The following is a 112447-nucleotide window of genomic DNA, read 5'->3' as shown; positions in this document are numbered from 1 at the left end:
GCGTGCCGTCCATCGCGCCATCGAGGATGTCGAGCTTGTGCGCCATCTCGTGCGCGGCGACGCAGAAGCCAGCGGTCGGATCGGCGATGTCGGACTGCACGTCGGCCCAGGACAGCACCAGCGGCCCGTGGTCCCAGGCTTCGCCGATCAGTTCGTCCTCGCCTTCATGGACCACGTCCAGCCCGACGATGTCGCCAGCATCGGTGTGGCGACGCTCGACGCGGAACGCAGCGGGATAGACGATCAGCTCCGACCAGCCATGCAGGCCTTCGGCGCCGAACTCCAGCAGCGGCAGACAGCACACGGCGGCCAGCGCGCAACGGTCGTCGTCGTCGAGCTGCAGGCCGTCGACCGGGGTGATCGCCTTGGTGGCCAGGAAGCGGGCCGCCAGGGTGCAGAGGCGCGCGTCGCGCGCGGGGTCGAGTGCGGCGACCCACGGCAGGCCGGTCGCCACGCGGCGCCAGCGTTCGGGATCGATCCGGGGTTCGGGTCGGGCCAGCAGCCCGCGCAACCAGTTCAGCAAGAGCGGCTCGGTTCGCGCGCCGAAAGACTCAGCGGAACATGCCGGGCAGGAAGCGGTGCCAGCGCGGCGTGCCTCGCGACGGGGTGTCGCTGCTGCGGTAGGGCGTGGTCTGGCGGGACTTGCCGGCCTCGCGGGACGTGCCGCGCTTCACTGCCGTCGATTTCTGCTGCGGCGCGTTCTCGGCGTCGACCGTCTCGCCAGCCGACTCCGGGCAGCCCGAAGGCTCGGTGCCGGCGGACGCCAGGGGTGCGGCCAAGGCCAGCGCCGGCGCACCGAGCAGTGCGAAGGCCGTGGCGATGGCGAACGGGGCAATCCGGGCGTGGCGGGAGGTGGGCATGGCGGCTTCCATCGTGGAGTCGCGGACAAGACGGCGACTATAGCGCGGATGTGACACGATCCGCGTGACATGATCGTTAACGGTCGATGCTGCGTTGCAACAGCAACGATTCGCGACTTTGCGGCAGACTCTTCGCGTGAACACGCCCGTTCCGGACACGTCATCGCCCCTTCCGCCCCCCGGCGCCCCTGCCGTCGGGGCGTCCGATCGCCGTGCGCCCGGTTCGGCAGGCGCGCTGACCGCGCCCGCCCTGCGCCGCGCCCTGATCGCCGGCGCGCGCCGGGTCATCGCCGCCCGCGACGGCCTGAACCGGATCAATGTCTTCCCGGTGGCCGACGGCGACACCGGCAACAACCTCGCCTTCACCCTCGGCAGCGTGCTCAACGGCGCGCTGAGCCGTCGCAGCCGGCACATCGGCGAACTGCTGCGGCGGATCGGCGACGATGCCATCGACGGCGCGCGCGGCAACTCCGGCGCGATCCTCGCCCAGTTCCTGCACGGCGTGGCCGAGCATGCCCGCAGCCAGCCCGTACTCGATGCCGCCACGCTCGCCGCCGCCGTGCGCCACGGTGCCGATGCGGCGCGCGGCGCACTGGCGCAACCGGTGGAAGGCACGATCCTGAGCGTGATCGACAGCTTCGCCGAAGCCATGCAGGAAGCGGCGGACCAGAGCGTTTCCAGCGACGTCCGCGACGATCCGCGCGGCCGCTTCTCGCGCGCCCTCGCCCAGGCACGTGCCGCGCTGGCGCGGACGCCGCAGCAGATGGCGCTGCTGCAGAAGGCCGGCGTGGTCGATGCCGGCGCGCAGGGCTTCGTCGACCTGCTCGAAGGCATCGCCGAGTTCGCCGACGGCGGTCCGCGCGCCATGCGCGTGCATGCGCCACTGCAGGCAGCGAACGAAGGCGCCGACGATCACGAACACGACGCGCACCCGCCGCACGACGCGGTCGATCCCGCGCGTCGCTGGTGCACCGAATGCCTGCTGATCGTCGATCGCGCTGCGATCGATGCCGGCGAACGCCGGGCAATCGATCGCGCCGAGATCCGCGCCGCGCTGGAAGCCATCGGCGCCGATTCGATGGTGCTGGCAGGCGGCGGCACGCGGATGCGCGTGCATGCGCACGTCGGCGCGCCGCAGCAGTTGTTCGACGCCTGCGCGGCCTTCGCGACGGTCGAAGGCATGAAGGCCGACGACATGCTGCTGCAGTCGCGCAGCACCGAACATGCGCACAAGGTCGCGGTGGTCACCGACAGTGCCGCCGACGTACCGGAGGCCATCGTCGAACGCCATGCGCTGCACGTGGTGCCGGTGCGGGTGAACCTGGACGGTCGCGACTACCTCGACAAGGTCGGCCTGAGCACCGCCGAGTTCTACCGGCGCATGGCCGCCTCGCAGCAGCTGCCGCGCACCAGCCAGCCGCCGCCGGGCGATTTCAGGCGCAGCTTCGAATTCCTCGCCGCGCACCATCCGCAGGTGGTGTACGTCGGCCTGTCGCGGGCCGTATCGGGCACGCTGCAGTCGGCGGAACACGCCGCCGCACGCGGAGACGCGTCCAGGGTGCACGTGTTCGACAGCATCAACGCCGCCGGCGGTCAGGCGCTGCTGGCGTGGCGCGCGGCGGAACTGGCCGATGCCGGCGCGGATGTCGAGGCGATCCTGCGCGAGCTCGAACGCCTGCGCCCGCTGACCCTCACCTGGGCGATCGTGCGCGACATCACCCACGCCGTACGCGGCGGCCGCGTCCCCGCATGGGCCGAGCCGGCGGTGCGGTTCACCGGGCTCACGCCGGTGGCGAAGATGAAACCGGATGGCAAGCTCGCCGTCGCCGGGGGTCTGTTCGCGAAGGCCGGGGCGCCGGAAGCCTTCGCCGCCCATGTCGCCAGGCGCGTGCGCAAGGCCCTCGGACCATCGACGCGCCTGCGCGCGATCATCGGCCACTGCGATGCGCGCGAGGATGGCGAACGCCTGCTGGCCGCGCTGCGCGGGCGGCTGGACTTCGTCGAAGCGCACCTGGTCGAGACCGGCCCCGCGATCGGCGCGCATGCCGGGCGCGGCGCGCTGGTGGCGTCGGTGCAGCCGTTCGCGGGATGATGCGCGCCTCACCGAGGAACCAAGGCGACGCATGGGCTGGGCCAGCCGCTACATCGAACGACTGAAACAGGGCGAGACCGTGGTCTTCCGGCCACGCGGCGGCTCGATGACCGGACGCATCGAATCCGGCCAGCAGTGCACGGTCGAGCCCGTCGCCGATCACGCCATGCTGCATGTCGACGACATCGTGCTCTGCAAGGTCCATGGCGCCGAGTACCTGCACCTGATCAAGGCGATCCAGGGACAACGCTTCCAGATCGGCAACAACAAGGGCTACATCAACGGCTGGATCGGACCGAACTCGATCTTCGGGCGCTGCGTGAAGGTGGAACCTTGAACGAACAGATCCTCACCGCATCGATCCTCCTCGCCGCCTACCTCCTCGGCTCGCTCTCCGGCAGCCTGCTGCTCGGCCGGCTGCGCGGGGTGGATATCCGCACGATGGGCAGCGGCAACGCGGGCGGGACCAATGCCTTCCGCACCCAGGGGCTGGCGTTCGCGCTGGGCGTGATCGTCATCGACATCGGCAAGGGCGCGCTGGCGGCGTGGCTGGGGCTGCGTTTCGCGCCGGCGTCGAGCGCCGCCTGGCTGGGGCACGCCTGCGCGTTCGCGGCGGTGGTCGGGCATGTCTGGCCGGTGTGGCACGGTTTCCGCGGCGGCAAGGGCGCGGCGACGGGGGTGGGCGCGCTGGTCGTGCTGTGGCCGCAGTCGGTGCCGGTGATGCTCGCGGTGTGGATCGGCACGATCGTGCTGAGCGGCTACGTCGGCCTGGCGACCGTGCTGGCCGGACTGACGGCAGCGCTGCTCGGCATGGCGCTGCGCGTGTCGATGCCGCTGCACCTGCTCACGGTCGCGATCGCGCTGCTGCTGGTGTACACGCATCGCGCCAACCTCGCGCGGCTGCGCGCCGGCACCGAGTCGCGCTTCGAGAAGGCGCGACTGCTGCATCGCTGGTTCCTGCGCAAATGAGTGACATCGACATGCTCGACGCATCGTCGATCCTCGCCCGGCTGGACCCGACGACACGCCCGGCCTTCGCATCGATCGAGGTTGTCGACGCCATCGACTCGACCAACAGCGAACTGCTGCGCCGACGCACGCCGGACAGCGGTCTGGTCGCGCTGTTCGCCGACACCCAGCACGGCGGGCGCGGACGCCAGGGCCGGCCGTGGGCGTCGCCGCCGGGCGCGAACCTCTACTTCTCCGTTTCGCGGCGTTTCTCTGGAGAACTGGCGCGACTCGGCGGGCTCAGCCTCGTCGTGGGCATCGCGACCGCCGAAGCGTTGCGCGCGATCGGTGCCGCGCGCGTTGCCGTGAAATGGCCGAACGACCTGGTGGTCGATGACGACGGCGTGCTGCACAAGCTCGGCGGCATCCTGATCGAAGGCGGGCTGCAGGATGGCGTCGCGCGCGCGGTGATCGGCATCGGCCTGAACGTGCGTATGCCCGCCGAAGCCGCGACCGCGATCGACCAGCCCTGGACCGACCTGCAGGCGCAGATCGCGGGCGGCGCACCGGGGCGCGACAGCGTCGCGGCCGCTCTGCTCGCCTCACTGGCGAAGGTGCTGGCGCAATTCGACGCCGACGGTCTGGCGCCCTTCCTGCACCGGTTCGATGCGCTCGATGCGCTGCGCGAAGCGCAGGTCGATGCGCTGGTCGGGGACCGGACCGTCACCGGCATCGCCGTCGGGGTCGCCGACGACGGCGCGCTGCGGCTGCAGACCGACGACGGCCTGCGCTCGCTGCATGCGGGCGAGGTCCGCGTGCGCAGGCGGGGCCGTGCGCAGGCATGATGCACGCATGAGTTCCGATTCCTGGCTGTTCGACCTCGGCAACACCCGCCTGAAGTACGCGCCGCTGTGCGATGGCAGGCCTGGCGATGTCACTGCGATCGCGCACGACGGCGCGGACCTGCCCGAGGGCTGGGACGCCGCGCTGCCACCGCGCTTCGAGGCTGCGGCGCTGACGATGGTCGGCGCGCAGGCGCTGCGTATGCAGCTGCTGGGCGTGCTGACCGCGCGCTGCGCACGGCTGTCGATCGCGCGCACGGTCGCGCGGCTCGACGGATTGCGCATCGCCTACCCGATTCCCGAACACCTCGGCACGGACCGCTTCCTCGCCCTGCTCGGCACGCGTCGCCGTGGCCCCGGGCCGTGGCTGGTGGTCGGCATCGGCACTGCGATCACGCTGGACCTGGTCGACGCCGACGGCCTCCACCACGGCGGGCGAATCGCGCCCTCGCCCGCACTGATGCGCGAAGCCCTGCACGGCAAGGCCGCGCAGCTGCCCGAGCACGGCGGCGCCTTCGTCGCCTTCGCGGACGACACCCGCGATGCCCTGCGCAGCGGCTGCGACGGCGCCGCGCTGGCGCTGATCGAGCAGGGCCTGCGCGACGCCGTAGTGCGCATCGGTCGGCGCCCGGCGCTGCTGCTCCACGGCGGCGGCGTGGACGCGCTCGACGGCCTGGACCCGGCGGCCGCGCGCGCGCCGCATCTGGTCCTCGAAGGTCTGGCGGCATGGGCCGGTCCCGTAGAATGACCGCATGACTCTGCGCGCCTCGCTCGTCCTGCTGGTGGTCCTCAACCTCGGCGTCGCCCTGTGGTGGGGCCTGCGTTCCGATGCGCCACCGGCGCCGGCCGAGGAGGCGCCCTCGGGCATCGCCCGGCTGCAGTTGCTGAGCGAACGCCCGGATCCACGACCGACAGCGCCCGCCGTCGCGGCATCGACCGAGACCCCGGCAGCACCCGCAACACCGTCCGCAACGCCCGCAACGGCGGCGGCACCGGAACGCTGCTTCAGCGCCGGCCCGTTCGCCGACACCGCCGCGCTGGACGCCGCACGCGCCGCGCTGGCACCGATGGCCAGCCGCCTGCGCAGTCGCGAGATCCGCGAGAACGGCGGGCGCGGCTGGCGGGTCTACCTCCCCGCAGCGGCCGATCGCGCCACCGCCGACGCCAGCGCCCAGCGCCTGCGCGCTGCCGGCTTCAACGATCTGGTCGTCGTCGGCGACGGCGCCGAGGCCCACAGCATCGCCCTCGGCCGGTTCAGCACCGAAGCCCGCGCCCGCGCCCATGCCACCGCGCTGAATGCCGCGGGCTTCGCTGCCCGGGCCGAGGCGCTGGGCGAAACCCGCAGCCGCTACTGGCTGGATCTCGTGGCCGGCCCCGGGTTCGACCAGAATCAGGCGCGCCGCGCCGCCGGCATGGCCGTGCGCGCGACCGATTGCGCCACCGTACGCTGACGTCATGACGGGCCTGTCGTAGAATCGCGGCTCCTCCGGGCCGACATGGCCCGCGCATTTCGCCGGCATAGCTCAGTTGGTAGAGCAACCGCCTTGTAAGCGGTAGGTCGTCCGTTCGAGTCGGACTGTCGGCACCACATTCCCCTTCCCTGCCCGGATGGCCCCATGCAGCGCAGCTACCCGCCCGTGTCCCTGATCGGCGTGCCCACCGACATCGGTGCCGGCCACAAGGGCGCCCGGATGGGGCCGGATGCGCTGCGCATCGCAGGTCTGGGCGAGGCCCTTGCCGCGCGTGGCGTGGAAGTGATCGATCGCGGCAATGTCGTTGGCCCGGCCAACCCCTGGCTGCCGCCGGTGGACGGCTACCGCCATCTCGACGAAGTCGTGGCATGGAACAAGGCGCTGATGGACGCGGTGGACGCCGAGCTGTCCCGGGGCCGCATGCCGATCGTGCTCGGCGGCGACCACTGCCTGGGCCTGGGTTCGATCACCGCCGTCGCCCGCCACTGCCGGCGCACCGGCAAGAAGCTGCGCGTGCTCTGGCTGGACGCCCACGCCGACTTCAACACCAGCGACGTCACGCCCTCGGGCAACGTCCACGGCATGCCGGTGGCCTGCCTGTGCGGCCTCGGCCCGACCGCGCTCACCACGCTCGGCGGCAGCGCCCCGGCGATGCGTTCCGACGAGATCCGCCAGATCGGCATCCGCTCGGTCGACGCCGGCGAGAAGCGCCTGGTGAAGGACCATGGCCTAGATATCTACGACATGCGCTACATCGACGAAGTCGGCATGAAGCGCGCGATGGAGGAGGCGCTGGAAGGCGTCGACGAAGACACCCACCTGCACGTCAGCTTCGACGTGGACTTCCTCGATCCCAGCATCGCCCCCGGCGTCGGCACCACCGTCCCCGGCGGCCCGAACTACCGCGAAGCGCAGCTGGTGATGGAGATGATCGCCGACACCGGCCGCATGTGCTCGCTGGACATCGTCGAACTCAACCCCGCCCTCGACAACCACAACGCCACCGCCGAGCTCGCCGTGGACCTGGTGGAAAGCCTGTTCGGCAAGTCGACGTTGATGCGGGATTGAGGCGCGCTTGAGTGATTCCGCTTCTGTAGGAGGGCCTTCAGGCCCGAGTTCTTGATATCGGGCAACCGCCCATGAAGAGCTCGGGCCTGAAGGCCCTCCTATAAAGCGCTTTGCAAGGCAGGATCGCGGCGCCTCAGCGACTCGCCTGCGTCTCTCCGGGCAGGATCGGGTAGACCTGCTTGATGGCGCAGCCGGCCTGGTTGGCCAGGCTGCCCGCGAAACGGCTGGACAGGGTGTCCGACGCCGATGCGCCGCCCCCTTCGAACGCGAACGTCACGCGATCGCCGGGGTTGCCGCAGATCGCCGTGCCGCCGGTCGGGGACAGCAACTGCACGCCGGTCGCCGTGGTCGTCGTGCTGCAGGAGCCCGCCAGTTCGACGCGGTAGAAGCGGTGGCCGCCACTGCGCCTGGGCGCCACTTCCACGATGATGTCGCCGCCGTCTTCGCTCCAGCCGCGCATGAAGCGGGCGTCGAGACAATACGCGGTGGTCCCGCCGAAGCCGCGGCGCCGCTTGCTGCGCACCTCGATGGTCTCCAGGTCGCCGCCGTCCGCCGCGGGCCGCTGCGCGCGCAGGGCCAGCTCGGCGAATGCGCGGGCATCGATCTTCGCGAGGCCCGCCAGCGGGCACGTGCGCTGGCCGGACACCACCACTTCGTCATTGCTGCCGCAGACCCAGCCGTGACGGCTGGCGATCTTCACCCGATCCCGACGCAGCGCACCGGGACAGGCATCGATCAGCTCCAGCCGGTAGCGCGACTCGTCTCCCAGGCGCACGGCGATGGTGCGCACATCGCTCTGCACCGCCTCGCGGATGTCGCGGGCATCGAAGCAGTGCGCGGCCGGCGCGGGCGGCCGGTCCGCGGCGTTCGCGTCGCGGGTCGCAGCGGCGACACCGACGCCCAGGGTGAGCACAACGGCGATCCATCGAAACAACATGCGGCGTGTCCTGACAGGAAGGAAATGCGGGGATCGAAACGACTATCGCACGGTCTCAGGCAGACAGGACCTGGCCATCGACCACGGCCACCGGCACCGCGCCCAGTGACTGTCCCCGGCACGGGCCCGCGACGCAGGCGCCCTGCCCCAGCTCGAAGCTCGCGCCATGCACGGCACAGACCAGCAGGCCGTCCTTCGAGCGCAGGAACTTGCCCGGCGACCAGTCCAGCGGACGCCCGGCGTGCGGGCAGATGTTCCGCCAGGCGCGCACCGCGTCACCTTCGCGGAACAGGATCAGCGATTCGGCTTCGCCGTCGAGGGTAGCCTCGACCGCCACCGGCTCACCTTCGGGCAGGTCGGACAGGCGGGCGAGGACGACGGGGGCGGCTTGGCGCATGGTGGCGGCAGCGGGGAGCGGGGACGACCCGCATTATGGCTTAACGAACTTCTCACACGCCCGCCGGATCACCGTCCGATACTGGGTCCGCCGGCTCCACCGGCCACCGTTCGCACCCTGCAGACCCATGCGCATCCCCCGTTTTCTCCGCAAGACCCTCTCCTCAAGCACGATCTTCTCCAGCGCCGGCGCGCACTTCGGCCGACAGGCGTTTCGTGAATTCATGACGCCGCGCAAGCCGCGCCATCGCGCCCTGCGCGTGCTGCTGACCCTCGTCGGCGTCGGCCTGCTCGCGGTGTTGCTGGTGTTCGGGCTGCTGATCGGCGCGGCCATGCTGGGCTTCACCCTCGTCTCGCGCCTGCTGCGCCAGCGCGGCAAGCCCGTGGCGAAAGCCGGCGACGCGCGCACCCTCGACGGCGAGTACCGCGTGCTGCGCAAGCCGGTACTGACGACCGGGCGCTGAAGTCGATCCCGGGGGGCCGCGCCGCCAAGGCGCACCCTCGACGCGATCCCCGCCCGCACGCGATCATGCGGGCATGAACACGACCTCTCCTGACCTGATCCCCGCCCCGACCCCGGTGCGTTTGCCCGTGGCCGGCAAGACCGTCTCCGGCCACTTCCCGGTCCGCCGCGTGTACTGCGTCGGCCGCAACTTCGCCGACCATGCCCGCGAGATGGGCGCCACAGCCCCGGCCTCGAAGGCCGATCGCGGCACGCCGGTGTTCTTCCTCAAGCCGACCGACAGCCTGGTGCTGGACGGTGTGGCCCACTATCCGCCGGGGACGCAGGACCTGCACCACGAGATCGAACTGGTCGTCGCGCTCGGCGAGGACGCGCCGCCGGGCGTGCTGTCGCCCGAAGACGCCGGTCGCCTGGTGTTCGCCTATGGCATCGGCCTGGACCTGACCCGCCGCGACCTGCAGGCCGCCGCCAAGGCCAAGGGCCTGCCATGGGACACCGGCAAGTCCTTCGACGAAGCCGCGCCGATCAGCGCATTGGTGCCCGCCGCCGACCTCGGCGACCTCGCGCCGCGCACGCTGTCGCTGGAGGTCAACGGCGCGCTGCGCCAGCAGTCGACGCTGGACATGCTGATCTGGGACGTGCCGGAGATCCTCCACGAGCTGTCGAAGCTGTACGCGCTGAAGGCCGGCGACCTAGTCTTCATGGGCACGCCGGCCGGCGTGGCCGCGCTGCAGCCGGGCGACGTGTGCGAAGGCGCGCTCGACGACGTGCTGCGCCTGGACTGCCGCATCGCCCCACCGCGCTGAAAAAAACCCGGCGCCGGGCCCCTCGCCCGGCGCACGCGCCTCTACACTGCGCCTACCCAATACACGAGGAGAGCGCGGCATGGGCATGATGAGCGAGTTCAAGGAATTCGCGATGAAAGGCAACGTCGTCGACCTGGCGGTCGGCGTCGTGATCGGCGCGGCCTTCGGCAAGATCGTCAGCGCACTGGTCGACGGCGTGATCATGCCGATCATCAGTTCGATCAGTGGCGGCGTCGATTTCAGCAAGGCGGCCTGGGTGCTACAGGACGCGGTGATCGGCCCGGACGGCAAGGAAGTCGCCGCAGCGGTGGCGATCAAGTACGGCGCCTTCATCCAGACGATCATCGACTTCACCATCATCGCGTTCGTGCTGTTCCTCGTGATCAAGGCGATGAACCGGCTGAAGAAGGCCGAGGCCGCCGCGCCCGCAGCGCCCGCGGAACCGAGCGAAGACGTGCTGCTGCTGCGCGAGATCCGCGATTCGCTGAAGAAGTGATCCTGCCTGCTTGATCGTTCCCGGCGGGATCGTTCCCTGCGAGAAACGCCGTGTGCGATCGCGTCCTCATCCGTCGAAGCCGCGGGCTGTTACGCTCGCGGCTTCCTTTTTTCCGGATCGGGAATCGCCCATGCGTTCGAGCCTGTCGCTGGTCGCCGCCATCGCCCTGGCGGTGTCGTCCACCGCTTTCGCCGCCACGCCTTCGGGCACGGTCGTTCCCCAGACCCGCATCCCGGATGCCGCGTTCGCGCAGGTCGGCGCACTGCGCGACAAGAGCCTGCAGGACGCCACCGCATGGCAGGTGCTCGAATCGCTGACCACCGAGATCGGCCCGCGCCTCGCCGGCAGCGAGGCCGATGCCCGCGCCGTGCGCTGGGCTGAAGCGAAGTTCAAGGCGCTGGGCTACGACAAGGTCTGGCTGCAGCCGGTGACCTTCCCGAAATGGGAGCGTCACGGCGAATCCGCCGCCGTGGTCGGCGACCACGCGCAGCCGCTCACGCTCACCGCGCTGGGCGGCAGTCCAGCCGGCACGGTCGAGGCCGAGGTCGTGCGCTTCGCCGATCTCGCCGCGCTGGAAGCCGCGCCCGCCGGTTCGCTGACCGGGAAGATCGCATTCGTCGACTACCGCATGGAGCGTTCGCGCGACGGCAGCGGCTACGGCCCGGGCAGCCGCGTGCGCAGTCGAGGCCCGTCGGCAGCGATCCGCGCCGGCGCAGCGGCCTTCGTGATGCGCTCGGCCGGTACCGACAGCCACCGCAACCCGCACACCGGCATCACACGCTTCGATGACGGCCTCACGCCGATCCCCTCGGCCGCACTGTCGGTGCCGGATGCCGAGCAGCTGTCGCGACTGATCGCACTCGGCAAGCCGATCCGTATCCGCATCGCGCTCGACTGCGGCTGGGACGGCACCGCGACTTCGCACAACGTCATCGGTGAAGTCACCGGCAGCCACCGCACCCTGCGCAACGAAGTCGTGGTCATCGGCGGGCATCTGGATTCGTGGGATCTCGGCACGGGCGCGGTCGACGACGGCGCCGGCGTGGCCATCACCATGGCCGCCGGCCACCACATCGCGAAGCTGCCGAAGGCGCAGCGCCCGGCGCGCACGATCCGCGTGATCGCCTTCGCCAACGAAGAGCAGGGCCTGTACGGCGGCAAGGTCTATGCCGAGTCGCAGAAGGCGGCGATCGCGGCCCATCAGCTCGTCGCGGAAAGCGACTTCGGCGCCGGTCGCATCTACGGTTTCAACACCAGCGCCGCGCCGCATGCGCAGGCCGCCGCCGCGCGCATCGCCGAAGCGCTGAAGCCGCTGGGCATCGAGGCGCTGGCCAAGGGCGGCCCGGGCCCGGATGTCGGCCCGATCGCCGCGCTCGGCGCAGCCTGGGCCTGGCTGGGACAGGACGGCACCGATTATTTCGACCTGCACCACACGCCCGACGACACGCTGGACAAGGTCGACCCCGCCGCGCTGGCGCAAAACACCGCCGCCTATACCGTCTTCGCCTTTCTCGCTGCCTCGGCCGACGGCGGCTTCGGCAGCGCGCCGAAGGCCGAGGCGGCGAAGCCCTGATGCGGGACTCAGGGCTGGAGATGCCGAACTGATCCACGCCATCGCCACGCGATGGCCTTACGATCCACGGGACCACCGCGCCCGGTCCGCATGACGCGACCGGACCCGGCACACCATGACAAGGAGCGCACGATGGCTTTCCCCACCGCAGTCAATGACCAGATCACCGATGCCGTCACCCAGAGCAACGTGAAGGTTGTCGCCGAATCACCCGCCATGGCGATGAGCTCGCTCTACCAGAGCCTCGCGCACTCGACCGGCATCCTGTTCGAGAACGCCGTCGCCGCGCAGCAGCAACAGAACACCCTGGCGCAGGCCGCTGCCAACCAAGGCGTGATGCAGATCTACAGCGTCGATACCGCAGTGGCGGCGGGCGCGACAGAGAAGGTGGCGCAGACCGGCGTCGCCGACAACCTCGCCAGCCTGTTGACGGTGCTCAACGCCTTCAGGGGCGAACGGGGTACCGCACCGGAGCGCGTGCACGCGGGCACTGCCTCGGCCGATGTCGCGACGGCAGGCAATGACGCACCGAGGCACGATGCCTATGCGGGGCTCGCGGACGCGGTCAAGGACGCCGTGCGTTTTTCCAACGACACCGTGCTGGACAGCGCCGACACCTTCAACGCCGCGCTGCGCCAGTGCACCGACAGCTTCGTCCATGCACTCCGCGAAGTGCAGCGCGCCGAATCCGAGGCACTGCGTCGCGTGCTGGTGGACGCGGCGCTGGTCGCGATCGTGAAGGCGTTGCTGCAGGACAGCGGACGCATCCAGGAGACCGAAGCGTCGTTGCGGGCGATCCTGCACATGGAGTGAGGACGCCGCTTTCCGCCGCATCGCGCCTCGACAGGGATGGCGTCGATCATCGCTGCTCCAGACGCGATGCGCCGATCAAGCCCTCGCCCACGCCGCCAGCAGCACCGCCGTCGCGGCGGCGACGTTCAGGCTTTCCACCGCGCCGCTGCCGGGGATCGACAGGCGCATGTCGCAGGCCTTGGCCAATTCCGCATCCATGCCCTCGCCTTCGGCACCGAGCACGTAGACCAGGCGCTGCGGCAGTTTTGCCGAGAACAGGTCGCTGCCGCCGCGCACCACGGTGGCGGCGAGCGAGAACCCGGCGCCGCGCAGCTGCGCCATGGCGTTGTCCTCGCGGCCGAGGCGCACGAAGGGCACCGCTTCGGCGCCCCCTTCGGCCACGCGCGCGGCGGCGCCGGACAGGGCCAGCATCGAATGCTTGGGGATCAGCACGGCGCGCACGCCGAAATGCGCGGCGGAACGCAGGATCGCGCCGAGGTTGTGCGGGTTGCCCACGCCGTCGAGCCACAGCGCGCAGCACCGACCGGACGGGAGATCGCGCAACCAGGCGGTGAGCGAGGTCGGTTCCTCGCGCAGAACGTCGGCGACCACGCCTTCGTGGTGCGCGCTGGCGGCGAGCTTCTGCAGGTCGGCCGGATCGACCACGCGATAACCCACGCGGTTCGCCACGCACCACTTCAGCAGCGGCTGCAGCTGCGGGATGCGCGCCTCGGCAAGATAGAGCTTGCGGATGGCCTGTGGCCGGTGCTCGAACACGGCGCGGACCGCGTTGAGGCCATGGATGCGCAGCTCGGCGTCGCGCTGGCTGCGGGCACCGCCGCGCGGGCTGTCGCCGGCGGATGCGGACTGGAATTTCTCGTACGGGGATCGATCGGACATGCCGGCATTCTACGCGCTGCGACCACCCGACCTGTGGAACGTCAGGGCGCGAAGAACACCCAGGCGGCCGCCAGGGCCATCGCGATCACCAGCCAGACCAGGAGACCGCGCCCTCCCCGATCGCCGGGCATGACCGTCGGCGTGCGATGGCCGGAGAGGAGGGTTTCGGTGCGCTCCCGGTTCTCGCGCTGTCCTGCGGTCTCTTCCTGGTGGTGCGGCCCGCTGTGGGCGCCGCTGCGCTTGGCGGCCTGCACCTGAGCGGCGACCTGCTGCACCATTTCCATGGCGGACTTGAGGTCCCCACCGGTCGCCTCGCGCAGCAGCTTGATCGCTTCCATCTTGTCGCCGCGCAGCAAGGCATCGATCACCGCCTGCGGCACGCCCGGTTGAACGCCCATGTCTCTTCCCCGTTGGCAGGCACACGGGCAGCATAGCGCGATCGCCATCCCACCAGCCCGCCCGTCATGCACCTCGAGATCAGCCAGGCCGACATCACCACGCTGGACCTGGATGCCATCGTCAACGCCGCGAACGCCGCGCTGTCCGGCGGCGGTGGCGTGGACGGCGCCATCCACCGGGCCGCCGGGCCGGGGCTGTCGGCGGCATGCAAGGCGATCCCGATGGTGCGCCCCTTCGTGCGCTGCCCGACCGGCGAGGCGCGGATCACCCCCGGCTTCGACCTCCCGGCGCGCTGGATCATCCACACCGTCGGCCCGGTCTGGTCCGGCGGGCACGAGGGCGAACCCGAACTGCTGGCCTCGTGCTATCGCAACACGCTCCAGCTCGCCCGGGAGCACGGCATCGCCTCGATCGCCTTCCCCGCGATCAGCTGCGGCGTGTTCGGTTATCCGCCGGAGCAGGCGGTGGACATCGCGGTGCGCACGGTCCGTGCCCATGCATGCGATGGCCTGCGCGTGGTGTTCTGCGCGTTCGAACCCGCAATGGCTGAACGCTACAGGCAGAGACTCGTCGCAAGTTGAGCTTGGATGCGACTGATCCTGCCGGGGCGCAAGTTGCGCTATTGATCGTGGACACCGGATTCTCCGGGAACGGACAAGGGCAGGCGGGCATGCGAGACCAGGACGAACGGATATACAGGACCCATTTCCTGCTGCATGCAGCCTGCAGCCTCATCAGCCTGCCGCTTCTGATCATCTGCCTGCGCGCACTCGCACTGGACATGAACTTCCTGCCGGGCGGATTCTCGACCGAGACGGCCTCCACGATGATGATCTATGCCATGTCCACCCATCTCCTCGTCGCAGCAGGTGCGTGGAAACGCGAACCGTGGATCTTCGAGAAATCCATCGTCCTCGGCTTTGCGTTGCTGTTCGCCCTGCCGCTGGGCCCGCTGATGGGGCTGGTGATCATCAAGGCCAACTGGCCGCGTGATCGCGCGATCGCACGACGTCGCCCCCAGGTACCACTGAGCGAGGCGTGGCCGGAATCCTTCGATAAAACGAAGGAAAGGCAGCGATAGGCTGCGGCTCATGCACCTGGTCTTGTCATCGATACGATGAGAAGCAGTGCGCTGTGCCACGGCCTATCGCGGAATGCTCAATGCCCGCCCACCGGCGGCGTCTCCGCTTCCAGCTTCTCCAGGCGATGCTTCACCGCTTCCGGCGAACGCGTGTACGGCGCGAGGCGACGGTAGAACGCGGGCACCACGAACAGCGACAGCAGCGTGGAGAAGGTCACGCCGAAGATGACGACAATACCGATGGTGAAGCGGCTGGCCGAGCCGGGGCCACCGGCGACGACCAGCGGCACCGCACCGACCACGGTGGCGACCGAGGTCATCAGGATCGGGCGCAGGCGCACCGCGCAGGATTCGATGATCGCGTCACGGATCTCGCGACCTTCGTCGCGCAGCTGATTGGCGAATTCGACGATGAGGATGCCGTTCTTCGCTGCCAGGCCGATCAGCATCACGATGCCGATCTGGCTGAAGAGGTTGAGCGTGCTGCCGGCCATCCATAGCCCCAGCAAGGCGCCACCCACGCCGAGCGGCACGGTCAGCATGATCACGACCGGATGGATGAAGCTCTCGAACTGCGCGGCCAGCACCAGGTACACCACCAGCAGCGCCAGCGCGAAGGTGATGAGCACCGCACTGCCGGCCTTCTGGAATTCGCGCGACTCGCCCTTCCAGTCGACCTGCGCCGTACCCGGCAGTTCCTCGCGGACGACCTGCTCGGCCCAGGCGATGGCGTCGCCCATGCGATAGCCCGGCGCGAGGCCGGCGGAAATGGTGATCGCACGCAGGCGGTTGAAACGGTTGAGGCTGCCGGCTTCGGCCAGTTCGGTCAGCGTGACCAGATTCGACAGCGGGATCAGTTCGCCGTTGCCGCCACGCACCTGGATCGCGGCCAGGTCCGCAGGCGCGGCGCGCAGCGCGCGGTCTGCCTGCAGGATCACGTCGTACTCCTCGCCGTTGTCGACGAAGGTGGTGACGCGGCGGCTGCCCATCATGGTTTCGAGCGTGCGCCCGATCTCGGTCACCGACACGCCGAGGTCGGCGGCGCGCGCGCGATCGATCACCACGCGCATCTGCGGCCGGGTTTCCTTGTAGTCCGAATCGGCAGCGAAGAAGTTGGGGTTCTGCTCCATGCGCGCCAGCACGCGATCGCGCCACGCCGCGAGTTCACCGTACTCCGGTCCACCGAGTACCAGCTGGAACGGCTGGCCGCCGCCGCGCGTCAGGCCGGTGCGCACCTGCGGATTCACGCGCACGCCGGGCAACGCGCCCACTTCCTTGCGCACCTGCTGCACCACGTCGTCGGTGGTGACGTCGCGGTTCTGCCAGTCGTGCAGGAACACGATCGCCTGGCCGGTATGCATTTCCTCGCTGGCGCCGAAGCCGCCGGGCACGCGCGTGTTCACGCGCTGCAGCGGCTTGCCCTCGCCGACCTGCTTGAGCAGCGCGCGTTCGACCTGCTGCACCTGGCCGACGGTGTAGTCGAAGCCCGCGCCTTCCGGGCCGACGATCGACGCGAAGAACACACCGCGATCCTCGGGCGGCGCCAGTTCGCTGGGCACAAGCTTGAACAGGAAGAACGTGGCCGCGAGCGTGGCGACCATCAGTCCGCCGAACAGCCAGACGCGATCGACCGTGCGTTCGAGCAGGCGACGGTAGGCATTCGAGATGCGATCGAGGAAACGACCGATGCCGGCGTGGAAACGATTCGGCTTCTCGGTGTCGTGCGGACGCACCAGCTTCGACGACATCATCGGCGTCAGCGTGAGCGCGACCAGCGCGGAGATCGCCACGGCTGCGGCCAGCGCCACCGCCAGTTCGCGGAACAGGCGCCCGGTATTGCCTTCGAGCAGGCCGATCGGCAGGAAGACCGCGACCAGCACCGCCGTGGTCGAGATCACCGCGAACGCGACCTGCTTGGTGCCGCGCTTGGCCGCGACCAGCGCAGGCTCGCCGAGATCCGCGCGGCGCTGGATGTTCTCCAGCACCACGATCGCATCGTCGACCACCAGGCCGATGCACAGCACCAGCGCGAGCAGGGTCAGCAGGTTGATCGAGAAGTCGAAGGCATACAGCGCGATGAATGCGGCGATCAGGCAAACCGGCACGGTCACCGCGGGGATCAGCGCGGCGCGCGCGCTGCCGAGGAACAGCCAGATCACGATCAGCACCAGCGCGATCGCCTCGAACAGCGTGGACCACACGCGCTCGACCGCCGACTCGATGAACACCGTGCTGTCGAAGGCGACGAAGATGCGCGTGCCCTTCGGCAGCGACGCCTGGATACGCTCGGCTTCGGCGCGCGCGGCCAGCGCCACGTCCAGGCTGTTCGCGGTCGAGGTCTTGACGATGCCGAGGCCGACGTTCGGCTCGCCGTTGCTGCGGAAATAGGCACGGCGCTCGGACGACGCCAGTTCGACCTTGGCCACGTCGCCCAGACGCACGACGTAGCCGTCGCTGCCCTTGCCCAGCGGAATCTGCGCGAAATCCTCGGGCTTGCGATAGCTGCGTTCGACGCGCAGCGTGAAGTCGCGATCCTGCGACTCGATGCGCCCGGCGGGCAGTTCGATGTTCTCGCGGCGCAGCGCGTTCTCGGCATCGGCGGCGGTCAGGCCGCGAGCGGCCAGCGCATCGCGGTTGAGCCACACGCGCATCGCATAGCGCTGCTGGCCGCCGACGCGGATCTGCGACACGCCGTTGAGCGCGGACAGGCGATCGACGACATAGCGCTCGGCGTAATCGGTCAGCTGCAGCGTGTCCATCGCGGTCGAACTCATGTTCAACCAGAGGATGACTTCGGAGTCGCTGTCGGCCTTCTCGACTTCCGGCGGATCGGCTTCCTCTGGCATGCGGTCGAGCACGCGGCTGACCGCATCGCGCACATCGTTGGCGGCGGCTTCGATGTCGCGCTCCAGGGTGAACTCGATGGTCACCGACGAACGTCCGTTGACGCTGCGCGACTGCAGGGTCTCGATGCCCTCGATGCCGGCCAGCGCGTCTTCCAGCACCTGGGTGACGCGGGTCTCGACCACACCCGCCGAGGCACCGGGATAGGTGACGTCCACCGAGACCACGGGCGGGTCGATCGCGGGCAGCTCGCGCAGGGTGAGGCGCGAATACGACATCAAGCCGACCACGATCAGCATCAGGCTGAGGACCGTGGCGAAGACCGGGCGTTCGATCGAAACGTCGGAGAGGCGCATGGTCGGCTCCTCAGCCCTGCTTCGCCGAGGGCGGTGCGGGTGCGGGTGCGGGTGCGGACGCCTTCGCGTCGGCAGGCGCGGCGGCACCGGCCTTGGCGCCGGCTTCGCTGATCCGGTCACCGGGCTTGAGCTTGCCGGTGCCGTCGACCACGACGCGGTCGCCAGCCGCCAGGCCTTCGACGATCTCGACCTTGCCTGCGCTGCGCGATCCCAGGCCCACCTTCACCTGTTCGACCGCATCGTCCTTGCCGACGCGATAGACATAGCTGTCGCGACCGACCTGGGTGACCGCGATCTCCGGCAACAGCATCGCGCTGCGCGTGGCACCGGAGATCTCGACGTTGATCAGCATACCCGGGCGCAGCAGGCGCTGCGGATTGGGCAGGTCGGCGCGCACCTGCACGGCACGGGTGACCGGATCGATGCGTGCGTCCACGGTCTGCACCGTGCCCTCGAAACGCTGCTCCGGGTAGGCCACCGCACGCGCGTCCACGCGCTGACCGGGCCCCACGCGCGACAGCTGCGACTCCGGCAGCGGGAAGTCGACGTAGACGCGCGAGATGTCGTCGAGCGTGGCGATCGGCGTGCCCGGCGTGACCAGCGCACCGGGACTGACCTGGCGCAGGCCGAGCACGCCGGAGAACGGCGCGCGCACCACGCGGTCAGCCAGCTGCGCGCGGATCTGCGCAACGCGCGCCTGCGCGGCGTCGCGGGCGGCGCGCTGGTTGTCGACCTGGGCGCGGGCAATCAGCTGCTGCTGCACCAGCTCGGTCTGCCGGCGCAGCAGGCGATCGGCTTCGTTCGCGCTGGCCTGCGCTTCGCTCAGCGCGGCCTGTTGCTGGCGGTCGGACAAGGTGACGAGGGGCGCACCTGCGCGCACTTCCTGTCCGCTGTCGAAATGCACGGTCTGCACGATCTCGCTGACCTTGGCGGTCACCGTGACCGACTCGCGCGCCTTCACCGTGCCGATCGCAATGAGGGTGTCGGTGAAGGATTCCGGCTGCAGGCGCACCGTGGTGACCGGCACCGGGCGATCCCCGCCCTTGCCGCCACCCGGACCGCCCTTGCCGGGACCGCCGGCCGCCTCCTTGTCGCCGCACGCGGCGAGCGCGCAGGCCAGCAGGAGCAGCGTCGCCACGCGCGACGCGCGGGCAAGGGAAGCGCGGGCACGCGGCGCGAGGAACCGGGAAGAAGACACCGTGGAAGCGAGGCGTGGGGACATCGTGCGATCCGGAGGACAATCCCGGCCGATTGTAGCGGCAGCGCATGTCCCGAACCGGTGCCTTGCAGGCAGTCGTGACCTTTGGCCTACACGATGCCAAGATCGGGAACGATGCGTTCCGGACAGGGGGTCAACCGTGTCGTTTCGATTGCCTGCAGACACCTGGCGCGGTCCTTCCGCGCGCCATCTGGTGATCGCCAATGCGCTGACCCTGGTCGCGGCGATCATTCTCGACTGGTCGCCGGCCTGGCTGCTGTGGCCCTACTGGATCCAGAGCGTGGTCATCGGCGGGTACGCGCGCAAGCGGATGCTCAGCCTCGATCGCTTCAGCACGGCAGGCTTCACCTCGGGCGGCAGGCCGGTGCCCGAAAACGAGGCCGGGAAGCGTTCCACCGCGAATTTCTTCGCCTTCCACTACGGCTTCTTCCACGTCGGCTACCTGGTCTTCCTGCTCGACAGCCACTGGGTGGACGGCCTGTGGAACTGGCTGGCCCTGCTGGCCTGCGGCGTCTCGTTCGTGCTGTCGCAGCGCGCGACCTACGCGGTGCAGCACGCGGCCGACCTGCGCGGCGTGCCCAACCTCGGGCGGATGATGGCGACGCCCTACCTGCGCATCGTACCGATGCACCTGATCGTGCTGTTCGGCACCAGCGGCGACGGCGAAGGCAATGCCGGCGTGCTGATCCTGTTCACCGTGCTGAAGACCGCCGCGGACCTGGCGCTGGACGCCATCGACCGGCGATGGGCGGAAAAGAACGCGCTGCGTACCGGCGGCGCGCACGATTCCGGCAAGCCCTGACGCCCCGAAACGACAAACGCCGACAACTCTGTCGGCGTTTGCGGTGTTTCCGGCATTGATGCGCTGTGCCGAATCGGGCCAAACGGCTTGCGGTTCGTTCAGCGGAGCGGACGCCACCGGAGATGTCCGGCGGGCGTCCGCGCGCGGAGCATCAGCTCGACCATTTGCCGAGTGCGGCCAGACCGTTGTCGCGGGCGCGGGCGAAGACGGTTTCCTGCGCCTTGGCGACGTTGCCGACCAGGTCCTGCGACCAGATCTTCAGCGCGGCGGACTGCATGGCGCGGCCGTACGAGAACGACAGCGGCCACGGGTGCGGACCGAGCTTGTTCATGGCGTCGAGGTGCGCGGTCGCCGCTTCGTCGCTCTGGCCGCCCGACAGGAAGACGATGCCCGGCAGGATCGCCGGCACGGCAGACTTCAGGCACATCACGGTGCTTTCGGCGACTTCGTCGACCGAGGCCTGCTCGGCGCAGTCCTTGCCCGAGACGACCATCGAGGCCTTCAGGATGGTGCCTTCGAGCATGACGTTGTGCTGGTACAGCGCATCGAACAGCGAGCGCAGGGTGACTTCGGTGACTTCGTAGCAGGTCTCGATGTCGTGGTCGCCGTCCATGATCACTTCCGGCTCGACCATCGGCACGATGCCGCATTCCTGGCACAGCGCGGCGTAGCGCGCGAGGGCGTGGGCGTTGGCTTCGATGCAGGTGCCGGACGGAATGTCCTCGCCGATGTTGATGACCGCGCGCCACTTGGCGAAGCGTGCGCCGAGCTGGGCGTATTCTTTGAGGCGGTCGCGCAGGCCGTCGAGGCCTTCGGTGACCACTTCGCCGGGGCAGCCGGCGAGCGCGTGCGTGCCCTTGTCGACCTTGATGCCCGGGATGATGCCGTTGTCCATCATCACCTTGGTGAACGGCACGCCGTCCTTGGTGGACTGGCGGATGGTTTCGTCGAACAGGATGGCGCCGGAGATGTGCTCGCCGAGGTTCGGCGTGGTCAGCAGCATTTCGCGGTAGGCGCGACGGTTCTCTTCGCTGTTCGGAATGCCCACGCTCTCGAAACGCTTGGCGATGGTGGCATTGGATTCGTCGATGGCGATGATGCCCTTGCCCGGCGCGACCATGGCGCGGGCGATGTCGGCAAGCTGTTCGATGCTCATTGGGAGTCCTGGAAGGGGCGGCGGGAAAGTCGGCCATTATACCCCGACGGACCCGGCCCAAGAGCATGGAAAATCAATGACTTGGCCGGGAAAACCTGCCCGTCCGGGCCGAGACCCAGCCCCGGCCTGTCCTGTCGGACAGCGCGAGCCAGGACATGGAATGCGACGCAGGACCGGGCGCGCGAAGGCGCCCGGTCGGTCGAACGTACGCGGCCCGGATCAGATCGGGCAGCGCTGCTGCAGCTCGTAATACTGCAGTTCGGTGGAGACCACGCCCCAGCCCAGTCCCTGGGTGAGGCCGTTGGCGTCGACGTACGCCATCCGGATGCTCACGCCCGGGTATTGGCCGACCGAGATCGTCGCGAACAGGCTCTTGGCGCCCGCCGACTGCGCGTTGTACGCATCGACGGCGGTCTTGAAGCGCGAGTTGGCCGGCGCGTTGCTGACCAGGGTACGCAGCGCACTGACGTTGCGGTCGAAGACGAACTCGATGTTGTTCGTCCAGTACACGTTCACGGCGTCCGGGTAGTAGATCGGCTTCGAACTCCAGTAGTGGTTGATGACGCGCTGCTCGCACTGCTGGGGATCGGGCGTGGCGGTCAGCGCGTTGACGCGTCCGAGCGACTGCCAGCCTGCGGCGGACGCGGAACCGGAGAACAGCAGGGCGACCCACGCGATCAGGAGCGTTTTCTTCATGGAGGATCCTTTTCTCTTCGTTGTCTGGATGTCGCGTCTCTCGCGACGACGGGATGTCCCTGTGCGGAATTCCCGGGACTCGCGCGGCCTCTCGCCGGGCGAAGGAGATTGTCCCGCAGCGGCATCTCACGGGTCGCGACTGCGACGTTTCATCGGTGCGAATGCGTGCACGGCGGCACGCCGGGCGGCGTGCGCCCGAATGTCACTCGGCGAACGGCGTCGTCAGCAGGCCTGCGGCCATGCGCACGCCGTCGAGGTAATGGCCGATGCGGAGGTTCTCGTCGAAGCTGTGCTGGTTGTTGTCGCCGTTGACCGGCGGCACGATCACGAACGGCACCTGCAACGCGTCGACCAGTTCGTCGGTGGGCAGCGAGCCGCCCATCATGCGGATGCGCACGGGGCGCATGGCCGGCGCATAGCCGAAGCTGCGGCGCAGCGCGGCATGGGCCCAGACGCCGATCGGCGCATCCATCGGCGTACGCACCGCGCGACTGCCGCCACCGTAGGCGAGCGTGGCGAGGCGGTCGTAGGTTGCACGGTCGGCCTCGGTCGGCTCGCCGTCGACCAGATGCCAGCCCTGGCGCTGCACGTGGTCGCGGATCAGCGCGAACAGGCGCTCCGGGCCGGCCTCGGGCGTGGTGCGCAGGTCCAGTTCGGCGACGGCCTTGTGCGGCACGATGTTCGCGGCCTTGTCGCCGACGGCGGCGGACTGCAGGCCGCGCACGTTCAGCGACGGATACTGCATCGCCTCCTGGTAACTCGGCGCGACGGCATCGGTCTTCGCGACGCCGACACGCTTGCGCATCGCCGCTTCGTCGTCGCCCGTCTCGGCCAGGATCGCGCGCTCGGCCTCGGTCAGCACGATGCCGTCGTAGTAGCCGGGCACGGTCACGCGCCCCTGGTCGTCCTTCATCGTCGCCAGCAGCGCGGCGAGGCGCTGCGCGGGATTCGGCGTGTAGTTGCCGTGGTGGCCGCTGTGCAGCGGCGCGCGCGGGCCGTGCACGGTCAGCGTCGCCATCGCCACGCCGCGGTTCCCGAAGGCCAGCGTCGGCCGGTTGCTCGGATGCCTCGGGCCGTCGAAGAGCACCAGGCCATCGGCGCGCAGCAGGTCGGCATGCGCCTTCGCGACGGCACCGAGCGTCGGCGAGCCCTTCTCTTCTTCGCTGTCGAGCAGCACCTTCACGTGGATCGCCGGTTCGACGCCCGCCGTGCGCAGCGCATCCAACGCCGCCAGCAGCATCAGGATCGGTCCCTTGTCATCGGATGCGGAACGTGCAAAGACGCGCAGCTCCGGGTCGAGCACGGCGTCCTGCAACCGCGCCGTCGGCACGGATTCCCATGCGCCTGTCGCGTTGCGCTGTTTCACCACGGCCTGCCAGGGATCGGGTTGCGCCCACTGCTCCGGCAGCACCGGCTGGCCGTCGAAATGCATGTAGAACAGGATGGTTTTCCGACCCGGCACCGGCTTGCCGTACTCGGCGAACAGCATCGGCTTGCCGTCATTCGGCAACTGCCGGGCGCTGAATCCACGTCGCTCGAAGGCGCGCTGCAACCAGTCGGCGTTGCGGCGGATGTCGGCGGGCACGATCGCATCGTTCGGCAAGGCGAGCAATTCGAAGAGCTCCGGAAAGCTCGCCTGCGCCGCCGCCTGCAGCTGCGCATCGGACGGCGTGCGCGATTGCGCGGCCGCAGTCATCGCCAGCACCATGCCCATACCGATGCCCATGCCCAGTACCGCGCGCATCGCCGACAACCGCTTCGTCATCCCTGCACTCCCCGCGTCGTGCTGCGTGATGCCGACGACGCCATCGATGTGGTTACAGTTCGCCCAGACCCTCGGCCTTGCCGTCCTCGCCCACTTCCAGCAGGCGCAGCGTGTTGGTGGCGCCGTGGGTTTCCATGTGCTCGCCGCTGGTGAAGATCACGCGGTCGCCGGTGGTGAGCAGGCCCGCCTGCACCAGCGCGGCGATGCTGCCGCGCGCGGCCTGGCGCGGGGTCTGGCCGCGGCTGTCGTAATCCATCGGGAACACGTCGCGCATCATCGCCATGCGCCGGCGCGACGAGCCGTGGCGCGCGAATGCGAAGATCGGGGCGCGGCCACGGAAGCGTGACAGGAAGCGCGCGGTGCCGCCGGATTCGGTCATCGCCACGATCGCGCCGACGCCGATGTGCTCGGTGAGGAACATCGACGCCATCGCGATCGCCTGGTCCGCACGCTCCAGATTGCGCGGCGCGGCCTCGAAGTCGGTGTCGTGCTCGAACTGGCGCTCGGCGCCCAGGCAGATGCGGTCCATCGCCTCGACCGCCTTGACCGGATAGGCACCGGCCGCGCTTTCCTGCGACAGCATCACCGCATCGGTGCCGTCGATCACCGCGTTCGCCACGTCCAGCACTTCGGCGCGGGTCGGGATCGGGCTGCTGACCATCGACTGCAGCATCTGCGTCGCGGTGATGACGACCTTGTTGCGCTCCAGCGAAGTGCGGATGATCTTCTTCTGCAGGCCGGGCAGTTCGGCGTCGCCGATTTCCACGCCCAGGTCGCCGCGCGCGACCATCACCACGTCGCTGGCGTCGACGATCTCGACCAGGTTCTCGATCGCCTCGGCGCGCTCGACCTTGGCGACCAGCGCGGCATCGCTGCCGGCGGCGCGCGCGACGCGGCGCGCTTCGTTCATGTCCTCGGCATTGCGGCAGAAGCTCACGGCGATGAAATCGGCGCCGAGCTGCGCGGCGACCTGGATCAGCTCGCGGTCGCGCTCGGTGATCGCGCCGAGCGACAGGCCGCCGCCGAGCTTGTTGAGGCCCTTGCGGTTCGACAGCTCGCTGTCGTTGAGCACGGTGGTGATGATGCGCGGCCCTTCCACCGCCGTGACCTGCAGCTGCACCACGCCATCGTCGAGCAGCAGCACGTCGCCGGGCACGACATCGTTCGGCAGGCCGAGGTAGCTCACGCCGACCTGGGTCTCGTCGCCCGGCGGCGCATCGGCGCTCGCGAGCAGATCGAAGCGTTCGCCCGCGCGCAGCTTCACCTTGTCGTTCGCGAACTTCTCGATGCGGATCTTCGGCCCGGGCAGGTCGGCGAGGATGCCGACCTCGCGACCGACGCGTTCGGCGGCGGCGCGCACCGCTTCGGCGCGTGCGACCTGGCCGGAGGGATCGCCGTGCGAGAAGTTGAGTCGGACCACGTCCACGCCCGCGCGCAGCAGCGCGTCGAGCACGCCCGGGGCGTCGGTGGCGGGGCCGAGGGTGGCGAGGATCTTGGTGCGGCGGCGCTGTTCGGTCATCGTGAGGCTCTCTTCGGATCGCCCAACGCTACCACGGCCCATGGCGATTTTCGCGATGGAAACGTCGTCATGCGCAGCGTGTCGCGCATGTCCCGCGTGGACATGCGCGGGACATGTCCGCAGGCCCGGCGTCAGTCCGCGCGGTTGGCCATGGAGGACATCGCGACCAGCTCGCGCGGCGCCCGTGCCAGCGCATGCGCGCCGGCGGTGCGCAGCTCGTCCTCGTCGCCGAACCCCCAGAGCACGCCGATGCCGCGCATGCCGTGATGATGCGCACCGTCGATGTCGAGATGGCGGTCGCCGATCATCGTGCAGTCGCCGGGACGCAGGTCGAGCCTGCGCAGAGCTTCGGCGATCAGTTCGGGCTTGTGGCTGATGCGACCGTCGGGCGTCGCGCCGATGATGTCGTCGAAGCAATGCGCGAACGGCAGGGTCTCGACGATGCGTCGGGCATGCGGCTCGTTCTTGGCGGTGACCACCGCGAGCCGGTGACCGGCGGCATGCAGGGTGGCGACGGCCTCGCCGATCCCTTCGTAGATCGTGTGCTCGGTCCAGCCCACGAGTTCGAACCGCTCGCGGTAGAGCGCGACCGCGCGCTCGATGTCGACCGGATCGTCGAACAGCGCGCCGAAGCTGACGCGCAGCGCGGGACCGATCCAGCGGCGCAGTTCGGATTCGGGGAGGCCCGGATGGCCCATGCCGTCGAGGGCGTGGGCGACGCAGCGGGTGATGCCGACGGCAGAGTCGATGAGCGTGCCGTCGAGGTCGAAGAAGAGTGTGTTCACGCGCGGCACGATGCCGAGGGCGCTCCGCAAATGCAAGCCGGCGGCCCGTGCGCGACGGGCCGCCGGTTGCAGGCCTCGATCACAGCCCGGCGTTGGTGCGCACCCAGGCATTGAGGGTGCTGTTGGCCAGTCGCGTGTAGACACCCGGCTTGTTCTTGCCCGCGCAGCCGCGGCCCCAGCTGACGATGCCGACCAGGGTGTTGCCCTGGGCGATCGGACCACCGGAGTCGCCCTGGCAGCTGTCGATGCCACCGGCGAGGTAGCCCGCGCAGAACATGCGGTCGGTGATCGCGCCGCGATACACCTTGTTGCCGTTGCAGACGCTCGTCGAGATGCGCGGGGTCACGGCCTTGTACAGCTCGGTCGGATAGCTGGTGCCCGAGATGCTGGTGTTGCCCCAGCCGGTGACCAGCAGGTTGGTGCCGTCGGCGACGTCGGTGGTGCCGATGACCGTGGCGAGCGGCAGGCCGGTGGCCGAGGTCGACAGCGTCAGCACCGCGACGTCGTAGTCGAGCGTGCTGTTGTTGTAGCTCGGATGGATGCGGATGCTGGACACCGCATGGCGTGTGCCTCCGCTGCTCAGGCTGCGCGTGCCGGTGAGCACGTCGATCTGGCTGGCGCTCGTGCCGACCACGCAGTGCGCGGCGGTGACCACCACATTGGCCTTGACCAGCGAGCCGCCGCAGAACTGGGCGTCGAAATTGTTGGCGATGCTGCGGCTGAGCAGGGCGACCTGGAACGGGTTGTCGCCCGCGCCCGCCAGCGAGCCGCCGATGATCCGGGCGTTGAGCAGGCGATCGGCTTCGGCGGCGGTCATGGGACGTCCCGCGTGCTTCAGCGTCATCTGCATCTGGCGCAGGACGACCTGGTCACGAAGCGGGTTGTTGCTGGCAGCGACGACGGGCTTGGCCCCCGGCTTGGCGAGCGTCAGCTGCGAGACCTTGCCGGGGCCGGCGGCAACTGCGGCACCGATCGCGAGTGTGGACAGAATGGCGACGGCAAGGCCGGAAAATGCGCTGGATTTCATGGTTCGACTCCATTGGAACGTGATGGGATGCGTGGCAGGCACCGGTCGTTGCGTGGCGATCGCTGGATGGAACCACCATCGCACGCGGCACCCGGCAGCATGCGTCGCTTCGCCCCGGGGGAGGCGCGAGGCGGACGGCCTCGCCTGCGAAGGCGCTTCATGCGCAGGGACTTGGTAGCAGAACCGCAACGCAGCATTCAACTCCACCGGATCGAAGGACGGCGCTCATGAAAAACTCTCATCGGCTAACTCGTCGAAACGACGAAAAACGCATGAAAACAAAGCAAAACGTCGATTCATCATTGCATGAATGCGCATGCCATCGCATGCGAGACAGGCACTCGAGTGGATGCGCCGATCTCCGCAACGCACGAAGGCCCGGACGAACCGGGCCTTCGGGGACATCGCGCACGCCGCGAAGCGGGCGCATTCGAAACACGATGGCTCAGTAGGAGGCAGCGCAGCCCTGCGAGAAGGTCTTGTTCGCAGTGACGGCGCCCCAGCTGCCGTCGAGTTCACCGCAGCCGACGGTCTGGCCACCGACGAGGCGACCGTTGGCGTCGAAATAATGCCAGGTGCCCTGCAGGCAACCATCCGCGATCGCGACACCGGAGAGCAGCATCGAGGCGACCAGTGCGCACATCAGCACCGCACGACGCGATGCAACGACAGACTTCTTCATGACGGCATTCCTTCGCAAGCGCGGCAAGATCGCCGCGCGAGCAGCGTAACCAGCTCCGGTCGCTCGAAGCGAGACGCGGCACCCATCCCGGGAATATCCCGGGCATGGACGCCGCGTCGTTCATCCAGCGGTGCGCGGAGCGATCAGCCCGCCCGCGCCTGCAGCGCGGCCACCGCCGGCAGGGTCTTGCCTTCGAGGAATTCGAGGAAGGCGCCGCCACCGGTGGAGATGTACGACACCTCGTCCTCGATGCCGTACTTGTCGACGGCCGCGAGCGTGTCGCCACCACCGGCGATCGAGAACGCGCTGCTCGCGGCGATCGCGCGGGCCAGCGTTTCCGTGCCCTTGCCGAAGGCGTCGAACTCGAACACGCCGACCGGGCCGTTCCACACCACCGTGCCGGCGGACTTGATCAGCTCGGCGTAGCGCGCGGCGGTATCCGGGCCGATGTCGAGGATCATGTCGTCCGCCTCGACGGCGTCGACCGCCTTCACCGTGGCCGGCGCATCGGCGGCAAAGGCAGGGGCGACGACCACGTCGGTCGGCACCGGGATGTCGGCGCCGCGCGCCTTCGCATCGGCCATGATCTGCTTCGCGGTGTCGATCAGGTCGGTCTCGACCAGCGACTTGCCGACGCCATGGCCCATCGCGGCGATGAAGGTGTTAGCGATGCCGCCGCCGACGATGAGCTGGTCGACCTTCGACACCAGCGACGACAGCAGTTCGAGCTTGGTGCTGACCTTGCTGCCGGCGACGATCGCGAGCAGCGGACGCGCCGGATGTTCCAGCGCCTTCGCCAGCGCATCGAGTTCGGCCATCAGCAGCGGGCCGCCGGCGGCCTGCGTCGCGAAGCGGATCACGCCGTGCGTCGAGGCCTGCGCGCGGTGCGCGGTACCGAAGGCGTCCATCACGAACACGTCGCACAGCGCGGCGTACTTCTGCGACAGCGCCTCGTCGTCCTTGCCCTCGCCGACGTTCATGCGGCAGTTTTCCAGCAGCACGAGCTGACCCGGTGCGACCTCGACGCCGTCGACCCAGTCCTTCACCAGCGGCACGTCGCGGCCGAGCAGTTCGCCCAGGCGCGCGGCGACCGGCGCCAGCGAATCGGCTTCGCTCCACACGCCCTCCTTCGGCCGGCCGAGGTGCGACATCACCATCACCGCCGCGCCCTTCTCCAGCGCCAATTTCAGCGTGGGCAGCGAGGCGACGATGCGCTGGTCGGAAGTCACCTTGCCGTCCGAGACGGGCACGTTGAGATCCTGGCGGATCAGCACTCGCTTGCCGGCGAGGTCGAGGTCGGTCATGCGGACGATGGGCATTCGGGGCTCCGGAGGAACAGGTGCGCTGTCAGGGGGCGCGTATTGTCCCTGTTCCGGCGGGCCGGCATCAAACCGCGCGACCGGGCGCGGCGCCGAGGCCGTGCGGATGGTCTCGGAGGCATCGGCCTCGTGGTCGTCGCTGCCGGCGCGCTGGCGCATCAGCACCAGGGCGAAACCGCCCACGGCTGCCGCGCCGCCGACCAGCAGCGCCCACAGCAGCCAGCGCCGCCAGTCGATCGGCGGCTCGGGCACGACATAGGCCTGCTGGCCGGCCGATTCGGTGCGAGCACCCAGTGCGGCCGGCGGCGGTGCCCACTGCGCGCCGAGGTGCTGGCGCAGCGGCGCGAGGGCCTGCTCGACCGGGAGATCGTCGCGGCGCGAGACCACGCTGCCGGCCGCCAGCGTGTACGGTCCCGGCCCCTGGGCCAGGAAGACGAAGCGGTCCGGCTGGTAGAACACCTCCAGCAGCGGCGCCGGGGACAGGCTCACCGGGCTGCGCAGGCGCCATTCGCGCGCAGCGTGGGGCACGCTGAGCAGCAGCGGCTCGTTGTCGATGCGCATCCCGTCCTGGCGCAGGCGGAACAGCAGGGTCTCGCCGACCGGCACCCAGCCCTGCGCATCGCCCGGCTGTTCGGTGGCGGTGCCGCGCTGCGCGTCCACCATGACCCGCGCCGTGGCGTTGTCCGCGCCGAGCGTGATGCCGACCCGGCTCACCGGCAGCTTGGCCGGCAGGCGATAGCGGTAGACCTGGCCACTGCCGAACGGGTCCGGCGCGGCGTCGACGAACCGGGCGGTCTCGCGCTGCCAGGCAGGCGCGACGGCGCCTGCGCGGGTGCGTCGCGCGGTCACCTGCAGGCCTGGCATCGGTGTGCCATCGATCTGGCGCAGGCGCAGGTAGCGCAGCGAACTCGGCGCAAACTCGACGTCGCGTCGCTGCAGCACCGCATCGCCCCGGCGCAGCGAGACCACCGCGACCTCGGGCACCACCGTCTGCCAGTACACCAGGTCCTCGCTGCCTTCCAGCACGAAGCGCGCACGCACGTCGCCGCGCTCGGACCAGGAGAAGTCGAGTCGATCCACGCTCGACGGCCGTTTCGGATCGCGACGCATGTCGGCGTCCATGATGTAGTCGATCGCGAGCTGCGCCGGATCGGCGCCGGTCTCGACCTGCAGCACGCGCAGGCGGCCGTCTTCATCGCGTTCGATGCGCAGCGCCAGATCGTCCGGCGTCGCGGTCGCATCGGCAGCGCGGGGCAGCGCGTAGGCCGGCAACGACACCTGCGCGACGCCGGGTGTCGCTGCCGGGTCCACGGTCAGTCGCGCCACCGGGACCGGCTTGCCTTCGGCGTTGAAGACCTCGAAATCGCGCAGACCGGCATCGGCGAGTGCGGCGTAGACCTCGGGCGTCAGCGCGAACTGCCAGGCCGCGCTGTCGCCGTCGGTCTTCAGCGGCCAGCGATACGCGTAATCGCCGGGCTGCCCTGCGGATGCAACGGGAGCGGCGCCGAGGGCGCAGACCACGCCCAGGACGCCGCCGACGACGGCGCTGCGGATTCGATTCATGCGTTGATCTCCGGGGATGCCGACCTCCGTGGAGGCGCCGGCGCGAAATAACCTACCGCAGTGCAGAGCAGGCCGTATGCGAGGAAGGACACGATTCCGAACAGCGTGCCCAGGTGCTGGCGATCGATCAGCACCAGCTTGAGCAGCACCACGCCCATCAGCACCGCACCGGCGGCCCACAGCAGGCGGTCGCCGCGACGCGAGCCGAAGATCCAGCCGAGCACGCCCAGCACGCTCCAGACCACGGTCAGCGCGGTCTGCACCTCGGTGTGGCCGAACATCGACGGCGACCAGGCGATGTCGCCGATCTGGTGGACCGCACGCAGCGTGGCGAAGGTGATCCACGCGAACGCGCACAGCGCGAATGCGGGCACCCGCGAGGAGCCTGCGCGATCGCCGCGCCACGCCCAGTGCGCCAACAGCATCAGCGTCGCGACCTGCCACAGCTCCAGCGGATTGAGCAGCGGCAACCACGGCAGCGGCGCGCTCTCGCCCGGGAAGAACAGCGACACCGTCCACAGCAGGCCCAGCACCAGCGCAGCGGACACATCGAGCAGGCCGCGATAGTCGTCGAAGCCCTCCGCCAGCGGCGGCGCCAGCAGCGCCGGACGCAGGCGCAGCACCAGCGCGAACAGCAGCACCGGCAGGCCCAGCGCGAGGATGCGCCAGCCGTCGCCCATTTCCGCGGCGGTGCCATCGGTGCGGTAGACCAGATGGAACGCGGTCATCGCCAGCATCGTCACCCACGACCACCACCAGCCGGCATGCGCGATGCCGCGCAGGATCGACCCGGTCTCGCGCAGGCACATCAGCGCGCGGAAGCCCAGCACCGCGAACAGCGCCCACGTCGCCCCGCCCCACTCGCCCAGCGGATGATCGTGCTGCGCAGCCTGTCCCAGCGCGAACGGCACGCCCAGCGCCAGCGCGACCGCAGCGATGCCACCCAGCACCGACATGCCTTCGATGCGACGACGCCCTTCGGCCGCCAGCCAGCCGGTGAACAGCACGAAGGCGAAGCTGGCATCGATGCGATGCTTGCTTGGCACGAAGTCGAAGATCTCGCCGAAACCCGCCACGCACCACCACAGCAGCGACCACAGCGTGAACACGCCGACCACCACGCCCGGGAGTGCGCGGCGATAGGCCCAGGCGGTGACGAAGCCGGCGATCGCGATCAGCAGCGCGCTCATGCAGTGCGCATTGGCGATCGGCGTACGTACCGCTTCCGCCACGACCTCGAAGCCGCTCGACACCCCGCCGACACCGGCAACGAACGCCGCCGCCGCGCCGAGCTGCAGCAGCAGGCCGGCGAACTGCGGCAGGCGCTGCTGCTGGCGCAGGCCCAGCCAGACAAGGCCCGCACCTTCCAGCGCGAACACGCTGGCCGTGGCGTGCGCCGACAACGCCAACGGCACCGCGAGCGTGGCGAAGCCGACCGCCAGCACCGCATACACCAGCGCCACGCCGTCGTAGCGTTCACGGTTGCGCAGCAAGCCAGCGAGCGCCGCGTAGATGGCGGCGAGTCCCAGCGCCGAGAACGCCAGCGGCATGCGCTCGCCCTGGAGCAGGCCCGCCTGCAGGGCGAACGCGACCAGCGGTGTGCCGAACACCAGCGTACCGTCGACCAGCCGCTGGGTCGCGTCGTCGCCGTCGTCGCGGCGCGCATGCAGGAGGGGAATGAGCAGGTACAGCGCGAAGAAGAGGATCAGGAAGGGCTCGGTGCTGGCGAACTTGGCCGGCTGGTAATCGAGCACGCCCCAGATCGTGCCGATGCCGAAGGTGAAGACGAAGCCGAGCAAGTTCAGCAGGCGCCACGAGCGATGCCAGGCGATGCCGAAGATGCCGAGGTTGAGCACGGCGTAGTACGAGAACAGCGCGACGTGGTTGCCGCTGCCGGTGGACAGCCAGATCGGCGCGAGGAAGCCTGCGAGCAGGCCGAACACCGCCAGCGCCAGCGCGTTCTGCAGCACCGCGAGCACGCCCAGCCCCGCGACCAGCAGGATGGTGATCGCGAACGCAGGTCCGGCCTCGATGAAGCCGTACAGCTTGAACGCCGCGAACGTGACCAGCATCAGCACGCCGATCGCGCCACCCTGCAGCGACAGCGCGAACGAGCGGCGCGTCTCGCGCTGTCGCCACGCGAACACCAGGCCCGCGATCGCCGCAGCGGCGATGCCGCCCAGGCGCAGCTCCATCGGCACGCTCACCCAGCCCTGGTCGCTCGCGTACTTCAGCAGCGAGGCGACACCGGCCAGCAGCACCAGCATGCCAATCTTCACCGGGATGTTGCCTTCGGTGAACCAGGCTTTGACCTTGCCGAACAGGATCGACACAGGATCCGGCGTCTCGCGCTCCGGGCGCGGACGCGGCGCCTGCGGACGCGGCGCGGCCGGCGGCAGTGCGTCGGCGCGCGGCGGGGCGGGCGGCATGGGCGGCGGCGCGGTCGGACCCGGCTTCGCAGCCGGCGCGGTCGGCGGCAGGGGCGCATCAGGCACGTCGAAACGCGCGCGACCGGTGATCGGGCGCTCGGCTGCAGGTTCGGGGACTTCAGGGATGGACGTTGGCGGTGCAGCGGCCGACGGCTCGGGCGTTGGCACCGACTCCGACATGGGCACGCTGACGGTCGCCGGTCGCGCCGCAGCCGCTTTCGCCGCCACGCTCGCCGCCAGGGCTTCGGCTCCCGCATCGGCCCGCGTCTGCTCCACACGCGCCAGCCGGTTCTCCAGCTGCGTCACGTCGCGCTCCAGCGTCTCGATCCGCAACTTCGCGTTGCCGATCTTGACCAGCGCCATCACCAAAAGCAGCGGAACGGCGAGTACCGCCAGCCCCACAAGCAACAACAACCCGACGATGCCATCGTCCATATCGAGCCGTCCTCGTACGGCGTATCCCCGGCCGCGCAAGGCGGACATGACCGGAGCGTCGGCGATGCCCCCCGCTTTTGCAACCCGCAGCGGACCGGTTCAGCCCATCTGCCCCGGGGGTAGCGGGATCCGATACCCCACGGCTGCGTCACGCCTTCACCGCTCCCGAACACAGTCCGCGGATCACAGCACCCGCGTCGGCGCCTCGCGCGCGGCCATCGCCATGGCGGGCTCCTGCGTCCGGGCGAGTTCCGCCTGACGCGTCTGCTGCTGTTCGATGGTCTGCGCCTGCTGCAGCGACTGTTCGACCGGGCGCCCCACCGCATCGGCGGTGCCCATGTGCGCCAGGCGATTGGCCGGATCGGACGGGTCCTGACCCTGCACCAGGATCACGCGCGAACCCGCCGCATGCTCGCTGCCCTGGCGGTTGAGGAGCAGATGATCCACCGACGACAGGCCGCGCTCGGTCGCCAGCGCGTACAGGCTCATCGTCATCCGCGCATTGGTCTCGGCCGGCACACCGCCAGCCTGTGCGCTCAGTCGCTCCACGCCCTGCTCGATCTGGTTGTACATCGCGTGGCGCGGATGCGCCGGCATGCGCGGGTCCGACGGCGCGGGTTCGTTCTCGGCCAGCGTCCACGGGCTGCGCATGATCGGACGATTGCGGTTCGGGTCGTCCGGATGGAAGTCGTCGCGCATCTGCTGGCGCTCGATGCGCACCGCACGCGCGTCGTTCAATTCAGCGATGCGCGCCGGATCGGTCACCTCGCGGACATGCGGCATGCCCATGCCGCCGCCGGAGACCGAAGCCCAGCTGCCGTCGCGCGGGCTGTACATGTGGTAGACGCTCGTCGCGCCGATCACGTTCGGATCGGTGTTGGCGCGCGACACGGACGCTTCGGCGCGCGCCTGGCTGACATCGGCCAGATACGAAGCGGCATTGAACTGGGCGTCGTTGTAGCGATATGCCGCATCGCCCAGGGTGCCGATGCCGCGACCGATGCCGAGGTAGCTGTTGTCCATCATGCCCGTCCAGACGCGCTCGGCTTCGGCCTCGCCGCCATGGCGACGCGAGGCATCGAGCAGCAGGCGCGGCGTCCACGCATCGGGGCTGATGCCGTGCGCACGGAAGGTGTCGTCATGCACACGCTGCACGTCGCGCACCGGCAGGTTGAGGGCGAGGTCCGGGCGCCCTGCTTCCAGTTGGCGCTCGCGCGCGGCCAGGTCGGCGCGCACCAGGTCCACGCCGAACTGCTGCCACTGGCGTTCGCTCATGTTCACGCCGTCTTCGCGCGCCCGGTTCTGCGCGTAGACGTTGGCGACCTGGCCCGGCACGTTGTCGTTGCGCACCACGCCCAGCGCGAGCAGGCCGTAGCCGTCGTTGCCGCGCTGCTGCGCGAGGTAGTTCCAATACAGCTCGCGATTGCCCTGTTCGGCATAGTGGCGAAGGATGTCGAGGTCCTGGCGATTCAATCCGCTCATGTCGATCGGCTCGTGTGTCGGGTTGCTGGAATATGTCGAAATGGAGCGCGACGCGCGATGTCAGCGCGCAGCAGGCGCGGCCTTCGCCGCCGCCATCGCCTCGCGCAGGCGAGCGGCGAGGCGGGATTCGATGCCCCGCCACTGCGGCAGATGCACGCGCGCATAGCGCAGGTGCACCGCGAGATCGTCTTCGAGCAGGAAGGCGTGGTCGCAGGTCGCGATGCTGCCGCCGTCGCCCTGCTTCACCGCACGCCCGTCGACCAGCGCCACGCCATCCGGCTGCGCGCGCGGCGTGCATTCGATGAAGCTCGGCACCGGACGCTGAGACTCGGGACCGAGGAAGCGATCGCGCGGATCGCTGCGGGTGGCTGCACCGTCCGCGACCGGGAATGCGCGCAGCCCATGCACGGATTCGCCGGCGATGCGCGGCTCATCGCCGCCCAGGAGATCCGGCGACGCATCCGGCGGCGTCTCGCGCATCCAGAACGACAGCATGTGCGACACCGGCACGCCATCAATGCGCACCACCTCCACCGACAACAGCATCGCCTGCTCCACGCTGCCCGGCGCGGGTTCCACTGCCACCGGCGACTGCTCCGGCAGGCGCAGCATCATCTCGAAGCGCCGCCCGCCCTCCGGCGCGATGCCGTAGCGGAACATCTCCACCGGCATGCGGAAGCGGTGCGGGCCGAGGCGGGCTTCGGCCATTTCGACCTGCTGTACGGCCTGCGTCGCTTCGCTCGGTTGGGAAGAAGCACAGGCCGTGGTGGCCATGGCAAACACCAGGCACCACGCCAGGGAACACCGCTTCGGATCGATCATCGCCTTCCTCGCTGGCCGGACGGGGGATTCCGGGACGGGGCATGATGCGGAAGAAGGTGGCCGGCGACAAGCTTGCGCATGGCCGCTGCCTGCGGCATGGCGCTTGCCGACAACGGCACTCAAAGTTTCACGGTATCGATCGTGCACCGCTGGTAGTCACTGATCGCACAGCATGCAGGCATGTCAAGGTTTACGTCGCAACTCGCCCCAACTTTTGCAAGGAACATGAGCGGAAACTGGGCCTGTCACCGCTTGATCCTGCTGGAGAGATCTTTCATGTACTGGGAGGGTTGCGTGGCGGGGACCAGGAAGAAGTGCTGGTACGGCTCGGACTTGCCGTAGCCGTAGAAGAGGTAGGTTGCCCTGTCGGCGAGGCGGATTTCGTAGCTGCACGGGGACGCCTCGAAGGTGCGCCGCGTGGTGAATCGATCCCCCGAACGCCACTTGCCCTTCCAGGCGAGCAGCACTTCCCACATCACAGTTTCGCGAAAATCGCCGGTGTAGCGAAGGCTGGCCGCCTGCTTCGGACGAAACGACACCCCGACCGGCCTCGCCATCACCACGATGTCGCGCTGCGCGAACTCGTGATCGGGCGGAAACATGATGACGGCGCATGCACTGGCGGGGGCAGCGGTCGCAAGCAGGAACACCAGGGACAGGATACGTTTCATGCGACACCTCGATCGAAGACATCGGGTCCGATACAAGGAACCCGGCGATGCATCGCGGGCAAGCGAACGTGCAGCCGCCTACCCGCCACATCGGAAGATCATGCCACCTACTCGGCGGGATGCTTCATCACTTCGCAGCTTGTACGAGCGAGCCGCACTTCTGCCATTCATCCGTTGAATTGGATGCCTTCACGCAGGCCAGGTAAGCGGTGTTGTATTGCCCGGTCGCCAGACAATCCTGGGCCGCCCGGGTCACGAACCTCTCCTTCTTGCCAGCATCGATGTTGGGGATACGCCCCGCCTGAATGCTCAGGTCCAGTTCGAGCGTCGTGAGCTCACGACACTCGCTCGCGTTGAGCGGCCGATCCTCCACCTTCTCGGCACAGCCGGAAGCGGAGAGAACGAGAATTGCGGCGCAGGACAGGAAGATGGCTTTCATCAGACAAGTCTCTTTTTGGGGGAGCCTGCAGTCTATCGCATCACCATGATGACACTTGCACTCGTGATGATGCCTGCAAGCGATGCCATCCACAGACGTGAGCAGGATCGTGCGAATCCGGGCGCGGGGATGACCCGCGCCCGGTAAAGCATCACGCGGCGGCACCATCCAGCGGCACCAGCCGGTTGTCGCTGTCGTATTGCAAACCACACACCATCGCGGCCATGCCACGCAGCGCAGCCTGCGGGCTGGCGCCGCTGGCTTCGCACAAGGCGATGAACTGGGGCGGGACTTCGACGAGCAGAACGTTGGACGGCTGGAACTTCGGCTTGGACATGACGGCACTCCGTTTCGCCCGGCGCCCGGAGTGGGCGCCGTTGGCGATTCAGAGCCGCATCGCGCGCAGGCGCGTCAAGGTTTGCGCAGCAATTCACCTCGACCTTGACGCGCCGAGCACGGTGCGATGATGGGACGACAACGGGGGACACCTCACGACACTGTCCGCGCAAGCTTTTGCCTTTCGTAGGGCGCATAAGCCGAAGGCGTCATGCGCCGCCATAACTCACAGATGCCGGGCACCTAAAAGAAGGTGCATGACGCTTCGCTTATGCACTCTACGAAAGAGTCTAGCGGCCTTATTAGTACGCCTTACGGCCTTGATCTTTCACGACACAAGCCTGTCGATCTCATCGCGAGCTTTAATGTTAAGTGAGACAGGACCCTTAGTTGAGTCGCGCAGAACCAATCCACGCTCAACTAACTTATCCATCGCTGAATCAAGGTTCTTGACGCCCTTACAGAAATGGTTGCGCAAGGTCTCCATCGCGACAGTTTTCTGCCCCCAGAAATGCTTTGTATACAGCTTGAGGAGAATTTGTCGCCCCGAAACATCAATTGCCCCGATACTTTCAAGACCCTGAATAGACTCGTCGAGGCTTTCCAGAATCTTTTCGTAGTCTTCAATGCCGAAATAGTGACTGTGCGTTCGCCTTACGGTAGCAACGCGAGAGGAACCAATTAAAACAACCTCAAAGTTCTTCTCAACAGGAAATTGATTCTCGTAATGCACGTATGCAGCGATTGCTTCATCTGGAGTACGCCCGACAATATCCCAACTCACAAACTGTCCGGTATTCCAATCAAAAACGATAATCCAATTATTGATCGGACTTGCGCTCCTTTTTTCTTTTTCCGTGAGTGTCAGGATGATGTCTTCATTGACGTGACTGTCGAATGCTGGCGCCAACGCCCCCTCTCGAATGACCTTCTCGGCTTGCTGCTTAGCGACATCAATTTCAATACGCGCCCTAGCCGCGGGGGTTCGCCCCGACTCAATCTCAAAGAATGCATCCGAAAGACGCTGGAAGTAGGAAATGACTACGGGATCACCATCTCCTTCCTTGAGGTGATGCCCGTAGATCACGGATGTACGCTCGATACTCTCCGCCCAGTAGTGCTGAATTCTACTGCGCAACTGGAGCTCGAGCTTTCTTCCGTCTCGCTCTAACAAGAGGTGCACAGATCTGTATCCAGTTATGTCGCGTCCCTTTTCACGATAGTCAGTCACTCGATTCAACTTGAGCTCACTGGCCTTTCCAATCTTGTCACGAAAGAATTGGACCAACTGGTCGATTAGCTCGTTCTTTTCGACGATAATCCTGCAACCGCCAATATCTTGGAGCTGCGTTAGTCGAACACTCAATCGATTTAACTTTCTAACTATCTGAGGTTTTCGCTTGAGCCGCTGCGCAATGTAGTAATCGTGCCCATACTCATTCAGCCACGCCTGCAACTCAAGAGTGGTCTTCGAAAGCGGCTCTAAATGCGACTTCCGATATTCGTCGAATGCTTCCTCGAGCTCCATCAATTCTTCGACGTCGCGAAATGAATCCTTCGCAAGCGCCACTCCGGCCCTATCGATCTTGCTCTTAGTAAGCGCCAAAAAATTTCTCCCGATCAGCTAACGCCTGAATTAATCCGTGCCACGAAGCGGCATCGGCTTGAATGAATTTTTAGCGCCTACCATGCGCCAGTGATACAGAATGGGGACAGTGGAACCTTGCTAACTTGCCCGTGTTGATTGCCAATTTGTATGTGATCTTGGACCTTCTTTGGGGTCGGCTTGTACCACTGAAGGCAAATTTCAACGAAGTCGGAGTTGGCCGGCTTTTGAATGAAGTCAGCAAGAAGCTCTGAGCGCAATCCGTCGTCCCTGCTGTACCAGTGCGTGCCAGAGACAGCCATTTCCTCGATGCTCGCACTAGCCTGATCTAAGCGCTTCTGCATCATCTTCCGAGGCAGCACAACTGGGGACTCTTGCTTCGCAGCAAAATCCTTAAACAGCGGCGCCTGAAGATCAACTGCTACTCCGTCAGCTTCAATCCAGCAGTGAAAGCCCGTAGGTGTCGCTCGAATTGACTGTCCGTCGTTCTCGGCGAACACAATGACTTGACCATCTAGTCTATAAGCCGCCATGCCAAATACTGGCTCTGCCTTGACACGATGATGCCGGTCGAGAATCGCACAGCCAATCACGCTGAAATACATGCAGGCGCGAAGCGGATCGCCCCTCTCGTTGAGCAGCACTCCATGGATAACGCGGAACATGCGCTCGTAGTCGGGAAGCGTAATTAGAAGGTTCTTAGGTGTGGGCATGGCTGCTCATATGCGCTAACTACGATTAGACCCAAAATTGACGCATAACACGGGAATCGCACAACAAATCGGGCGCAGCTGTTCGCGCAAACAATGAGCAGCGATCTGCCATGCAAATTAAACAGATAGCAACAGCAGGCAACCCACGCGGCCTACCACTCACTCGTTTGTGCGGCATCAGCACAACCTATCGCCCTCGCCCCCACCCACCAACCTGTCAAATCCGACAGGTCCAACCCCCTCACTCCTCCACCCGCCTCCTCCTCCGCACCCACCGCCACATCCGGCGCAGCAGCCAGATGCCGATCACCAGCGCGATCACCACCGGAATCAGTGCCGCGATGACGCGGACGACGACGGCGGTGCTGGCTGCCATCATGCGGCCGGTGTCGGCGAGGGCTTCGGCAACTTCGCTGCGGCCTTCCTGGGTGGCGTGCGGGGAAAATTGAATCGTGAGCAGTTGGGTTTCGAGGCGACGGCGGTGGCTGGCGGCGTCGCGTTCGGCGGCTTCGAGTTCGGCTTCGACGCGGGAGAGCTGTTCGGACAGCGCGATGACGTCGTCGACCTTGAGATCCTTGCGATCCTGGAATTCGAGCAGGCGCGCGTGCTGCTTGCGCAGGCGGTCGCGCAGCAGGGTGTTGTCGCGTACGGCGACGGCGAGGTCTTCGGCGATGGTGTTGCGGGCGACGATCTCGCCGCCCTTGCCGCCGGAGGAGATCAGCGGTTCGATCGCGCGGGGCTCGGCGCGCATGCGGAGCGCGCCCTGCGGGTAGCGTCCGCCGCTGCGCTCGGCGGAAAGGATCTGGCAGGCACCGAAGCGCTTGCTCTCGCAGGCCGCGCGCACCGCGTCCAGGGTCGGCTCGATCCTGTCGGCGTCGAGGCGCACCTGGACATCATGTTCGTAGGCCAGCATCGAGGCCTCGCCGTCGTTGGCGGCCTGCGCGGGCTTGGCGCGCGGCGGCGAGTAGCTTGCATCCGCAGCCGGGGCGCGGGTGGAGAATTCGCTGAGCGCATGATCCGTGCCCATCGGCTTCAGCGCTGAAGCCGAATTGCCTGAGGCATCGGCCGCAGGCATCTCTTCGGACGCGTAATGGTCCGCGCTGCTGCAACCGGCCAACAACATCGCCACAACGAATCCCGACACGACGAATCGACGCATGATCTTTCCCTTTCGATGGACAGGCGACGGCGCACTGCGGCCCTGCCAACGTACCGCAACCGGGGGCGGGGTCAAGCGATTCGGTCTTCACAAAAGCCATGGGCCTAGTCCCGCTCCGCAATCAGATGCTTCCGCAAGCCCAGACTGGTGTTGATCTTGATCTACCGGTGCCCCTGGTTGCGGCGGGCTTCGCGGATCAGGCCCGCAGGGCACGCGACAGGACGTCGCGCGTTTTTCGACAAGACAAGGACGTCTTGTCGAAAAACCCCGCGAAGCCCGTGGACCCGGCGCGCAGCGCCGGGCGCAACCGATGGGGGTGAAGACGCCCGATTGTGCGCCACTGGCGCACGGGCGGCTGAACGCCCATGCGCTACGCGCGTGGGCCGGAAATGCTTTCTTTTGGTTACCTTTTCTTGACTCGCACCTGAGGTGCTCGCCCTTCGGGCCGGCTGCGCCGTTCGCGCCGCACGCGGCGCAGTGCACAAGCAAAGAAAAGTAACTCGCTCGCGATAGCGAGCGAAACACAGGACGGGCGGAACATCCTTCCGACTGCTTTGAAGAAGCAACAAGCAGGTCCCTCGCCTGCGGCTCGGGATGACAGGCATTTTTCCATCAACTCCATGTCGATCATCGCCCCCAGAAACACACGGGCCGCCCGAAGGCGGCCCGTGCGGACAACATGGAAACGCATCCAGCCGATCAGAATTCCTGGCTGAACTTGATGCCGATGGTGCGCGGCTGGGCGGTGGTGGCGTACACCTGCGCGCCGCAGACGGTTTCGGGGCACTGCACGCCGCGGTTGTACTGCGCGTTCTCGTCGAACAGGTTCTTGACGTACAGATCGACCGACCAGTTGTTCTTGCGAACGCCGAGGGCCATGTCGAACAGGGTGTACGACGGCAGGTCGCCGAGGATCTGGCGCTGCGCCAGGCGCAGGTCCGAGGTGCGGCGGCCTTCGTACACGAACGAGCCCTGCCAGTAGGCTTCGTACGAACCGATGTCGAAGGTGTAGCGCGCGTTGACGTTGCCCTTGTAATCGGCGGTGATCGGCAGGCGGGTGCCATCCGGGGCCTGCGGCGCGGCGCAGTCGGTGACCGGGTTGCCGCTGGCGTCGACCTGGCCGCAGTAGTTCTCGGTCAGTTCGGCGTCGTAGAAGCCCACGCCTGCGGACAGCTTCAGGTTGTAGGTCGCGGCCCAGTTGACGTCCATTTCCAGGCCCTGGATGCGCGCCTGGTTGGCATTGCGGATTTCGGTCAGGCCGTTCTGGCCGAGCACCGGGAACTGGAAGTCGTCCCAGATCTGGTGGAAGGCGGCGCCGTTGAAGGTCAGGCGGTTGCCCATCCACGCGGTCTTCCAGCCGATCTCGTAGTTGGTGAGGAACTCGGTGATGTACGGCGGCAGCGTGCCGCGACGGTTGATGCCGCCCGGGCGGTAGCCTTCCGACCAGGTGAAGTACAGCATCTTGTCGTCGGTCAGCTTGTACGACACGTTGAGCTTGCCGAGGGTGTCCTTCTCGGTGATGGTCTTGTCGAAGAACGAGCACGGCGCGCCGTTGAACGACGGCCAGTTGGCGGGATTGGCGCCGTACTGGACGATGCACGCGGCTTCGCCGTAGCGGTTCTGCGGCAGCTGGCTGCCCTGCGACGAGTAGCCGTTGGCGAAGCCGAAGAAGCCCTTCAGGCTGTTCTCGCTGCGGAAGTGGCGGAAACCGGCGGTGGCGCTGAGCTTGTCGGTGAAGTCGAAGCTGACTTCGCCGAAGATCGCCTGGTCCTTGTCGCGACGATCCTGCTTGGTCAGCCAGATGGTGTCTTCCCAGCCGGTCACGGACAGCACCGAAGCGAGGTCGTCGATGCGGTAGCGCTGCTGGATGTCGTGGAAGTGCTCCATCCAGAACAGGCCGGCGACGAAGCGGAAGCGCTGGTCCTGCGGCGAGGCGATGCGCAGTTCGTGGCTGGTCTTCTTGTAGCGGTCTTCGGCCTGGATGTACTGCGCCGGATTCACCAGGTCGCCATTGTCGTCGTAGAAGTACGCGCCGTAGCCGAACAGGGTGTCGTACCAGAAGCCGTAGTCGCTGTAGTCGGATTCGCTGTCGACGTCGCGCTTGAGGTGGGCGAAGGCGTAGGTCAGGTCGAAGTTGCCGATCTTGCCCTGCACGGTCAGCGCGGCCTGCGCCCAGCGGTCGTCGGACGACTCGGGGTAGGCGTGCAGGATCTTGTCCTGGCCGATCGTGGTGTCGTACGACCAATTGCCGGTGGTTTCCTGGCGCTGCCCCATGATGGTCGGGGTGATGGTCCAGTTCTCGCCGAGGTTGAAGCGCGCGGCGAGGCGGGCGCCGACGGTGTCGGCTTCGTTGTAGTTGTCTTCGGCGCGGTCGAAGTTGTCGTCGACGATGCCGGAGGTCGGATAGGTGCGGGTGCCGCGGATGTTGTCGATCCAGCCAGCGTCGCGCTTCTGCCAGCCGACCAGGCGGATGGCGGCGCTGTCGCTCATCGGGATGTTGACGAAGCCTTCGGCGACGTGGCCGATGCCGCCGCCGTCGACGCTGTTCACTTCGAGACCGTAGCCGGCGGCGAAGCCGGTCGGGTCGGGCTTGCGGGTGACGATCTTCAGCGTGCCGGATTCGGAGCTTGCGCCGTACAGCGTGCCCTGCGGGCCGGACAGCGCTTCGACGCGTTCGATGTCGTAGACATGCAGGTCGAGCGCGCCCTGGATGGTGGTGATCGGCTGTTCGTCGAGGTAGACGCCGACGCTGGGTGCGGAGGCCGAGTGGTTGCCGTCGCCGCCGCTGACCACGCCGCGCATGTAGACCTGGCCGAAGCCGGGGCCGGAAGGCGTGATCGACACGCTCGGCAGCAGCTTGGCGTAGTCGTCGAAGTCGTTGACCTGCAATTCGTCGAGCTGCTGCTGGCCGATCACGTTGAGGCTGATCGGCACGTCCTGCGCCTTTTCGGTGCGCTTCTGCGCGGTCACCGTGATGGTGTCCAGCGACGGCTGCTCGTCTTCGGCCTGCTGCGCCAGCGCGCTGCCGGCGAAGGCCATGCCGCCGAGCGCGACGCAGATCGCGGCGGTCAGCGGCATCCGGGCCATGACGCCCGGACGTTTGGATGGATGACGTGTTTGACGCATTGCACTCTCCCCAGGTTGTGGATCATCAGAACAGGTGGTGGAAGCTCCCCGCATCATGCGGCGGAACCGGTTTTGAAAGGCGGAATGTCGGGATACGCATCGAGCACGGGGCCGAGCGCGTCCTTCAACGGGCCGAGCCAGGCGTCGTAATGGCGCCACTGGTCGATGCCGTCGCGGTTGATCGGCCGGCGCACCTGCTCGGAGCTGGCGGTACGCACCGGGCGATCGTTCTCGTAGAAGCGCAGGCAGCCGTCCTCGAACGGCAGGCCGCAATGGTCGAGCAGGCGGCGCACTTCGGTTTCGGTGTCGTCGACCAAGTGCTCGTGGATCACGCGATGCACGCGACCGGGCAGCACGTCGTCGAAATGCGCCATGAGTTCGACGTAGTCGCGGTAGTAGCGACCGAGGTCGTCGAGGCTGTAGCTGAAGTTCTGGCCGCGTGCGAAATGCTGCTTGAAGCCGGAGAAACAGCAGGCCAGCGGATGCCTGCGCGCGTCGACGATCTTCGCGTTCGGCAGCATCAGGTGGATCAGGCCCAGGTGCAGGAAGTTGTTCGGCATCTTGTCGATGAAGAACGGTGCACCGGTCTTGCGCTGCACGCGGGTGCGTTCGAGGAAGCGCGCGCCCAGCGCGGCGAACTCCTCCGGCGGCAGCGCGGCGAGCGCGTCGTGATAGCTGGCCGAGGCATCGGCCGCACGACGGAGCGCGCGGGTCATCGCGATGATCTCGGGCAGCTCCATCGTGCCTTCGACCTGCGAATGGCTGGACAGGATCTGTTCGAGCAGGGTCGAACCGGAGCGCGGCAGGCCGACGATGAAGATCGGATCGGGCGACGGATCGCCGCAGCCGGCGCGTTCGGCGAAGAAGTCGCGGGTGTAGAGCTGCTTCGCCTTCGCCACGCGGGCGCTGGTGTCCGCGGCGCGGTACGGCACGGTCTTCAGGCGCAGGGCATTGCCGGCGGCGTAGTGCGCGAAGGACGCAGCGTGGTCCTTGCGGTCCTCCAGCGCCTTGCCCAGCGCGAAGTCGAAATGGAAGCGGTCCTCGGCCGACAGGTCGGTGCGCGCAAGCTGCGCGCGCATCGCGGCGATGTCGTCGTCGCCGAAGCGCACGGTCTTGAGGTTGGCGAGGCTCCAGTAGGCCTCGCCGAAACGCGGTTCCAGCGCGATGCTGCGCCGGTACGCGGCGATGGCCTCGTCCTGGCGACCGGCGGTCTTCAGCGCATGGCCGTGGCTCATCCAGACGCGGGCGTTGTTCGGGTATTCGCGCAGCACCGCGTCGTAGAGGGCGATGCCTTCGGCGTAGTCGCCGAGCCGGCAGAGGATCGCGGCCTTGAGCGTGCGGTTGCCGGGGTTGTCCGGATCGTCGACGAGCAGGATGTCGAGCTGCGCCAGCGCGCGTTCGGACTGCTGGTCGCGATGCAGCACCAGCGCGTAGTGCTGGCGCGCCTCGCGGAAGCCCGGGGCGAGTTCGAGGCAGCGTTCGAGCAGGCCCAGGCCTTCCTCGTTGCGGCCGACGCGCACCGCCAGTTCGGCGAGCATGCGCAGCGCGGCCACGTCGGTGGGCTGCTGGCGCAGCCAGTCCTTGAGCAGGGTCTCGGCTTCGGGCAGGCGGTTGGCGGCCAGGGCCTCGGCGGCGCGCAGCAGGCGCGGGTCGCGGGCGGAGTGGCGGACATAGGCGAGGTAGGCGGCATCGGCGCCATCGCCATCGCCGACCGCGCGGAGGTGGTCGGCCAGCGCCAGCCAGGCCTTGGCCATGTCGGGCTTGAGGGCGACGGCGCGGCGCAGCGCGGCCAGGGCCTCGTCGCCGCGACCGACGCGGGCCAGCGCCAGGCCGAGTTCGTAATGGACCGGCGCGGCGGCCTGCTCGGCGGCGAGCGGTTCGAGCAGGGCCAGGGCGGACGGCGCATCGCCGCGCAGGCGGTGCGCGGTGGCGAGGATCAGGCGGGCGGCGGGATGGCCGGGGACGACGCGGAGGATTTCGCCGGCCTGCTCGGCCGCCAGCGCAGGATCGGTGCCCAGCAACCGTGAGGCGTGGGACAGGGCGACTTCGAGGCTGGTGGTCACTTCAGACACGGACGATCCTGATGGAAGTGCATGCCGGCAGGTCGGAATCGCCGGGTGCGGCAGTGCGATAAGGCAGGATGACGTCGATGCCTCACCCCCCGTGAAGCGTCGCGCTGACCAATTATTGCAATAAATCCGCCAATGGATAGTTGCGATCTGCTCCGGGACGGGGGCTGTTTCGTCGAACCGACGAAATCCTGCGGCCATCTGCGTCCATGCCGCTGGTGTGCCCGGCCGACCGGCTCGTCGATGTGACGACTGCGATAGCATGCCGGGATGGCATCAGACCGCGACCATGCGCCGGACGGAAACGCCCCGATCCGGCCCTACGACAAACCGGCCGGCGGCTGGGACGCGCTCAAGTCCTCGTGGGACGCCCTGCGTCGCCAGGACGCCGTGCTGCGCGGTCCCGGCACCCTGCTCCGTACCAACCAGCCCACCGGCTTCGACTGCCCGGGCTGTGCCTGGCCGGACCGCAACCCGCACTCCACCTTCGAATTCTGCGAGAACGGGGTGAAGGCGGTCGCGAACGAGGCGACCTCGAAGCGCGTGGACCGCGACTTCTTCGCCGCACACCCGGTGACCTGGCTGGCGCAGCAGACCGACGAGTACCTGGAAGCGCAGGGCCGCCTGACCGAGCCGATGGCCTACGACGCCGACAGCGACCGCTACGTGCCGATCGGTTGGGACGAAGCCTTTGCGAAGGTCGCTGCGGCGCTGCAGGCACTGTCCTCGCCCGACGAGGCGATCTTCTACACCTCGGGCCGGACCTCGAACGAGGCTGCCTTCCTCTATCAGTTGTTCGTGCGTGCGTACGGCACCAACAACCTGCCCGACTGCTCGAACATGTGCCACGAGCCCTCGGGCGTGGCCATGACCGAACAGATCGGCAGCGGCAAGGGCTCGGTGACGCTGGACGACTTCGAGCATGCCGAAGCGATCTTCGTGTTCGGCCAGAATCCGGGCACCAACCATCCGCGCATGCTGGGCGAACTGCGCCGCGCGGCGAAACGCGGCTGCAGGATCGTGGTGTTCAATCCGCTGCGCGAACGCGGCCTGGAGCGCTTCACCGACCCCCAGTCGCCGGCAGAGATGCTCGGCGGTGGGTCGACCGCGATCGCCACGCACTATTTCCAGCCAAGGATCGGCGGCGACCTCGCCGTGGTGACCGGCATCGCGAAGGTGGTGGCGGAACGCGGCGACGACGCGCTGGACCGGGCCTTCATCGATGCGCACACCGTTGGCTTCGACGCGTTCGTCGCACACCTGCGCGCCACCGACTGGGACGCGATCGAACGCGAATCAGGACTGTCGCGCGCGCAGATCGAACAGGCCGCCGAGGTCTACATCGACAGCCGCGCGACCATCGCCTGCTGGGGCATGGGCCTGACCCAGCACCGGCGCAGCGTGGCGACGATCCAGGCGCTGGTCGCGCTGCTGCTGATGCGCGGCAACATCGGCAAGCCCGGCGCCGGCCCGTGCCCGGTGCGCGGGCATTCCAACGTGCAGGGCGACCGCACGATGGGCATCTACGAGAAGCCGTCGGAGGCCTTCCTCGACGCGCTCGCCGCCGAGTTCGGTTTCGCTCCGCCGCGCGCGCACGGCTTCGACACCGTGGACGCGATCCAGGCCATGCACGACGGGCGCGGCAAGCTGTTCTTCGCGATGGGCGGCAACTTCGCCGCCGCGACGCCGGACGCCGCGTTGACTCACGCCGCGCTGCGCAACTGTGCGCTGACCGTGCAGGTCAGCACCAAGCTCAACCGCTCGCACGTGGTGCACGGCCGCGCGGCGCTGATCCTGCCCTGCCTTGGCCGCACCGAGATCGACCAGCAGGCCGGCGGGCTGCAGGCGGTGACGGTGGAGGATTCGATGAGCATGGTCCACCTGTCCTCGGGCATGAATGCGCCGGCCTCGCGCGCGCTGCTCTCGGAACCGGCGATCGTCGCGCGACTGGGTGCGGCGACGCTGCCCGACTGCGGCATTCCCTGGCTCGAACTCGTCGAGGATTATGACCGCATCCGCGAACGCATCGCCCGCGTGGTGCCGGGGTTCGAGGACTTCAACGCACGCGTGCGCGCGCCCGGCGGCTTCCACCTGCACCATCCCTGTCGCGAGCGCGTGTTCCCGACGCCGGAAGGCAGGACGCGATTCTTCGTGCATGCGGTGATCGACGGAACGTCCGCGACACCATCAGCGTCGAAGCCCCTCCTGCGGTTGATGACGGTGCGTTCTCACGACCAGTACAACACTACGGTCTACAGCGCCAACGATCGCTATCGCGGCGTGCACGGCCTGCGCCGGGTCTGTTTCATCTCGCGCGCCGATCTCGATGCGCAGGGCTTCGCGGATGGCGAGCATGTCGACCTGGTCTCGGTCTGGGACGATGGCGAGCGTGTCGCCCACGATTTCCGCCTGGTCGAATACGACATCCCGGCAGGCTGCCTCGCCAGCTATTTCCCGGAAACCAATGCGCTGGTGCCGCTGGCGCACCATGCCGACCGCGCGCGCACCCCGGCATCGAAGTCGATCCCGGTGTACCTGCGTCGCAGCACGACCGCGCCAATACCCGCAGCCTCCGCATGAACGACACGCACGCGCTCGCCCTGCTGCGCCTGCTCGCCGAGGACGGCGAAGTGTCGCCTGCGCGCGCGGCGAAACGGCTGGGGCTCGGCGCCAGCGAACTGAACCGCCTGCTGGTCGCAATGGGCAACGATCCGCGCTACGACGGCCTGGACCTGGTCGAACGCGTCGCCACGCCGCATCGCGACGGCATGCGCGAGCAGTTGCGCCTCACGGCGCGCGGGCAGGCGCTGTGCACCGATGCGTCGCAGGGCGGGGGCGCGTGAGCGAGGGCCTGCGCAACGCGCGCGCGCTCCGCATCGAGTCCGGTCGCGCGCTCGAACACGACGAAGCCGTGATCGAGGAATCGCCGATCGCCCTGCTCTACAACGGCCTGCCGTTCGCGGTGATGATGGCGACGCCGGTCGATCTGGAAGACTTCGCCCTGGGCTTCGCGCTGTGCGAGGGCATCGTCGAAAGCACGCACGAGTTCTCGCTCGTCGACGTGGTGCGCGACGACGCCGGTGTCGCCCTGCACGCCGCGATCCCGCAGGCGCGCTTCGACGCGCTCGACGGCCGCAGGCGCACGCTCGAAGGCCGCAGCGGTTGCGGACTATGCGGCGTCGCCGAACTGCGCGAGGCGATCCGACCACCGCCGCGCGTCGGCGCAGGACGCCGGATCGCACCCGACGACATCCGTACGGCATTGCATGCGGTCGCGCAGCGGCAGCCGATGAACGCGCGCAGCGGCGGCGTGCATGCCGCCGGCTTCGTGCGCGGCGACGACGCCTGGGTGCGCGAGGACGTCGGCCGGCATAACGCGGTCGACAAGCTGGTCGGCGCGCTGCATCGCGCGAGTCCCGCCATCGACGCCGGCGACGGCATGCTTGTGGTGACCTCGCGCGCATCGTACGAGATCGTGCGCAAGGCCGCGTTCGCCGGCATCCCGGTGGTGGTCGCGATGTCGGCACCGACCGCGCAGGCGATCGCGCAGGCGGAAGCCGCAGGCATCACGCTGGTCGCCTTCGCGCGCGATGCGCGGATGACGGTCTATGCGGGGCGGGAGCGGATCGCGCCTCGTTAGCCTCAGGGCAAGGCTTTCAGTGCCGCGAGGATGCCCGGTCGCAATTTCGCGATGCCCGGATCCTGGCTCAGGCCAGCTTCGAGATAGAGGACGCGCAGGAACGCGGCCAGATCATGGCGCTTCGCAAGCCAGACCTCGTCCTTCCATGCGCGCGTCGGGTCATCCAGCGCTGTCGACAACGCCGCGAACCATGCCGACCATTCCGCGTCCGTGTGCAGGCCGCGCTTCGCGATGAACAGCAGTGGGCGCGCGAGGCGCTCCGGTTCACCGAAGACGTAGGCATGACCGACGGACGGCACGGCCTGTACGGCCACGGCATCACGCAGGCGATCCAGTTGCGGCCGCTCCAGCGCGGGGTTCATCGCCAGCTGCATCGTCCAGTCGGCGCCATGCGCAACGCCGTGGCGCCAGCCGATCGCCCTGTCGAAACCGCGATAGTCATCGACGGATGCCAGATACGCCGCCGCACGGTCGACCATCGCCGCGCGCTCGTCCGCAGACATCCATGGCGCGATGCGATCGGTACGCGCCACTTCGGACAGCACCAGCACGGCGAACGGACGCGCCACGCCCTGCGGATCGGGCGCATCGAGCATGGCCTGCAGGCGATCACGCAGCGCGCGCAGCCGTTCGTGATCGAGCGCGTTGCCGCGCATCAGGATCTGCAGGCCTTCGTAGCCCAGACCGTCGCGCAGGACAGGATCGGGCGAGGCCAGGCAATCGACCAGTGTCGATACCAGGGCATCGCGTCGACCGGTGTCCAGGCGCATGTCGCTTTCGGCCTTCCAGGTGGCCATGGCTTCGCGCGACCAGTCGGTGGACGGACAGGCGGCGTGCGCGCTGCCCGCGAGGACCAGCAGTGCCGCCAATCCCCATCGTGCGCGTGCAGAGGGCCGGCGGAGGTCGGGATCGTGCATGTGCGATACCTGTTCGATGGCGGATGCGAGGGTCCGGATGAGGCACTGTAGCGGTCTGCGGCACATGCGCGTCATGGCGTATACGTTTTATGCTTCGGCCTTTCGTCCCGCCGGATCCGATCATGCGCCTGACACCCCTCGCCGTTGCCCTGCTCACCGTCACCCTCGCCGCCTGCGGCGGAGACGCCACGCCCCCCACCGCTGCGCAGCCGGACAAGGCTGCTGCCGCACCGGCCGCCGATGCCGCCATCCAGGCGAAATTCGCCGAGATCAGCAAGCGCTGGCTCGACGGCTGGCTCAAGCGAAATCCGGTGACCGCGACCCAGCAGGGCGACCATACCTACGACGCCGAACTCGACGACCTCGGCGCCGCAGCGCGCGAGGAGTACGTGAAGTTCAGCAAGGGCATCCTGGCCGACCTCGACGGCATCGACGCCAGCAAGCTGTCGCGCGAGAACCAGATCGACGCGGCGATCCTGCGCAACCAGCTGCAGGGCGACATCTGGAACCTGGAGACGATGCAGAGCTGGGCCTGGGATCCGCAGGTGTACAGCGGCCTGGCCGGCGGCGCGATCTATAACCTGATGGCCCGCGACTACGCGCCGATGCCGCAGCGCCTCAACGCCGCCGCCGCGCGCATGGAGAAGATCCCCGGGCTGCTCGCGCAGGCGCGCGAGAACCTCGACCCGGCGCGCGTGCCGAAGACCCACGCCGAAACGGTGGCGAAGCAGAACAAGGGCGTGCTCTCGCTGATCGAGGAGTTCATCAAGCCCAATGCCGACAAGCTGCAGGGCGAGGAGCGCAAGCGCCTCGACGCGGCGGTCGCGACGCTGACCCAGGCCGTCGAGGAACACCAGACGTGGCTGGACAAGACCCTGGTGCCGAACGCGAAGGGCGATTTCCGCGTCGGCGCGGAGCTGTACGACCAGAAGCTGAAGTTCGCGCTGATGTCGTCGCTGTCGCGCGCGGAGATCAAGCAGCGCGCCGAGGCTGAAATCACCAGCGTGCGGGCGACGATGTACAAGATCGCGCAGCAGGTGCTGAAGGACAAGCCGAACGCGCCGGAACTCCCCGATGCGCCGAGCGACGAACAGCAGCAGAAGGCGATCGAGGCCGCGCTGGAACTGGCGTACGCCGAGAAGCCGGCGCGCGACAAGGTCGTCGACACTGCGAAGGACACGCTCGCGCAGGCCACCGAATTCACCCGCGCCAAGGACCTGGTGACGGTGCCGGACGACCCGGTGGAAATCATCCTGATGCCTGAATTCCAGCGCGGTTTCTCGGTCGCGTACTGCGATTCGCCCGGTCCGCTCGACAAGGGCCAGAAGACCTACTACGCCATCTCGCCGATCCCGGACGACTGGGACGCGAAGCAGACCGATTCCTTCCTGCGCGAGTACAACACGCGCATGATCCACCTGCTGTCGATCCACGAAGCGATGCCGGGCCACTACCTGGAAGGCGCGCACTCGGCGCGTCATCCGTCGGTGCTGCGCGGCGTACTGCGTTCGGGCATGTTCGCCGAAGGCTGGGCGGTCTACACCGAGACCGTGATGATGGAGAACGGCTACCTCGACAACGACCCGCTGTTCCACCTGATGCGCTACAAGTTCTACCTGCGCGCCGTGGCCAACGCGATCCTCGACCAGGGCGTGCACGTCGACAACTGGACCCGCGAACAGGCGATGGACCTGATGACCCGCCGCACCTTCCAGCAGGAGCGCGAAGCCGCCGGCAAGTGGATCCGCGCCCAGCTGAGCAGCGCGCAGCTGCCGACCTACTTCGTCGGCGTGCAGGAACACTTCGACCTGCGCAAGGCGGTGATGGCCAAGCGCGGCAAGGACTTCCAGCTCAAGGCCTACCACGACCAAGTACTGTCGTACGGCGCACCGCCGGTGCGCTTCGTGCGTTCGATGATGCTGGACGAGCCGATCAAGTAAGCCGGTCACTCGCACCCAGCGCCAATCGCCGAAGCCCCGGGCCCGCCCGGGGCTTCGCGCATCCGCCACCGCATGGATCGCAGCCAACTGTGCCGGACTTGGCCGTACGGACGCGCCGCCGCTATGCTTGCGGCCATCCGCACCGGGCCCGGAACATCGTATCCAGGGGGGACGTATCCGCAGGGATGCGCAAGGTCCGCACGCACGAGAGGTCGTCCAGGGTGAGCATTTTCGATTCCGTCAAACGTCTGCTGGGGCGCGACAGCGCACCGACCAGGCCCGCTGCCGCACCGTCCGCGCCGCGGCCGGCCGTGCCCGCCCCGGCACCGATGCCACCCGCACCGGTCGCGCCGCCGGCTGCCGCAGTGGACGCCACCGCACCGACCGCGATGCCCGTCCTCGCGCCCTCGCCCGACGATGTCACCGACAGCGCCATCGAAGCCGCCGCCGAGGCGCACGTCCCGCTGGACGACAGCTACCAGGGCCCGGAGCGCCGCGAACGCGGTCGCGTCAACGCCCGTCCCGGCACACGCGCGCTGATCGTCGACGACTCCAACGTCGTCGTCGCGGTGCTGCGCAAGATGCTGCAGCAGAACGGCTACCAGACCTACGAGGCCTACACTGCCGAGGAAGCGCTGGAGCTGGCCAAGGTACTGGTGCCGGAGATCATCTTCCTCGACATCGTGCTGCCCGGCATGGACGGTTTCGCCGCGCTGCGCGCCCTGCGCCGCGACCCGGTCACCAAGGACGTGCCGGTGATCATGATCAGCGGCAACATGCTCGCCACCGAGCAGTTCTACGTGCAGCGCATCGGCGCCGACGACTTCATGAAGAAACCCTTCTCGCGCCCGGAAGTGTTCACCCGCATCGAGCGCCTGCTCGACGACGAAGGCATCCCGCGCCGCCAGGGCATGCCCGCCCAGGCAGTCTGATCGCACATGCTTTCTGTAGAGCGGAGCTCGCTCCGCTCATGTTTTTGATCTTTGCAGGAAGGATTGACCAGCCATCCTGCGTGACGCGAGCGGAGCAAGCTCCGCTCTACAAGAATGCAGCTCAGCGCTTCTGGCTCATCACCACGCCGCCGAGGATCAACACGCCGGCGACGGCCATCGTCCAGGTCAGTGGTTCGCCGAGCAGCCACCATGCCCAGGCGACGCCGAACAGCGGCACGAGGTAGGTCGAGGTCGCCGCGCGCGGCGCGCCGATGCGCGCGATCAGCCGGTAATACATGACGAAGGCGATGCCGGTGCACAGCACGCCGAGCGCGGTCACCGACAGCCAGCTGCGCAGCGGCACCGGCGTGGAGGGCCAATCGGCGATCGCGAACGGTGTCACCAGCAGCGCCGCGCAGAGCAGGGTCGCGCCTGCGACCGCCGTCGTCGGCAGACCGGCGAGATGACGCTTCACCAGATTCGCGCCGATGCCGTAGAGAAATGCCGCCATGGTGCCGGCGGCGACCGCCGGGCCGATGTCGGCACCGGCGATCTTGCCGCTGGCGAGCACGACCACGCCGGCGAACCCCGCGAGCAGCGCGATCGCGCGGCGCGCGCCGATCTTCTCGCCGTAGAACAGGAAGGCGATCAGCGCGACGAACAGCACCGCCATCGAGTTGGTGATCGCGCCGACACCCGCTGGCGCACGCTGCGCGGCCCAGGCGAACAGCGTGAACGGGATCGCCGAGTTGATCGCGCCGATCAGCGCAAGACGCGGCCAGACCGCCGGCGGAAACGCATGGCGTGCCTGCCAGAGCAGCGGCAGCAGCACCAGCGCACCCAGCCACAGGCGCATCGCGACCAGCGGCGTGGCACCGAAGTCGGGCGCGGCCACGCGCATGAACAGAAAGGAGGCGCCCCAGATGGCACCCAGTGCGGTCAATTCGAGCGGCGTGAGCCATGCCGGGGCCGTGCGCACATCGAGTGCGCAGTCGGTGGTGACTGCAGTCATCGGAACTCCGTGGGGGAGGTTCGGAAAGCGGATCAGCCCTGCTGCAGGTGCAGCCGGCCGATGAGGACATCGGGATTGCCGCCGGCGCCGAGGAAGGCGTCGGGTTCGAGATGGAAACCGACCAGGCGCGCGCCGGTTTCGCTGCGCGGCCGATGGCGTCCGCCGGGGGAGATCACGACCTGGGTCCCGGCCGGATGGCGCACGCCGTCGTCGATGACTTCGCCCTGCAGCACGAAATAGGCCTCGCCGGTCTCGGCGCGGTCGATCCACGGCCACTCGCTGCCCGGCGCCATGTCGACCAGCCAGGCGCGCGCGCCGGGCGGCGCCGGGAGGGCGCGGCGGACGCAGCCGCTGCCGAGCAGCATCGGCGGCAGCGCCTCGGCGTCCACCCACTGCGAGGGCAGCGGGGTGACGGCTGCGACGCACTGGCGCGGGGGCTCGGCCAAGGGGCTGCGCCTGGCGGACCCGGGACGAGCCGGGCTCGAGTAGGTGTGTCGCGGCTGGGCTGGCATGGCGAATCCTCCCGAAGGCAGGGGCCGGCGGAACGCCAGCCGATCATCTGACCCGTGTCTGGCGTCGATTATGGGCTGCGCTGCAGCCCCCACAAGCGCATACTTTAGATCTCAGACACAAATCAGGCTTGAGGCTCGGCATGACCCTGCGCGCGGACTGGCTGCCGGCCTTGGCGGCGTTCGAGGCGGCGGCGCGACACCAGAACTTCGCGCACGCGGCCGAAGAGCTGCACCTGACCGCCAGCGCGGTCAGCCACCACGTCCGCAAGCTGGAGGAGCGGCTGGGCATGCCGCTGTTCCAGCGCCACGCGCGCGGCGTGATCCTGACCGCCGAAGGCCGGCGCCTGGCCGATGCCGCAGGGAGCGCGCTGAGCGATGTCGAAGGCACGCTGCAGGCGCTGCGCAAGGGACGCGACGACGACCAGCGCGTGCGCATCACGACCCTGCACTCGCTCGCCCACACCTGGCTGCTGCCGCGCCTGCAGGACTTCACCACGCGCCATCCCGGCGTGCGGCTGATGATCGACACCGAGGTCACCCTGACCCGCTTCGACGACGGCGGCCCGGACCTCGGCATCCGCCACGGGCCGGGGCACTGGCCGGGGCTCACCGCGCACCACGTCATGGACGACGCCCTGATCCCGGTCGCGGACCCGGCCACCGCCGCCGGCGTCAGCTGCGCCGCCGACATCGCGAAGCTGACCCTGATCGGCGACCACGCGCGCCAGGGCTGGGCCGACTGGTTCCGCGCCGCCGGCCTGCACGGCGTGCAGCTCAACCTCGGCCACAGCTTCAGCGACAGCACCGACGCGATGGAAGCCGCCGCGCGCGGCCTGGGCGTGGCGCTGTCGCGCGAGAAGATCGTCGGCCCGTGGTTCGACAGCGGCCGTCTGCGCCAGCTGCCCGGCCCGGTGCTGCCGACGCGCTGGCGCTACCACATCGTCTATCCCTCGCACCGCCCGCTGCGCCCGGTCGCGCGGCTGTTCGTGGACTGGCTGCTGGAGACAAGCGCCGGCGAGCGACAGCGTCGATAATGGCGCCCCTGCGCCATCCATCCGCATGCGTCATCCATCCGCACGAGACCCGCACCCGCCATGACCGACGCATCGGCAAGCGCCGCACGCACCCAGCGCACCGCGTGGTTCCAGATCCACTTCTGCGTGCTGCTGTGGGGCTTCACCGCGATCCTCGGCAAGCTGATCACGCTCAGTGCGATGCCGCTGGTGTGGTGGCGCATGACCATCGTCACCGCATTGCTGCTGGTTGTGCCGCGCGTGTGGCGCGGACTGCGCGGGATGACGCCGAAGCTGCGCCTGGGCTACGCCTGCGCCGGTGCGCTGATCGCGCTGCACTGGCTGACCTTCTACGCGGCGGTGAAGCTGTCGAACGCGTCGGTCGGCGTGATCTGCATGGCGATGGTCACGGTGATGACCGCGCTGATCGAACCGATGTTCACCGGCAAACGCATTTCCAAGCGCGAGGTGGCGCTGGGCGTAGTCGCACTGCCCGGCGTGCTGCTGGTCACCGATGGCGTACCCGACGGCATGCTGGTCGGCATCGCGGTCGGCGGTGTGTCCGCGCTGCTGGTCGCGATCTTCGCCTCGCTCAACAAGCGCCTGCTCGAACACGCCGACCCGCTGTCGGTCACCGCGCTGGAAATGGCCAGCGGCGCCTGCGTCCTCGCCCTGCTCGCGCCGCTGACCGGGCTGATCCTGCCGGCACTCGGCGGCAACCCGTTCGAGCTGCCCGACGGCCGCGACGCCGCGCTGCTGCTGGTGCTGGCGATCGCCTGCACCCTGCTGCCGTTCGTGCTGTCGCTGATCGCGATGCGCCACATGAGCGCGTTCGCCGCGCAGCTGGCGATCAGCCTGGAGCCGGTCTACGCCATCCTGCTCGCCATCCTCTTCCTCGGCGAACAGCGCGAACTCACGCCGCAGTTCTACCTCGGCGTCGCGATCATCCTCGCCTCGGTGCTGGTCTATCCGCTGCTGGCGCGGCCGAGACCGGCGAAGGGCGAGGCGGCGGCGCCGGAACATCCCGAGCTGCTGGCGGTCAGTGAGTCCAAGACCCTCGATTAGTCGCCCGGACCCCGCTGTGGCAGTCTAGGCGCCCCGCCATCCCGCCACGCCCGCCGCCGAAGCCCGCCATGTATCTGGAGTACTACGGCCTCGAGCAGACGCCGTTCTCGATCACCCCGGACCCGCATTACGTGTTCCTCAGCGAACACCACCGGGATGCGCTGGCGCACCTGCTCTACGGCATCCAGCAGGGCGGCGGCGGCGGATTCGTGCAGCTCACCGGCGAGGTGGGCACCGGCAAGACCACGCTCAGCCGCCTGCTGCTGAACCAGCTGCCCGGGAATACCCATGCGGCGCTGGTGCTGAACCCGCGCCTGGACCCGGTGGAGCTGCTGCAGACGATCTGCGAGGAACTGAAGCTCACGCCCGGCGAGCCGGCTTCCGACGCGGCGGAGACGCCGGACGCGAACGACGCGAGCGAGGACGCGACTTCGTCTGCGACGCCCGCGCCGACGGCATCGCCCGTGCCGGCCGGCGGCAAGGTCTGGTTCGACCGGCTCGGCGCCTACCTGCTGGACGCCTACGCACGCGGCGACCGCGTGGTGCTGATCATCGACGAGGCGCAGAACCTCTCCGCCGAGGCACTGGAGCAGGTGCGCCTGCTGACCAACCTCGAAACCGAGACCCAGAAGCTGCTGCAGATCATCCTGATCGGCCAGCCGGAGCTGCGCGATTCGCTGGCGCGCCCGGAACTGCGCCAGCTCGCGCAGCGCATCACCGCACGCTACCACCTGCGTCCGCTCGACGCGCACGGCACCGGCGCCTACCTCCGCCATCGTCTGACCACCGCCGGCGCGAAGCGCTTTCCCTTCACCGCCGACGCGGTGAAGCGCATCCACCGCCACAGCGGCGGCGTGCCGCGCCTGATCAACGTGATCGCCGAACGCGCCCTGCTCGGCGGTTACGCACAGGACCTGCTGGCGATCGACGCGAAGACCGTCGACCGCGCCGCCTCCGAAGCGCTCGCGCCCGGCGGCAGCGATATCCGCAAAAGCACGCAGGACCGCACGCCGCTGATGATCGGCGGCGGACTGGTGCTGGCGACACTGCTCATCGCCTTCGCGCTGTCGCGACGCGATGCCTCCGAAACCACCGTGCCGGTCGCCGAGGCGAAGGCGCAGGCATCCACGGCGACATCAGCAGCGCCATCCACGCCTGCGACGCAGCCTGCCGCCGCGTCAGTCACCACCGCGCTCGATGGCGAAGCCCTGCTGCTGCGCGTGCAGCAGGCCCCGCCTGAAGCCGCACGCGAGTGGCAATCGCTGCAGGCACGCTGGAAAGCGCCAGCGACGGTGCGCAAGGTGACCGCCGACGCCTGCCCCGCGCAGCCCGCGCCGGGCTGGCGCTGCCTGCGCAGCCGCGCGACGCTCGACCAGCTGCTGCGCGTGGATCGCCCGGTGCTGCTGCGACTGCGCGCCGAACCGAAGGCGACCTGGGCCTCGCTGCTCGGCGCCAATCCCGGTACCGATGCCGGCAGCGTGCGCCTGTCGATCGAAGGCAAGACCTTCGACGCCGATCGCGTCGCGCTCGCGAGCCTGTGGAACGGCGAATACCTCGCGCTGTGGCCGGCGCCGGACACGATCGAAGCCCGCTTCAATGCCGGCGACGCGCGCGCGGTCGCGTGGGTGCGCGCGCGCCTGCGCGACGACGGCATCGATGACGCCGATCCGGTCGTCGGCCTGCGCACGTTCAAGCTGCGCCACGGCCTGCGCAACGACGCCGCACTCGGCGGCGACACGCTGTTCGTGCTCGCCAGTCGCGGCAGCGGCCCGCGCCTGTCGACCGCGACCGGTACGGGAGGCTGATCGCATGTCCTTCATTCTCGAAGCCCTGCGCAAGTCCGAAGCCGAACGTCGGCGCAGCGAGACGCCGGACCTGTTCAGCGCGATGCACGACGCACCCGCGCCAGCGCGCGAACGCAGGCACGCACCGGTCTGGATCGTCGGCGTCGTCGGCGTGCTCTCGCTGGGCGTCGCGACATGGCTGGTGCTGCAGCGGGAGCCCGTGCCGGCGAGCACCACACAGATCGATCCTGCGCCGCAGGCCACGACCGCCGAGACGCAGGTCGCCGCGCCCGATGCGAATCAGGCACCGCCTCCCGCCACGGCGCCGACACCACCTGTAGCGCCGACCGCGATCGCACCGTCGCCGACGCCGTCCATCGCAACGCCACCGCCTGCGCCAGCACCGGTCGCAGCGACACCCGTCGCACCACCGCCCGCTCCCGCGCTGCCCGAGCCACCAACGCCGCGCCCGTCCGCAGCGCGCAGCGACGCGCCAATCGCGCTGTCCGAACTCGACGCCGGTTCGCGCAAGCAGCTGCCGGCGCTGAAGATGAGCATGCACATGTGGAACCAGGACGCGGGTCGCCGCTTCGTGATCCTCGACGGGCAGCGCCTGGGCGAAGGCGACCTCATCGGCGAGGCGCAGGTCGAAACCATCACCCGCGACGGCGTGATCCTGAACTGGCAGGGTGCGCGGCTGCGGCTCGATACGCGCTGAGCGTCGTCGCCGGGGATCCGGCTACCACTCGCCCTCGCAATCGTAGCCGCGCAGCATGTCCGCCAGCGTGCGCCCGGGCTCGTCGCGGAAACGCTCGGCGAGCACCTCGATCGCAACGATGCGATCGACGCGGAAGCTGCGGAAATCCTCGCGGGTCTCGCACCACGCCGACAGCGTCCACACGTTGCCCCAGAAGAAGCAGCCCAGCGGCCGCAGCGTGCGCGTGGTGCGTGCATCCTTGAGGTCGAGGTATTCGATGCGCAGCTTCTCGCGACGCTCGGTCGCCTGGCGCAGGGTCTGCAGGCGGACGCGCGTGTCCTGGTCCGGACCGACCGGCAACGCATACAGCGAGAGGCTTTCGGCCGCGGTGCGCTCCATCGCGGGCAGCACGCCGAGGATCTTGGCCAGCGCATCCTCGGCGCTGCGCGCGAGGTCGACATCGAGTCGCGACTGGGCGATACGCACGCTCGCCACCAGCGCCTGCGCCTCGCGGCTGTCGAACATCAGCGGCGGCAGGTCGAAGCCGCGCCGCATCCGGTAACCGACGCCCGCCTCGCCCTCGATCGGCACGCCCTGCGCCTGCAGCGCAGCGATGTCGCGATAGACCGAACGCGGCGAGATCTCCAGGCGTTCGGCCAGGAACGCGGCCGTCGTGAGACGTCGGCCACGGATGAGCTGGACGATCTGGAACAGGCGGTCGGCGCGGCGCATGGCGGGCATGGAAGGAATGCGGCGACTATGCCACGTCGCTCATTGCAGCGCGTGCAGTCCGACGCGATTGCCTTCGCTGTCGATCACATGGGCGAAGCAGCCCATGCCGGGAGGCAGTTCGGTGCGCGGCAATGCGACCGAACCTCCGGCGGCCTGGACGCGTGCCAGCACGATGTCGAGCGATGGCACCGCGTTGAGGTAGACCGTGGCGCCATCGGGCGAGGGCTTCGGGCCATCCGCCGTGCGCCGCAGGCAGCCGCCGACGCCGTACTTCTCGTAGGGAAACACTGCGAGCGTGCCCTCGCCATCGCCCGCATCACGCGACAGCGGCGTGGCGAACAGGATTTCGTAGAAGCGCTGCGCGCGATCGAGATCGAGGACCGGGATCTCGAACCAGTTCACCGCGTTGTGTCGGCTGTGCAGCATGCGTGTCTCCCGCCGGTCGGATGCGTACAGCGTGCGCCGAGGCTGCTGACAGCGTGGCGTCAGCAGCCAGGCAAGACAGGCTGCCGGATCACTCACCCATGTAGCAGCAGTTGAGCTTGTTGCCGTCGAGGTCGCGGAAGTACGCGGCGTAGAAGCCCGGGGAACGCTGCCCGGGCGCGCCTTCGTCGGTGCCGCCGAGTTCGATCGCCTTCGCGTACACGGCATCGACCTGCGCACGGCTGGTCGCGCCCAGCGCCACCATCGTGCCGTTGCCGACGGTGGCCGGTGCCTTGTCGAAGGGATAGGTGATGCCAAGACCCGCGCCGTCCTCGGAATTGCCCCAGGCGATGTAGTAATCGGGCTCTTCCATGAAGCGCTTCGCGCCAAGCTCGGCGAGCACGGCATCGTAGAAAGCGGCGGCGCGCGGGAGGTCGGCGGTACCGAGCGTGGTGTAGGCGATCATGGGCATGTCCTGTGCGGTTCGAGTGGAGGATGAACGCCGGCAGCGCCGACGCGACGACAGCATGCGCGGTGCCTGCTGACAACGGCTTGTCAGCAGGCGAGAGCGGCTCGGCTATGCTACGTCTCCTGCCCGCCCCGACCGGACGTCCCGATCGTCATGCCCAATCTCGTCTTCGACCTCGACCGCGACTTCGTCGAACTCAACCAGCTGCTCAAGCTCACCGGCGTGTGCGACAGCGGCGGCGCCGGCAAGCATCTCGTCGCCAGCGGCGCGGTGCGCGTCGATGGCGACGTCGAGCTGCGCAAGACCTGCAAGATCCGCGTCGGCCAGGTGGTGCAGGTCGGCGACACGCGCATCCAGGTCGTCGCTGGCTAGTCCGGCAAGCCCGCAGCGCGGGACCGACGACACCGCGAGGATCAGGCCAGCGGCAGGCGCTGGTCGGCGCGGCAGAACAGATCGTGGACCTCGCGCACCGCGATCGCTTCGGGCACCTCGCCGCCCTGCCCCAGCGTTTCGACGAAACGGCAGGATGCGAAACGGGAGGCTGCGGCGTCATAGCGCCTGATCCACTCGCGGCGTTCGCGCAGGTCGGCATGCTCGGCCCGCCACGTGGCGGCATACGGCGCATGCAGCCGCTCCAGTCCCATGCGCCACGGCTTCGGACTGATGCGCGCGCGGAAGCAGTGCTGGTTGAAGCACATCAGCGCATAGGTCGAATCGACGCCCAGCGCGTCGAACATCGCGGCCACCTCGGGATCGCGCGGATCGAAGGTGCGATGCATCGCGAGCAGCCGGAAACCCGCCGGCGTGCGATAGACGCGCAGGCACCAGTCGCGGCGGCCATCAGCGAACGCGCGGATGCGTGCGAGCGCCTCGGCATCCCAGCGCTCGCGGGCGTCGCGTGCGCGCGGACGTGCGACGAAACGCGTGTACGCGTGGTCAATGAACCACGACAAGGCCCAGGCGGATGCGAAACCGATGCCGACCGCCGGCGCGAGACGCTCCATCCCCGCCAGTTTCAGCGCAACCGTGAAGACGAACGTCAGCACGATGATCAGCAGGCAGCCGTGCCGGTAGGACAGATCCTGCTCGCCGGCATCGATGTCCGCGAACAGCACGTCCGGCGTGTTCAGGCACAGCGCGCCGTAGCCGTTTCGGGTGATGACGCTGTCGCCGTGCCGATCCACGATCTCCTCGCGGATCGGCACGCCCTCGGCACCGTTGTAGGCGACGCGGCGCTCGCGGCGCGGCAGCTCCTCGCCGGCCAGCACGCGGTCCATCGCCTCGCGCACACGCAGGTCGGCATGCGCCTGCGCAGCGGCATCGCTCTCGTCCGACCAGCCAAAACGCCGCAGGGTGACCTGACGACGGCCTTCGCGATGCTGCAGCCGGGCTTCGGCCCAGTACTTCGGAATGATCATGCGGGCTCAGCTCTCCGGTTCCGCCCCGTCCCGGCCGCAGCCTAGCGCGCAGCGCCATGACGGACAAGCGCGGAGCGCAGGCGTACACTCCGCGCACCCCAACGTTCCCGGCACGACGCCGGACACGCATGAACACCACCACGCAACTGCACTACCAGCAGTGGGATTTCGGCACGCTCGTCCTCAAGAGCCGCATGCTCGAGGCGATGAAGGATTCCGCTTCGCGCTATCCCATCTGCCGCTCGCTGCGCTTCGCCGCACGCGAAAAGCTGCCCGAGCTGTTCGATCGCTACGCGACCCAGCCGGACTGGCAGGCACAACGCCTGAATGCGACGTCCCTGCTTCTCGAAACCGAGGGCGTGTTCATCAGCGCCCACGGCAACTGGAAATCCGATTACTGCTCGTGCAGCTTCACGATCTGGGCCGACGGCATCGAGCGCGCCGAGGCGGCCATCGCGCGCCTGTCGGCACTGGCGGAATCGTCGCGCATCCACGACGCGATGTTCTCGATCGACTGGCACTTCCTCACCTCCAAGGGCGACCTGGAAAGCGCGGAAATCGAGGAACTGGCCGACGACCGGCTGCTCGAATGCGCGTATCCGGAGATCCCGGGCGGGGTGAACACCTTCATCGAGCGCTACCTGGCCGCGAACGAAACCGTGCTCGTCGTGCAAGGCCCGCCGGGCACCGGCAAGACGCGCCTGATCCGCGCCATCCTCGGCGCGATGTCGCGTCGCCGCAACGGCGCCTGTCGCGCGCTCTACACCGGCGACCAGAAGAGCCTGGAGAACGACGAGATCTTCGTGAAGTTCATCACCGGCTGGGACGATGCCTTCGTGGTCGAGGACGCAGACCACCTGCTCAAACCGCGCTCGGAAGGCAACGAACACCTGCACCGCTTCCTGACCATCGCCGACGGCGTGGTTCGCGCGCAGGGACGCAAGATCATCTTCTCCACCAACCTGCCGAACGTAGGCGACCTCGACGACGCGCTGATCCGCCCCGGCAGGTGCTTCGCGCGCCTGAACATCCGCGAATTGCACCCGGCGGAAGCAGCGCGCGTGGTCGACTCGCTGTGCCCGGACGACCCGGAACGCCAGGCGCGCGTACGCGCGCGGCTCGATGGTCTGCACCGCAGGACGGTGTCACTGGCGTCGGTCTACAGCGCGGTCGCGCGCGATGCCGAGGCGAATCCAGTCGTTTGACGCGCATCATCCCCGATCCCGTGCGCGGGATCGGGGATGGATATCAGGGAGCGGTCAGTCCTTCGGCTTGAAGCCGGCGCTCGAACCCTTGCGGTGCGGCGGCTTCTTGCCGGGTCCGCCGGGCTTGGCGCCGTGCGGACGCGGCGCGGACGGGCGGAAGCCGCCGCGCGGCTTCGCGCTGCCGCCGCTGCCGTCGTATTCGTCCAGCTTCTGCAGGCGCAGCGCCTGGCCGGCGACGCGCACCTTCTTCAGGTGCATCAGCAGCGGCTTGGGCATGCCTTCGGGCAGGTCGAGGATCGAGTGGTCGTCGTGGATGTCGATGCGACCGATGTACTTGCTGTCGAGTTCGGCCTCGTTGGCGATCGCGCCGACGATGTTGCCCGGCTTCACGCCGTGCATGTGGCCGACCTCGATGCGGAAGGTCTCCATGCCCGCGTCGGGCGGCTGGCGCGGACCCACGTCCTTCTTCGGTCGCGGCGTGAAGCCTTCGCGTTCCGGGCGCGACTCGCGCGGTTCGCGGGCCGGGCGTTCGCGACGTTCGGCGCCGCGCTCGGCACGCTCGACGTACTCGCGCTGCTGGCGGAAGTCCTGCGGCTCGCGCTTGCGCTCGGGCGCCAGCAGCAGCGGCGTGTCGCCCTGCAGCAGCTTGGCCAGCGCGGCGGCGACTTCGATCGCCGGCACGTTCTGCTCGCGCTCGAAGCGTTCGACCAGTTCGCGATAGAAACCCAGCTCGCCGCCGCTGCTCTCGTCCAGCGCCAGCGTTTCGCTGATGCGCGACAGGAAGCGGGTGACGCGCGCGTCGTTGACGCTTTCCACCGTCGGCAGCTGCATCTCGGCGATCGGTTGGCGTGTGGCGCGCTCGATCGCGCGCAGCATGTTCTTCTCGCGCGGGCTGACGAACAGGATCGCCTCGCCGCTGCGTCCGGCGCGGCCGGTGCGGCCGATGCGGTGGACGTAGCTCTCGGTGTCGTAGGGGATATCGTAGTTCAGCACGTGGCTGATGCGCTCCACGTCGAGGCCGCGCGCGGCGACGTCGGTGGCGACGAGGATGTCGAGCTTGCCGTCCTTGAGCTGCTGGATGGTCTTCTCGCGCTGCGCCTGCTGCACGTCGCCGTTGATCGCGGCGGCGGCCAGGCCGCGCGCCTGCAGCTTTTCGGCAAGCTCGTCGGTGGCCGACTTGGTGCGCGCAAAGATGATCATCGCGTCGTACGGCTCGGCTTCGAGGATGCGGGTCAGCGCGTCGAGCTTGTGCAGGCCGCTGACGAACCAGTAACGCTGGCGGATGTTGGTCGCGGTGGTGGTCTTCGCGGCGATGGTCACTTCCACCGGCTCGCGCAGGTAGGTCTGGGCGATGCGGCGGATCTGCGACGGCATGGTCGCGGAGAACAGCGCGACCTGGCGCTGCTCGGGCACCTTCTTCAGCACGGCCTCGACATCGTCGATGAAGCCCATGCGCAGCATTTCGTCGGCTTCGTCGAGCACCAGCGCCTTGAGTTCGGACAGGTCCAGGGTGCCGCGGTCCAGATGATCGATCACTCGACCGGGCGTGCCGACGACGACATGCACGCCGCGCTTGAGCGCCTGCAGCTGCGGGTAGTAGCTCTGCCCGCCGTAGATCGGCAGCACGTGGAAACCGGGGATCTTGTTGGCGTAGCGCTGGAAGGCTTCGGCGACCTGGATGGCCAGTTCGCGCGTCGGCGCCAGCACCAGCACCTGCGGCTTGCCCTGCTTGAGATCCAGGCGCGACAGCAGCGGCAGCGCGAACGCGGCGGTCTTGCCGGTGCCGGTCTGCGCCTGGCCGAGCACGTCGCGACCGTCGAGGAGGGCCGGGATGGTCGCGGCCTGGATGGGCGACGGGGTTTCGTAGCCGACCTCGGCCACCGCTGCCATCACGGGCTCGGCAAGGCCCAGGTCGGCGAAGCGCAGGGAGGGGGTTTCGGTCGACATGGGGATCTCGGTACGGCGGAGTGGACCGGATATTGTGGACGCCGGGGTTCGATTTGTCGCTCTAACCCGGACGCATGGCGATGTCGCGCCGGCAGCGAGGACTGGCCTCCCCGGCAGAAGTCAGCGATGAAACTCCATTGGAATCAGTTAGATAAATGGAAACGGCGGTGCGACGTGCCCGTCCGGCCTGATATCGGCATGGCCCCGAATCAGGGCCGGATCATGATCGGACAGGGACTTCGCGGCACACTATGCGCGCCAGTGCCCGCCATGTCGGGATCACCGGCTGAACGGAATCTTCACATGTGTGTCCTGTCGTGCGCTGCACCTGCGTTCAGAGCAAGCAGGTGGCCACGGCCATCGTCTTCCACACTCTCCAACGCCAAGGAACTCCGACCATGTTCAAACGCCTCTCCATCCTCGTCGCCGCCTCCCTGCTCAGCGCCAACGCCATGGCCTCCGACAACTGGACGGGCTGGTACATCGGCGGCAACGCCGGCTACAGCCGAGGCACCTCGGACGTCGAGACCACCCTCGGAGGCCAGTGGTCCAGCGAGTCCACCGGGCTGCGGGACTACGTCACCAACGAAATGTCGCCGAGCCTCGATCCGGACGGCGCGCAGTACGGCGTGCAGCTGGGCTACAACCACACCTTCGGCAGTTTCCTGCTCGGTGGCGAACTCAGCTACAACCGCATGAACATGGACGACAGCCGCCAGACCGGCGCGAAGCCGACCACGCCGTTCCCATCGCTGACCTACGATGTGGGCAACCGCGCCGAGATCGACGACGAACTGGCCCTGCGCATCAAGCTCGGCTACGCCGCCAACCGCCACGCGGTCTACGGCACGATCGGCATGGCCCGCGTCGACGCCACCTACACCGCCAGCATCGTCAGCAACGGCCTCTACAACAAGCGCAACAGCGAAGCCGACAACCTGCACGGCCTGCAGTTCGGCGCCGGCTACGAATACGACTTCGGCAACAACTGGTCGCTGCGCGCCGAACTGCTGCGCACCAACCTGGAAGACACCGACTTCGTGACCGAGTACCAGCCGGGCAGCAGCTTCGTGACGCCGGCCTACATCGAGAACGTCAACCAGGACCTGGACTACACCACGCTGCGCATCGGCGTGAACTACCGCTTCTGATCCGACAGGATCGCAGGCCCGAAACCGCCGGTCGCAGGACCGGCGGTTTTTTCATGGGCGCTTCTTGGTGAGCGGTCGCGCTCAGATCGCTTCTGATTCCACCACATGCCTGCCCGGCGCTGCCTCGATGGCGGCATCGAGCAGGCGACGTGCGATGGCCTCGGCCTCGACGACGCGCCAGCGCGCCGGAATGACCGGTGCGCAGGCGCGTCCGATGCGGACCGCCATGTGTTCCAGCGTGCGCTTCCGCGCGCGCTCGCCACCGATCATCGACGGCCGCACGATCGTGTACGACGGGTAGCCAAGCGCAGCCACGGCATCTTCCGCCTCCGCCTTGCAGCGCAGGTAGAAGCCGAACGAGGCCCGGTTCGCGCCCGCCGAGGAATTGAGCGCGAAGCTGCGCGCGCCGGCCTCGCGTGCGCGACGCGCGGCATCGACCACGTACTCGACATCCACGCGGCGGAAGGCCTCGCGCGAACCGGCGTCGCGGATCGTGGTGCCGAGCGCGCAGGCCACCGCATCCACGCGCCACCACGGCGCATCGCCGGGCAAGGCGTCGAAGTCGACCACCGGGGCTTCGAGCCTGGATGCCATGGCGCCGTGGGGCATGGCCAGGGCCCGCCGCACGGGCGCGACGACGCGCTCGACGCGAACGTCATCGAGCGCCAGGCGAAGGAGATGACCACCGACCAGGCCGGTGGCGCCGAGGATGAGCAGGGAGGCCATGCCGACAGGCTAACCGATCCATCGGATCGCAACGCATCGCTCGCGCTGTCGCTCCCGCTGCCGCCGAGGTGACGCGCTCATGCGCCGGCGGCATGAGCAAACGAGACTGATGTCGCAAAGCGCGGGCCGCCATGCCCAAGGACACGCTCGACCGATCGTCGCAAGCAGGTGCTGCAATGCAGCAGCGCGGCGCGTATACCGTTTGCGCGAGACATCGCCACCGACCGCGCGCAGCCGCGCGATCGGGGACCGTTCATCCTGCAAAAACAATCGCTTTCCACCAAACCGCGCAAGGTGCCCTCGCGCCATCCGTCCAAGTGCTCGCAGGCGAGCGCGTCCACTTTCGCGACGGAAGTCCGCGGATTTGCAAATCACCAACTTTCACGGCAAACACGCGACACCCCCGGCGCTTCGCCACACGCACGTGGCTTTTCTGCACACATCGCTGTTTGCACCGTTTCAGACAATTCAAACGAATGGAGACGTTATGAAAGCCCGCCTGTTCCTGGGAGCCGCATTGCCCGCGGCCCTGTTACTCAGTATCACCCAACCGATCGATGCCGCGCCGCATGCGATGGGCGACACCACCACCGCTGCGCAGGACGAACTGTCCTTCGTGACCATCCGCTACCGCGATCCGTCCCAGCTCAGGCAGGTCGGTGCGATGTTCCAGCACCTGATCGTCGACCAGGCCACGAAGACCGCCCGCGTCGAAGCCAGTGCCGCGGAAATCGCGCAGATGCGCGCGCTCGGCCTGCAGGTGACGATCGACCGCACCGCGACCGCGCGCATCCGCAGCGCCGAGCGCGCGATGCGCACCGGCATGTTCGGCACGCGCAGCATCAGCGGCTATGCCTGCTACCGCACCGTGGAAGAGACCTACACCTCGATGAACCAGCTCGCGAGCAGCAAGCCCGCGCTGGCGACGGTGACGAACATCGGGCCATCGTGGCTGAAGTCGCGCAACCAGGGCGGCTACGACATGAAGGTGCTGCGCCTGACCAACTCCGCGACGAACGCCAGTCGTCCGAACAAGCCGGCGATGGTGGTGTTCGGCTCGATCCACGCACGCGAGTACACGCCCGCCGAGCTGACCACGCGCTTCGCCGAGTGGCTGGTGAATGGCTACGGCACCGATCCGGAAGCCACCTGGCTGATGGACAACTACGTGTTCCATCTGGTGCTGCAGGCCAATCCGGACGGACGCAAGAAGGCCGAAGCCGGTTCGTCCTGGCGCAAGAATGTCAACAACACCAATGGCAGCTGCAGCGCGAGCAGCGTCGGCGTCGACCTCAACCGCAATTTCCCGTTCCACTGGAACACCAATGGCGGTTCGAGCAGCAATGCCTGCGCCGAGACCTACCACGGCCCGAGCGCATCGTCCGAACCGGAAACGCAGAACCTCGTGCGCCTCGTCGCGGGCACGCCCGGCGCCGGCGGTGCCTACAGCGGCGGCATCTTCCCCGATCGCCGCGGCGATGCGGCCAGCAGCGCGGCACCGGACGACTACCAGGGCCTGTTCCTCGACATCCACAGCTACTCGCAGCTCGTGCTGTGGCCCTGGGGCGACACCACCAACCTGGCGCCGAACAGCACTGCGCTGCAGACCCTGGGTCGGCGCATGGCCTATTTCAACAACTACAAGCCCGAGCAGTCGGTCGGCCTGTATCCCACCGACGGCACCACCGACGACACGATGTACGGCCTCCTCGGCGTGCCCAGCTACACGATCGAACTGGGCGTCGCGTTCTTCGAGTCGTGCACCACCTTCGAAGGCACCACGCTGCCGCGCAACCTCAACGCGCTGAAGTATTCCGCGCGCAACCTCACCGCACCCTACCGCTACCCGGCCGGGCCGAACACGGTCAGCGTGTCCGCGTCGAGCAGTTCGGTCGCCGCCGGCACGCCCGTGACGATCAGCGCGGTGCTGGACGACAGCCAGTTCAACCAGACCAATGGCACCGAAGCCACGCACGCCATCTCGTCGGCGCGCGTCTACATCGACACGCCGCCCTGGGAGTCTGGCGCCAGCGCCATCACGATGTCCGCGAGCGATGGCAGCTTCAACAGCACGCGCGAGACCGTCACGGCCAGCGTGTCGACCACCGGCCTGAGCGCCGGCCGCCACATCTTCTACGTGCAGGGCACCGATGCCTCGGGCAAGCTCGGCACGCCGAACGCGGTGCTGGTCAACATCACCAGCGGCGGTGGCGGCGGCAACGTCGCGCCTGTGGCGAACTTCAACGTCAGCACGTCCTCGCTGACCGCGACGTTCACCGACACCTCGACCGACAGCGACGGCAGCATCGCCTCGCGCAGCTGGAACTTCGGCGACGGCACCACGTCGACCCTGGCCAATCCGACGAAGACATACGCCGCAGCCGGCACGTACACCGTGACCCTGACGGTGACGGACAACGGCGGGCTGACCCACACGAAGACGCAGTCGGTCACTGTGAGCTCGGGCGGCGGCGCGCAGACGTACACCAACAGCGCCGACTACACGATCAGCGACAATGCAACGGTCGAAAGCCCGATCACCGTCTCCGGCCGCACCGGCAATGCGCCGGCCAGCACACCGGTCGCAGTCAACATCGTCCATACTTACAAGGGCGATCTGAAGGTCGATCTCGTGGCGCCGGACGGTTCGGTGTACGTGCTGCACAACCGCGCCGGCGGCTCCGCCGACAACATCAACCAGACCTTCACGACGAACCTCTCCAGCGAACCGCTCAACGGCACCTGGAAGCTGCGCGTGAACGACAACGCCGGTGGCGACACCGGCTACATCAACAGCTGGAGCGTCACGTTCTGACATCCGGCGACAAGCTGCGGATGACGAAGGCCCGGGCATGTCCCGGGCCTTTTTCTTTGTCGCACGGCCATGGCGCATGCGCTGCGACCGCATGAAAGCACGGCACGAACGCAGTGTTCCCCGGGCGACCGATGCCGGCGAGATGGGTCGCAACCCGTGCGAAGCCGATCCGGAGAATGGACGCCATCGAGACACCACAGACATTCGCGACCGACGGGATGCGTGCCCGCGGAGCCCTCGCGAATCGCCGGGAACGCGGCAGGACGCCGCGTTCCGCAAGGACGCAACCGAAGCGGGCGTCGTCGCCACGGAAGGCGACGACGCGGCGGAGGACGGCGCCACACGCAGCGGCGGTCGCCGAAAAGCCGCACACCACGAGTAGGCACATTCCCAAGGAGCAACACATGCCCAACCTCGTCCAGGAACTCAACAGCCTCGACTTCAGCGTCTACATCGGCGGCCCGCTGCAGGCCGCCGTGGATGCGCAGCATGCCGCGTCGATGTCCCAGGTCAGCTTCATCCAGGAAGTCGGCTTCAAGAACGTCGGCACCGCGCAGGCGCCGGACTACGAACTGCGCTACGTCGACTTCAAGTACACGAAGAAGGTCCCGAACCCGACCTACGATCCCGACGCGACCACCGCGCCGAACAACCAGCCGTTCAACGAAGCGGAAGTGCTGATCTCGGTGCCCTTCCTGACCATGCTGACCATCCCGGCGCTGCGCATCGAGGAAGTCAACATCGACTTCAACGCAAAGCTGACGTCGACCGAAACCAGCAACGTGTCCAGCGAATTCGCCGGCAGCGCGGAAATCAGCGCCAAGTTCTGGAAGGTGAACTTCAAGGCCTCGGCCTCGTACAAGCGCACCTCCAGCAGCGGCACGAGCACCGAGCGCACCTACACCCTCGGCGTGCGCGTCCGTGCGGTGAACGACGAACTGCCGGCCGGTCTGGACCGCATCCTGACCATGCTGGAAGACAGCATCGCCGCGCAGTAAGGACATCGCCTGCGTCACCGGGGCCGGCCATCCGGCCGGCCCCTCCCGTCCGCATCCATTCGCCACCTTCGTTCCCCTTTCGTTCCAAGGACACCGACATGCCCACCCTCAACGAATACCTCGGCGGCCTGATCGCCAGCGTCACCAATGCGCGCGTGATGGCCGATGCGCAGACCGTCGCGGTCGCCGAACAGTACGCGCGCCACGACCTGCTCAAGCACTTCGCCGTGCCGCGCATGCGCATCGGCGACATCGAACTGACCATCCCGGTCGCGATCGAAGGCCTGGTCGACCGCGTCGAGTACCAGCTTGCACCGATCGGCAACGATCGCTTCAGGACCGAGATCTATCGCGAGGTCTGCGCCAGCATCGGCGCGACCGAGCTGCCGCTGCTCGCGTCGAACGACCTGGTCGCCGCGCTGTCGGAGGAAACGCCTGCCCTGATCCAACTGTTGCGCGAGGATCCGTCCGACAAGAGTTTCTTCGCGTTCTCGGACAGGACCGCCCAGCGCTTCGCCGAGATCGCCGAACGCCACGATCTGTTCAAGGTCATGCCCGGCATCGAGTTCAGCCGCGAGCGGATGATCGAGCGCCTGACCAAGCGCTGCGGCACCCTGGTCACCGGCGTCGAGCAGAAGACCTCGCTCGACCAGCTCGAAGTCGTCGCCGAATCGCATCGCCTGCGCGAACAGCGCGCCGAGGACATCGTCCGCATCCGCCTGAAGATCGGCGAGGACGGCATGGAATGGCAGACGATCGAGAAGAGCGACGGCACCATCGAACGCCGCCTGCTGCCGGAGTGACGACATGTTCAGATCGACGCTGCAATTGACCCGGCAACTGTCCGATGCGCTGCTGCAGTTCCCGGCGCTGGTCCGTCTCTTCGAACGCAGGTCCACGCAGGCGCTGCCGCAGCTGCTCGCCTGGATCGACGCCACCGAGAACACGCTGTCCGGCCACCGGCTGGTCGCGGCGGCGGACATCGCCGGCTACAAGTCGCGCGTGCTCGCGCCGATGTTCGACGACGACAGGCGCGGCACACTGCGCCGTCGCCAGACCATCGCGGCAGCGACCCTGCTCCACGAACTGCAGCACAGCGTGCAGGACGCGCTGCAGCCGCACGCGATCAAGGTGGAACAGGCGCGCGGCCTCGCCCGCCAGCTGCTGCAGATCGTCGCGCAGAGCGGCGCCGTACCCTGGGATCCCGCATCGAGCTTCGAGGACATGGTCGAGCGCATCTGGCTGCTGTGCACCCAGCACGATCAGCTCAAGCCGCTGTCCGTGCAGCTGAAGACGCTGCTGCCGGCCAGCGACATCCGCCTGCTGCTGGCCGAGGAAATCGATCCTGCGGATTTCGTGCCGGTGCAGTGACCGGGATCGATGGCGCAGCCGGAACTCGCCTATGGCGCTGGCCTCCGGAGCGCGCATGTCGCATCGCGACGCGACGTTCGCCCCCTTTGAAAAAGGGGGCCGACGCGCGAAGCGCGGCGGGGGGATTTGACGTCCCGGAGCGTGGATCCATCCGCGCTGCCACGAGCGAAGGGAAGCAAATCCCCCGCGGACGCTGCGCGCCCGCCGCCCCCTTTTTCCAAAGGGGGCTTGCACGCCACGACTGCAACGTCGACGGTTGCGAGTTCACCCGTCGCGCCGCAGCGCCCAGAAGCCGATGTCGCGGCGCACCCGATAGCCGATGCGTTCGTACAACGCCTTCGCGCGCGCGTTGGCGTGACTGACATGCAGATACGGGATGCGGCCCTGCGCGAGGATGTCGTTGGTGAGCAACGCGGTGAGCCGGTGCGCGTGGCCGCGCCCGAGGTGATCGGGATGCGTGCAGATCGCGCTGACTTCCTGGAAGTCGTCGGTCGCCAGCCGTTCGCCGGCCATCGCGGCCAGCGCGCCATCGGTGTGGATCGCGAAGTAGCGGCCGAGCGTCATGGTGCGCGGCCGGAAGTAGTGCGGGTACACAAGCGCGGTCAGCGCCAGCACGTCCTCGCGATCGTCCGCATCCAGCAGGCGGACTGCCGCGCCATCGGGCACGTCGACCGGCGTTTCGCGGATCATCTGCGCGAGCGGTGCGAAGGCGTCGAGACGCCAGCCCGGCGGCACGCGGGCAGGCGCGACGCCGAGCAGGTAGACGCTGTCGCCGGGCGGCACAAGGGCCTCGAAGGCGTCGGTCGCGTCGATCTCGGCATGCGCCAGGCCGAGAAACGGGGCGATGTCCGCCGGGTAGCGCGCCACCTCGCCGTGGCGCAATGCCCGATCCGCGTGACGCGAGGCAAGCGCGGTCCAGAACGGATTGTCGAGGGCTGCGGTGTGCGCAGGATCGTGTGCGGACATCGCCGCAGGATAGCGCCGCTGCCGGCGATCAGGGCGCGCCGGTCGCCGACCAGGGCATGCCGCCTTCGGCCATGGCCCAGATCACCGCAGCGGCCAGCGCCGCGCCGAGCACGACGCGGGCGATCTGTTCGAGCTTCGCGGCTCGATTCGAGGAACGGGTACTGCTCATGCGACCTCCCCAGAGGGAAGCGATGAAACGCCGATTCGCCACGATCGAACGCGACGAACTTCACGCTTCCGGACATGCGCTGCGGTATGCCGCTCGCGCAACCTCCATCGCGTGACAGAAGGCCGTTTTCGACATGATGTCCGTCGCCCCTGCCGTTGGTTGGGTGACCAATGCCGCGTGGCGACGTCTGGTCGCGGGCGCATCATCCCCGCTCATGGCATTGGCCCTGCCCGGACGACCCGCCCTGATCGCCACTGCGGTGGCGCTGCCTGCCTATGCGCTGTCGCTGGCGGTGCTGGCACGGATGCCCGGCGCCAGCCTTGTTGAACCCCTCTTCCTGCTGGCCGTGCTCGGCGGCGCCTTCCCGCTGCTGGCCTGGCTGCTCACGCGCGGCCGCAGCCGTGGCCACGACGACCGGCCGCGCCTGTCGTCGCCCTCGAAACGGCTCGGCGGTCCCCTGCTCTACCTCGCCGTCTTCGCTGTCCTCGTGCTGGGTTGGGGCTTCACGGCATTGCAGTCGCAATGGCCGACCGAACCCGCGCAGTCGGTCGCCCAGACCCTGCTCAAGCTGGCGACCATGGCGGTCCTGCCCGCGCTGCTGTTCCTGCGCGGGAGCACGCTGCGCCCGCGCTTCGGCACCGCGCGACTGTGGTGGGTGTTCATCGGCATGGCCCTCGCCTTCGTCGCCTTCCAGGCGGTGTTCGGACGCGGCCTCACGACGCTGCGCGAACTCGCGCCGACACTGGGCACGCTGCTCTGTGCCATTCCGCTGTGCTGGCTGTGGCAGGTCGTCGAAGCCGGCCTGTGCGAGGAAGTGCTGTTCCGTCGCGTGCTGCAGCAGCGCATCGCCGATGCCACGCGTTCGCAGGTCGCGGCAGCGCTGTGGGCCTCGCTGCTGTTCGGCCTCGCCCACGCACCGGGCCTGTACCTGCGCGGGGCGCACGCGATGGAGGGCGTGGCCGAAGCGACTCTGCCCTGGGCCGTGGCCTATTCGATCGTGATGATCGCCCCCGCCGGCATCGCCTTTGGCGTGCTGTGGGCGCGCACCCGCTCGCTGTGGCTGGTGGTCGCCCTGCACGGCACCGTCGACCTGCTGCCGCAGCTCGCGCCCTTCATCCGTGCGTGGAGCGGCTGACGGTCGTCAACGCTTCGGCGGCCATGGCACGAAGGACGAGGTAGTCCGCAGGTATTCGGCATAGGCCGGACGCCGCTGCTTGAGGTCGGCCTCCAGCAACGGCACGCCCGAGACGCGCAGCAGCAGGAAGGTCATCAGCACCGGCGAGAACACCGTCCACGCGCCACCCAGGCTTGCCGAGGCGATCCACACGCCCCACCAGAACACCGATTCGCCGAAGTAGTTCGGATGCCGCGTGTAGCGCCACAGGCCGCGATCCATCACCTGCCCCGCCGATGCGGGATCGGCCTTGAAGCGCGCCATCTGCGCATCGCCGATAGTCTCGAACAGCAGGCCGAACAGCGCCACGACCATGCCCATCCAGGTCAGCAGGTTGGCGTCGCGCGCGCCGTTGAGCGCGGGCAGCAGCGGCATCGCGATCACGAAGGCCAGCACCGCCTGCAGCAGGAAGACCAGGTAGAGGCTCTTGAACTCGAAGTTCGGCTGGTTGCGCGCGCGGATGGCCTGGTAGCGCCGGTCCTCGCCATGGCCGTGGTTGCGCCAGGTGATGTAGATCGACAGGCGCAGCGCCCAGGCCGCGACCAGCGCCAGCATCGCCAGCGTGGCCGGCGAGCGGTCGCCCAGCCGCCAGGCGAAGACCAGCGCGAACAGCAGGAAGAAGATCGACCAGGCGCTGTCGACGATGCTCACATCGCGCAGCTTCACGCTGAGGAGCCACATGAAGACGGCGAGCGTCACCATCACCGCCGCTGGCCAGCCAAGATGATCGAGTCCGACGAAGTTCATCGCGCTTTGGCTCCCATGCGATTCAGGGCGAAGGCGATCGAGGACACGCTGCAAGTCAGCACGGTGCCCCAGGCCAGGTCCACAACCGTGATCAACAGCGGCCAGTCACGAATCAGCGCGAGGCTGGTCAAGTCGAAGGTCGCGTAGGTCACGAAGCCGAACGCCGCGCCGTTCAGGGCCGCCTGCTTGAAGGAATTCTTCTCGACCGCCGGCATCAGCACGAAATGCACGATCCCGGCGATGAACACGAGATAGAAGGCGATCGCCGCCGTCCAGTTCACGTCGGCCTTGAGCAGCGTGCCGATCTGCGCATCGTAGAAATCCTTGGCCAGCAGACCCAGCCAGAGCAGGTCGATGGCGAAGAACACGGGCAGGACGATCAGGTAGAGCTTGGCGAACTGTCTCAGGTGCATGGGTCGACTCCGGGTTCGTCCGCCCACAGACTCCTCTGCAGGCGATCCACGGTCAATGCCTACGGGCAGTCCCCGTGGCCGGATGCAGCGCCCGTGCAGGGCCCTCGGGGCGCATGACACAATCCCGCCCCCCTGCCCGTCGCCGTCCGCCCGAGCCCCGCATGTCCGAGCACGCCCCCTACGTCGCCAGCTTCAACCCCCTGGTCCGCCGCTACATGCTGATCTACGTGGCTTGGATGATGCTGATCACGGTGATCTTCAGCCCGCTGATCCTCGTCTGGGTGCTGGGGCCGGGCCAGTGGTGGGCCGCCGAGTACTTCCGCAAGCTCCGCTGCGAACTCGACGACCGCGTGCTGAGCTTCCGCAAGGGCATCCTGTTCCAGGTCGAGAAGACCATCCCGCTGGAAAACATCCAGGACGTCACCTTCATCGAAGGTCCGCTGCTGCGCCAGTTCAACCTCAGCCTGCTGCGCATCGAGACCGCCGGCATGAGCCAGGGCCAGGCGCACACCATGCAGCTGGTCGGCATCGTCGACGCCCACGCCCTGCGCGCCGAGATCCTGCGCCGCCGCGAACGCCTGCGCGCACAGCCCGCCCCGGCCAGCGATGGCGGCGACCGACAGACGCAGCTGCTGGAAGAGATCCGCGACCGGCTGGCGGAGATCGCAGGGTTGATGCGGCAGCGAGGTTGAGCCCTGCCGTCGCGCAAATCGCACCGGTTGCGCGTCCCGCATGGCGGCGATGCTGCAGGGATAGCTGCAACGGGATCAGGAGAGACGGTGCTTCTTCAACACGGCAGCACAGTGGATGTCGTACGTGTCGAGTACCGTGTCGAGCGATCCATCACGACCCAGCAGCAACAAGCGCTGTCGCCACTCTGCCAGCCGACGTCGATCGAGTACACGTGCCACCGCTGCACACAATGCAGCAACACGCCACGACTCCAGGAAAGGACCGCAATCGAACTTGCTTCCATCCTCTTCCATGATCTGTTCGCCTCGCAGCATGTGTGAACCGTTCCATGTCGCCTGTCGCGTCTCATCGCTGGCAGGCCACGCAACCGGATCATCGAACGCGTGCCCCGCATGGGCCAGCCAGTAGACGAAGCCAGCCCCCCAGGCCGGATCGTCGATCGCGACGACGCTGCTCAACCAATCCTCGATGCGATCGGGACGCAGGTACTTGGCCACCAGCCAGAAAGCCGCGTACAGATCGCTGTCGTCGGCTAGCCTGGCACCGACAGGCCATCGCTGCAGCGGCTGGAAAGCAGACCATGCAATGAGGTGGCCGCCATGCCAGAACCTTGCGTCCATCGGCAATTGCCCAAGCGTGGCCAGCACATCGTCGATGAATGCGGCGCCGTAACGTGAGGAGGCCCGATTCGGGCAATGCACCATCATGTTCGTGACCAGCCCGCCGTAGATCGATGAGGGCGACCACGGACCTACGTGCACGAGGCAGGTATGGATCAGGTACGGAAACCATTCGCTCCATTCGCGCATGTGGCCGAAGCAGACCGGACCGGAACTCGACTCGGACAAGGCCTTCTCGACCACGCTCACCGGCCATGTCGATACGTTCGGCGCCATGAGCGCATCGAACATCCGCCGCTCTTCGCCCATGAACCATGCTTCGCCCATCGGCGATCCGGGACGAGGGAACCGCTTGCGAAGCCGGGCCAAGGCGGCTTCGTTGGGGCCACGCCCGGGAATCCATTGAACAGTGGGGACGGCACGCTTTGACATCGTCAAAGCATGCCATGCCAGGGTAGACGGTCAATCGTCAGGTAGTCCCCAGCGAGAACAACAACCCACCCGCCACCGCATCGAACCGCCCCGACAGCACCAGGTCCTGCGCGGCCTGCAGGTCGGGGGCGAGGTAACGGTCCTCGGCGTAGAACGGCACGCGTTCGCGCAGGGCCGCGTGATACTCGGCGAGGGTGGCGGAGGTCTTCAGGCCCGCATGGAAATCGATGCCCTGCGCGGCGGCGAGCAGTTCGATGCCGACGATGTACGCGGTGTTCTTCGCCATCTCGGTGAGGCGCCGGCCGGCGAAGGTCGCCATGCTGACGTGGTCTTCCTGGTTGGCCGAGGTCGGCAGGCTGTCGACGCTGGCCGGATGCGCGAGCGACTTGTTCTCGGACGCCAGCGCGGCGGCGGTGACGTGGGCGATCATGAAGCCGGAGTTGAGGCCGGGCTCAGGCACGAGGAAGGCCGGCAGGCGCGACAGCGAGGCATCGATCAGCAGCGCGATGCGGCGCTCGGACAGCGCACCGATCTCGGCGATCGCCAGCGCCAGCGTGTCGGCGGCGAACGCGACCGGCTCGGCATGGAAGTTGCCGCCCGACAGCACCGACCAATCGCCGTCCTGCTCGAACAGCAGCGGGTTGTCGGACACCGCATTGGCTTCGGTCGACAGCGTGACCGAGACCTGGCGCATCAGGTCGAGGCAGGCGCCCATGACCTGCGGCTGGCAACGCAGCGAGTACGGATCCTGCACGCGGTCGTCGCCGACCAGATGGGAGCGGCGGATCTCCGACCCTTCGAGCAATGCGCGGTAACGCGCGGCGACCGCGATCTGGCCGGGCTGGCCACGCACCGCATGGATGCGCGCATCGAACGGGGCATCGGAGCCGCGCGCAGCGTCGACCGACAGCGCACCGGCGGCGAGCGCGGCGGCGAAAGTGTGTTCGGCGAGGAACAGGCCCTGCAGCGCCAGCGCGGTCGAGGCCTGCGTGCCGTTGATCAGTGCGAGACCTTCCTTCGCGGCCAGCGTGATCGGCGCGATGCCGGCGGCAGCTAGTGCCGAGGCGGCGTCGCGGAGTTCGCCGTTCACACGCACCTCGCCCTCGCCCATCAGCGCGAGCGTCATGTGCGACAGCGGCGCGAGGTCGCCGGACGCGCCGACCGAACCCTTCGCCGGGATGCACGGCAGGATGCCGGCGTTGTACGCGGCGATCATCGTTTCGAGCAGCTGCGGGCGCACGCCCGAGCAGCCGCGCGCGAGGCTGGCGATCTTCATGGCGAGGATGAGGCGCACGACGGCGTCGTCCATCAGCGCGCCGACGCCGACCGAGTGCGAGCGGATCAGGTTTGCCTGCAGCCGCTCCAGCTGGTCTTCCGGGATGTGCGAACTGGCGAGCTTGCCGAAGCCGGTGTTGATGCCGTACGCCGGCTTTCCGGCCGCGACGATGCGGCCCACGGCATCGGCGGAGGCGCGCACCGGGCCCCATGCCGAAGCATCAAGCGCGATGGCGACATCGCCTTGCCACACGCGGCGCCACTGCGCCAGCGAGACGGAACCGGGTACCAGAGTCAAAGTCGTGTTCATGTGTCGAAGTCTCCGGTGATCAGCGCTGCATCGGCAGCTTGAGGCCCTGCTCGCGCGCGCACTGCTGCGCGATCTCGTAGCCCGCGTCGGCATGGCGCATCACGCCGGTGCCCGGATCGTTCCACAGCACGCGGGCGATGCGCTTGTCCGCTTCTTCCGTACCATCGCACACGATCACCACGCCGCTGTGCTGGCTGAAGCCCATGCCGACGCCGCCACCGTGGTGCAGCGACACCCAGGTCGCGCCACCGGCCACGTTGAGCATCGCATTGAGCAGCGGCCAGTCGCTGACCGCATCGCTGCCGTCCTTCATCGCCTCGGTCTCGCGGTTCGGCGACGACACGCTGCCGCTGTCGAGATGATCGCGACCGATCACGATCGGCGCCTTCAGCTCGCCGTTGCGCACCATCTCGTTGAACGCGAGACCCAGCTTGTGGCGCAGGCCCAGGCCGACCCAGCAGATGCGCGCCGGCAGGCCCTGGAAGCTGATGCGTTCGGCAGCCATGTCGAGCCAGCGATGCAGGTGCGCGTCGTCGGGAATGAGTTCCTTGACCTTCGCGTCGGTCTTCGCGATGTCCTCGGGATCGCCGCTCAGCGCGACCCAGCGGAACGGGCCCACGCCGCGACAGAACAGCGGACGCACGTAGGCCGGCACGAAGCCCGGGAAATCGAAGGCGTTCGTGCAGCCTTCGTCGAAGGCCATCTGGCGGATGTTGTTGCCGTAGTCGACCGTCGGGATACCCTGCGCATGGAAGGCCAGCATCGCCTCGACGTGCACGCGCATCGAACGCTTGGCGGCGTCGCGCACGCCTTCCGGATTCGCCTGCTGTTCGGCGAGCCACTGCTCCACCGTCCAGCCGATCGGCAGGTAGCCGTGCACCGGATCGTGCGCGCTGGTCTGGTCGGTCACGCAGTCCGGACGCACGCCGCGACGCACCAGTTCCGGCAGGATCTCGGCGGCATTGCCGAGCAGCGCGATCGACTTCGCCTCGCCAGACGCCGTGTACTTCGCGATGCGGGCCAGCGCGTCGTCGAGATCGGTCGCCTGCTCGTCGACGTAGCGCGTGCGCAGGCGCATGTCGATGCTGCTCTGGCGGCATTCGATGTTGAGCGAGCTCATCCCCGCGAGCGCGGCGGCCAGCGGCTGCGCGCCGCCCATGCCACCGAGGCCGGCGGTGAGCAGCCACTTGCCGGTGAGGTCGCCGTTGTAATGCTGGCGGCCCATCTCGACGAAGGTTTCGTACGTGCCCTGCACGATGCCCTGCGAGCCGATGTAGATCCACGAGCCGGCCGTCATCTGGCCGTACATCATCAGGCCCTTGCGATCCAGCTCGTTGAAGTGCTCCCAGGTCGCCCAGTGCGGCACCAGGTTGGAGTTGGCGATCAGCACGCGCGGCGCGTCGGCATGGGTCGGGAAGATGCCGACCGGCTTGCCCGACTGCACCAGCAGGGTTTCGTTGTCTTCGAGGTTGCGCAGCGATTCGAGGATGGCGTCGTAGCTCTCCCAGTCGCGCGCGGCGCGACCGATGCCGCCGTACACCACCAGGTCTTCCGGACGCTCGGCCACCTCGGCATCGAGGTTGTTCTGGATCATCCGGTACGCGGCTTCGCTGAGCCAGCTCTTGCAGGTCTTCTCGCTGCCGCGCGGGGCGCGGATCTTGCGGGACGGGTCGTGGCGGTTCGATGAGATGCTCATGGCGGACTCCTTGCGCGGCGTGGCGCGATGACGATGCGGGAATTATCCCGCCGCGTGTCCCGCGCCCATCATCGGAACACCGGCCGCGACTAGTCAGTACGCCCGCAAGTCATTGATTCTCGATCGCCAAGCGCCGGATTGTGTACGCTGTAGACATGAGCCAGCCCGCCACCGCCGACCGCATCCTCCACGCCGCCCGCGTCCTGTTCGAGCGCGAGGGCGCCGCAGCCATGACCATGCGCCGCATCGCGCAGGACGTCGGCCTCACGCCGATGGCCATCTACCGACATTTCCCCAACCGCGAAGCCCTGCTCAAGCGGATCTGCGACGACAGCTTCCAGGAGATCGCGCACCACTGGCACGCCCGCAACAGCGGTCCCGACGTGATGAAGCGGATCGTGGCCCTGCAGGAGATCTACCTCGACTACGCCCTCGCCTACCCCCACCTGTTCGACCACGCCTTCAGCGCCCGCCGCGACGACGCCCGCCGCTACCCCGACGACTTCCGCGCCCGCCGCTCGCCCACCCTCAACGAAGTCGCCGACGCCGTCGCCGACGCCCAGGCTGCCGGCGCGTTGAAACAGGACGACCCATGGGAAGTCGCGCTGACGCTGTGGGCGCACTCGCACGGCCTGATCGCGCTGTATCGCGCCGGCCGGTTCAACTGCGATGCGAAGGAATTCCGCGCCCTGCACGCACGGGCGCTGCAGCGGTTGCTGGAGGGGTTGGCGGTGGATGCGTAGTTTCGTAGCCCGGGTAAGCGCAAAGCGCGCACCCGGGATGACGACACGCCTGTCTCTCCGAACAGCCCCGGGTGCGGCCTTCGGCCTTACCCGGGCTACTTGCTGTCGGTGAAACACATTGCCGACTCTATGACCAAATCTGCGGCCTCACGCCGACGACTTCGACATACTCGGCGCGAGCAGCCCCGCCAACCCGCCGATCGAGGCCGATCCGATGGCCACCAGCCCATCCGGCGCGGTGAGGTTCCATGAAGCGATCAGGATCAGTCCGATCACGGTCATCGCGGCGACGCCGCCAAGGATGTAGATCGCCCAGCGATAGGTCCAGCGATCGGCGGTGCCGGGGTTGTTCTTGCGAATCTCGTCGATGAGCACGCGCTTCTCCTCGGCGCTCAATCGCGCGTCGTGCAGGACCGCCAGGATGAGGTCGTTGACGGTGGTGGGTTTGCTGGTGCTGTCCATTGCGGTCCTTTCCCTTGAGTGTGGATCTCAACGCGGCGTCGACAATGCCGCCTGCAACTGACCGATCGCTTCGAGCGAGACGACGCGCCGCTGTTCCGGGGCGCTGAACATGGCTGCGCGGAGGGCGGTGATGTTCTGCTCCCGCTGCGCGGGGGTGAGTCGCGGGTCCTGCTGCATGCGGTTGCGCGCTTCGATGTAGCGCAGCACGCGGGCATCCCAATCGGCCTGCTGCGCATCCAGCACGGCCAGGCGCTCCGCCGCTTCGGGGCCCCACAGCGCGCTGCGCTCCGCCTGGCGCTGCGTCGCGGTCAGGCCGCGACGCTCGATGTCCTCGGCCTGGCGGGCGGCCAGCTCCGCGACTTCGGCATCACCTCGCGCATCGTAGCCGGCCTCGCGGTCCAGCGCGTCGAGCAGTTCGCGCTTGCGATCGGCGCTGAGTTTCGGGTCGGCGACGATGTCGCGCCGCTTGAGGCTCAATTCGGCCAGCGCTTCTTCCTCCGCGAAGAAGCCTTCCGCCATCGCGTCGCCGAGCAGGCTGCGACGCAGGCGCCTGGCTTCGGCCAGACGCACGGCAGGATCGGTCGACCGCGCGCCGGGCGCCTCCAGCAACGCACGCTGGTAGGCGACATAGCGATCGAAGACGGCAAGCACGCGCTCGGTCCGTGCCGTGTCGAAACGCGATTGCAGATAGCTGCGCAACAGGTTGCGGACACCGGCCAGGTCGGTCTCGCCCATCGTGCTCAGCACATGGTCGAACAGGCGACGCAGGCCGGCATCCGGAATCACGCTGCCATCGGTGGCGAAACGCACCTCGCCGTCGAACTCAGTGCCGCGCAGGGAGCCGGGTTTCGCGTTCGTCGCCGCGTTTGCGCCCGCATCGCGCGCGGCGTCGGCATCCGCCTGCGTCGACGCGTCCGTGCCTGCGAGCGCGTCGGCCTCGCTGCCGGTGGGCGTCGATGCCGACGCCCACCACAGCCCGGCCGCCAGCGCCGCCGAGAGGGCGACGCCGATGGCGCGTGTCGACCGCTTCACAGGCCGAGGTTCTTCAGGCGGTTGGCCTGGGCGCGGTACACCGCACGCGGGTCCGGCGTGAACAGCCCGCGCAGGCCGAGGAACTGGTTGACCTCGTCGAGGTGGTTCCACGGGTAGTCGTCGCGCAGCACCGTGCCCCAGCGCGACGAGCAGCGGCTCACCAGGCCGTCGTTCTGCTCAAAACCGAAGAACAGCCCGCCCGCGCCCAGCGCCGCGTCGGTGATGTCGAGCACGTTGCTCAGCACCCAGGTGCCGCCCATCGAGTAGTAGCGCACGCCGTTGACCAGGTTCGGACCGGTGCCGCAGGACGTGGTCGGCCTGCCCTGCGGATGCCGGCTGTTGAACGCATTGGCGCCCTGGGTGTTGAGCGAACCCAGCGCCGCCAGCGAATCCTGCGGGTCGAGATTGCCCGACAGCGCGCCGATGAAACCGGCGAACGCATTGACGAAACCGCTGACCAGCGGACGCAGCGGCGAACCGACCGGCAGCGTGTTGTTCACGCCGTCGGCCACCGGCGAGCCCAGGTTGGGCGTGCCGGTCATGGTGACCGAGGCCACCAGGTCCGGGCGCACCGAGGCCACGTAGCGGATGGTCTGCCCGCCATGGCTGTGGCCCAGCAGGTTGAACTTCGACTTGCCGGTGATCGCACGCAGGCGATCCAGGTCGCGGATCAGCTGTTCGCCGCGCACTTCGCTGGAATTGGCGGCGGACACGCTGGCGGTATAGACCCTGGCGCCACCGGCCCTCAGCTCGTCGCCGATGCCGTACCAGTAGTCGTAGACGCCGAGCACCGAATCGAAACCGAACAGACCGTGGACCAGCACGATCGGGTACTTGGTGCTGGTGTAGGTGGACTGCGCCTGCGCAGGCAGGGCAGCGAGTGCGAGCAGCACGAACGAAAACGCGAGACCGATGAATCCACGACGCATGACTCCCTCCAGTTGGACGCAAGTGGAACCGCAAAGGCCCACGGTGTCGCGGCGTTCCCCCCTAGGCGCTCCTGCGCGGACGGTACGCCACCGTATGGCCGGAGCGGACGTTAGCAGAGCTTTCGCGAAGGGCTGTTGTGCAGGGCAGCATGCGTCAGGTTCGGCTCGCAAGCCGTTGATTCGAGGCGGGGCTGTGGCATGCCTGCACACATCTGGAAATCCATCGGGTTTCGTAGGCTGGGTGCTCCGCACCCAGCCATTGCCGGCCAGGCAGATCGCTGGGTCGATGACCCAGCCTGCGGCCCTCCTTACTCCTTGCGATGAACAAGCTTGTTCTGGGTATTGCCAGACAGGAGGTCTTCAATCGTGGTGACGAAGGCAAGAAGGTCACTCGTCCGAGATGGTCCCATTTGTTGCAGGTAGAACGGGACTGCCGTCTTGAGATTGATGACCTCAGCCGGGATTTCATCCCCGTAACGAGAAATCCGCGATCTGTATGCCGCCAGGAAATCTCGGAATACCTTTATGCGCCGACCATCCAGGAGATGCGACTGCAGATCAAGATCGCAACAACCATTGGCGTGATCCGCCTTGTGCTCCAACCAGTAGATTTTCCAGTCCTGAAGCCAGGTTTCGCCCACGAACTCCGACGAGGAATCGAGAAACTCCGAGGCAAACGTCATGAACAGGATTTGGTCGGAGTCGTGGGCGTGCGCCCAGTATTCTCCATAGTCGATCATTGACCAGCCCATGCTTTCGGAACCTGTTCCCTAGTTGAGCCGAACCATGAAACAGCTTTTGCGGTGCGGCGAAGTGGACTCACACCTTTGTAGTCCGGCGATACGGATGCTACTGCCGTGTCGAGCGGTGTTGCAAAGCATACAGTTCAGTCGAGATTGAGAGCTTGCATAGAATAGATCGTTAATGCTCAGCGCAGCATCTGTAGGGCGGGCTCAAGCCCGCCATTGCAGCACACGATAGTCTGCAAGCAACTGAATGCGCATCTCGGGGCTGTATTGCCTCCTGCAGATCGCGACTTCGTTCCGGCGGGCTTGAGCCCGCCCTACGACGCTGTATGCTTTTACTTGCCCTCACATGAATTGCACAAGGGAGGATCGTCATATCGCGGACGGGATTCAAGACGCGTGCCGCATGCAGTGCATCTGAACATGCAATATCCAGGAATGCCATACCTGGACCACGCAACCTCATCGGTCGGCGCGTACTTGGAAACCTGGGGCATCTCGTCGATTTCCTCGAATTCGAAGATGCGTCCGTCTGCGGTTTGAACAGAGTCGATGTAATCCCACTCGTTCGCATCATTGAAAATGATGACCTGCCATCCATTGCTCGCCGCATAGCGCACGTTTCCCGCATAGACATACTGAGGCTCTCGTTCAGGGCGCAAGAGAACTTCGCCTTGCTCAATGGCCATGAGAAACGCCATCAATTCAGCTTCCGATACGTTGCAACTCATTGAGCGATCCACCTCTCCAAAGTCTGAATGACACCGCGCCAAGAATCAGCATCGGCTTGATGATGAAATGCAATGCGAGTCACCGAACCCCACCGTCACAGCCAGCACACTGATCGCACCTTATCCAGAGATAGTCGATCAATAGGGCTGTTGGACCGACGAGCCAGCATGCGGCCCTACCAGCTACGCCTCCGATCGATCGTGAATGAATTGAACAGCGACCCCCACACGTAACCATCACTTGCCACCAACGTGCAGTCCGTTTCCAGGACGCACTGATGAAGGTAGGCGACCGGGTCATCGAGAAGGGGAACTGCCAGTGCCTTCAGCAATCGCGCTTTTGCATCGGGGATTTCCTGCATGTCTTCATCGTAATCAACGGCGAGCACAGGCGCGGCACGACGCATTGCGCCGAGGTCGCCATTGCCTGAGAACTTGAGCACATCCCTCCAGTACGGCAGTTGGATGTGCAATGCCACGGCTTCTGCGAGATTGTTGGCGATCTTGCCCGCCAGTCCCTCGGATGTGGCATGCAGCACGGGCAGATCATCCGGCGAACCTTCTCCGTAGGCTAGGAAGACGCCGCCAGTACCATCACCCGCCAGCACGTGGAAATTCACCGATGGCCTGAGCGTGATCCATGCCGTATCCGTACCCGCTCGATCGAGGTCGAAGTCATAGGGCCAGGCCAGGTCATCGATGACCTGGCGATTCGCTCTGAGTGATGCGAGACGGATCATGTCGATGGATTGCGGGGCGATGACCGAGCCTACGACTCCGCCCCTCTCTCGGGCAACGCTGGCCGTCGAATTGACAACGGCGCCGGTCAAAGCGCCAGTGTTGCCCTAATCTGGTGCAGCGTTGCCAGTCGGAGGGTCGACGCCGCCCCGCGCAGGGCCGGCATTGCCGGCCGAAGAGGCAGCGATGCCGAGAAAAGCGCCATCGTTGCGCCTGTCACCGCGCATGCGCGCCCCTCGAAGGGCCGGCGCTGCCGGTTGCAGTGCCGGCATTGCCGCTGGAAAGGCCATGCATGCCCCAAGTTGGGGCAACGTCGGCGGTCGAAGGGCCAGCGCAGCCGGTCGAAGCCCCGACGATGCCCCTCCGAGGGGCATCGATGCAGGTCAAAGGGCCATCGATGACGAAAAAAGCGCCATCGATGGCGGTCCTGGCGGCAATGTTGCCGGTCGCAGGGGTGCAAGGGTGGCGGGGCGCAGTGGCGTCGGTAGGCGCCGGGCGGATGCCATCACTCGGGCGCGGAAGCGACCCGCGCCCGGGTGGTCACGCGGCTTCGAACTCCAGCGGCACCAGCCCATTGCAGTCGTCGTACTGCAGGCCATGCCGCGGAGAGCATTGCCGAAGGTCACTTGCTCAACTTGGACTTCCGGCCCGGACGTGTGGAGCGATAAGCGCCGATCGCACCGATCAGACCAATGCCGAACGCAATGTAGTAGATGACGAATGGCATCTTCAGGCCGACGCCCTCGATCTCCGCGTGCGCGCCGGGCGTCTCGGATCGACTGTCGTAAAGGACGGTGACGCGCTGGCCCACGCCGTATTTCATCGCGCTGAGGGCGACATTGGATTCAAACGCATGACTGGCGCCATCCGAAGTCGCGAATTCCACGCGAGGGAAGAACCTTTTCCTCTGCGGACGTCCTCGCCCGATCCCGACCTCGCGATAGCCGGCCACCCATCCATCGGTACGCGTGAGCAGGCTTTCGCGTTGGTTGTCGCGCCACGCCATCATCAGGCCCACCCCCACCAGGGATGCCGAGAAGAGCAGAAGCAGGATGGATGTCGATTTCCGCATGGGCTGTATGGTCTAACGCCTGATGGGTGCTGGCCAGCACATCATGTTCGATTTGAATGCTGAAATGGACTCCAGCCTACCGGAGTCAGCCGACACGGATGCTACTACCGTCGCGATCAACTTCGAAGCCGGAACGTTGTACTGCTGGCACCGGGATTCGGACATGACGGCACTCCGTTTCGCCCGACGCCCGGAGTGGGCGCCGTTGGCGATTCAGAGCCGCATCGCGCGCAGGCGCGTCAAGGTTTGCGCAGCAATTCACCTCGACCTTGACGCGCCGAGCACGGTGCAAGGATGGGACGACAACGGTGGACACCTTCCACCCAATCAAGCGACAACGCTCTTGCAGGATGGGTTGAGCGTAGCGATACCCATCATTGGCATCATGAAAAAGCGATGGTTCCGCATGGCGGAACCCATCCTATCGCGGTGGTTACTGAGGATACTGGATGAAACACGCCGCAACCTGCTCCTTGTAGGTCAAGGTCGCAACTATCTGTGCGAATTCCTTGTTTTGACTAGTCGTGCTTTTCCCCATGAAGTTCAGCATGGTATTCGTGGCTTGTTCCTTCTCGCCTAACGCATCATCCAACACCTTCTTCATTTGCTCCTTGGTCATGGGTGTGGGCATCAGGCCAGCGAGCGAAATCCGAAGATCGTTTACGACCTTGCGTAGGGCATCCGATGTGACATACGGTATTTCAATTTCCATATTTACAGCCGATGCCTTAAGCAATAAAGCAGCTGCCTTATTAGCGTCTGTTGCAGCTCCAGAAGCCACCGCACTGTCGAACATGTTTTGATTACTAAAGCTACTTATGCTTTGCCCTTGTGTTGCAAGGAGTGCCTGCTCTATACAAACGACACGCGCCTCAGCTTTACGAAATACTGATGCCTGCTCTGCCAGTCGATATCGACCAGTGAACAGGGTCCCCAGGCTTAGCGCACCGCTCCCACTGTTAATGAGCCCCTGCTTATCCAAAGAGAGCCCTAATACACCAATCAAAGTACCGTAGTAAGCGACCTCCGATGCCGCGATCTCAGTGTTTCTTCGCCTGTCGGCTGCAGTGGCCAAAAGATTTCTCATGCCTCGAACTTTCACTAGGGCCTGCGCCTTGTCTGACGCCGTATATGGGTCCTCCGTTGCAGCGCTATCAATTGTATTTGCATCCCAGCGAGGGACTACGGGATAAATCGTTTGACAACCCGTCATGAGCACAACCAAACACAAGATCAAAGTAGCCCTTTTGGTGTCCATAACAACCCCCTTGAATGAGATTTGACAACAGCCTCGAATCATCTGCATCCACTGCATTGGCATTAAAGATAAATTCTGAAATTTCACTCAAATTGGAATTTCTACTGGCGAACGATCTTACCTGTGATGCATCAAATGCAAGCACGAGAATTACCTGTAAGATCTTGCAGGTAAATCATCAAAAAAAATTGCAGGAAGATTCGATATACGTTGAATTTTAGCTCTTGGACCTGTCAATCGAAGTCAAGTTTCAAGGTAGTCGGACGCTAACCCAGTGGTATCACCCGGGCGCGGGAGCGACCCGCGCCCGGGTGGCGGTCACGCGGCTTCGACGTCCAGCGGCACCAGCCGATTGCAGTCGTCGTGCTGCAGGCCGCAGAGCATGGCGGCCATCCCGCGCAGCGCGGCTTGCGGGCTGGCGCCGCTGGCTTCGCACAGGGCGATGAACTGGGGCGGGACTTCGACGAGCAGGACATTCGAAGCCGGGACGCTGTATGGCTGGAACTGGGACTCGGACATGACGGCACTCCGTTTCGCCCGACGCCCGGAGTGGGCGCCGTTGGCGAGTCCAAATCGCATAGCGCGCAGGCGCGTCAAGGTTTGCGCAGCAATTCACCTCGACCTTGACGCGCCGAGCACAGTGCGAGGATGGGGCGGCAACGGGGAACACCTCTCGACACACTGTCGGCGCAGGCTTTGTTTTTCGTAGGGCGGAACCGCCGCAGGCGATTCCGCCATGAATCCCGCGTCGACTTCACGGCGGAATCTGCTTCGCAGGTTCCGCCCTACCAATTACACCTTACGGTCTTGAAAACAGCTCACTTTTCTTTCTCAATTGAATCGGGCACCCAACGGCGCACAGTTGACACCCATTTATCTGTCTCGACAGTGATGCTTACAGCGCATTCCTTTATATTCCGACCGCTGCATACACCCATGTGATTGCCAAGGTACATTTGGACGGGCTTTTCATGAAGAGTCTTCGCCGTCCACACCACAGAATAGACGGTGCGAATGCCTTGACCAGACGAGGCCTGGTCTGGATCTAGTGACACTAAATGAAGATCGACCATACTGTCTTTTTCGCTTTCAGCGACGCTCATTGATGAACTTCGTCTGATTTCCTCCTTAACCGCGAAAACGAGAAACCTGCCGACTGGATCGTCTGACGTGCCTGAGACGTGGACCTTGATCTGAGCGAACGCCGGCATAGTAAAAAACATCAACGCTGGAATCGCGATACGACACAGCATTTTCACATCTCCCATTTGAAATCAGCACACTGAACACTTTGGCTTTTAACACCTGAGTTTAGCTTTGCCGCAGCAAAAGCGGTGAGCCGAGGCACACCCTATGATGAAACCCGGGCGCGGGAACGACCCGCGCCCGGGTGGCGGTCATGCGGCTTCGACCTCCAGCGGCACCAGCCGATTGCACTCGTCGTACTGCAGGCCGCAGAGCATGGCGGCCATGCCGCGCAGGGCGGCTTGCGGGCTGGCGCCGCTGGCTTCGCACAGGGCGATGAACTGGGGCGGGACTTCGACGAGCAGGACATTCGAAGCCGGGACGTTGTAGGACTGGAACTGTTGTTCGGACATGACGGCACTCCGTTTCGCCCGACGCCCGGAGTGGGCGCCGTTGGCGATTCAGAGCCGCATCGCGCGCAGGCGCGTCAAGGTTTGCGCCGCAATTCACCTCGACCTTGACGCGCCGAGCACGGTGCGAGGATGGGACGACAACGGGGAACACCTTTCGACACACTCTCCGCGCAGGTTTTTTGCTTTCGTAGCGCCGCAACGCTTGACCGGGACCGGAAACCTTTGATGGTGCATGACGCTTCGCTTATACATCTTACGGACTTAATTTGCGATATTCTGGTTGAAATAAACAACAAAACCGAATGAAATTACCGACAAGAAGAACGCCATCCACATCATGACCCTAAACATGAACTCTGTTCGATTGATTGGACCATCGACAAGTTGCCCATACTCCTCTGCCGTTAAAAATCTGTAGAGTTTAGCTCTCCATTGCGACCTCATCGCTCGCTGCTGCTCAAGCGCTCTAGAGTTAATAAAAATAATGGAAAGAACGTATAGCAAACCAACAACAGCCATTACACTGATAAGCCACGGCTCAACTTTAGATACCATGCGTGCCGCAATAAGACCCAATGCATAAAACGCCGCACCAGCCAAACTCAACAACAACTGCCGTGAATTATCAAGAGACTTGTGAGTCTCCTCAACGACTACTTTTCTGAGATCAGAAAGTCCCTTGAGAGCATCCTTACTCATCTCTTGAAGACCAAATTCATAAGCAATTTTAGCTCCATCCAAAGCCATACTCAGGCGCTTTTCGATAACTGACGTAAGACCTTCATCGGGATCAATCAACCTACTCAATTCTTGCACAAGCAATGAGTGCCTGAGCTCCGCCTCCCGCTCTACGTCATAGACCCATTTCACCGCCATTTGCAATCCAGCGAAGCTAGCTTTCGTCAGCCCTGAAGAGTTTATTTTTGCATCGCGCTTTATTCTTACGCGCGGTTTCCCAAGAAACTCGATTTCGTTGGCAGCCGAAATTACATCGCTTGCCAGACAACAAGGGAGCACACGAAGAGCCACTTCAGCCCAAACAGAGAAAACGGCATCATCCCACTGGACTTTTTCCAGACTATTCTCAGTCAGTAAATAAGGGCGAACATCAACAGGAACCGCATTCGCCCCGCCATCTGTCCGAACTATCCTTGCTGGGCTTTTACGGCCGTTAGCAACATAACCTTCAACGCCAGCATCCCAAGAAGAAACAGCGAATGACTCGGTAACAAATGAAGATGCAGCGCAAGCGACTAAAACCAGACCGACTGAATCTGGCGATTCAAGCCAATCGGAAAGCGCACGATTTGAAACAAACCCAATCCCTGACTCAACCAAAGGCTTCTGAAAAACGACAGAAAATGGAGCCATCCCATCTTCGAATGAATCCATGCCCAAGCTTTGCTCCACCGCATCAGTGATCGAAAAATCCAAGCCCAGCCCATGAAGGATATCAACCAGGCTTTTCGCATCTTCCACTGAAAGATTATTCAAAGTGACTGGACGAAGATGACTCTCTGAGATGAATACTGAGCGTCCACTATTAAGTAGCGAGTTTACGAATATTCCCAATGCTTTCATTGACTACCTCGTCAACCTCAATACGCTGCGTCCTGATCGTGATGACAGCCGTCCCGTTTTCTTGATTCTTCTCAACATCCACTTTAACCCCATCAAGATCATCGGGATATTCAATTTTAATGTTTTCGACCGTCCTGATTTTTCGCTTAGCGGCGCTTCTAAACACAGAATCACTTGGCGGAAATGTCAATCCAAATATCTTTCTCTTTTTCAAAGCTTTTATCGCACTATTTCTTAGCATCGCGACAGTATCCGGATCCGCAGGCCTTCCAGCAGCAACCATAACAGCATCAACAACGGCATCATCACAAATGGAAACCGCAGTCCTTAACGACTCTCTCAATCTCGCAAAAATGACTCGGGGCGCTGCCCCCCAGACATTCTCTGGAATATCCTTAACGATATCGTGAATAGCCAGGTTTGCCGCAGCATTCAATTCGACATCATCACGCTGCCTGACCGCCCCGAGGAATCTAGTAAAAAAATCAGTAATTCCGGGTGACACAGCACCTCTATCAGTCGCCGAAAAATCCGTCTCAACACAACCATTAACAACACGAATTAATGCCGATTTCTGAAGAGCCTTTTTATCCTTGACGAAAGCATGCATTACTCGCCGCAGCTGCTCTCCGGCAGTGCGCCCGCGCAGAGTTACAACCTCGCTGTAATCGTATTTAAGAAATACATATATTTTTGTAGCAGGACTATAACATCTCAACTCAAAAACGAAAAAAGCGCCAGCCTTGCTTTGCCCTACGTGATAGCTGTCAAATTTCAATGCAAGACTAGCAGCTCCGTTTGCAAACCTAGTCCGCCCTAGAGCCATACTCTCTATGACAGACTTAGTCTCAGAATCCGCGTTGAAAGCAAATGCAGATGATGCGTCGATTTCGCGAATTCGCCCCAAAAAGAAATCAGATTGCTCAACAGACGCCATCGCCGGCCGGGGCTGAAAAGCCTCTTCGCCAACAACCTGAAAGTTCATCCTAGCAATAGAAATGGACGCTAGCTCTTCGTCATTGAAAAATCCCATCTCAGTCACGCCTCCCCTAGTTTTCTAGATGAAAGCATGCGGCAACGCATTCTTTCAACCACTGATCTCACAGGTCGAGACAAGGCAATAGGGAAGAATTTCATGCCCTCAATTGGGTGTCAGTCAACTGAAGATTCAGGAATACCCCTGTAACGCAGCACAGATCAGACCCTCATCGAGGCTTAAAGCCAGCAACTCCGAGCGCGGCGAAAGGAGAGAACCTGCCTGTAAGAACTGACAGGTATTCTTCATACCTCCGCTGGCGCCGTGGATATGTCGAAGTCGCAACACAGCCGACGACGCCGAACTGATCCCGATCTGATTCCGCTTGGCCAGTGCCGGCGTCGAACAGCAGGTCCCTCCCTCCGGTCGGGATGACATCCCGCCACCCCCAACACCCCCGTCCGAAAACGGCCAGTCCCCTCGGCGCCGCTGGTCTACGCTATCCCCATGACCACGGCCCACGACCACCACCCTGCCCTGCCGCCGCGCGATGTCTGCTTTCGCGCCATGGAGGCGAAGGATCATCGGTTCGACGGGGTGTTCTTCATCGCGGTGCGCAGCACGGGGATCTATTGCCGGCCGGTGTGTCCGGCGCCGCCGCCGAGGCGGGAGAACATCACGTTCCATCCGAATGCGGCGTCGGCGACGGCGGCGGGGTATCGGCCGTGCCTGCGCTGCCGGCCTGAGCTGTCGCCGGAGCTGTTCGCGCAGGTGCGGGAGGACAGCGTGCGGCGTGCGCTGGCGTTGATCGCGGAGGGCGCGTTGCAGGAGGAGAGCGTGGATGCGCTGGCGGCGCGGGTGGGGCTGAGCGCGCGGCAGTTGCAGCGGGTGTTCGTGGCCCAGGTGGGCGCGACGCCGCACACGGTGCATGCGACGCGGCGCCTGCTGCTGGCGAAACAGTTGTTGACGGAAACCGCGCTGCCGGTGACCGATGTGGCGCTGGCGGCGGGCTACAACAGCATCCGCCGGTTCAATGCGGCGTTCCGCGAGGGCTGCGGGATGGCGCCGAGCGCGATCCGCCGGCAGAAGTCCGCCGAGGCGGTGCCGCTGGGCACGCTGCGGCTGCGGCTGGGCTATCGGCCGCCGCTGGATGTCCCGCTGCTGCTCGCGTTCGTCGCGAAGCGCGCGATCCCGGGCATCGAGCATGTGGGCGCGGATCGCTACGAGCGTGCGATTCCCAATGCAGATGGCAGCGCGGGCTGGATCCACGTGCGTGCGATCGAGGGCAAGCCGGAACTGTCGCTGGAGATCGGCGGCGTGGCGCCGCAGATGATCCCCGATGTGGTGCGTCGCGTGCGGCGGCTGTTCGATCTCGACGCGGATCCGCGCGCGATCCACGACACGCTGGCGCAGGATCCGTTGCTGGCACGCGCGCTGAATCTGCATCCCGGGCTGCGCGTGCCCTGCGGCTGGGATGGCTTCGAGCTGGCGGTGCGCGCGGTGCTGGGCCAGCAGATCAGCGTGGCCGGTGCGACCACGTTCGCGCGGCGCATCGTCGAACGCTGGGGGACGCCGCTGCGCATGACCGCCGATGCACCGGACGGACTGGATCGCGCGTTCCCGTCGCCGGGCACGCTTCGCGATGCGCCGCTGGAGGAGATCGGCCTGCCGAAGGCGCGGGCGGCGACGATCCGCACGCTGTCCGCTGCGGTGGTCGAAGGGCGGCTGTCATTCGAGGGCGGGCAGCGGCTGGAGGATTTCGTCGAACGCGCGATCGCACTGCCGGGCATCGGCCCGTGGACCGCGCACTACCTCGCGATGCGCGGCATGGCGATGCCCGATGCCTTCCCCGCCGGCGACCTGGTGCTGCAGCAGCGCCTCGGCGTGGCGCAGGGCGTGACGCGCCTGACCGAACGCGCGACCGAGGCGCGCTCGCAGGCGTGGCGGCCGTGGCGTGCGTATGCGGTGCTGCACCTGTGGCATCTTCCCGCCGACCTGGCCGTGAGCGACGCAGCATGAGCACGCAGCACACCAACACCTTGTATGTAGAGACGCTGGACACGCCGATCGGCACGCTGGTGCTGGCCGCCGATGCCGAGGGCCTGCGCCACATCGAATTCCCCAGCAACCGGCATCCGGTGGATCGCGCGGGCTGGGTGCCGGGCGCGGAGGGCGCGGCGGCGGAGATCCTCGCGATCACTGCGCAACAGTTGCGTGAGTATTTCGACGGCGCGCGTCGCGACTTCGACCTGCCGCTGGCGCCGCGCGGCACGGCGTTCCAGATCAAGGTCTGGCAGACGCTGGCGACGATTCCGTTCGGTGCGACCTGGAGCTACGGCGAACTGGCGCGCGCGATCGGCAAGCCCGATGCGATGCGCGCGGTGGGCGCGGCGAATGGCCGCAACCCGCTGCCGATCGTGCTGCCCTGCCATCGGGTGATCGGCGCGGATGGCAGCCTCACCGGATTCGGTGGTGGTTTGCCGATCAAGGAGGCGCTGCTGCGGCTGGAGGGGGCGCTGCCGGTGTCGAAGCGGACGTTGGGGTTGTTCGATTGAGCGAATCTAGCGAAGCGCGAGCGCATCGCGGGTTCGTCATCTTCGCGCAAGCGAGGACTCAGGCATCTGTCGCGTTCAAGCATGGGTCCTCGCTTGCGCGAGGATGACGATGCTTTTTCTGCCGCTCATGTCATGCAGCGGGCCGTGTATGCGCTGCGCACAGGCATGCGAGAACCCGAAAACAAAACGCCCGGCGCAAGGCCGGGCGTCGGGTGGGACGTTCAACGATTGAATCAGCGGATCGAGGGATCGAGGGTGCGCAGGGCGTCGGCGATGTCGACGTGGCCGGTGCTGTCGAGGTCGCGCTGGGTGTAGACGCGACCGGCGGCGGCGATGCAGCGCTGGCCCTTGCCGTCCTTCGCGGCGCGCTCGTTGCGGGCGGCGAGGATGCGGGAGCCGGTGCTGCGCAGGCAGGTGCGGGAGCGTAGGGCGCGGTCGTCCTGTTCGGTCTGGCCGCTGACCACCATGTCGGGCTGGGCCTGGGCGGTGGCGGCAGCTGGCGCGGTCTGGGCGGAGGCGCTGGCGGCGGCAATCAGGAGGGCGAGGGATGCGGACGCGATGGCGGCGGAACGGATCATGACGGCGGCTCCTGGCGGGGGTGGCGGGTCGTGTCGATCGAGCGTGGCGGACACGATAGCGCGGCCCCGGGCGGCCTGCATGAACACGCGCAGCGCGGGTTCAGCCTCGTGTCCTCCTCTGAATCGGCGCCCCGAAATCGGGCGGCGGGATGCGCACGATGGCGGCTTCCGGCCGGCAGGGTCCGGGGCTCATGAACCCGCAACGGGCGGACGTTATGATCGGAGCATGCCCGTCGATCCCAACTCGCGCCCGCTCGCGGCACTCCTGTCCCGTGGCGGGGTCCTGCTCGCCCTGCTCGTCCTGCTGCTCCCGGGCTGCGCGACGCCGACACGCCAGTCCGCCATCGACGAGACCCCGGCGTCGCGGCAGGTCATCCTGGTCTCGATCGACGGCCTGCCGGCCTCGATGCTCGGCAACGGCACGCTGCCGACGCTGGATGCCCTGGCCGGTGAAGGTGTGCGTGCTGAGTGGATGACGCCGAGCTACCCCACCCTGACCTTTCCGAACCACTACACGCTGGTGACCGGCCTGCGGCCCGACCGCCACGGCATCGTCCACAACAACATGCGCGACCCGGCGTTGGGCACCTTCATTTCCAAGGAGGCGGGCGCGAAGGATGGACGCTGGTGGGGCGGCGAGCCGATCTGGGCCACGCTGCAGCGCCAGGGCGGGATCGCCGCGACGATGTTCTGGCCGGGCTCGGAGGCGGAGATCGCCGGTCAGCGGCCGGCGCACTACGTGCCGTTCGACAAGAGCCTGTCGCCGGACGCGCGCGTGGACCGGGTGCTGTCCTGGCTCGACCTGCCGGCAAGGACCCGGCCGCAGCTGCTCACCCTGTATTTCGATCAGTACGACGTGGCCGCGCACGAGCACGGCACGTCGGCGCCGCAATCGCTGCGCACGCTGCACAGGATCGACCATGCGCTGGCGCGGCTGCGCGACGGCCTGCGCGCGCGCGGGATGGACGACGACACCGACCTGATCGTGCTGTCGGATCACGGCATGGCCGACGTGCCGCGCACGCAGGTGCGATTCCTCGACGACCGGCTCGATGCCGCCGCCTACGACGTAGTCTGGTGGGGACTCTTCACCGGCCTGCAGCCGAAGCCGGGCCGCGAGGCCGAGGTGGAGCGCGCCTTCGTCGGCCGCCACGATGCCTACACCTGCTGGCGCAAGGGCGAGCTGCCGGCGCAGTGGCGCTACGGCACGCATCCGCGCATCCCGGCGATCCTCTGCCAGTCCGACACGGGCTGGCGCGTGCAGGCGCGCGCGAACCCGATCTGGCCGAACCCGGTGAAGGGCGAGCACGGCTTCGCACCGGAAGCACCGGAGATGCGCGCGGTGTTCGTCGCCGCCGGGCCGTCGTTCAAGCGCGGCGTGGTGCTGCCCGCGTTCGAGAACGTCGATGTCTATCCGCTGCTCGCGCGGCTGCTCGGCATTCAACCTGCGCCGAACGACGGCACGTTGGCATCGACGCAGCCGGCGTTGCGTTGAGGATTCGTGATGCAGGCAGAGATGCCGTGATGTTGCCTTTGTAGGAGGGCCTTCAGGCCCGAGCTTTTGACCTGATGACGAACATCAAAAAAAGCTCGGGCCTGAAGGCCCTCCTACAAAGCAGAAACAAAGCAAAGCAAAAGAAGCCTCGCGCTGCGATCACATCCCCTTGAAGCGGTGCAGGAACGCGGCGCTGACCGGCAGGGCATCGCTGCGACCGCGCAGGCTCAGCAGGCTCTTGCCGAGTTCGTCCCTGCGCACGCGGTCGATCGCGGACACGCGCACGACGGTGCCGCGATGCACCTGCCAGAAAATGTCAGGGTCGAGACCTGCGAGGATGTCCTTGATCGGTGTGCGGATGATCGCCTCGCCTTCGGCGGTGACCACGCGCACGTACTTGTCCTGCGCCTGGAAATACAGCACTTCGTCGATGCCGAGCATGCGCACGCTGTCGCCGACGGCGGCGCTGATCCAGCGGATCAGGCGCGAACCGGATGGCTTGAGCCGCGTTTCGAGCGCGTCGAGGTCGGTGTCGACATCGCCGCCGTTGCGTGCCGCCAGGCGCTCGCGCAGGCGTTCGACCGCGCGGCCGAGGCGCTCGGGCTGGATGGGTTTCAGCAGGTAGTCGACCGCGCCGGCCTCGAACGCGCGCACCGCGAATTCGTCGTAGGCCGTGGTGAACACCACCTGCGATTTCGCCGCGATCGCCGCGCGCGCCACGTCCAGGCCGGTCACGCCGGGCATGCGGATGTCGAGGAAGCACACGTCCGGACGATGCCCGGCGATCGCTTCCATCGCGGCGATGCCGTCCTCGCATTCGGCGACGATCTCCAGTTCGGGCCAGACGATGCCGAGCATCGCGCGCAACGCGTCGCGCAGCGGGGTTTCGTCCTCGGCAAGGATGGCGCGGATCGTGTCGCTCATGCGGTCACCTCGTCGGGCTTGCTGTCGTCAGGCCGGCTGTCATCCAACGGGATGTCGATCTGCGCGCGGGCACCCCCACTCGGCGCGCTGCGCAGGTCGAACGAGGCCCGGTGCGAATACAGCGCATCCAGTTGGGAACGCACGTTATCCAGACCCAGGCCGCCGCCGAGCCCCGGCTGCAGGCCGACGCCGTCGTCGATCACCGCGACGCGCAAGCGGTCGCCATCGCGCTCGGCGGCAATGGTGACCTTGCCCGCACCGCGCTTGGGTTCGAGACCGTGCTTGATCGCGTTCTCCACCAGCGTGATCAGCAGCATCGGCGGAAACGGCAGCTGGCGCAGCGCGGGATCGACGTCGAGTGCGTGGGTCAGGCGACCGTCGCTGCGCAGGCGCATCAGTTCGAGGTAGCTCGCGCACAGGTCGATCTGCTGTCCGAGCGTGGAATGCAGCTGTCGCTCGCCGTCGCGCAGCTTGGGGATCGTCGCACGCAGATAGTCGACGAGCGCATCCAGCGTGGCTTCCGCGCGTGCGGCATCCGTGCGCACCAGCGCGCGCACCACCGCCAGCGTGTTGAACAGGAAATGCGGTTCCACCTGGGCCTGCAGCAGGCCGAGGCGAAGTTCGGATTCCTGCTTCTGCGCCTGCAGGGCATCGAGTTCCTGCTGGCGCTGGTATTCCTTCCAGCGACGCTGGTAGCGGAAATAGGACCACAGCGCGTGCCCGCCGCCCATCAGGTAGAAGATCGCCAGGAACATGCCGTACTTGAACGTCATGTTGAAGGCGACGACCCATCCGGTCGCCTCGCGATGCGCCTTGGTCACCCAGGCCAGCGACGTGGACTTCAGCAGCAACTCCTTCTGGTAATAGGCGACTTCATGGATGGCCATCGACGCAAGGAAACCCACCAGCACCGCGGCCACGACGTATCGATTCACGTGCGGCGAGGTCTGCCAGCGCGTCCGCACCAGCGTCGCCAGGAGTGGCGCGATGGAATGGGCGGCCATCAGCGACACGAAGCTGAGCACGATCGCATCGCGCGCCACGTCGACCTTGCGACTCAGCAGGATGTAGCTCATGCCGGTGAACAGGGCCCAGCCGACGAGGACGATGCCCCACAGGATCGAGCGACGCCACAGCCACGACCACGAGAACACCGGATAGCGTCGATAGCGGAGCGGCCAGATGTCGGCCACCCAGGGCAGTTCGCTCATCGTGGGCGGCGACGCAGGCCGGGCAGCTGTGGAGGCGTGGGGTGCGGGGCTTGCGGTCATCGGGAATCCTGGTGGACATCATTTGCGGTGGACATCGATTTGCGGTGGACATCATTTGCGGAGTAACGGAAAGCGGTCTGCCTGCTGCGCTGCGCGCGAGCCGGGCGCTCAACGCGGCATCAGGCGGCGGGCGAGCGACGAGACCAGGCCGGAAGCATCGAAGTCCGCCTGCATGCCGGAGGCATCGCGCGCGATCCCGACCCGGAGGCCTGACACCGCGAGATCCGCTTGCCAGGTGGCGAGCGGCCGTGCCGCATGCAGGGCGATGTTGCCGGACAGGCGACCCCAGCGTCCATCGATGCTGGCGTCGACATCGACCAGCACGGTCGCATCGGAGGCCTGCGATGGCGCGGTGCTGCCAGCGACGGGAGACGCAGACAACAGCGCGAAGAGGACGGTGCACAGCAAGGTGGGATAGGCGGCGACGGCCATGGCGAATTTCTCGACTTCCGGTTTCGACAGGATTCCAGCGTGCCCGCCAGCGACCCGCCCTGCCTGGGTTTGCGACGAAACCGGCCCTGGCGGCGACGAACCCCCGCTGCCCCGGGGTGGGCCTTGTACCGGGCGACCCTGCGCCGCCCGGCTGGTGGCGCTTCGCTTCGACGACATCACCAACGACAACGGGCGCCTATTTGCATGGGCGCCCGTTGCGGTGTTGCCCGGCGTGTCGACTCAGGTCCCGGTCGAGGGCACCTTCGCCTCCGCGCATGGCATGAACATCATCAACACGAAGTAGATCACGATGCCCACGCCGTAGCAGAGCGCCAGCAGCACGAACAGCGCGCGCCAGAGCCATGCCGGCCACGACGTGTGCTCGCCCAGGCCGCCGCAGATGCCGTCGCACTGACGGTCCGTGGACGACTTCCGGAGCAATTCCAGATCATTCGACATCGTTTCGATCTCCATGGGTTCGAAAGCAGGCTGGCTCAGCGCTTCGCGTGCGACGCCATCGCCCTCGCTTAAGACAGGAACCGTTCCGGCATCGCGACGACCGCCACCGCGACCACGGCGCAGACGATGGCCGCACAGAACAGCAGGCGCCATCGCCATGACGGCTTCGGCAGGCGTGGCTCAGGCACGTCGGCGCTTGCGGCCGTCGCATCGCCGAGGTCGCGCGATGCGCCAGGCATCGAAGACATCGTTCACTGCCTCGCGGTGTCGCAACCGGTGCACACGCGCTCGACGCGATAGCCCTTGGCGCGCAGCTTCTCGACCACGCCATCGGCACCGAGCAGGTGCAGCGCACCGACCACTGCCAGGCTGTTGTCGCCCTTGCCGTGCCCATCCAGCCGCGCCTGCAGCTTCGGCACCCACCTGTCGTTCCGCGCGGTATTGAGCAGGCGGTAGCTTTCCGGCGATTCGACGGCCATCTTCTGGCGCAGCGAGCGGTCGAGTCCTTCGATGTTGCCGGCCTTCCAGTCGGCATGCATGGTGATGCTGGCCTGCGCTGCCTGCCTGGGATCGCTCAGGAACTTGTCGAGCATGCCGATCTGCTCGGACTCCGGCGACGCTTCGAACACCTCCAGCTGGTCCTGCAGGGTTTCCAGCGCAAGCAGGGTCTTGCCGGCCGCCTTCGCTTCCCGGGTCAGGTGCATGTCGATACCGGCCTGCGGATCGAAGCCCATGCCCATCATCAGGCCCATGGCCAGCTGCATGTTGATCGCCCACGGCTCGATGCCTTCCGCCGAGGAGAAAGGCGTGCCGGTCTTGGCGAACAGCGCTTCGAGCTTGGCCCGGGTATCGGCCGGCAGGACCTCGCCCAGCTTGCGGCCGTCCTCGAACGCGAAGCTCTGCTGCATCTTCGCCAGGCTGTCCGGCTTCATCATCGCGTCCATGTCCAGTTCGAAGATCACCGTCTTCGCATCGCGCATCGCCGCATCCACGTCGGGCGACAGCGGATAGTCGCTCTTCTTCAGCACATGGATTGAACCCAGCAGGTACAGGCTGTTGTCGCCATCCGACACCTTCCACAGCAGCGGCGTGTGCGTGGACGGCGCCTGCGCCGCAGGCGCATCGGCCGCCGAGGCCGACAGCGCGGCGGTGCTCGACAGCGCCAGCGCGGCGGCCACGGCGAGCGTCTTGAGGGAGAGGGTCTTGAGGGTGAGGGCCTTGCGCTTCATCGGGAATGCCTTTCGTCGTCTTCGACGTTCTGTTCAAGCCGCACCATGCGGCGACAGGATCAGGATGCCGATGCCGCAACCGGCCTGCCGACGCGTGCGACGAATGCCCGGTTGTGGCGGATGAAACGCGTCCGGCTGCGGATCAACCCGCCAGCAGTGCCTTCAGCGCCACCGCATACCGCGCCGCGATGGCCTCGCGGTCGACATGCCGGCCACCGCGCACGACCTCGCGACCAGCGACTTCGACGCGGTCGACGAGGCTGCGGTTGCCGCTGAACAGCCAGCGGTCGGCGATGTCGTCCGACGTGGCGCCGACCAGGTGCGGGGCATCGGCATCGAGGGTGATGCGGTCGCCGAGCAGCACGGCGTCGGCGAAGCCGCTGCTGCGCTCGGCGCTGGCGCGCACCCCGGCGAGCAGCACGTCGCCGACGCTGGGCATGGCCTCGGTGGCGACGATGTTGCGGTGCTTCGTGACCAGCCGCTGGCCGTATTCGAGCCAGCGCAGTTCCTCGACCGGCGACACCGAGATGTGCGAGTCGGAGCCGACGCCCCAGGCGCCGCCGGCGTCGAAGTAGTCGCGCACCGGGAACAGGCCGTCGCCGAGGTTGGCTTCGGTGGTCGTGCAGATCGCGACGTTGGCGCCGCTGTCGGCGACGCGGACCACTTCGTCGGTGTCGAGGTGCGTGGCGTGGACCAGGGTCCAGCGCGCATCGAGGTCGACGTGGTTGAGCAGCCAGCGGACCGGTCGGTCGCCGCGGATGGCGAGGCAGTCCTGGACTTCGCCGATCTGCTCGGCGATGTGGATGTGGATGCGCGCATCGGCGGGCAACGCGGCGAGCACGTCCGCCATCGCGCCCGGCTGCACCGCGCGCAGGCTGTGCAGGGCGCAGCCGACGCGCAGGGTGTCGTCCTGTTCGCGATGCAGGGTGTCGAACAACCTGAGATACGCATCGACGGTGTGGCCGAAGCGGCGCTGGCGCTCGTTGAGCGGCCGGGCGTCGAAGCCACCGGTCATGTACAGCACCGGCAGCAGGGTCAGGCGGATGCCGGTGTCGCGCGCGGCGGCGATCAGCGCGCGCGACATCGTCGGCGGATCGTCGTAGGGCCGGCCGTCCGGCGCGTGGTGCAGGTAGTGGAACTCGCAGACCGTCGTGTAGCCCGCTTCCAGCATCTCCGCGTACAGCTGCGAGGCCACCGCGTGGAGCTGGTCGGGATCGAAGCGCGCGGCCATGCGGTACATGGTCTCGCGCCAGGTCCAGAAGGAATCCGTGGGGTTCGTCATGCGCTCGGCCAGGCCGGCCATGGCGCGCTGGAACGCATGCGAATGCTGGTTGACGATGCCGGGCAGCTGCCAGCGGCCGTCGACGAGAGAGATGTGCGAGGTCATCGGCGGATTGTCGCATCGGGGTCGCCCCCACCCCAACCCTCCCCCGCTCGCGGGGGAGGGAGCGAAGCGGGATCGTTGCGCTCTTCTCCCTCCCCGCGATGCGGGGAGGGCCGGTGTAGGGGCATCACCGCAACGACAACGCCCGCCCGCTACACTGCCCACCTCCCCCGCCCGCCCACCGCCATGCCCGCACTCACCGGCCTCAAGGTCCTCGAACTCGCCCGCGTGCTCGCCGGGCCCTGGTGCGGGATGACCCTGGCCGACCTCGGCGCCGAGGTGATCAAGATCGAGCCGCTCGAAGGCGACGACACGCGGGGGTATGGTCCGCCTTTCCTCGGCGAGGGCGAGGCGCGGCTCTCGGCCTATTTCGCCAGCTGCAACCGCGGCAAGCGCTCGATCGCGATGGACCTGCGCCATCCCGACGCGCGGCCGCTGCTCGAAGCGCTGATCCGCGACGCCGATGTGCTGATCGAGAACTTCCGCACCGGCGTCGCCGAGTCGCTGGGCCTGGACGAGGCGACGCTGCGCGCGCTCAATCCGCGCCTGATCCTCTGCGCGATCTCCGGCTACGGCCGCAGCGGCCCCGGCGCGCTGCGGCCGGGCTACGACTTCGCGGTGCAGGCCGAATCCGGGCTGATGTCGATCACCGGTCCCGCCGAGGGCCCGGCGAGCAAGGTCGGTGTCGCCTCGGTGGACCTGACCACCGGCCTGAACGCCGCCATCGCGATCCTCGCCGCGCTGCACCAGCGGAACACCACCGGCGAAGGCCAGCGCATCGAGTTGAGCCTGTTCGACGTGCAGGTGCAGGCGCTCGCGAACGTGGCGAGCAGCGTGCTGTTCACCGGCCAGGACGCGAAGCGCTACGGCAATGCGCACGCCAGCATCGTGCCCTACCAGACCTTCGACGCCGCCGACGGTGCGTTCGCCCTGGCCTGCGGCAGCGATGCGCTGTGGCAGCGTATGTGCAATCTGATCGGCCGCGACGACTGGCGCGACGATCCGCGCTGCGCCACCAATGCCGCGCGCGTGCAGCATCGCGACTGGTTGATCCCGGAACTCGAACGATGCTTCGCTGCCGATACCGTCGCTGCGTGGCTGGCGTGTTTCGAAACCGCCGGCATTCCCGCCGCGCCGGTGAATTCGGTGCGCGACGCGTTGCACGGCGAACTCGCCACCGCGCGCGGGCTGCGAATCGAAGCCGACGGCGTGCCGATGGTCGCCAGCCCGCTGCGCATGAGCGCCTCGCCGATGATCGCTCCCGTCCGCCCGCCGCACCTGGGCGAACACACCGATGCGATCTGCGCGGGGCTTGGTTTCGATGCGGCCACGCTGCGCGCGAACGGTGCGTTGCGATGATCGACAGTGGCTCCTGTAGAGCGGAGCTTGCTCCGCTCGGCTTTTTTCTGGGAATGCGGGAAATGCGAGAAAGCAGCGGAGCAAGCTCCGCTCTACAAAGAGCAGCGGATCTTCGATCCGCGCTACAAAGCCCTGATGGCGATACACCGGACACACAATACCCATGAACGACACGACATCCTTCGATGGTCTTCTCCTCGGCGCACATCTCGTCACACTCGATGGTGCAGATTACGGCGTGATCGAGGACGGCGCGCTCGGTTGGACCGACGGTGTGCTGACCTTCGTCGGTCCGCGTGCTTCTCTCCCCGCCGATGCGGAATCGCTGGCCGGCGAAGTGATCGAGACCGATGGCGGCTGGGTCACCCCGGCGCTGGTCGACTGCCACACCCACGTCGTCTTCGCCGGTGACCGCGCGCACGAATTCGAATTGCGCCTGCAGGGCGCGAGCTACGAGGAGATCGCGCGTGCCGGCGGCGGCATCCTGTCGACCGTGCGTGCGGTGCGCGCCGCGAGCGAGGACGAGCTGCACGCGGAGTCCATGCCGCGCGCGGCGGCGCTGCTGCGCGACGGCGTGGCCACGCTGGAGATCAAGTCCGGCTACGGCCTCGACTTCGACAACGAGCGGAAGATGCTCCGCGTCGCCCGCCGCATCGGCGAGACGCTGGGCATCACGGTACGCACGACTTTTCTCGGCGCGCACGCGCTGCCGCCAGAATTTTCAGGGCGCGCCGACGACTACATCGACGCCGTGATCGACTGGCTGCCGAGGCTGCATGCCGAAGGCCTGGTCGATGCCGTCGACGCGTTCTGCGAAGGCATCGGCTTCACGCCCGCGCAGACGCGCCGTGTGTTCGAGACCGCACGTGCGCTCGACCTGCCGGTGAAGCTGCACGCCGACCAGCTCAGCGATCTCGGCGGCGCCGCGCTCGCGGCGGAATTCGGCGGGCTGTCCGCCGATCATGTCGAATACACGAACGACGATGCGGTACGCGCGATGGCCGAATCCGGTACGGTCGCGGTGCTGCTGCCCGGCGCTTTCCACTGCCTGCGCGAAACGAAACTGCCACCACTGGCCGCGTTCCGCGCGCACGGCGTGCCGATGGCCGTGGCCACCGACTGCAACCCCGGCACCGCGCCGGTGCTGTCGCTGCGCGAGGCGATGTCGCTGGCCTGCACGCATTTCCGGCTCACGCCCGAAGAGGCGCTGCGCGGCGCGACCGAACACGCAGCGCGCGCGCTGGGCCTGCACGATCGCGGCGTGCTGCGCGTCGGCCTGCGCGCGGACCTCGCGCTGTGGAACATCCGCCGCCCCGCCGAACTGTGCTACTGGCTCGGCGGCGATCTGTCGCGCGGTGTCTGGTCGGCGGGCGAACGGCGCTGAGCCGTCCGCCCGCGTCGATCCGATCGGACAGGAGGCCGATCAGGCAGCTGTTGGTCAGCGTGTTGCGGCCGCGATGTCCTCGGCCGTAATGATCTTCTGCGGGTTGCCCTTCGCGTCGAGGAACATGATCGCGCCCTCGCCTTCGGGCGTCACCTTGATCGCCAGTCGCGGCTTGCCGCTGGCGTCGCCCAGATGCAGTACCGCGTCACCGGACGGCGTCTTGCCGACGTAGAGGCGGCGCGTGATCGCCTGCGGACCCTCGCCCTGCTTCTGCTCGCCGCCGAACACCGGGTATTTCGTCCCGTCGATGACGTCGTTCACGGTCAGGCCCGCGAAATGGCGCCCGCCCTGGTCCAGCCCCATCAGTTGCAGCTGCTGGTCCTGCCGGTAGCGGTCGAAGGTCAGGCTCACGCCGCTGCTGACCTTGCCGTCGGCGCCCTGCTTGCCTGCGAAGATCAGGCCACCGTTTTCGCTGCCCTCGTCATCGAAGAACAACACGCCGGCCTGGGTGCGCGGATGCGGGTATTCCTTGCCGGCGATGATGGCACCGGGGAAGCGGCCATTGCTCGACAGCACCATGCGCAGCGTGCCGTCGGGCTCGCGGATGTTGATGCGCTGGACGTCGAGGGTGTCGAACTTCGCCGGTGCCCCGGAACGCGCGCCGGTCAGCATGGCCGCGACGAGGGCGACGGTCAGCACGCCGGCATAGGCGCCGAGGATCTTTTCGGAACGAGTGAACATCCAGTCTCCATGAGGTCGAGGGCAGAGGATCGTGTAGTGTGCCGAATCGGAAAGCCCTGCGAGAACAGGACACGCGGCGCCACTTCCCGCCCGCCCTGCTTCACGGGACAATCCCTCGAACCAGACAGGCCCGGAGGGCCCATGCGAACGACACACGCCCGCGTCCTTTCCGTGCCGCTCCTCGGCCTCGCGCTGCTCTCCGCGACGACGCAGGCCACCGATGCCACCCCCGCTGCGCGCAAGCTCGCGCAGGACGCGGTGATCGTCGACACCCACATCGATTCGCCGACCGAGCTGATGAAGCAGTGGAAGGATCTCGGCGAAACGCAGTCCGGCGAATTCGACTACCCCAAGGCGCGTGCCGGCGGCCTCGACGTGGCCTTCATGTCGGTCTACACCTCGCCCGGCCAGGACGACGACGGCAGCGCCTGGAACGTCGCCAACCGCATGATCGACGCCGTGGACTCGCTGGCGCTGCGCCATCCGGACAAGTTCGCGATCCTGCGCTCGCCGCGCGACGTGGACCGCCTGCGCGCGAACGACCGCGTGCTGCTGCCGATGGGCATGGAAAACGGGGCGCCGATCGGCGACGACCTGGCGAAGCTCGACTTCTTCTTCCAGCGCGGCGTGCGTTACATCACCCTCGCCCACAGCGCGAACAACCGCATCGCCGACTCGTCCTACGCGGCCGAGAAGCGCTGGAAGGGCCTGAGCCCGTTCGGTCGCGAGGTCGTCGCCGAGATGAACCGGCTGGGCATGATGATCGATGTCTCGCACCTCTCCGACGACGCTGCACGACAGGCCATCGACCTGAGCCGTGCGCCGGTGATCGCCAGCCATTCGGCGCTGCGCCACTTCACGCCGAGCTTCGAGCGCAACCTCAGCGATGAACTGGCCAAGGCCATCGCCGCGAAGGGCGGCGTGATCCAGATCCCGTTCGGCAACGCTTTCGTCGACCCGGCCTCGGCCGCGCAGACCCAGGCCTACTTCGTCGCCTATGCCGAATTCGAACGCGAACGCGCCGCCGGCCGCACCACGAAGACCGTCGCCGAATTCGACGCCGACTGGGACAAGGCGCATCCGCCGCTGCCGGTCGGCATCGATGCCGTGCTCGACCAGATCGATTACGGCGTGAAGCTCGTCGGCATCGACCACATCGGCATCGGCTCGGATTTCGACGGCGTCGGCGGCGCGCTGCCGCAGGGCCTGAAGACCGTCGCCGATTTCCCGAACCTCGTCGCCGGCCTGCAGGCGCGCAAGTATTCCGATGCCGACATCCGCAAGATCCTCGGCGGCAACCTGCTGCGCGCGTGGACGGCCATCGAGGCCGCTGCATCACGCTGATCCCGAACCCGACACCGTCAAGGAGACATGCGATGAAGATCCTCGGCATTTCCGGCAGCCTGCGCGCCGGCTCGTTCAACACTGCGCTGCTGCGCGCGGCCCAGGCGGAGGCGGGCGATGGCGTGTCGCTCGATGTCGCGACCCTGCACGGCATTCCGCTGTACGACGGTGATCTCGAACAGCGCGAAGGCATTCCCGACGCGGTCGCCGCGCTGAAACAGCGCATCGTCGACAGCGACGCGGTGCTGCTGTCAACGCCGGAGTACAACAACGGCATCCCGGGCGTGTTCAAGAACGCGATCGACTGGCTGTCGCGCCCGTCCGACGACACCGGCCGGGTGTTCGGCGACCGACCGTTCGCGGTGATCGGCGCCTCGCCCGGCGGCTTCGGCACGCTCCTCGCTCAGAACGCCTGGCTGCCGGTGCTGCGCACGCTCAAGGTGCGGTACTGGACCGGCGGCCGCCTGCAGGTATCGCGCGCCGGCGGCCTGTTCGATGCACAGGGCCAGCTCACCGACGAGGCCACACGCAAAGCGCTCGCCGACTTCGTCGCCGGCTTCGCCGCGTTCGCCGCACGCTGACCTCTTCCGGCGCGCGTCTCGCGATCCGAGACGCGCGCACGCGACAATCCCGTCCTTCACCCGACCCGACGCAAGACAAGGATCCCGCATGACCGTCAACGACACCCAGGCGCAGTACCAGGGCAAGCCCGTCGTCGAATTCCGCATGGGCGACACCATCGCCGACCCGGCCTCGGTGCGTACCACCGCCTACCGCCTGAGCCAGGACTACGATTCCGAGGAAAGCCAGCGCGACCTGCTCGACGCCTTCCTTGCGCAGGTCGACACCGCCGCGCTCGATACCCTGGTCATCGGCGCCTGGAGCGAAGCCCACGACGAAAGCCCGAAAGGCTTCCTCGATGGCCTGATCGAGCGTCGCGCCGAACTGCCTGCGTTGCGCCATCTGTTCGTCGGCGACATGACCTACGAAGACTGCGAGATCTCGTGGATCATCCAGGCCGACTACAACCCGCTGCTCGATGCCTTCCCGCAGCTGCAGTCGTTGCGCGTGCGCGGCAGCACCAGCCTGGCCCTGGCACCGTTCTCGCATGACGCACTGCAGCTGCTCGCGATCGAATGCGGCGGCCTGCCCAGCGGGATTGCCAAGGCCATCGCCGCTTCGCGCATGCCTGCGCTCACGCGCCTCGAACTGTGGCTGGGCGACGAGAACTACGGTTTCGACGGTGATCTCGCGCTGTACGCGCAACTGCTCGACGCCGTCGACGCGTCGCGCCTGCAGTATCTCGGACTGCGCAACGCGCAGATCAGCGACGCGCTCGCGCTGCACCTGGCCGCGCAGCCGTGGCTGGGCAAGCTCGACACCCTGGACCTGTCGATGGGCACGATCGGCGACGAAGGCGCGCTGGCGCTCTGCGACAGCCCGCACCTCGCCGGCCTGGGCACGCTCGACCTGAGCCACCACTACATCAGCGACGAGGTGCAGGCCCGGCTCAAGACGCTGCCGTGCAAGGTCGTTCTCGACGACCCGCAGGATGCCGACGACAACGACGGCGATCGCTACGTCGAGGTCGGCGAGTAAACAATGCTGTCGCGCATGGTGCTGGTCGGTCAGCCTGGGCAGCAGCCATCGGGGCATCGCCGCATGCAAGGCCTGCGTGCGGCGCTCGCCCGGCATGGATTGCCGCCGCCGCGGGTATTCGACTACGTGTCCGTGCTGGCATCGCCCGATGAATTCCTCGATGCTGCAGCGGATGCCATCGCGGTGAAACTCGACTCGCCCGGCGCAGACGACGTGGTCCACGATGCCTTCGTGCGCCGTGGCCTGACGTGTTTCGACGGTACGCAAGCCATGGCGCGGATGCGCGGCGAGCTGGTCGACATGCACCTGCGCTTCGCCGGATTCGCCGATCTGCTCCGACAGCTGGCGGAGACACTGCCTGGCGCGCGCTGGCTCAACGCGCCGGACGACATCCTGCGCATGTGCGACAAGTGGCACTGCCAGCAGGCGCTGGCCGCAGCCGGTGTCGAGACGCCCGCGATGCTCGGCCTCGTCGAAGGCCACGACCATCTGCAATCGATGCTCGACGCCAGCAGCCACGATCGCGTGTTCGTCAAGGCGCGGTTCGGTTCGTCTGCTGCCGGTGTGGTGGCGTATCGACGCCATCGCGATGGCCGCAGCGTCGCCTGCACCACTGCCGGGATGCAGGAGGTCGACGGGCGCCCCCGGCTGTTCAACCGGCTGCGACTGCAACGCTACACGCGCGCCAGCGATATCGCTGCCCTGATCGACGCGCTCGCGATGCAGGGAGCCTATGCCGAAGCCTGGGTCGCGAAGCCACGCGCGTCGAACGATGCCTCTCGGAATTTCGACCTGCGTGTGGTGTCGGGCAACGGCGAAGCGCGGCAGCGCGTCGCCCGGCTCTCGAACGGGCCGATGACCAACCTGCACCTGGGCAACCGGCGCGACGGCATCGATGCCCTGCTCGATGCGGACGCAAACGCGCGGGTCGAGCATGCGGTGCGCAGTGCATCCGCCGCATTCCCGCACAGCCGGAGCATCGGCTTCGACCTGATTCCGCTGCGCGAGCGCTGCGTCTTCCTCGAAGCCAATGCCTTCGGCGACGACCTGCAGGACGTCACATGGCAAGGCCGCGATGCCTGGGACGATCAGGTCGCCTGGGCCTATGCGCTGCCGTCGCCGCAACAGGTCTCACCCGCGAAGCGACATGCCCATGCCTGAGCCGAATCGCACACACGACACGCTCGACATGCACGGCATCGTCGGCAGCCACGACGTGCTGTTCATCACCCTGGACACCCTGCGTTACGACGCGGCGCAGCGCTGCTTCCGCGAAGGTCGCCTGCCGGTACTGTCGCGCCATCTGCCTGTGGACGGCTGGGAACTGCGGCACACCCCCGCCAGCTTCACCTATGCCGCGCACCAGGCCTTCTTCGCCGGCTTCCTGCCCACGCCGGCACGGCCGGGCCCGCATCCGCGTCTGTTCGCGCTGGCCTTCGCCGGCAGCGAGACCATCGACGCGAACACCTTCGTCTTCGAAGGCCATGCCGACATCGTGCACGGCTTCGCTTCGCTCGGTTACCGCACGCTCTGCATCGGCGGCGTCGGCTTCTTCAACCTCGCCAATCCGCTCGGCCGCGCCTTGCCCGGGCTGTTCGACGAAGCGCACTGGCGGCCGGGCTTCGGCGTCACCGCCCCGGATTCCACCGAGGCACAGGTCGCGCTGGCCTGCGAACGCCTGCGCAGCGACGACCTCCGCGACCGACGCTGCTTCACCTTCATCAACGTGTCCGCGCTGCACCAGCCGAACAGGCATTACCTGCCCGGCACGACCGAGGACAGCCTCGACAGCCACTGCGCCGCACTCGAATACGTCGACCGCGCGCTGGCGCCGCTGTTCGCCTGCGCGACCGAACGCGCGCCGACCTTCGTCATCGTCTGTTCCGATCACGGCACTGCGTACGGCGAGGACGGCTATCACGGCCATCGCATCGCCCACGACGTGGTGATGCACGTGCCCTACACCCACTTCCTGCTCACGCCTTGAACGCGATCACGTCTCCTGCCCTCCCAGCCGTCGCCGCGCCTGCGCTCGACGCACTGCTGCGCCTGCCGCCATACCAGGCCTATTCGTATTCCTATCCGCACAAGACCGCCTACCGCACGCTGGACATACCGCGCAGCCTGCGCGATGTCTGGCGCGACGAAGACCGGCGCGCGTTGTTTCTCTACCTGCACATCCCGTTCTGTTCGTATCGCTGCGGCTTCTGCAACCTGTTCGCGCTCGCGCGCCCCGCCGAAGACACCGTGGCACGCTATCTCGACCAACTCGAAGCGCAGTTCGCGACGACGCAGGAAGCATTGGACGAGCATGCGTTCGCGCGCTTCGCTCTCGGCGGCGGTACGCCGAGCTATCTTGACTTCTCGCAGCTGCAGCGCGTGTTCGCGATGCTGCGTGCCGGCGGCGTCGACCTGCGCGA

Annotated in this window: 108 protein-coding genes, 1 tRNA gene and 2 pseudogenes (2 of these 111 running past the window's edge); 46 read left to right on the top strand and 65 right to left on the bottom strand. The window is 67.1% G+C overall.

Features of this window, described 5'->3' with window-relative positions:
• Positions 1–523, bottom strand: the 5' portion of a protein-coding gene (locus ACFQ0E_RS08970) for a M90 family metallopeptidase (protein WP_386823314.1). It extends 245 nt beyond the left edge of the window; the window shows 523 of its 768 coding nt (coding positions 1–523); its start codon is at positions 521–523; the stop codon falls past the left edge of the window.
• A gap of 28 nt (positions 524–551) precedes the next feature.
• A complete protein-coding gene (locus tag ACFQ0E_RS08965; protein WP_386823313.1) occupies positions 552–860 on the bottom strand; it encodes a hypothetical protein in 309 nt (102 codons plus the stop codon).
• Positions 861–996: 136 nt separating this feature from the next.
• On the opposite strand from ACFQ0E_RS08965, the gene ACFQ0E_RS08960 reads away from it, so the two are divergent.
• From ACFQ0E_RS08960 to rocF, 8 genes are all read left to right on the top strand, one after another.
• A complete protein-coding gene (locus tag ACFQ0E_RS08960; RefSeq protein WP_386823312.1) occupies positions 997–2952 on the top strand; it encodes a DegV family protein in 1956 nt (651 codons plus the stop codon).
• Between the two features lie 31 nt (positions 2953–2983).
• Positions 2984–3289, top strand: coding sequence for a hypothetical protein (locus ACFQ0E_RS08955; RefSeq protein WP_386823311.1), 306 nt, complete (start codon positions 2984–2986; stop codon positions 3287–3289).
• The gene (gene plsY / locus ACFQ0E_RS08950; RefSeq protein WP_386823310.1) at positions 3286–3921 is read left to right on the top strand and encodes a glycerol-3-phosphate 1-O-acyltransferase PlsY; all 636 of its coding nucleotides are present in this window, start codon (positions 3286–3288) and stop codon (positions 3919–3921) included. The genes ACFQ0E_RS08955 and plsY overlap by 4 nt, the downstream gene beginning before the upstream one ends.
• The gene (locus ACFQ0E_RS08945) at positions 3918–4745 is read left to right on the top strand and encodes a biotin--[acetyl-CoA-carboxylase] ligase (protein WP_386823309.1); all 828 of its coding nucleotides are present in this window, start codon (positions 3918–3920) and stop codon (positions 4743–4745) included. Before plsY ends, ACFQ0E_RS08945 begins: the two co-directional genes overlap by 4 nt.
• Before the next feature lie 7 nt (positions 4746–4752).
• Positions 4753–5490 (top strand): type III pantothenate kinase, encoded by a 738-nt coding sequence (locus tag ACFQ0E_RS08940; protein ID WP_386823308.1) that lies wholly within the window; start codon positions 4753–4755, stop codon positions 5488–5490.
• Between the two features lie 4 nt (positions 5491–5494).
• Positions 5495–6193 (top strand): SPOR domain-containing protein, encoded by a 699-nt coding sequence (locus tag ACFQ0E_RS08935; protein WP_386823307.1) that lies wholly within the window; start codon positions 5495–5497, stop codon positions 6191–6193.
• A 61-nt stretch (positions 6194–6254) separates the two neighbouring features.
• A tRNA-Thr gene (locus tag ACFQ0E_RS08930) sits at positions 6255–6330 on the top strand.
• Between the two features lie 28 nt (positions 6331–6358).
• On the top strand, positions 6359–7282 hold the full coding sequence (rocF, locus tag ACFQ0E_RS08925) for an arginase (RefSeq protein WP_386823306.1): 924 nt from the start codon (positions 6359–6361) through the stop codon (positions 7280–7282).
• 133 nt (positions 7283–7415) lie between these two features.
• On the opposite strand, the gene ACFQ0E_RS08920 is transcribed toward rocF, so the two are convergent.
• Positions 7416–8219: a DUF6491 family protein gene (locus ACFQ0E_RS08920; RefSeq protein ID WP_386823305.1), complete on the bottom strand. Its 804-nt coding sequence runs from the start codon at positions 8217–8219 to the stop codon at positions 7416–7418.
• Positions 8220–8274: 55 nt separating this feature from the next.
• Entirely contained in the window at positions 8275–8616 is a 342-nt protein-coding gene (locus tag ACFQ0E_RS08915) for a Rieske (2Fe-2S) protein (RefSeq protein WP_386823304.1), read from the bottom strand.
• A 127-nt stretch (positions 8617–8743) separates the two neighbouring features.
• On the opposite strand from ACFQ0E_RS08915, the gene ACFQ0E_RS08910 reads away from it, so the two are divergent.
• The 5 genes and pseudogenes from ACFQ0E_RS08910 to ACFQ0E_RS08890 form a co-directional block, all read left to right on the top strand.
• Positions 8744–9079 carry a hypothetical protein gene (locus tag ACFQ0E_RS08910; protein WP_386823303.1) on the top strand — a complete coding sequence of 112 codons (336 nt, stop codon included), beginning with the start codon at positions 8744–8746 and terminating at the stop codon, positions 9077–9079.
• A gap of 73 nt (positions 9080–9152) precedes the next feature.
• Positions 9153–9884 carry a fumarylacetoacetate hydrolase family protein gene (locus ACFQ0E_RS08905; RefSeq protein ID WP_386823302.1) on the top strand — a complete coding sequence of 244 codons (732 nt, stop codon included), beginning with the start codon at positions 9153–9155 and terminating at the stop codon, positions 9882–9884.
• Between the two features lie 79 nt (positions 9885–9963).
• Entirely contained in the window at positions 9964–10380 is a 417-nt protein-coding gene (gene mscL / locus ACFQ0E_RS08900) for a large-conductance mechanosensitive channel protein MscL (protein ID WP_386823301.1), read from the top strand.
• A 130-nt stretch (positions 10381–10510) separates the two neighbouring features.
• Positions 10511–11953, top strand: coding sequence for a M28 family peptidase (locus tag ACFQ0E_RS08895; RefSeq protein ID WP_386823300.1), 1443 nt, complete (start codon positions 10511–10513; stop codon positions 11951–11953).
• A 132-nt stretch (positions 11954–12085) separates the two neighbouring features.
• Positions 12086–12400: pseudogene (locus ACFQ0E_RS08890) on the top strand (RebB family R body protein); the annotation flags it as partial.
• A 441-nt stretch (positions 12401–12841) separates the two neighbouring features.
• Here ACFQ0E_RS08890 and ACFQ0E_RS08885 read toward each other — a convergent pair.
• Together ACFQ0E_RS08885 and ACFQ0E_RS08880 are read right to left on the bottom strand one after the other, a co-directional pair.
• Positions 12842–13645, bottom strand: a complete 804-nt coding sequence (locus ACFQ0E_RS08885; RefSeq protein ID WP_386823299.1) for a TrmH family RNA methyltransferase — start codon at positions 13643–13645, stop codon at positions 12842–12844.
• A gap of 41 nt (positions 13646–13686) precedes the next feature.
• Positions 13687–14043, bottom strand: a complete 357-nt coding sequence (locus tag ACFQ0E_RS08880; RefSeq protein WP_386823298.1) for a hypothetical protein — start codon at positions 14041–14043, stop codon at positions 13687–13689.
• Positions 14044–14109: 66 nt separating this feature from the next.
• Here ACFQ0E_RS08880 and ACFQ0E_RS08875 point away from each other — a divergent pair, with 66 nt between their 5' ends.
• Both ACFQ0E_RS08875 and ACFQ0E_RS08870 read left to right on the top strand, forming a co-directional pair.
• A complete protein-coding gene (locus ACFQ0E_RS08875; protein WP_386823297.1) occupies positions 14110–14625 on the top strand; it encodes an O-acetyl-ADP-ribose deacetylase in 516 nt (171 codons plus the stop codon).
• 2 nt (positions 14626–14627) lie between these two features.
• Positions 14628–15125 (top strand): hypothetical protein, encoded by a 498-nt coding sequence (locus ACFQ0E_RS08870; protein WP_386823296.1) that lies wholly within the window; start codon positions 14628–14630, stop codon positions 15123–15125.
• 77 nt (positions 15126–15202) lie between these two features.
• Here the strand turns inward: ACFQ0E_RS08870 and ACFQ0E_RS08865 are convergent, their stop codons facing one another.
• Together ACFQ0E_RS08865 and ACFQ0E_RS08860 are read right to left on the bottom strand one after the other, a co-directional pair.
• Positions 15203–18325, bottom strand: coding sequence for an efflux RND transporter permease subunit (locus ACFQ0E_RS08865; RefSeq protein WP_386823295.1), 3123 nt, complete (start codon positions 18323–18325; stop codon positions 15203–15205).
• A gap of 10 nt (positions 18326–18335) precedes the next feature.
• Positions 18336–19547, bottom strand: a complete 1212-nt coding sequence (locus tag ACFQ0E_RS08860) for an efflux RND transporter periplasmic adaptor subunit (RefSeq protein WP_386823294.1) — start codon at positions 19545–19547, stop codon at positions 18336–18338.
• 136 nt (positions 19548–19683) lie between these two features.
• On the opposite strand from ACFQ0E_RS08860, the gene ACFQ0E_RS08855 reads away from it, so the two are divergent.
• Positions 19684–20346, top strand: a complete 663-nt coding sequence (locus ACFQ0E_RS08855; RefSeq protein WP_386823293.1) for a DUF6498-containing protein — start codon at positions 19684–19686, stop codon at positions 20344–20346.
• A 151-nt stretch (positions 20347–20497) separates the two neighbouring features.
• On the opposite strand, the gene ACFQ0E_RS08850 is transcribed toward ACFQ0E_RS08855, so the two are convergent.
• The 20 genes and pseudogenes from ACFQ0E_RS08850 to ACFQ0E_RS08755 form a co-directional block, all read right to left on the bottom strand.
• Positions 20498–21502: a class I fructose-bisphosphate aldolase gene (locus ACFQ0E_RS08850; protein ID WP_386823292.1), complete on the bottom strand. Its 1005-nt coding sequence runs from the start codon at positions 21500–21502 to the stop codon at positions 20498–20500.
• A gap of 219 nt (positions 21503–21721) precedes the next feature.
• The gene (locus tag ACFQ0E_RS08845) at positions 21722–22198 is read right to left on the bottom strand and encodes a hypothetical protein (RefSeq protein WP_386823291.1); all 477 of its coding nucleotides are present in this window, start codon (positions 22196–22198) and stop codon (positions 21722–21724) included.
• Between the two features lie 202 nt (positions 22199–22400).
• Entirely contained in the window at positions 22401–23963 is a 1563-nt protein-coding gene (locus ACFQ0E_RS08840) for a M20/M25/M40 family metallo-hydrolase (protein ID WP_386823290.1), read from the bottom strand.
• A gap of 52 nt (positions 23964–24015) precedes the next feature.
• Entirely contained in the window at positions 24016–25482 is a 1467-nt protein-coding gene (gene pyk, locus ACFQ0E_RS08835; protein ID WP_386823289.1) for a pyruvate kinase, read from the bottom strand.
• 131 nt (positions 25483–25613) lie between these two features.
• Entirely contained in the window at positions 25614–26267 is a 654-nt protein-coding gene (locus ACFQ0E_RS08830) for an HAD hydrolase-like protein (protein WP_386823288.1), read from the bottom strand.
• A 79-nt stretch (positions 26268–26346) separates the two neighbouring features.
• Positions 26347–27294 carry a S1 family serine peptidase gene (locus ACFQ0E_RS08825; RefSeq protein ID WP_386823287.1) on the bottom strand — a complete coding sequence of 316 codons (948 nt, stop codon included), beginning with the start codon at positions 27292–27294 and terminating at the stop codon, positions 26347–26349.
• 445 nt (positions 27295–27739) lie between these two features.
• Positions 27740–27976, bottom strand: coding sequence for a DUF6289 family protein (locus tag ACFQ0E_RS08820; RefSeq protein ID WP_386823286.1), 237 nt, complete (start codon positions 27974–27976; stop codon positions 27740–27742).
• Positions 27977–28119: 143 nt separating this feature from the next.
• Complete coding sequence (locus ACFQ0E_RS08815; protein WP_386824092.1) at positions 28120–29295, bottom strand: phosphoglycerate kinase; 1176 nt, start codon at positions 29293–29295, stop codon at positions 28120–28122.
• 171 nt (positions 29296–29466) lie between these two features.
• Positions 29467–30858: pseudogene (locus tag ACFQ0E_RS08810) on the bottom strand (DUF3999 family protein); the annotation flags it as partial.
• Positions 30855–33722 carry a DUF2339 domain-containing protein gene (locus ACFQ0E_RS08805; protein WP_386823285.1) on the bottom strand — a complete coding sequence of 956 codons (2868 nt, stop codon included), beginning with the start codon at positions 33720–33722 and terminating at the stop codon, positions 30855–30857. The gene ACFQ0E_RS08805 and the pseudogene ACFQ0E_RS08810, both read right to left, overlap by 4 nt.
• 183 nt (positions 33723–33905) lie before the next feature.
• Positions 33906–35204 carry an XVIPCD domain-containing protein gene (locus ACFQ0E_RS08800; RefSeq protein WP_386823284.1) on the bottom strand — a complete coding sequence of 433 codons (1299 nt, stop codon included), beginning with the start codon at positions 35202–35204 and terminating at the stop codon, positions 33906–33908.
• Positions 35205–35264: 60 nt separating this feature from the next.
• Complete coding sequence (locus ACFQ0E_RS08795) at positions 35265–35978, bottom strand: hypothetical protein (protein ID WP_386823283.1); 714 nt, start codon at positions 35976–35978, stop codon at positions 35265–35267.
• 293 nt (positions 35979–36271) lie between these two features.
• Positions 36272–36697 (bottom strand): hypothetical protein, encoded by a 426-nt coding sequence (locus ACFQ0E_RS08790; protein WP_386823282.1) that lies wholly within the window; start codon positions 36695–36697, stop codon positions 36272–36274.
• A 127-nt stretch (positions 36698–36824) separates the two neighbouring features.
• Positions 36825–37136 (bottom strand): hypothetical protein, encoded by a 312-nt coding sequence (locus ACFQ0E_RS08785; RefSeq protein WP_386823281.1) that lies wholly within the window; start codon positions 37134–37136, stop codon positions 36825–36827.
• 151 nt (positions 37137–37287) lie between these two features.
• A complete protein-coding gene (locus tag ACFQ0E_RS08780; RefSeq protein ID WP_386823280.1) occupies positions 37288–37473 on the bottom strand; it encodes a hypothetical protein in 186 nt (61 codons plus the stop codon).
• Between the two features lie 327 nt (positions 37474–37800).
• Complete coding sequence (locus ACFQ0E_RS08775) at positions 37801–39078, bottom strand: RelA/SpoT domain-containing protein (protein WP_386823279.1); 1278 nt, start codon at positions 39076–39078, stop codon at positions 37801–37803.
• 77 nt (positions 39079–39155) lie between these two features.
• Positions 39156–39791 carry a DUF2026 family protein gene (locus ACFQ0E_RS08770; RefSeq protein WP_386823278.1) on the bottom strand — a complete coding sequence of 212 codons (636 nt, stop codon included), beginning with the start codon at positions 39789–39791 and terminating at the stop codon, positions 39156–39158.
• Between the two features lie 241 nt (positions 39792–40032).
• Positions 40033–40950, bottom strand: coding sequence for a DUF4349 domain-containing protein (locus ACFQ0E_RS08765; RefSeq protein WP_386823277.1), 918 nt, complete (start codon positions 40948–40950; stop codon positions 40033–40035).
• Between the two features lie 699 nt (positions 40951–41649).
• Positions 41650–44037, bottom strand: coding sequence for a TonB-dependent receptor (locus tag ACFQ0E_RS08760; RefSeq protein ID WP_386823276.1), 2388 nt, complete (start codon positions 44035–44037; stop codon positions 41650–41652).
• 92 nt (positions 44038–44129) lie between these two features.
• Complete coding sequence (locus ACFQ0E_RS08755) at positions 44130–46148, bottom strand: tetratricopeptide repeat-containing sulfotransferase family protein (RefSeq protein ID WP_386823275.1); 2019 nt, start codon at positions 46146–46148, stop codon at positions 44130–44132.
• A gap of 267 nt (positions 46149–46415) precedes the next feature.
• Between ACFQ0E_RS08755 and ACFQ0E_RS08750 the strand changes: the two genes are divergently transcribed.
• Genes ACFQ0E_RS08750 through fdhD form a run of 3 tightly spaced genes read left to right on the top strand, consistent with a single transcriptional unit; the run spans position 46416 to position 49785 of the window.
• Positions 46416–48725, top strand: a complete 2310-nt coding sequence (locus ACFQ0E_RS08750) for an FdhF/YdeP family oxidoreductase (protein ID WP_386823274.1) — start codon at positions 46416–46418, stop codon at positions 48723–48725.
• A complete protein-coding gene (locus tag ACFQ0E_RS08745) occupies positions 48722–48988 on the top strand; it encodes a hypothetical protein (RefSeq protein WP_386823273.1) in 267 nt (88 codons plus the stop codon). The genes ACFQ0E_RS08750 and ACFQ0E_RS08745 overlap by 4 nt, the downstream gene beginning before the upstream one ends.
• Complete coding sequence (fdhD, locus tag ACFQ0E_RS08740; protein ID WP_386823272.1) at positions 48985–49785, top strand: formate dehydrogenase accessory sulfurtransferase FdhD; 801 nt, start codon at positions 48985–48987, stop codon at positions 49783–49785. Before ACFQ0E_RS08745 ends, fdhD begins: the two co-directional genes overlap by 4 nt.
• Before the next feature lie 2 nt (positions 49786–49787).
• Here the strand turns inward: fdhD and ACFQ0E_RS08735 are convergent, their stop codons facing one another.
• Positions 49788–50702 carry a DUF2785 domain-containing protein gene (locus ACFQ0E_RS08735; protein WP_386823271.1) on the bottom strand — a complete coding sequence of 305 codons (915 nt, stop codon included), beginning with the start codon at positions 50700–50702 and terminating at the stop codon, positions 49788–49790.
• A gap of 122 nt (positions 50703–50824) precedes the next feature.
• On the opposite strand from ACFQ0E_RS08735, the gene ACFQ0E_RS08730 reads away from it, so the two are divergent.
• Positions 50825–52642 carry a DUF885 domain-containing protein gene (locus tag ACFQ0E_RS08730; protein ID WP_386823270.1) on the top strand — a complete coding sequence of 606 codons (1818 nt, stop codon included), beginning with the start codon at positions 50825–50827 and terminating at the stop codon, positions 52640–52642.
• Positions 52643–52971: 329 nt separating this feature from the next.
• On the top strand, positions 52972–53574 hold the full coding sequence (locus tag ACFQ0E_RS08725) for a response regulator (protein ID WP_386823269.1): 603 nt from the start codon (positions 52972–52974) through the stop codon (positions 53572–53574).
• A 121-nt stretch (positions 53575–53695) separates the two neighbouring features.
• Here ACFQ0E_RS08725 and ACFQ0E_RS08720 read toward each other — a convergent pair whose 3' ends face one another.
• Both ACFQ0E_RS08720 and ACFQ0E_RS08715 read right to left on the bottom strand, forming a co-directional pair.
• Positions 53696–54586 carry a DMT family transporter gene (locus ACFQ0E_RS08720; protein WP_386823268.1) on the bottom strand — a complete coding sequence of 297 codons (891 nt, stop codon included), beginning with the start codon at positions 54584–54586 and terminating at the stop codon, positions 53696–53698.
• A 32-nt stretch (positions 54587–54618) separates the two neighbouring features.
• Positions 54619–55032: a hypothetical protein gene (locus ACFQ0E_RS08715; protein WP_386823267.1), complete on the bottom strand. Its 414-nt coding sequence runs from the start codon at positions 55030–55032 to the stop codon at positions 54619–54621.
• 206 nt (positions 55033–55238) lie between these two features.
• Here ACFQ0E_RS08715 and ACFQ0E_RS08710 point away from each other — a divergent pair, with 206 nt between their 5' ends.
• From ACFQ0E_RS08710 to ACFQ0E_RS08695, 4 genes are all read left to right on the top strand, one after another.
• A complete protein-coding gene (locus ACFQ0E_RS08710; protein ID WP_386823266.1) occupies positions 55239–56132 on the top strand; it encodes a LysR substrate-binding domain-containing protein in 894 nt (297 codons plus the stop codon).
• Positions 56133–56192: 60 nt separating this feature from the next.
• Positions 56193–57176 carry a DMT family transporter gene (locus ACFQ0E_RS08705; protein WP_386823265.1) on the top strand — a complete coding sequence of 328 codons (984 nt, stop codon included), beginning with the start codon at positions 56193–56195 and terminating at the stop codon, positions 57174–57176.
• Between the two features lie 68 nt (positions 57177–57244).
• On the top strand, positions 57245–58981 hold the full coding sequence (locus ACFQ0E_RS08700; RefSeq protein ID WP_386823264.1) for an ExeA family protein: 1737 nt from the start codon (positions 57245–57247) through the stop codon (positions 58979–58981).
• Between the two features lie 4 nt (positions 58982–58985).
• Entirely contained in the window at positions 58986–59678 is a 693-nt protein-coding gene (locus tag ACFQ0E_RS08695; RefSeq protein ID WP_386823263.1) for a general secretion pathway protein GspB, read from the top strand.
• A gap of 21 nt (positions 59679–59699) precedes the next feature.
• Here ACFQ0E_RS08695 and ACFQ0E_RS08690 read toward each other — a convergent pair whose 3' ends face one another.
• The 3 genes from ACFQ0E_RS08690 to ACFQ0E_RS08680 form a co-directional block, all read right to left on the bottom strand.
• Positions 59700–60398 (bottom strand): helix-turn-helix transcriptional regulator, encoded by a 699-nt coding sequence (locus ACFQ0E_RS08690; RefSeq protein WP_386823262.1) that lies wholly within the window; start codon positions 60396–60398, stop codon positions 59700–59702.
• A gap of 30 nt (positions 60399–60428) precedes the next feature.
• Complete coding sequence (locus tag ACFQ0E_RS08685) at positions 60429–60815, bottom strand: VOC family protein (RefSeq protein WP_386823261.1); 387 nt, start codon at positions 60813–60815, stop codon at positions 60429–60431.
• Between the two features lie 88 nt (positions 60816–60903).
• Entirely contained in the window at positions 60904–61278 is a 375-nt protein-coding gene (locus ACFQ0E_RS08680) for a VOC family protein (protein WP_386823260.1), read from the bottom strand.
• 156 nt (positions 61279–61434) lie between these two features.
• On the opposite strand from ACFQ0E_RS08680, the gene ACFQ0E_RS08675 reads away from it, so the two are divergent.
• A complete protein-coding gene (locus tag ACFQ0E_RS08675) occupies positions 61435–61653 on the top strand; it encodes an RNA-binding S4 domain-containing protein (RefSeq protein WP_137850814.1) in 219 nt (72 codons plus the stop codon).
• Positions 61654–61694: 41 nt separating this feature from the next.
• On the opposite strand, the gene ACFQ0E_RS08670 is transcribed toward ACFQ0E_RS08675, so the two are convergent.
• Entirely contained in the window at positions 61695–62699 is a 1005-nt protein-coding gene (locus ACFQ0E_RS08670) for a hypothetical protein (protein ID WP_386823259.1), read from the bottom strand.
• Positions 62700–62827: 128 nt separating this feature from the next.
• On the opposite strand from ACFQ0E_RS08670, the gene ACFQ0E_RS08665 reads away from it, so the two are divergent.
• Positions 62828–63904: an AAA family ATPase gene (locus ACFQ0E_RS08665; RefSeq protein WP_386823258.1), complete on the top strand. Its 1077-nt coding sequence runs from the start codon at positions 62828–62830 to the stop codon at positions 63902–63904.
• A 54-nt stretch (positions 63905–63958) separates the two neighbouring features.
• On the opposite strand, the gene ACFQ0E_RS08660 is transcribed toward ACFQ0E_RS08665, so the two are convergent.
• A complete protein-coding gene (locus ACFQ0E_RS08660) occupies positions 63959–65851 on the bottom strand; it encodes a DEAD/DEAH box helicase (RefSeq protein WP_386823257.1) in 1893 nt (630 codons plus the stop codon).
• 398 nt (positions 65852–66249) lie between these two features.
• Between ACFQ0E_RS08660 and ACFQ0E_RS08655 the strand changes: the two genes are divergently transcribed.
• Positions 66250–67002, top strand: coding sequence for an outer membrane protein (locus ACFQ0E_RS08655; RefSeq protein ID WP_386823256.1), 753 nt, complete (start codon positions 66250–66252; stop codon positions 67000–67002).
• Between the two features lie 81 nt (positions 67003–67083).
• On the opposite strand, the gene ACFQ0E_RS08650 is transcribed toward ACFQ0E_RS08655, so the two are convergent.
• Positions 67084–67728: an NAD(P)H-binding protein gene (locus ACFQ0E_RS08650; protein ID WP_386823255.1), complete on the bottom strand. Its 645-nt coding sequence runs from the start codon at positions 67726–67728 to the stop codon at positions 67084–67086.
• Positions 67729–68215: 487 nt separating this feature from the next.
• Here ACFQ0E_RS08650 and ACFQ0E_RS08645 point away from each other — a divergent pair, with 487 nt between their 5' ends.
• From ACFQ0E_RS08645 to ACFQ0E_RS08630, 4 genes are all read left to right on the top strand, one after another.
• On the top strand, positions 68216–70543 hold the full coding sequence (locus ACFQ0E_RS08645; RefSeq protein ID WP_386823254.1) for a M14 family zinc carboxypeptidase: 2328 nt from the start codon (positions 68216–68218) through the stop codon (positions 70541–70543).
• A 404-nt stretch (positions 70544–70947) separates the two neighbouring features.
• Positions 70948–71541 carry a DUF2589 domain-containing protein gene (locus tag ACFQ0E_RS08640; RefSeq protein WP_386823253.1) on the top strand — a complete coding sequence of 198 codons (594 nt, stop codon included), beginning with the start codon at positions 70948–70950 and terminating at the stop codon, positions 71539–71541.
• 98 nt (positions 71542–71639) lie between these two features.
• Positions 71640–72344: a hypothetical protein gene (locus ACFQ0E_RS08635; RefSeq protein ID WP_386823252.1), complete on the top strand. Its 705-nt coding sequence runs from the start codon at positions 71640–71642 to the stop codon at positions 72342–72344.
• Positions 72345–72348: 4 nt separating this feature from the next.
• The gene (locus tag ACFQ0E_RS08630) at positions 72349–72912 is read left to right on the top strand and encodes a hypothetical protein (RefSeq protein WP_386823251.1); all 564 of its coding nucleotides are present in this window, start codon (positions 72349–72351) and stop codon (positions 72910–72912) included.
• Between the two features lie 264 nt (positions 72913–73176).
• Here the strand turns inward: ACFQ0E_RS08630 and ACFQ0E_RS08625 are convergent, their stop codons facing one another.
• Positions 73177–73878, bottom strand: coding sequence for a GNAT family N-acetyltransferase (locus ACFQ0E_RS08625; protein ID WP_386823250.1), 702 nt, complete (start codon positions 73876–73878; stop codon positions 73177–73179).
• A gap of 28 nt (positions 73879–73906) precedes the next feature.
• Positions 73907–74047, bottom strand: a complete 141-nt coding sequence (locus ACFQ0E_RS08620) for a hypothetical protein (protein WP_386823249.1) — start codon at positions 74045–74047, stop codon at positions 73907–73909.
• Positions 74048–74180: 133 nt separating this feature from the next.
• Here ACFQ0E_RS08620 and ACFQ0E_RS08615 point away from each other — a divergent pair, with 133 nt between their 5' ends.
• Complete coding sequence (locus ACFQ0E_RS08615) at positions 74181–75182, top strand: CPBP family intramembrane glutamic endopeptidase (RefSeq protein WP_386823248.1); 1002 nt, start codon at positions 74181–74183, stop codon at positions 75180–75182.
• 6 nt (positions 75183–75188) lie between these two features.
• On the opposite strand, the gene ACFQ0E_RS08610 is transcribed toward ACFQ0E_RS08615, so the two are convergent.
• Together ACFQ0E_RS08610 and ACFQ0E_RS08605 are read right to left on the bottom strand one after the other, a co-directional pair.
• Positions 75189–75968 (bottom strand): DUF1295 domain-containing protein, encoded by a 780-nt coding sequence (locus ACFQ0E_RS08610; RefSeq protein WP_386823247.1) that lies wholly within the window; start codon positions 75966–75968, stop codon positions 75189–75191.
• Positions 75965–76381: a DUF2177 family protein gene (locus ACFQ0E_RS08605; protein ID WP_386823246.1), complete on the bottom strand. Its 417-nt coding sequence runs from the start codon at positions 76379–76381 to the stop codon at positions 75965–75967. The genes ACFQ0E_RS08610 and ACFQ0E_RS08605 overlap by 4 nt, the downstream gene beginning before the upstream one ends.
• 161 nt (positions 76382–76542) lie before the next feature.
• Between ACFQ0E_RS08605 and ACFQ0E_RS08600 the strand changes: the two genes are divergently transcribed.
• Entirely contained in the window at positions 76543–77073 is a 531-nt protein-coding gene (locus ACFQ0E_RS08600) for a PH domain-containing protein (RefSeq protein ID WP_386823245.1), read from the top strand.
• Positions 77074–77148: 75 nt separating this feature from the next.
• Here ACFQ0E_RS08600 and ACFQ0E_RS08595 read toward each other — a convergent pair whose 3' ends face one another.
• From ACFQ0E_RS08595 to hutU, 3 genes are all read right to left on the bottom strand, one after another.
• Positions 77149–78021 carry a hypothetical protein gene (locus ACFQ0E_RS08595; protein ID WP_386823244.1) on the bottom strand — a complete coding sequence of 291 codons (873 nt, stop codon included), beginning with the start codon at positions 78019–78021 and terminating at the stop codon, positions 77149–77151.
• 142 nt (positions 78022–78163) lie between these two features.
• On the bottom strand, positions 78164–79711 hold the full coding sequence (gene hutH, locus ACFQ0E_RS08590) for a histidine ammonia-lyase (protein WP_386823243.1): 1548 nt from the start codon (positions 79709–79711) through the stop codon (positions 78164–78166).
• A gap of 19 nt (positions 79712–79730) precedes the next feature.
• Positions 79731–81407, bottom strand: a complete 1677-nt coding sequence (gene hutU, locus ACFQ0E_RS08585; protein ID WP_386823242.1) for a urocanate hydratase — start codon at positions 81405–81407, stop codon at positions 79731–79733.
• A 155-nt stretch (positions 81408–81562) separates the two neighbouring features.
• Between hutU and ACFQ0E_RS08580 the strand changes: the two genes are divergently transcribed.
• A complete protein-coding gene (locus tag ACFQ0E_RS08580; protein WP_386823241.1) occupies positions 81563–82150 on the top strand; it encodes a TetR/AcrR family transcriptional regulator in 588 nt (195 codons plus the stop codon).
• Positions 82151–82297: 147 nt separating this feature from the next.
• Here the strand turns inward: ACFQ0E_RS08580 and ACFQ0E_RS08575 are convergent, their stop codons facing one another.
• The 13 genes from ACFQ0E_RS08575 to ACFQ0E_RS08515 all read right to left on the bottom strand — a co-directional run bounded on the left by ACFQ0E_RS08575 (position 82298) and on the right by ACFQ0E_RS08515 (position 93339).
• Entirely contained in the window at positions 82298–82612 is a 315-nt protein-coding gene (locus ACFQ0E_RS08575) for a hypothetical protein (protein ID WP_386823240.1), read from the bottom strand.
• Positions 82613–82639: 27 nt separating this feature from the next.
• Positions 82640–83644, bottom strand: a complete 1005-nt coding sequence (locus ACFQ0E_RS08570) for a lipase secretion chaperone (protein WP_386823239.1) — start codon at positions 83642–83644, stop codon at positions 82640–82642.
• A complete protein-coding gene (locus ACFQ0E_RS08565) occupies positions 83641–84573 on the bottom strand; it encodes an esterase/lipase family protein (protein ID WP_386823238.1) in 933 nt (310 codons plus the stop codon). Before ACFQ0E_RS08565 ends, ACFQ0E_RS08570 begins: the two co-directional genes overlap by 4 nt.
• A gap of 308 nt (positions 84574–84881) precedes the next feature.
• A complete protein-coding gene (locus tag ACFQ0E_RS08560; protein ID WP_386823237.1) occupies positions 84882–85325 on the bottom strand; it encodes a hypothetical protein in 444 nt (147 codons plus the stop codon).
• A 329-nt stretch (positions 85326–85654) separates the two neighbouring features.
• Positions 85655–86050, bottom strand: a complete 396-nt coding sequence (locus tag ACFQ0E_RS08555) for a DUF7693 family protein (RefSeq protein WP_386823236.1) — start codon at positions 86048–86050, stop codon at positions 85655–85657.
• Positions 86051–86226: 176 nt separating this feature from the next.
• Complete coding sequence (locus ACFQ0E_RS08550) at positions 86227–86790, bottom strand: hypothetical protein (RefSeq protein ID WP_386823235.1); 564 nt, start codon at positions 86788–86790, stop codon at positions 86227–86229.
• 620 nt (positions 86791–87410) lie between these two features.
• On the bottom strand, positions 87411–87860 hold the full coding sequence (locus ACFQ0E_RS08545) for a DUF3592 domain-containing protein (RefSeq protein WP_386823234.1): 450 nt from the start codon (positions 87858–87860) through the stop codon (positions 87411–87413).
• Between the two features lie 433 nt (positions 87861–88293).
• Positions 88294–89205: a hypothetical protein gene (locus ACFQ0E_RS08540; RefSeq protein WP_386823233.1), complete on the bottom strand. Its 912-nt coding sequence runs from the start codon at positions 89203–89205 to the stop codon at positions 88294–88296.
• 231 nt (positions 89206–89436) lie between these two features.
• On the bottom strand, positions 89437–89637 hold the full coding sequence (locus tag ACFQ0E_RS08535) for a hypothetical protein (protein ID WP_386823232.1): 201 nt from the start codon (positions 89635–89637) through the stop codon (positions 89437–89439).
• Between the two features lie 299 nt (positions 89638–89936).
• The gene (locus ACFQ0E_RS08530) at positions 89937–90221 is read right to left on the bottom strand and encodes a hypothetical protein (RefSeq protein ID WP_386823231.1); all 285 of its coding nucleotides are present in this window, start codon (positions 90219–90221) and stop codon (positions 89937–89939) included.
• A 294-nt stretch (positions 90222–90515) separates the two neighbouring features.
• A complete protein-coding gene (locus ACFQ0E_RS08525; RefSeq protein ID WP_386823230.1) occupies positions 90516–90716 on the bottom strand; it encodes a hypothetical protein in 201 nt (66 codons plus the stop codon).
• Positions 90717–90977: 261 nt separating this feature from the next.
• Complete coding sequence (locus ACFQ0E_RS08520) at positions 90978–92297, bottom strand: hypothetical protein (protein WP_386823229.1); 1320 nt, start codon at positions 92295–92297, stop codon at positions 90978–90980.
• The gene (locus ACFQ0E_RS08515; protein WP_386823228.1) at positions 92260–93339 is read right to left on the bottom strand and encodes a hypothetical protein; all 1080 of its coding nucleotides are present in this window, start codon (positions 93337–93339) and stop codon (positions 92260–92262) included. Before ACFQ0E_RS08515 ends, ACFQ0E_RS08520 begins: the two co-directional genes overlap by 38 nt.
• Positions 93340–93780: 441 nt before the next feature.
• Here ACFQ0E_RS08515 and ACFQ0E_RS08510 point away from each other — a divergent pair, with 441 nt between their 5' ends.
• Complete coding sequence (locus ACFQ0E_RS08510) at positions 93781–95292, top strand: AlkA N-terminal domain-containing protein (RefSeq protein WP_386823227.1); 1512 nt, start codon at positions 93781–93783, stop codon at positions 95290–95292.
• The gene (locus tag ACFQ0E_RS08505) at positions 95289–95828 is read left to right on the top strand and encodes a methylated-DNA--[protein]-cysteine S-methyltransferase (RefSeq protein WP_386823226.1); all 540 of its coding nucleotides are present in this window, start codon (positions 95289–95291) and stop codon (positions 95826–95828) included. Before ACFQ0E_RS08510 ends, ACFQ0E_RS08505 begins: the two co-directional genes overlap by 4 nt.
• A 233-nt stretch (positions 95829–96061) precedes the next feature.
• On the opposite strand, the gene ACFQ0E_RS08500 is transcribed toward ACFQ0E_RS08505, so the two are convergent.
• A complete protein-coding gene (locus ACFQ0E_RS08500; protein ID WP_386823225.1) occupies positions 96062–96406 on the bottom strand; it encodes a hypothetical protein in 345 nt (114 codons plus the stop codon).
• A 226-nt stretch (positions 96407–96632) separates the two neighbouring features.
• Between ACFQ0E_RS08500 and ACFQ0E_RS08495 the strand changes: the two genes are divergently transcribed.
• Positions 96633–97901 (top strand): alkaline phosphatase family protein, encoded by a 1269-nt coding sequence (locus ACFQ0E_RS08495; RefSeq protein ID WP_386823224.1) that lies wholly within the window; start codon positions 96633–96635, stop codon positions 97899–97901.
• A gap of 159 nt (positions 97902–98060) precedes the next feature.
• Here ACFQ0E_RS08495 and ACFQ0E_RS08490 read toward each other — a convergent pair whose 3' ends face one another.
• The 6 genes from ACFQ0E_RS08490 to ACFQ0E_RS08465 form a co-directional block, all read right to left on the bottom strand.
• Positions 98061–98825: a LytR/AlgR family response regulator transcription factor gene (locus tag ACFQ0E_RS08490; RefSeq protein WP_386823223.1), complete on the bottom strand. Its 765-nt coding sequence runs from the start codon at positions 98823–98825 to the stop codon at positions 98061–98063.
• Positions 98822–100036, bottom strand: a complete 1215-nt coding sequence (locus ACFQ0E_RS08485; protein WP_386823222.1) for a sensor histidine kinase — start codon at positions 100034–100036, stop codon at positions 98822–98824. Before ACFQ0E_RS08485 ends, ACFQ0E_RS08490 begins: the two co-directional genes overlap by 4 nt.
• A 168-nt stretch (positions 100037–100204) precedes the next feature.
• Complete coding sequence (locus ACFQ0E_RS08480; protein ID WP_386823221.1) at positions 100205–100528, bottom strand: hypothetical protein; 324 nt, start codon at positions 100526–100528, stop codon at positions 100205–100207.
• A gap of 240 nt (positions 100529–100768) precedes the next feature.
• The gene (locus ACFQ0E_RS08475; protein WP_386823220.1) at positions 100769–101146 is read right to left on the bottom strand and encodes a PspC domain-containing protein; all 378 of its coding nucleotides are present in this window, start codon (positions 101144–101146) and stop codon (positions 100769–100771) included.
• 92 nt (positions 101147–101238) lie between these two features.
• Positions 101239–102216 carry a TraB/GumN family protein gene (locus ACFQ0E_RS08470; protein ID WP_386823219.1) on the bottom strand — a complete coding sequence of 326 codons (978 nt, stop codon included), beginning with the start codon at positions 102214–102216 and terminating at the stop codon, positions 101239–101241.
• 142 nt (positions 102217–102358) lie between these two features.
• Positions 102359–103603 carry a formimidoylglutamate deiminase gene (locus tag ACFQ0E_RS08465; RefSeq protein WP_386823218.1) on the bottom strand — a complete coding sequence of 415 codons (1245 nt, stop codon included), beginning with the start codon at positions 103601–103603 and terminating at the stop codon, positions 102359–102361.
• Between the two features lie 183 nt (positions 103604–103786).
• Here ACFQ0E_RS08465 and ACFQ0E_RS08460 point away from each other — a divergent pair, with 183 nt between their 5' ends.
• Together ACFQ0E_RS08460 and hutI are read left to right on the top strand one after the other, a co-directional pair.
• Entirely contained in the window at positions 103787–104959 is a 1173-nt protein-coding gene (locus ACFQ0E_RS08460) for a CaiB/BaiF CoA transferase family protein (protein WP_386823217.1), read from the top strand.
• A gap of 163 nt (positions 104960–105122) precedes the next feature.
• Complete coding sequence (gene hutI, locus ACFQ0E_RS08455; protein ID WP_386823216.1) at positions 105123–106343, top strand: imidazolonepropionase; 1221 nt, start codon at positions 105123–105125, stop codon at positions 106341–106343.
• Positions 106344–106397: 54 nt separating this feature from the next.
• Here hutI and ACFQ0E_RS08450 read toward each other — a convergent pair whose 3' ends face one another.
• Positions 106398–107084, bottom strand: a complete 687-nt coding sequence (locus tag ACFQ0E_RS08450) for a hypothetical protein (RefSeq protein WP_386823215.1) — start codon at positions 107082–107084, stop codon at positions 106398–106400.
• A gap of 141 nt (positions 107085–107225) precedes the next feature.
• On the opposite strand from ACFQ0E_RS08450, the gene ACFQ0E_RS08445 reads away from it, so the two are divergent.
• The 6 genes from ACFQ0E_RS08445 to ACFQ0E_RS08420 form a co-directional block, all read left to right on the top strand.
• On the top strand, positions 107226–108428 hold the full coding sequence (locus ACFQ0E_RS08445) for a dipeptidase (protein WP_386823214.1): 1203 nt from the start codon (positions 107226–107228) through the stop codon (positions 108426–108428).
• A gap of 32 nt (positions 108429–108460) precedes the next feature.
• Complete coding sequence (locus tag ACFQ0E_RS08440) at positions 108461–109009, top strand: NADPH-dependent FMN reductase (protein WP_386823213.1); 549 nt, start codon at positions 108461–108463, stop codon at positions 109007–109009.
• An 88-nt stretch (positions 109010–109097) separates the two neighbouring features.
• The gene (locus ACFQ0E_RS08435) at positions 109098–110027 is read left to right on the top strand and encodes an STM4015 family protein (protein ID WP_386823212.1); all 930 of its coding nucleotides are present in this window, start codon (positions 109098–109100) and stop codon (positions 110025–110027) included.
• Between the two features lie 3 nt (positions 110028–110030).
• A complete protein-coding gene (locus tag ACFQ0E_RS08430) occupies positions 110031–111188 on the top strand; it encodes an STM4014 family protein (RefSeq protein WP_386823211.1) in 1158 nt (385 codons plus the stop codon).
• On the top strand, positions 111181–112014 hold the full coding sequence (locus tag ACFQ0E_RS08425) for an STM4013/SEN3800 family hydrolase (protein ID WP_386823210.1): 834 nt from the start codon (positions 111181–111183) through the stop codon (positions 112012–112014). The genes ACFQ0E_RS08430 and ACFQ0E_RS08425 overlap by 8 nt, the downstream gene beginning before the upstream one ends.
• Positions 112015–112019: 5 nt before the next feature.
• Positions 112020–112447, top strand: partial view of an STM4012 family radical SAM protein gene (locus tag ACFQ0E_RS08420; protein WP_386824091.1) — the beginning only. Its footprint extends 955 nt past the window's final position; only the first 428 of its 1383 coding nucleotides appear in the window; it begins with the start codon at positions 112020–112022; its stop codon lies beyond the right edge, outside the window.

The sequence above is a fragment of the Lysobacter brunescens genome (assembly GCF_042677005.1).
In the GTDB taxonomy this organism is placed as follows: domain Bacteria; phylum Pseudomonadota; class Gammaproteobacteria; order Xanthomonadales; family Xanthomonadaceae; genus Lysobacter_I; species Lysobacter_I brunescens.
Note: the sequence above shows the minus strand (reverse complement) of the source record. Positions and strands in the feature narration are given on the sequence as shown.

Bases quoted from the DNA above. Each gene is read 5' to 3' on its own strand.
- ACFQ0E_RS08750 (WP_386823274.1), top strand. From the start codon at position 46,416: ATGGCATCAGACCGCGACCATGCGCCGGACGGAAACGCCCCGATCCGG.
- ACFQ0E_RS08510 (WP_386823227.1), top strand. From the start codon at position 93,781: ATGACCACGGCCCACGACCACCACCCTGCCCTGCCGCCGCGCGATGTC.
- ACFQ0E_RS08655 (WP_386823256.1), top strand. From the start codon at position 66,250: ATGTTCAAACGCCTCTCCATCCTCGTCGCCGCCTCCCTGCTCAGCGCC.
- ACFQ0E_RS08535 (WP_386823232.1), bottom strand. From the start codon at position 89,637: ATGTCCGAGTCCCAGTTCCAGCCATACAGCGTCCCGGCTTCGAATGTC.
- ACFQ0E_RS08800 (WP_386823284.1), bottom strand. From the start codon at position 35,204: ATGAGCGGATTGAATCGCCAGGACCTCGACATCCTTCGCCACTATGCC.
- ACFQ0E_RS08790 (WP_386823282.1), bottom strand. From the start codon at position 36,697: ATGAAACGTATCCTGTCCCTGGTGTTCCTGCTTGCGACCGCTGCCCCC.
- ACFQ0E_RS08720 (WP_386823268.1), bottom strand. From the start codon at position 54,586: ATGACTGCAGTCACCACCGACTGCGCACTCGATGTGCGCACGGCCCCG.
- ACFQ0E_RS08465 (WP_386823218.1), bottom strand. From the start codon at position 103,603: ATGACCTCGCACATCTCTCTCGTCGACGGCCGCTGGCAGCTGCCCGGC.
- ACFQ0E_RS08885 (WP_386823299.1), bottom strand. From the start codon at position 13,645: ATGTCCGATCGATCCCCGTACGAGAAATTCCAGTCCGCATCCGCCGGC.
- ACFQ0E_RS08845 (WP_386823291.1), bottom strand. From the start codon at position 22,198: ATGAAGAAAACGCTCCTGATCGCGTGGGTCGCCCTGCTGTTCTCCGGT.
- ACFQ0E_RS08865 (WP_386823295.1), bottom strand. From the start codon at position 18,325: ATGCGCCTCTCCGACGTTTCGATCGAACGCCCGGTCTTCGCCACGGTC.
- ACFQ0E_RS08485 (WP_386823222.1), bottom strand. From the start codon at position 100,036: ATGAGCGAACTGCCCTGGGTGGCCGACATCTGGCCGCTCCGCTATCGA.
- ACFQ0E_RS08850 (WP_386823292.1), bottom strand. From the start codon at position 21,502: ATGAGCATCGAACAGCTTGCCGACATCGCCCGCGCCATGGTCGCGCCG.
- pyk (WP_386823289.1), bottom strand. From the start codon at position 25,482: ATGACCGAACAGCGCCGCCGCACCAAGATCCTCGCCACCCTCGGCCCC.
- ACFQ0E_RS08760 (WP_386823276.1), bottom strand. From the start codon at position 44,037: ATGGCCCGGATGCCGCTGACCGCCGCGATCTGCGTCGCGCTCGGCGGC.
- ACFQ0E_RS08955 (WP_386823311.1), top strand. From the start codon at position 2,984: ATGGGCTGGGCCAGCCGCTACATCGAACGACTGAAACAGGGCGAGACC.
- ACFQ0E_RS08670 (WP_386823259.1), bottom strand. From the start codon at position 62,699: ATGATCATTCCGAAGTACTGGGCCGAAGCCCGGCTGCAGCATCGCGAA.
- hutU (WP_386823242.1), bottom strand. From the start codon at position 81,407: ATGAGCATCTCATCGAACCGCCACGACCCGTCCCGCAAGATCCGCGCC.
- ACFQ0E_RS08460 (WP_386823217.1), top strand. From the start codon at position 103,787: ATGCCCGCACTCACCGGCCTCAAGGTCCTCGAACTCGCCCGCGTGCTC.
- ACFQ0E_RS08445 (WP_386823214.1), top strand. From the start codon at position 107,226: ATGCGAACGACACACGCCCGCGTCCTTTCCGTGCCGCTCCTCGGCCTC.
- ACFQ0E_RS08765 (WP_386823277.1), bottom strand. From the start codon at position 40,950: ATGCGTCGATTCGTCGTGTCGGGATTCGTTGTGGCGATGTTGTTGGCC.
- ACFQ0E_RS08550 (WP_386823235.1), bottom strand. From the start codon at position 86,790: ATGATCCGTCTCGCATCACTCAGAGCGAATCGCCAGGTCATCGATGAC.
- ACFQ0E_RS08505 (WP_386823226.1), top strand. From the start codon at position 95,289: ATGAGCACGCAGCACACCAACACCTTGTATGTAGAGACGCTGGACACG.
- ACFQ0E_RS08545 (WP_386823234.1), bottom strand. From the start codon at position 87,860: ATGCGGAAATCGACATCCATCCTGCTTCTGCTCTTCTCGGCATCCCTG.
- ACFQ0E_RS08675 (WP_137850814.1), top strand. From the start codon at position 61,435: ATGCCCAATCTCGTCTTCGACCTCGACCGCGACTTCGTCGAACTCAAC.
- ACFQ0E_RS08480 (WP_386823221.1), bottom strand. From the start codon at position 100,528: ATGGCCGTCGCCGCCTATCCCACCTTGCTGTGCACCGTCCTCTTCGCG.
- ACFQ0E_RS08815 (WP_386824092.1), bottom strand. From the start codon at position 29,295: ATGCCCATCGTCCGCATGACCGACCTCGACCTCGCCGGCAAGCGAGTG.
- ACFQ0E_RS08430 (WP_386823211.1), top strand. From the start codon at position 110,031: ATGCTGTCGCGCATGGTGCTGGTCGGTCAGCCTGGGCAGCAGCCATCG.
- ACFQ0E_RS08945 (WP_386823309.1), top strand. From the start codon at position 3,918: ATGAGTGACATCGACATGCTCGACGCATCGTCGATCCTCGCCCGGCTG.
- ACFQ0E_RS08825 (WP_386823287.1), bottom strand. From the start codon at position 27,294: ATGAAATCCAGCGCATTTTCCGGCCTTGCCGTCGCCATTCTGTCCACA.
- ACFQ0E_RS08965 (WP_386823313.1), bottom strand. From the start codon at position 860: ATGCCCACCTCCCGCCACGCCCGGATTGCCCCGTTCGCCATCGCCACG.
- ACFQ0E_RS08620 (WP_386823249.1), bottom strand. From the start codon at position 74,047: ATGAGCAGTACCCGTTCCTCGAATCGAGCCGCGAAGCTCGAACAGATC.
- ACFQ0E_RS08610 (WP_386823247.1), bottom strand. From the start codon at position 75,968: ATGAACTTCGTCGGACTCGATCATCTTGGCTGGCCAGCGGCGGTGATG.
- ACFQ0E_RS08700 (WP_386823264.1), top strand. From the start codon at position 57,245: ATGTATCTGGAGTACTACGGCCTCGAGCAGACGCCGTTCTCGATCACC.
- ACFQ0E_RS08795 (WP_386823283.1), bottom strand. From the start codon at position 35,978: ATGGCCACCACGGCCTGTGCTTCTTCCCAACCGAGCGAAGCGACGCAG.
- ACFQ0E_RS08640 (WP_386823253.1), top strand. From the start codon at position 70,948: ATGCCCAACCTCGTCCAGGAACTCAACAGCCTCGACTTCAGCGTCTAC.
- ACFQ0E_RS08735 (WP_386823271.1), bottom strand. From the start codon at position 50,702: ATGCACGATCCCGACCTCCGCCGGCCCTCTGCACGCGCACGATGGGGA.
- ACFQ0E_RS08450 (WP_386823215.1), bottom strand. From the start codon at position 107,084: ATGTTCACTCGTTCCGAAAAGATCCTCGGCGCCTATGCCGGCGTGCTG.
- ACFQ0E_RS08500 (WP_386823225.1), bottom strand. From the start codon at position 96,406: ATGATCCGTTCCGCCGCCATCGCGTCCGCATCCCTCGCCCTCCTGATT.
- ACFQ0E_RS08495 (WP_386823224.1), top strand. From the start codon at position 96,633: ATGCCCGTCGATCCCAACTCGCGCCCGCTCGCGGCACTCCTGTCCCGT.
- ACFQ0E_RS08770 (WP_386823278.1), bottom strand. From the start codon at position 39,791: ATGCCCACACCTAAGAACCTTCTAATTACGCTTCCCGACTACGAGCGC.
- ACFQ0E_RS08805 (WP_386823285.1), bottom strand. From the start codon at position 33,722: ATGGACGATGGCATCGTCGGGTTGTTGTTGCTTGTGGGGCTGGCGGTA.
- ACFQ0E_RS08660 (WP_386823257.1), bottom strand. From the start codon at position 65,851: ATGTCGACCGAAACCCCCTCCCTGCGCTTCGCCGACCTGGGCCTTGCC.
- mscL (WP_386823301.1), top strand. From the start codon at position 9,964: ATGGGCATGATGAGCGAGTTCAAGGAATTCGCGATGAAAGGCAACGTC.
- ACFQ0E_RS08935 (WP_386823307.1), top strand. From the start codon at position 5,495: ATGACTCTGCGCGCCTCGCTCGTCCTGCTGGTGGTCCTCAACCTCGGC.
- ACFQ0E_RS08530 (WP_386823231.1), bottom strand. From the start codon at position 90,221: ATGAGCGTCGCTGAAAGCGAAAAAGACAGTATGGTCGATCTTCATTTA.
- ACFQ0E_RS08595 (WP_386823244.1), bottom strand. From the start codon at position 78,021: ATGGGCGAAGCATGGTTCATGGGCGAAGAGCGGCGGATGTTCGATGCG.
- ACFQ0E_RS08690 (WP_386823262.1), bottom strand. From the start codon at position 60,398: ATGCCCGCCATGCGCCGCGCCGACCGCCTGTTCCAGATCGTCCAGCTC.
- ACFQ0E_RS08560 (WP_386823237.1), bottom strand. From the start codon at position 85,325: ATGGGCTGGTCAATGATCGACTATGGAGAATACTGGGCGCACGCCCAC.
- ACFQ0E_RS08525 (WP_386823230.1), bottom strand. From the start codon at position 90,716: ATGTCCGAACAACAGTTCCAGTCCTACAACGTCCCGGCTTCGAATGTC.
- ACFQ0E_RS08665 (WP_386823258.1), top strand. From the start codon at position 62,828: ATGAACACCACCACGCAACTGCACTACCAGCAGTGGGATTTCGGCACG.
- ACFQ0E_RS08840 (WP_386823290.1), bottom strand. From the start codon at position 23,963: ATGACGAAGCGGTTGTCGGCGATGCGCGCGGTACTGGGCATGGGCATC.
- ACFQ0E_RS08780 (WP_386823280.1), bottom strand. From the start codon at position 37,473: ATGTCCAAGCCGAAGTTCCAGCCGTCCAACGTTCTGCTCGTCGAAGTC.
- ACFQ0E_RS08875 (WP_386823297.1), top strand. From the start codon at position 14,110: ATGCACCTCGAGATCAGCCAGGCCGACATCACCACGCTGGACCTGGAT.
- ACFQ0E_RS08630 (WP_386823251.1), top strand. From the start codon at position 72,349: ATGTTCAGATCGACGCTGCAATTGACCCGGCAACTGTCCGATGCGCTG.
- ACFQ0E_RS08695 (WP_386823263.1), top strand. From the start codon at position 58,986: ATGTCCTTCATTCTCGAAGCCCTGCGCAAGTCCGAAGCCGAACGTCGG.
- ACFQ0E_RS08635 (WP_386823252.1), top strand. From the start codon at position 71,640: ATGCCCACCCTCAACGAATACCTCGGCGGCCTGATCGCCAGCGTCACC.
- ACFQ0E_RS08745 (WP_386823273.1), top strand. From the start codon at position 48,722: ATGAACGACACGCACGCGCTCGCCCTGCTGCGCCTGCTCGCCGAGGAC.
- ACFQ0E_RS08920 (WP_386823305.1), bottom strand. From the start codon at position 8,219: ATGTTGTTTCGATGGATCGCCGTTGTGCTCACCCTGGGCGTCGGTGTC.
- ACFQ0E_RS08820 (WP_386823286.1), bottom strand. From the start codon at position 27,976: ATGAAGAAGTCTGTCGTTGCATCGCGTCGTGCGGTGCTGATGTGCGCA.
- ACFQ0E_RS08685 (WP_386823261.1), bottom strand. From the start codon at position 60,815: ATGCTGCACAGCCGACACAACGCGGTGAACTGGTTCGAGATCCCGGTC.
- ACFQ0E_RS08580 (WP_386823241.1), top strand. From the start codon at position 81,563: ATGAGCCAGCCCGCCACCGCCGACCGCATCCTCCACGCCGCCCGCGTC.
- rocF (WP_386823306.1), top strand. From the start codon at position 6,359: ATGCAGCGCAGCTACCCGCCCGTGTCCCTGATCGGCGTGCCCACCGAC.
- ACFQ0E_RS08615 (WP_386823248.1), top strand. From the start codon at position 74,181: ATGATGTCCGTCGCCCCTGCCGTTGGTTGGGTGACCAATGCCGCGTGG.
- ACFQ0E_RS08425 (WP_386823210.1), top strand. From the start codon at position 111,181: ATGCCTGAGCCGAATCGCACACACGACACGCTCGACATGCACGGCATC.
- ACFQ0E_RS08645 (WP_386823254.1), top strand. From the start codon at position 68,216: ATGAAAGCCCGCCTGTTCCTGGGAGCCGCATTGCCCGCGGCCCTGTTA.
- ACFQ0E_RS08710 (WP_386823266.1), top strand. From the start codon at position 55,239: ATGACCCTGCGCGCGGACTGGCTGCCGGCCTTGGCGGCGTTCGAGGCG.
- ACFQ0E_RS08520 (WP_386823229.1), bottom strand. From the start codon at position 92,297: ATGAAAGCATTGGGAATATTCGTAAACTCGCTACTTAATAGTGGACGC.
- ACFQ0E_RS08475 (WP_386823220.1), bottom strand. From the start codon at position 101,146: ATGGCGATGGCGCCTGCTGTTCTGTGCGGCCATCGTCTGCGCCGTGGT.
- ACFQ0E_RS08895 (WP_386823300.1), top strand. From the start codon at position 10,511: ATGCGTTCGAGCCTGTCGCTGGTCGCCGCCATCGCCCTGGCGGTGTCG.
- ACFQ0E_RS08860 (WP_386823294.1), bottom strand. From the start codon at position 19,547: ATGTCCCCACGCCTCGCTTCCACGGTGTCTTCTTCCCGGTTCCTCGCG.
- ACFQ0E_RS08565 (WP_386823238.1), bottom strand. From the start codon at position 84,573: ATGCGTCGTGGATTCATCGGTCTCGCGTTTTCGTTCGTGCTGCTCGCA.
- ACFQ0E_RS08680 (WP_386823260.1), bottom strand. From the start codon at position 61,278: ATGATCGCCTACACCACGCTCGGTACCGCCGACCTCCCGCGCGCCGCC.
- ACFQ0E_RS08730 (WP_386823270.1), top strand. From the start codon at position 50,825: ATGCGCCTGACACCCCTCGCCGTTGCCCTGCTCACCGTCACCCTCGCC.
- ACFQ0E_RS08575 (WP_386823240.1), bottom strand. From the start codon at position 82,612: ATGGACAGCACCAGCAAACCCACCACCGTCAACGACCTCATCCTGGCG.
- ACFQ0E_RS08470 (WP_386823219.1), bottom strand. From the start codon at position 102,216: ATGAAGCGCAAGGCCCTCACCCTCAAGACCCTCTCCCTCAAGACGCTC.
- ACFQ0E_RS08705 (WP_386823265.1), top strand. From the start codon at position 56,193: ATGACCGACGCATCGGCAAGCGCCGCACGCACCCAGCGCACCGCGTGG.
- hutI (WP_386823216.1), top strand. From the start codon at position 105,123: ATGAACGACACGACATCCTTCGATGGTCTTCTCCTCGGCGCACATCTC.
- ACFQ0E_RS08880 (WP_386823298.1), bottom strand. From the start codon at position 14,043: ATGGGCGTTCAACCGGGCGTGCCGCAGGCGGTGATCGATGCCTTGCTG.
- ACFQ0E_RS08440 (WP_386823213.1), top strand. From the start codon at position 108,461: ATGAAGATCCTCGGCATTTCCGGCAGCCTGCGCGCCGGCTCGTTCAAC.
- ACFQ0E_RS08435 (WP_386823212.1), top strand. From the start codon at position 109,098: ATGACCGTCAACGACACCCAGGCGCAGTACCAGGGCAAGCCCGTCGTC.
- ACFQ0E_RS08490 (WP_386823223.1), bottom strand. From the start codon at position 98,825: ATGAGCGACACGATCCGCGCCATCCTTGCCGAGGACGAAACCCCGCTG.
- ACFQ0E_RS08555 (WP_386823236.1), bottom strand. From the start codon at position 86,050: ATGAGTTGCAACGTATCGGAAGCTGAATTGATGGCGTTTCTCATGGCC.
- ACFQ0E_RS08910 (WP_386823303.1), top strand. From the start codon at position 8,744: ATGCGCATCCCCCGTTTTCTCCGCAAGACCCTCTCCTCAAGCACGATC.
- ACFQ0E_RS08940 (WP_386823308.1), top strand. From the start codon at position 4,753: ATGAGTTCCGATTCCTGGCTGTTCGACCTCGGCAACACCCGCCTGAAG.
- ACFQ0E_RS08625 (WP_386823250.1), bottom strand. From the start codon at position 73,878: ATGTCCGCACACGATCCTGCGCACACCGCAGCCCTCGACAATCCGTTC.
- ACFQ0E_RS08915 (WP_386823304.1), bottom strand. From the start codon at position 8,616: ATGCGCCAAGCCGCCCCCGTCGTCCTCGCCCGCCTGTCCGACCTGCCC.
- ACFQ0E_RS08725 (WP_386823269.1), top strand. From the start codon at position 52,972: ATGCCACCCGCACCGGTCGCGCCGCCGGCTGCCGCAGTGGACGCCACC.
- ACFQ0E_RS08650 (WP_386823255.1), bottom strand. From the start codon at position 67,728: ATGGCCTCCCTGCTCATCCTCGGCGCCACCGGCCTGGTCGGTGGTCAT.
- ACFQ0E_RS08600 (WP_386823245.1), top strand. From the start codon at position 76,543: ATGTCCGAGCACGCCCCCTACGTCGCCAGCTTCAACCCCCTGGTCCGC.
- ACFQ0E_RS08905 (WP_386823302.1), top strand. From the start codon at position 9,153: ATGAACACGACCTCTCCTGACCTGATCCCCGCCCCGACCCCGGTGCGT.
- hutH (WP_386823243.1), bottom strand. From the start codon at position 79,711: ATGAACACGACTTTGACTCTGGTACCCGGTTCCGTCTCGCTGGCGCAG.
- ACFQ0E_RS08605 (WP_386823246.1), bottom strand. From the start codon at position 76,381: ATGCACCTGAGACAGTTCGCCAAGCTCTACCTGATCGTCCTGCCCGTG.
- ACFQ0E_RS08785 (WP_386823281.1), bottom strand. From the start codon at position 37,136: ATGAAAGCCATCTTCCTGTCCTGCGCCGCAATTCTCGTTCTCTCCGCT.